At 68.4% G+C, this 109870-nt stretch carries 113 protein-coding genes, 5 tRNA genes, 1 rRNA gene and 1 pseudogene (1 of these 120 cut by a window edge); 45 read left to right on the top strand and 75 right to left on the bottom strand.

Features of this window, described 5'->3' with window-relative positions; genetic code table 11:
• Together ccoN and WI697_RS19215 are read right to left on the bottom strand one after the other, a co-directional pair.
• On the bottom strand, positions 1–1340 hold the 5' portion of the coding sequence (gene ccoN / locus WI697_RS19220) for a cytochrome-c oxidase, cbb3-type subunit I (protein WP_372016405.1). Its footprint begins 151 nt before the window's first position; only the first 1340 of its 1491 coding nucleotides appear in the window; it begins with the start codon at positions 1338–1340; the stop codon falls past the left edge of the window.
• Positions 1341–1372: 32 nt separating this feature from the next.
• Positions 1373–1630: a hypothetical protein gene (locus WI697_RS19215; RefSeq protein WP_062762182.1), complete on the bottom strand. Its 258-nt coding sequence runs from the start codon at positions 1628–1630 to the stop codon at positions 1373–1375.
• Between the two features lie 378 nt (positions 1631–2008).
• Here WI697_RS19215 and WI697_RS19210 point away from each other — a divergent pair, with 378 nt between their 5' ends.
• Positions 2009–2842 (top strand): sulfite exporter TauE/SafE family protein, encoded by an 834-nt coding sequence (locus tag WI697_RS19210; RefSeq protein WP_345959604.1) that lies wholly within the window; start codon positions 2009–2011, stop codon positions 2840–2842.
• Positions 2843–2848: 6 nt separating this feature from the next.
• Here the strand turns inward: WI697_RS19210 and WI697_RS19205 are convergent, their stop codons facing one another.
• From WI697_RS19205 to WI697_RS19165, 9 genes are all read right to left on the bottom strand, one after another.
• The gene (locus WI697_RS19205) at positions 2849–3067 is read right to left on the bottom strand and encodes a hypothetical protein (protein ID WP_345959603.1); all 219 of its coding nucleotides are present in this window, start codon (positions 3065–3067) and stop codon (positions 2849–2851) included.
• A gap of 94 nt (positions 3068–3161) precedes the next feature.
• Positions 3162–3857 (bottom strand): ABC transporter ATP-binding protein, encoded by a 696-nt coding sequence (locus WI697_RS19200; protein ID WP_345959601.1) that lies wholly within the window; start codon positions 3855–3857, stop codon positions 3162–3164.
• Positions 3854–4606, bottom strand: a complete 753-nt coding sequence (locus WI697_RS19195) for an ABC transporter ATP-binding protein (protein WP_345959600.1) — start codon at positions 4604–4606, stop codon at positions 3854–3856. The genes WI697_RS19200 and WI697_RS19195 overlap by 4 nt, the downstream gene beginning before the upstream one ends.
• A complete protein-coding gene (locus WI697_RS19190) occupies positions 4603–5625 on the bottom strand; it encodes a branched-chain amino acid ABC transporter permease (protein WP_345959599.1) in 1023 nt (340 codons plus the stop codon). The genes WI697_RS19195 and WI697_RS19190 overlap by 4 nt, the downstream gene beginning before the upstream one ends.
• Positions 5626–5695: 70 nt before the next feature.
• A complete protein-coding gene (locus tag WI697_RS19185) occupies positions 5696–6613 on the bottom strand; it encodes a branched-chain amino acid ABC transporter permease (RefSeq protein ID WP_296710226.1) in 918 nt (305 codons plus the stop codon).
• Positions 6614–6694: 81 nt separating this feature from the next.
• Positions 6695–7882 (bottom strand): ABC transporter substrate-binding protein, encoded by a 1188-nt coding sequence (locus WI697_RS19180; RefSeq protein WP_345959598.1) that lies wholly within the window; start codon positions 7880–7882, stop codon positions 6695–6697.
• Positions 7883–7973: 91 nt separating this feature from the next.
• Complete coding sequence (locus WI697_RS19175) at positions 7974–8216, bottom strand: Lrp/AsnC ligand binding domain-containing protein (protein WP_062761366.1); 243 nt, start codon at positions 8214–8216, stop codon at positions 7974–7976.
• A 210-nt stretch (positions 8217–8426) separates the two neighbouring features.
• Positions 8427–8513: transfer RNA gene (locus WI697_RS19170), tRNA-Leu, on the bottom strand.
• A gap of 174 nt (positions 8514–8687) precedes the next feature.
• Positions 8688–8774, bottom strand: a tRNA-Leu gene (locus tag WI697_RS19165).
• A 549-nt stretch (positions 8775–9323) separates the two neighbouring features.
• Between WI697_RS19165 and WI697_RS19160 the strand changes: the two genes are divergently transcribed.
• The 5 genes from WI697_RS19160 (at position 9324) to WI697_RS19140 (ending at position 15368) form a co-directional block, all read left to right on the top strand.
• Complete coding sequence (locus WI697_RS19160; RefSeq protein ID WP_062763870.1) at positions 9324–9902, top strand: TMEM165/GDT1 family protein; 579 nt, start codon at positions 9324–9326, stop codon at positions 9900–9902.
• A 136-nt stretch (positions 9903–10038) separates the two neighbouring features.
• On the top strand, positions 10039–11244 hold the full coding sequence (locus tag WI697_RS19155) for a GNAT family N-acetyltransferase/peptidase C39 family protein (protein WP_345959597.1): 1206 nt from the start codon (positions 10039–10041) through the stop codon (positions 11242–11244).
• A 4-nt stretch (positions 11245–11248) separates the two neighbouring features.
• Positions 11249–12754: a RimK family protein gene (locus tag WI697_RS19150; protein ID WP_296710238.1), complete on the top strand. Its 1506-nt coding sequence runs from the start codon at positions 11249–11251 to the stop codon at positions 12752–12754.
• A 43-nt stretch (positions 12755–12797) separates the two neighbouring features.
• Entirely contained in the window at positions 12798–13232 is a 435-nt protein-coding gene (locus WI697_RS19145; protein WP_345959596.1) for a DUF2946 family protein, read from the top strand.
• Positions 13233–13292: 60 nt separating this feature from the next.
• Positions 13293–15368 carry a TonB-dependent receptor family protein gene (locus WI697_RS19140; RefSeq protein ID WP_345959595.1) on the top strand — a complete coding sequence of 692 codons (2076 nt, stop codon included), beginning with the start codon at positions 13293–13295 and terminating at the stop codon, positions 15366–15368.
• Between the two features lie 32 nt (positions 15369–15400).
• On the opposite strand, the gene WI697_RS19135 is transcribed toward WI697_RS19140, so the two are convergent.
• From WI697_RS19135 to WI697_RS19100, 8 genes are all read right to left on the bottom strand, one after another.
• Entirely contained in the window at positions 15401–15619 is a 219-nt protein-coding gene (locus WI697_RS19135) for a helix-turn-helix domain-containing protein (RefSeq protein ID WP_345959594.1), read from the bottom strand.
• Positions 15620–15706: 87 nt separating this feature from the next.
• Complete coding sequence (locus WI697_RS19130) at positions 15707–16216, bottom strand: PaaI family thioesterase (protein WP_345959593.1); 510 nt, start codon at positions 16214–16216, stop codon at positions 15707–15709.
• A 40-nt stretch (positions 16217–16256) separates the two neighbouring features.
• The gene (locus WI697_RS19125) at positions 16257–17909 is read right to left on the bottom strand and encodes a class I adenylate-forming enzyme family protein (RefSeq protein ID WP_345959592.1); all 1653 of its coding nucleotides are present in this window, start codon (positions 17907–17909) and stop codon (positions 16257–16259) included.
• A 42-nt stretch (positions 17910–17951) separates the two neighbouring features.
• Positions 17952–18611 carry an ABC transporter ATP-binding protein gene (locus tag WI697_RS19120; RefSeq protein WP_345959591.1) on the bottom strand — a complete coding sequence of 220 codons (660 nt, stop codon included), beginning with the start codon at positions 18609–18611 and terminating at the stop codon, positions 17952–17954.
• A gap of 19 nt (positions 18612–18630) precedes the next feature.
• The gene (locus WI697_RS19115; RefSeq protein ID WP_345959590.1) at positions 18631–19380 is read right to left on the bottom strand and encodes an ABC transporter ATP-binding protein; all 750 of its coding nucleotides are present in this window, start codon (positions 19378–19380) and stop codon (positions 18631–18633) included.
• Entirely contained in the window at positions 19377–20387 is a 1011-nt protein-coding gene (locus WI697_RS19110; RefSeq protein ID WP_345959589.1) for a branched-chain amino acid ABC transporter permease, read from the bottom strand. The genes WI697_RS19115 and WI697_RS19110 overlap by 4 nt, the downstream gene beginning before the upstream one ends.
• A gap of 14 nt (positions 20388–20401) precedes the next feature.
• Entirely contained in the window at positions 20402–21298 is an 897-nt protein-coding gene (locus WI697_RS19105; protein WP_345959588.1) for a branched-chain amino acid ABC transporter permease, read from the bottom strand.
• Between the two features lie 114 nt (positions 21299–21412).
• A complete protein-coding gene (locus WI697_RS19100; protein ID WP_345959587.1) occupies positions 21413–22726 on the bottom strand; it encodes an ABC transporter substrate-binding protein in 1314 nt (437 codons plus the stop codon).
• A gap of 635 nt (positions 22727–23361) precedes the next feature.
• Here WI697_RS19100 and WI697_RS19095 point away from each other — a divergent pair.
• Complete coding sequence (locus WI697_RS19095; RefSeq protein WP_345959586.1) at positions 23362–24117, top strand: hypothetical protein; 756 nt, start codon at positions 23362–23364, stop codon at positions 24115–24117.
• Positions 24118–24304: 187 nt separating this feature from the next.
• On the opposite strand, the gene WI697_RS19090 is transcribed toward WI697_RS19095, so the two are convergent.
• Positions 24305–24946, bottom strand: coding sequence for a DUF2239 family protein (locus WI697_RS19090; RefSeq protein WP_345959585.1), 642 nt, complete (start codon positions 24944–24946; stop codon positions 24305–24307).
• Positions 24947–25067: 121 nt separating this feature from the next.
• Here WI697_RS19090 and WI697_RS19085 point away from each other — a divergent pair, with 121 nt between their 5' ends.
• Positions 25068–25412: a GIY-YIG nuclease family protein gene (locus WI697_RS19085; protein WP_345959584.1), complete on the top strand. Its 345-nt coding sequence runs from the start codon at positions 25068–25070 to the stop codon at positions 25410–25412.
• A gap of 18 nt (positions 25413–25430) precedes the next feature.
• Here the strand turns inward: WI697_RS19085 and WI697_RS19080 are convergent, their stop codons facing one another.
• On the bottom strand, positions 25431–26075 hold the full coding sequence (locus tag WI697_RS19080; RefSeq protein WP_062764841.1) for a rhomboid family intramembrane serine protease: 645 nt from the start codon (positions 26073–26075) through the stop codon (positions 25431–25433).
• Between the two features lie 141 nt (positions 26076–26216).
• Positions 26217–26975, bottom strand: a complete 759-nt coding sequence (locus tag WI697_RS19075) for an SDR family oxidoreductase (RefSeq protein WP_372016444.1) — start codon at positions 26973–26975, stop codon at positions 26217–26219.
• A 268-nt stretch (positions 26976–27243) separates the two neighbouring features.
• On the opposite strand from WI697_RS19075, the gene WI697_RS19070 reads away from it, so the two are divergent.
• Positions 27244–28050 carry an SDR family oxidoreductase gene (locus WI697_RS19070; RefSeq protein WP_345959583.1) on the top strand — a complete coding sequence of 269 codons (807 nt, stop codon included), beginning with the start codon at positions 27244–27246 and terminating at the stop codon, positions 28048–28050.
• 213 nt (positions 28051–28263) lie between these two features.
• The gene (locus WI697_RS19065) at positions 28264–29553 is read left to right on the top strand and encodes an ABC transporter substrate-binding protein (RefSeq protein ID WP_345959582.1); all 1290 of its coding nucleotides are present in this window, start codon (positions 28264–28266) and stop codon (positions 29551–29553) included.
• A 13-nt stretch (positions 29554–29566) separates the two neighbouring features.
• Here WI697_RS19065 and WI697_RS19060 read toward each other — a convergent pair whose 3' ends face one another.
• Entirely contained in the window at positions 29567–30265 is a 699-nt protein-coding gene (locus tag WI697_RS19060) for a DJ-1/PfpI family protein (RefSeq protein ID WP_062764833.1), read from the bottom strand.
• A gap of 89 nt (positions 30266–30354) precedes the next feature.
• Between WI697_RS19060 and WI697_RS19055 the strand changes: the two genes are divergently transcribed.
• Positions 30355–31293, top strand: a complete 939-nt coding sequence (locus WI697_RS19055) for a GlxA family transcriptional regulator (protein WP_345959581.1) — start codon at positions 30355–30357, stop codon at positions 31291–31293.
• Positions 31294–31351: 58 nt separating this feature from the next.
• On the opposite strand, the gene WI697_RS19050 is transcribed toward WI697_RS19055, so the two are convergent.
• Complete coding sequence (locus WI697_RS19050) at positions 31352–32830, bottom strand: FAD-binding domain-containing protein (RefSeq protein ID WP_345959580.1); 1479 nt, start codon at positions 32828–32830, stop codon at positions 31352–31354.
• A gap of 141 nt (positions 32831–32971) precedes the next feature.
• On the opposite strand from WI697_RS19050, the gene WI697_RS19045 reads away from it, so the two are divergent.
• The gene (locus WI697_RS19045; protein WP_082828588.1) at positions 32972–33397 is read left to right on the top strand and encodes a type II toxin-antitoxin system HigB family toxin; all 426 of its coding nucleotides are present in this window, start codon (positions 32972–32974) and stop codon (positions 33395–33397) included.
• Positions 33285–33695, top strand: coding sequence for a helix-turn-helix domain-containing protein (locus tag WI697_RS19040; RefSeq protein WP_296710300.1), 411 nt, complete (start codon positions 33285–33287; stop codon positions 33693–33695). Before WI697_RS19045 ends, WI697_RS19040 begins: the two co-directional genes overlap by 113 nt.
• 16 nt (positions 33696–33711) lie before the next feature.
• On the opposite strand, the gene WI697_RS19035 is transcribed toward WI697_RS19040, so the two are convergent.
• Complete coding sequence (locus WI697_RS19035; protein ID WP_345959579.1) at positions 33712–35178, bottom strand: protein adenylyltransferase SelO; 1467 nt, start codon at positions 35176–35178, stop codon at positions 33712–33714.
• Between the two features lie 186 nt (positions 35179–35364).
• Between WI697_RS19035 and WI697_RS19030 the strand changes: the two genes are divergently transcribed.
• Positions 35365–35616 (top strand): type II toxin-antitoxin system Phd/YefM family antitoxin, encoded by a 252-nt coding sequence (locus WI697_RS19030; RefSeq protein WP_345959578.1) that lies wholly within the window; start codon positions 35365–35367, stop codon positions 35614–35616.
• A 59-nt stretch (positions 35617–35675) separates the two neighbouring features.
• A pseudogene (locus WI697_RS19025) lies at positions 35676–35822 on the top strand (VapC toxin family PIN domain ribonuclease); the annotation flags it as partial.
• Here the strand turns inward: WI697_RS19025 and WI697_RS19020 are convergent.
• The 6 genes from WI697_RS19020 to thrS all read right to left on the bottom strand — a co-directional run bounded on the left by WI697_RS19020 (position 35823) and on the right by thrS (position 43666).
• Positions 35823–37049, bottom strand: a complete 1227-nt coding sequence (locus tag WI697_RS19020) for an SLC13 family permease (RefSeq protein WP_345959576.1) — start codon at positions 37047–37049, stop codon at positions 35823–35825.
• A 125-nt stretch (positions 37050–37174) separates the two neighbouring features.
• Positions 37175–38536: a hypothetical protein gene (locus tag WI697_RS19015; RefSeq protein WP_345959575.1), complete on the bottom strand. Its 1362-nt coding sequence runs from the start codon at positions 38534–38536 to the stop codon at positions 37175–37177.
• Positions 38537–38714: 178 nt separating this feature from the next.
• On the bottom strand, positions 38715–40262 hold the full coding sequence (locus WI697_RS19010) for a Fic family protein (protein ID WP_345959574.1): 1548 nt from the start codon (positions 40260–40262) through the stop codon (positions 38715–38717).
• 173 nt (positions 40263–40435) lie between these two features.
• Positions 40436–41023, bottom strand: coding sequence for a YajG family lipoprotein (locus tag WI697_RS19005; protein ID WP_062764807.1), 588 nt, complete (start codon positions 41021–41023; stop codon positions 40436–40438).
• Positions 41024–41073: 50 nt separating this feature from the next.
• Entirely contained in the window at positions 41074–41601 is a 528-nt protein-coding gene (locus WI697_RS19000) for an outer membrane lipoprotein (RefSeq protein ID WP_345959573.1), read from the bottom strand.
• A 181-nt stretch (positions 41602–41782) separates the two neighbouring features.
• Positions 41783–43666, bottom strand: a complete 1884-nt coding sequence (gene thrS, locus WI697_RS18995) for a threonine--tRNA ligase (RefSeq protein WP_345959572.1) — start codon at positions 43664–43666, stop codon at positions 41783–41785.
• Between the two features lie 318 nt (positions 43667–43984).
• Here thrS and WI697_RS18990 point away from each other — a divergent pair, with 318 nt between their 5' ends.
• From WI697_RS18990 to WI697_RS18980, 3 genes are all read left to right on the top strand, one after another.
• The gene (locus WI697_RS18990; RefSeq protein ID WP_345959571.1) at positions 43985–44728 is read left to right on the top strand and encodes a thermonuclease family protein; all 744 of its coding nucleotides are present in this window, start codon (positions 43985–43987) and stop codon (positions 44726–44728) included.
• A gap of 177 nt (positions 44729–44905) precedes the next feature.
• Complete coding sequence (locus WI697_RS18985) at positions 44906–45196, top strand: hypothetical protein (protein ID WP_345959570.1); 291 nt, start codon at positions 44906–44908, stop codon at positions 45194–45196.
• On the top strand, positions 45189–45725 hold the full coding sequence (locus WI697_RS18980) for an anti-virulence regulator CigR family protein (protein WP_345959569.1): 537 nt from the start codon (positions 45189–45191) through the stop codon (positions 45723–45725). The genes WI697_RS18985 and WI697_RS18980 overlap by 8 nt, the downstream gene beginning before the upstream one ends.
• 25 nt (positions 45726–45750) lie before the next feature.
• Here the strand turns inward: WI697_RS18980 and WI697_RS18975 are convergent, their stop codons facing one another.
• Positions 45751–46230, bottom strand: a complete 480-nt coding sequence (locus tag WI697_RS18975; RefSeq protein ID WP_345959568.1) for a DUF6362 family protein — start codon at positions 46228–46230, stop codon at positions 45751–45753.
• A gap of 113 nt (positions 46231–46343) precedes the next feature.
• Between WI697_RS18975 and WI697_RS18970 the strand changes: the two genes are divergently transcribed.
• Positions 46344–47105, top strand: a complete 762-nt coding sequence (locus WI697_RS18970; protein WP_345959567.1) for an XRE family transcriptional regulator — start codon at positions 46344–46346, stop codon at positions 47103–47105.
• On the opposite strand, the gene WI697_RS18965 is transcribed toward WI697_RS18970, so the two are convergent.
• The 3 genes from WI697_RS18965 to WI697_RS18955 are packed head-to-tail and all read right to left on the bottom strand — an operon-like array spanning position 47096 to position 48401.
• The gene (locus WI697_RS18965) at positions 47096–47491 is read right to left on the bottom strand and encodes a hypothetical protein (protein WP_345959566.1); all 396 of its coding nucleotides are present in this window, start codon (positions 47489–47491) and stop codon (positions 47096–47098) included. The two genes, WI697_RS18970 and WI697_RS18965, sit on opposite strands and share 10 nt — an antisense overlap.
• On the bottom strand, positions 47488–48066 hold the full coding sequence (locus WI697_RS18960; RefSeq protein WP_345959565.1) for a glycoside hydrolase family 108 protein: 579 nt from the start codon (positions 48064–48066) through the stop codon (positions 47488–47490). Before WI697_RS18960 ends, WI697_RS18965 begins: the two co-directional genes overlap by 4 nt.
• A 14-nt stretch (positions 48067–48080) precedes the next feature.
• Entirely contained in the window at positions 48081–48401 is a 321-nt protein-coding gene (locus tag WI697_RS18955) for a phage holin family protein (protein WP_014744291.1), read from the bottom strand.
• Between the two features lie 285 nt (positions 48402–48686).
• Here WI697_RS18955 and WI697_RS18950 point away from each other — a divergent pair, with 285 nt between their 5' ends.
• Positions 48687–49859 (top strand): iron-containing alcohol dehydrogenase, encoded by a 1173-nt coding sequence (locus WI697_RS18950; protein WP_345959564.1) that lies wholly within the window; start codon positions 48687–48689, stop codon positions 49857–49859.
• A 21-nt stretch (positions 49860–49880) separates the two neighbouring features.
• Here WI697_RS18950 and WI697_RS18945 read toward each other — a convergent pair whose 3' ends face one another.
• Entirely contained in the window at positions 49881–50543 is a 663-nt protein-coding gene (locus WI697_RS18945) for a TetR/AcrR family transcriptional regulator (RefSeq protein WP_082828583.1), read from the bottom strand.
• A 202-nt stretch (positions 50544–50745) separates the two neighbouring features.
• Here WI697_RS18945 and WI697_RS18940 point away from each other — a divergent pair, with 202 nt between their 5' ends.
• Positions 50746–51297, top strand: a complete 552-nt coding sequence (locus WI697_RS18940) for a flavin reductase family protein (protein WP_062764778.1) — start codon at positions 50746–50748, stop codon at positions 51295–51297.
• 14 nt (positions 51298–51311) lie between these two features.
• Here WI697_RS18940 and WI697_RS18935 read toward each other — a convergent pair whose 3' ends face one another.
• Positions 51312–51767 carry an acetyltransferase gene (locus WI697_RS18935; RefSeq protein WP_345959563.1) on the bottom strand — a complete coding sequence of 152 codons (456 nt, stop codon included), beginning with the start codon at positions 51765–51767 and terminating at the stop codon, positions 51312–51314.
• Between the two features lie 195 nt (positions 51768–51962).
• Between WI697_RS18935 and WI697_RS18930 the strand changes: the two genes are divergently transcribed.
• The 7 genes from WI697_RS18930 (at position 51963) to WI697_RS18900 (ending at position 59137) form a co-directional block, all read left to right on the top strand.
• The gene (locus tag WI697_RS18930; protein WP_345959562.1) at positions 51963–53489 is read left to right on the top strand and encodes a phospholipase D-like domain-containing protein; all 1527 of its coding nucleotides are present in this window, start codon (positions 51963–51965) and stop codon (positions 53487–53489) included.
• 691 nt (positions 53490–54180) lie between these two features.
• The gene (locus WI697_RS18925; RefSeq protein ID WP_345959561.1) at positions 54181–55416 is read left to right on the top strand and encodes a hypothetical protein; all 1236 of its coding nucleotides are present in this window, start codon (positions 54181–54183) and stop codon (positions 55414–55416) included.
• A 262-nt stretch (positions 55417–55678) separates the two neighbouring features.
• Positions 55679–56230, top strand: coding sequence for a hypothetical protein (locus tag WI697_RS18920; RefSeq protein ID WP_345959560.1), 552 nt, complete (start codon positions 55679–55681; stop codon positions 56228–56230).
• Between the two features lie 300 nt (positions 56231–56530).
• Positions 56531–56845 carry a hypothetical protein gene (locus WI697_RS18915; RefSeq protein ID WP_345959558.1) on the top strand — a complete coding sequence of 105 codons (315 nt, stop codon included), beginning with the start codon at positions 56531–56533 and terminating at the stop codon, positions 56843–56845.
• On the top strand, positions 56842–57192 hold the full coding sequence (locus WI697_RS18910; RefSeq protein ID WP_345959557.1) for a hypothetical protein: 351 nt from the start codon (positions 56842–56844) through the stop codon (positions 57190–57192). The genes WI697_RS18915 and WI697_RS18910 overlap by 4 nt, the downstream gene beginning before the upstream one ends.
• Positions 57193–57528: 336 nt before the next feature.
• On the top strand, positions 57529–57792 hold the full coding sequence (locus tag WI697_RS18905; protein ID WP_345959556.1) for a helix-turn-helix transcriptional regulator: 264 nt from the start codon (positions 57529–57531) through the stop codon (positions 57790–57792).
• 190 nt (positions 57793–57982) lie between these two features.
• A complete protein-coding gene (locus WI697_RS18900) occupies positions 57983–59137 on the top strand; it encodes a site-specific integrase (RefSeq protein ID WP_345959555.1) in 1155 nt (384 codons plus the stop codon).
• 44 nt (positions 59138–59181) lie between these two features.
• Here WI697_RS18900 and WI697_RS18895 read toward each other — a convergent pair whose 3' ends face one another.
• From WI697_RS18895 to WI697_RS18875, 6 genes are all read right to left on the bottom strand, one after another.
• The gene (locus tag WI697_RS18895) at positions 59182–59907 is read right to left on the bottom strand and encodes a hypothetical protein (protein ID WP_345959554.1); all 726 of its coding nucleotides are present in this window, start codon (positions 59905–59907) and stop codon (positions 59182–59184) included.
• Positions 59908–59983: 76 nt separating this feature from the next.
• A complete protein-coding gene (locus WI697_RS18890; protein WP_345959553.1) occupies positions 59984–61468 on the bottom strand; it encodes a hypothetical protein in 1485 nt (494 codons plus the stop codon).
• Positions 61455–62486, bottom strand: coding sequence for a hypothetical protein (locus WI697_RS18885; RefSeq protein WP_345959552.1), 1032 nt, complete (start codon positions 62484–62486; stop codon positions 61455–61457). The genes WI697_RS18890 and WI697_RS18885 overlap by 14 nt, the downstream gene beginning before the upstream one ends.
• A 1-nt stretch (position 62487) precedes the next feature.
• On the bottom strand, positions 62488–62886 hold the full coding sequence (locus WI697_RS18880; RefSeq protein WP_345959551.1) for a TerB family tellurite resistance protein: 399 nt from the start codon (positions 62884–62886) through the stop codon (positions 62488–62490).
• Between the two features lie 13 nt (positions 62887–62899).
• Positions 62900–63175 (bottom strand): YkgJ family cysteine cluster protein, encoded by a 276-nt coding sequence (locus tag WI697_RS27490; RefSeq protein ID WP_385998520.1) that lies wholly within the window; start codon positions 63173–63175, stop codon positions 62900–62902.
• On the bottom strand, positions 63162–64160 hold the full coding sequence (locus WI697_RS18875) for a helix-turn-helix transcriptional regulator (RefSeq protein WP_345959550.1): 999 nt from the start codon (positions 64158–64160) through the stop codon (positions 63162–63164). The genes WI697_RS27490 and WI697_RS18875 overlap by 14 nt, the downstream gene beginning before the upstream one ends.
• Before the next feature lie 204 nt (positions 64161–64364).
• On the opposite strand from WI697_RS18875, the gene WI697_RS18870 reads away from it, so the two are divergent.
• Complete coding sequence (locus WI697_RS18870) at positions 64365–64601, top strand: helix-turn-helix domain-containing protein (RefSeq protein WP_345959549.1); 237 nt, start codon at positions 64365–64367, stop codon at positions 64599–64601.
• A 310-nt stretch (positions 64602–64911) separates the two neighbouring features.
• Here the strand turns inward: WI697_RS18870 and WI697_RS18865 are convergent.
• From WI697_RS18865 to WI697_RS18815, 11 genes are all read right to left on the bottom strand, one after another.
• Positions 64912–64987: transfer RNA gene (locus WI697_RS18865), tRNA-Lys, on the bottom strand.
• Between the two features lie 105 nt (positions 64988–65092).
• Positions 65093–66244 (bottom strand): rod shape-determining protein RodA, encoded by a 1152-nt coding sequence (gene rodA / locus WI697_RS18860; RefSeq protein ID WP_296713902.1) that lies wholly within the window; start codon positions 66242–66244, stop codon positions 65093–65095.
• Positions 66241–68247, bottom strand: a complete 2007-nt coding sequence (mrdA, locus tag WI697_RS18855) for a penicillin-binding protein 2 (RefSeq protein WP_345959548.1) — start codon at positions 68245–68247, stop codon at positions 66241–66243. Before mrdA ends, rodA begins: the two co-directional genes overlap by 4 nt.
• Before the next feature lie 85 nt (positions 68248–68332).
• Positions 68333–68848 carry a rod shape-determining protein MreD gene (mreD, locus tag WI697_RS18850; RefSeq protein ID WP_345959547.1) on the bottom strand — a complete coding sequence of 172 codons (516 nt, stop codon included), beginning with the start codon at positions 68846–68848 and terminating at the stop codon, positions 68333–68335.
• Between the two features lie 16 nt (positions 68849–68864).
• Positions 68865–69770 (bottom strand): rod shape-determining protein MreC, encoded by a 906-nt coding sequence (gene mreC / locus WI697_RS18845; protein WP_345959546.1) that lies wholly within the window; start codon positions 69768–69770, stop codon positions 68865–68867.
• Positions 69771–69951: 181 nt separating this feature from the next.
• Entirely contained in the window at positions 69952–70992 is a 1041-nt protein-coding gene (locus tag WI697_RS18840) for a rod shape-determining protein (RefSeq protein ID WP_014744280.1), read from the bottom strand.
• 292 nt (positions 70993–71284) lie between these two features.
• A complete protein-coding gene (locus WI697_RS18835) occupies positions 71285–72907 on the bottom strand; it encodes a 2-isopropylmalate synthase (protein WP_345959545.1) in 1623 nt (540 codons plus the stop codon).
• A gap of 169 nt (positions 72908–73076) precedes the next feature.
• The gene (locus WI697_RS18830) at positions 73077–73250 is read right to left on the bottom strand and encodes a hypothetical protein (protein ID WP_156503198.1); all 174 of its coding nucleotides are present in this window, start codon (positions 73248–73250) and stop codon (positions 73077–73079) included.
• 301 nt (positions 73251–73551) lie between these two features.
• Positions 73552–75177: a sensor domain-containing diguanylate cyclase gene (locus tag WI697_RS18825; protein WP_345959544.1), complete on the bottom strand. Its 1626-nt coding sequence runs from the start codon at positions 75175–75177 to the stop codon at positions 73552–73554.
• A 73-nt stretch (positions 75178–75250) separates the two neighbouring features.
• Positions 75251–76012: a DUF6065 family protein gene (locus tag WI697_RS18820; RefSeq protein WP_082828578.1), complete on the bottom strand. Its 762-nt coding sequence runs from the start codon at positions 76010–76012 to the stop codon at positions 75251–75253.
• 20 nt (positions 76013–76032) lie between these two features.
• Positions 76033–76935 carry an EamA family transporter gene (locus tag WI697_RS18815; protein ID WP_062764744.1) on the bottom strand — a complete coding sequence of 301 codons (903 nt, stop codon included), beginning with the start codon at positions 76933–76935 and terminating at the stop codon, positions 76033–76035.
• 293 nt (positions 76936–77228) lie between these two features.
• On the opposite strand from WI697_RS18815, the gene WI697_RS18810 reads away from it, so the two are divergent.
• From WI697_RS18810 to WI697_RS18785, 6 genes are all read left to right on the top strand, one after another.
• Complete coding sequence (locus WI697_RS18810) at positions 77229–78728, top strand: MATE family efflux transporter (RefSeq protein WP_345959543.1); 1500 nt, start codon at positions 77229–77231, stop codon at positions 78726–78728.
• A gap of 58 nt (positions 78729–78786) precedes the next feature.
• A complete protein-coding gene (locus WI697_RS18805; protein WP_345959542.1) occupies positions 78787–79779 on the top strand; it encodes an ATP-grasp domain-containing protein in 993 nt (330 codons plus the stop codon).
• Complete coding sequence (locus WI697_RS18800) at positions 79776–80957, top strand: C45 family peptidase (protein WP_345959541.1); 1182 nt, start codon at positions 79776–79778, stop codon at positions 80955–80957. The genes WI697_RS18805 and WI697_RS18800 overlap by 4 nt, the downstream gene beginning before the upstream one ends.
• The gene (locus WI697_RS18795; protein WP_345959540.1) at positions 80945–82204 is read left to right on the top strand and encodes an MFS transporter; all 1260 of its coding nucleotides are present in this window, start codon (positions 80945–80947) and stop codon (positions 82202–82204) included. Before WI697_RS18800 ends, WI697_RS18795 begins: the two co-directional genes overlap by 13 nt.
• Positions 82201–83061 carry a PhzF family phenazine biosynthesis protein gene (locus WI697_RS18790; RefSeq protein ID WP_345959539.1) on the top strand — a complete coding sequence of 287 codons (861 nt, stop codon included), beginning with the start codon at positions 82201–82203 and terminating at the stop codon, positions 83059–83061. The genes WI697_RS18795 and WI697_RS18790 overlap by 4 nt, the downstream gene beginning before the upstream one ends.
• Positions 83062–83155: 94 nt before the next feature.
• On the top strand, positions 83156–84838 hold the full coding sequence (locus tag WI697_RS18785; protein ID WP_345959538.1) for a methyl-accepting chemotaxis protein: 1683 nt from the start codon (positions 83156–83158) through the stop codon (positions 84836–84838).
• Between the two features lie 137 nt (positions 84839–84975).
• On the opposite strand, the gene WI697_RS18780 is transcribed toward WI697_RS18785, so the two are convergent.
• The 3 genes from WI697_RS18780 to WI697_RS18770 form a co-directional block, all read right to left on the bottom strand.
• Positions 84976–86562 (bottom strand): DEAD/DEAH box helicase, encoded by a 1587-nt coding sequence (locus WI697_RS18780; RefSeq protein ID WP_345959537.1) that lies wholly within the window; start codon positions 86560–86562, stop codon positions 84976–84978.
• 414 nt (positions 86563–86976) lie between these two features.
• A tRNA-Ser gene (locus WI697_RS18775) sits at positions 86977–87069 on the bottom strand.
• Positions 87070–87130: 61 nt separating this feature from the next.
• Positions 87131–88315: a trans-sulfuration enzyme family protein gene (locus WI697_RS18770; protein ID WP_345959536.1), complete on the bottom strand. Its 1185-nt coding sequence runs from the start codon at positions 88313–88315 to the stop codon at positions 87131–87133.
• A 128-nt stretch (positions 88316–88443) separates the two neighbouring features.
• Between WI697_RS18770 and WI697_RS18765 the strand changes: the two genes are divergently transcribed.
• Together WI697_RS18765 and WI697_RS18760 are read left to right on the top strand one after the other, a co-directional pair.
• On the top strand, positions 88444–89628 hold the full coding sequence (locus WI697_RS18765) for a M14 family metallopeptidase (RefSeq protein ID WP_345959535.1): 1185 nt from the start codon (positions 88444–88446) through the stop codon (positions 89626–89628).
• A complete protein-coding gene (locus tag WI697_RS18760) occupies positions 89628–90005 on the top strand; it encodes an ArsC/Spx/MgsR family protein (RefSeq protein ID WP_345959534.1) in 378 nt (125 codons plus the stop codon). The genes WI697_RS18765 and WI697_RS18760 overlap by 1 nt, the downstream gene beginning before the upstream one ends.
• A 283-nt stretch (positions 90006–90288) precedes the next feature.
• Here WI697_RS18760 and WI697_RS18755 read toward each other — a convergent pair whose 3' ends face one another.
• A complete protein-coding gene (locus WI697_RS18755) occupies positions 90289–91707 on the bottom strand; it encodes a hypothetical protein (protein ID WP_345959533.1) in 1419 nt (472 codons plus the stop codon).
• Positions 91708–91817: 110 nt separating this feature from the next.
• Complete coding sequence (locus WI697_RS18750; RefSeq protein ID WP_345959532.1) at positions 91818–92267, bottom strand: MarR family winged helix-turn-helix transcriptional regulator; 450 nt, start codon at positions 92265–92267, stop codon at positions 91818–91820.
• A 162-nt stretch (positions 92268–92429) separates the two neighbouring features.
• Between WI697_RS18750 and WI697_RS18745 the strand changes: the two genes are divergently transcribed.
• Positions 92430–93398: an ornithine cyclodeaminase family protein gene (locus tag WI697_RS18745; protein WP_385998543.1), complete on the top strand. Its 969-nt coding sequence runs from the start codon at positions 92430–92432 to the stop codon at positions 93396–93398.
• Between the two features lie 102 nt (positions 93399–93500).
• Positions 93501–94454, top strand: a complete 954-nt coding sequence (locus tag WI697_RS18740; protein ID WP_345959530.1) for a DMT family transporter — start codon at positions 93501–93503, stop codon at positions 94452–94454.
• On the opposite strand, the gene WI697_RS18735 is transcribed toward WI697_RS18740, so the two are convergent.
• Both WI697_RS18735 and WI697_RS18730 read right to left on the bottom strand, forming a co-directional pair.
• The gene (locus tag WI697_RS18735; protein ID WP_345959529.1) at positions 94441–95475 is read right to left on the bottom strand and encodes an NADP-dependent oxidoreductase; all 1035 of its coding nucleotides are present in this window, start codon (positions 95473–95475) and stop codon (positions 94441–94443) included. The two genes, WI697_RS18740 and WI697_RS18735, sit on opposite strands and share 14 nt — an antisense overlap.
• 17 nt (positions 95476–95492) lie before the next feature.
• The gene (locus WI697_RS18730; RefSeq protein ID WP_062762230.1) at positions 95493–96383 is read right to left on the bottom strand and encodes an EamA family transporter; all 891 of its coding nucleotides are present in this window, start codon (positions 96381–96383) and stop codon (positions 95493–95495) included.
• Between the two features lie 118 nt (positions 96384–96501).
• On the opposite strand from WI697_RS18730, the gene WI697_RS18725 reads away from it, so the two are divergent.
• Genes WI697_RS18725 through WI697_RS18715 form a run of 3 tightly spaced genes read left to right on the top strand, consistent with a single transcriptional unit; the run spans position 96502 to position 98161 of the window.
• Complete coding sequence (locus tag WI697_RS18725) at positions 96502–96993, top strand: MarR family winged helix-turn-helix transcriptional regulator (RefSeq protein ID WP_062762252.1); 492 nt, start codon at positions 96502–96504, stop codon at positions 96991–96993.
• 42 nt (positions 96994–97035) lie between these two features.
• Positions 97036–97605, top strand: coding sequence for a helix-turn-helix domain-containing protein (locus WI697_RS18720; protein WP_345959528.1), 570 nt, complete (start codon positions 97036–97038; stop codon positions 97603–97605).
• Positions 97606–97615: 10 nt separating this feature from the next.
• Entirely contained in the window at positions 97616–98161 is a 546-nt protein-coding gene (locus WI697_RS18715; protein WP_345959527.1) for a GNAT family N-acetyltransferase, read from the top strand.
• On the opposite strand, the gene WI697_RS18710 is transcribed toward WI697_RS18715, so the two are convergent.
• The 3 genes from WI697_RS18710 to WI697_RS18700 all read right to left on the bottom strand — a co-directional run bounded on the left by WI697_RS18710 (position 98152) and on the right by WI697_RS18700 (position 99975).
• A complete protein-coding gene (locus WI697_RS18710; protein WP_345959616.1) occupies positions 98152–98505 on the bottom strand; it encodes a DUF1428 domain-containing protein in 354 nt (117 codons plus the stop codon). The genes WI697_RS18715 and WI697_RS18710 overlap by 10 nt on opposite strands.
• Before the next feature lie 5 nt (positions 98506–98510).
• Positions 98511–98999 (bottom strand): VOC family protein, encoded by a 489-nt coding sequence (locus tag WI697_RS18705; RefSeq protein WP_345959526.1) that lies wholly within the window; start codon positions 98997–98999, stop codon positions 98511–98513.
• 76 nt (positions 99000–99075) lie between these two features.
• The gene (locus WI697_RS18700) at positions 99076–99975 is read right to left on the bottom strand and encodes a LysR family transcriptional regulator (protein ID WP_345959525.1); all 900 of its coding nucleotides are present in this window, start codon (positions 99973–99975) and stop codon (positions 99076–99078) included.
• Positions 99976–100083: 108 nt separating this feature from the next.
• Between WI697_RS18700 and WI697_RS18695 the strand changes: the two genes are divergently transcribed.
• Complete coding sequence (locus WI697_RS18695) at positions 100084–101349, top strand: MFS transporter (RefSeq protein ID WP_345959524.1); 1266 nt, start codon at positions 100084–100086, stop codon at positions 101347–101349.
• Here WI697_RS18695 and WI697_RS18690 read toward each other — a convergent pair whose 3' ends face one another.
• Together WI697_RS18690 and WI697_RS18685 are read right to left on the bottom strand one after the other, a co-directional pair.
• A complete protein-coding gene (locus tag WI697_RS18690) occupies positions 101350–101688 on the bottom strand; it encodes a DUF2218 domain-containing protein (RefSeq protein ID WP_345959523.1) in 339 nt (112 codons plus the stop codon). It abuts the gene before it with no gap.
• A 104-nt stretch (positions 101689–101792) separates the two neighbouring features.
• Positions 101793–102476, bottom strand: a complete 684-nt coding sequence (locus tag WI697_RS18685) for a PadR family transcriptional regulator (RefSeq protein ID WP_345959522.1) — start codon at positions 102474–102476, stop codon at positions 101793–101795.
• Positions 102477–102669: 193 nt separating this feature from the next.
• Here WI697_RS18685 and WI697_RS18680 point away from each other — a divergent pair, with 193 nt between their 5' ends.
• A complete protein-coding gene (locus tag WI697_RS18680; protein ID WP_345959521.1) occupies positions 102670–103260 on the top strand; it encodes a biotin transporter BioY in 591 nt (196 codons plus the stop codon).
• Between the two features lie 36 nt (positions 103261–103296).
• Here WI697_RS18680 and WI697_RS18675 read toward each other — a convergent pair whose 3' ends face one another.
• Positions 103297–104394 (bottom strand): DUF418 domain-containing protein, encoded by a 1098-nt coding sequence (locus WI697_RS18675; protein WP_345959520.1) that lies wholly within the window; start codon positions 104392–104394, stop codon positions 103297–103299.
• A 69-nt stretch (positions 104395–104463) separates the two neighbouring features.
• Here WI697_RS18675 and WI697_RS18670 point away from each other — a divergent pair, with 69 nt between their 5' ends.
• Positions 104464–105048 (top strand): TetR family transcriptional regulator C-terminal domain-containing protein, encoded by a 585-nt coding sequence (locus tag WI697_RS18670; RefSeq protein WP_345959519.1) that lies wholly within the window; start codon positions 104464–104466, stop codon positions 105046–105048.
• A 31-nt stretch (positions 105049–105079) separates the two neighbouring features.
• On the opposite strand, the gene WI697_RS18665 is transcribed toward WI697_RS18670, so the two are convergent.
• The 8 genes from WI697_RS18665 to rrf all read right to left on the bottom strand — a co-directional run.
• Entirely contained in the window at positions 105080–105832 is a 753-nt protein-coding gene (locus WI697_RS18665) for a polyamine aminopropyltransferase (RefSeq protein WP_345959518.1), read from the bottom strand.
• A gap of 79 nt (positions 105833–105911) precedes the next feature.
• Positions 105912–106232 (bottom strand): zinc ribbon domain-containing protein YjdM, encoded by a 321-nt coding sequence (locus WI697_RS18660; RefSeq protein WP_014744243.1) that lies wholly within the window; start codon positions 106230–106232, stop codon positions 105912–105914.
• A gap of 79 nt (positions 106233–106311) precedes the next feature.
• Positions 106312–106644: a hypothetical protein gene (locus WI697_RS18655; RefSeq protein WP_345959517.1), complete on the bottom strand. Its 333-nt coding sequence runs from the start codon at positions 106642–106644 to the stop codon at positions 106312–106314.
• A gap of 3 nt (positions 106645–106647) precedes the next feature.
• The gene (locus WI697_RS18650) at positions 106648–107346 is read right to left on the bottom strand and encodes an RES family NAD+ phosphorylase (RefSeq protein ID WP_296713829.1); all 699 of its coding nucleotides are present in this window, start codon (positions 107344–107346) and stop codon (positions 106648–106650) included.
• Positions 107340–107753, bottom strand: coding sequence for an antitoxin Xre-like helix-turn-helix domain-containing protein (locus WI697_RS18645; RefSeq protein ID WP_345959516.1), 414 nt, complete (start codon positions 107751–107753; stop codon positions 107340–107342). Before WI697_RS18645 ends, WI697_RS18650 begins: the two co-directional genes overlap by 7 nt.
• 446 nt (positions 107754–108199) lie before the next feature.
• A complete protein-coding gene (locus WI697_RS18640) occupies positions 108200–109264 on the bottom strand; it encodes a hypothetical protein (RefSeq protein WP_345959515.1) in 1065 nt (354 codons plus the stop codon).
• 343 nt (positions 109265–109607) lie between these two features.
• Positions 109608–109684: transfer RNA gene (locus WI697_RS18635), tRNA-Met, on the bottom strand.
• A gap of 87 nt (positions 109685–109771) precedes the next feature.
• A 5S ribosomal RNA gene (gene rrf / locus WI697_RS18630) occupies positions 109772–109870 on the bottom strand; the annotation flags it as partial.

The raw sequence follows: 109870 nt of genomic DNA, 5'->3' as shown, positions 1-109870 counted from the left end.
GCCATGACGGTCTCGATGAAGCTGTACTGCAGGAAGCCCAGCTCGTCATAGGCGCGCCACATCAGGCCCTGCATGATGCCCGACACCCACATCGAGGTGATGTAGAGCAGGATGCCCAGGGTCGAAATCCAGTAGTGCCACGAGACCAGCGGCAGCGAATACAGCTCCTTCTTCTTCCACAGGGTCGGCACCAGCATGTAGATCGCGCCGAAGGAGACGAAGGCGACCCAGCCCAGCGCACCGGAATGCACATGGCCGATGGTCCAGTCGGTGTAGTGGCTGAGCGCGTTGACCGCGCGGATCGACATGACCGGGCCTTCGAAGGTCGACATGCCGTAGAAGGCGACCGAAGTGACCAGGAAGCGGATGACCGGGTCGGTGCGCAGCTTGTCCCAGGCGCCCGAGAGCGTCATCAGACCGTTGATCATGCCACCCCAGGACGGCATCCACAGCATGACCGAGAACACCATGCCCAGCGTCTGCGCCCAGTCGGGCAGCGCGGTGTAGTGCAGGTGATGCGGGCCCGCCCAGATGTAGAGGAAGATCAGCGACCAGAAGTGGACGATCGACAGACGGTAGGAATAGACCGGCCGCTCGGCGCGCTTGGGAATGAAGTAGTACATGATGGCCAGGAAGCCGGCGGTCAGGAAGAAGCCCACCGCGTTATGGCCGTACCACCACTGCACCAGCGCGTCCTGCACGCCCGAGAACACCACATAGCTCTTCGAGCCGACCAGGCTCGCCGGGATGGCGAGGTTGTTCACGATGTGCAGCATCGCGATGGTCACGATGAAGGCGATGTAGAACCAGTTCGCCACATAGATATGGGGCTCGCGCCGGCGCACGACCGTGCCGATGAAGGCCACGAAATAGCAGACCCAGACGATGGTCAGCCACAGGTCGATATACCATTCCGGCTCGGCGTATTCCTTGCCCTGGCTGAAGCCCAGCAGGTAGCTGAGGGCGGCCTGGACGATGAAGAAGTTGTAGCCCCAGAAGATGAAGCGGGCGAGCGCCGGGCCGCCGAAGAGCGGCGCGCGGCAGGTGCGCTGCACCACGTGGAACGAGGTGCCGATCAGCACGTTGCCGCCGAAGGCGAAGATCGCGGCCGAGGTGTGCAGCGGCCGCAGGCGCCCGAACGAGGTGTATTCCAGGCCGAGGTTCAGCGAGGGGAAGGCCAGCTGGAAGGCAATATAGGTGCCCGCCAGAAAGGCCGCGACGCCCCAGAACATCGCGGCGATCACGAACAGACGCACCGTCTCTTCGTCGTAGCGGGCGGCGCTGCGCACGGGCGCGGATGCGCGCGTCGTGCCGTCGCCATAAGTTGCGGTCATCGTCATTTGGTCACCGCTCCGGTGTCAGAGGGCGCGCATCACAGATCGGGACCGTCGGCGGGGAGATGCCCCTCGCCATCGGTCTCGACCGCTGCGTAGTGCCGGTTGATCTCGCCGACGATGTAGACGATCGCCAGCACGCCCAGGCCCAGGCCGAAGATGCGGATGCCCATGTCCATGGCGTGCCCCGCCATGAACAGGCCGACCACACCGGCCACCGTCAGCAGTGCGCCGATCACGATCGAGACGCCGTCGGCGCCGATCGGCCTCTTCTCGCCCTTGTCGCTGTTGCTCATGCCCGTATCCTCGAGTCTTGGCCCATTTGCGGGTGCGGCGGCGTCAAGGGCCCGCTTCGCCCCGCCGGCTTTCGACGGAACCCGGGGCACACGTCGCCCCTGCCCGTCTCCATGACCGCGACCCTATTCCGGCCGGAAGCTCACAGCCTTGACACAGGTCAAGGCGGATCGTGACAGGGCTGGTGAGGATCGGTCAGGATGGCGTTCAGGACCGCGGCGGATGGTCGCACGACCGCCGCCCCAGGCCCCGGCCGGGGCCCACCTGCATCAGGTCAACCGCCCCCGGCCGGGGCCCGCCTGCATCATGTCAACGCCATTGCCGGATACTACCTCCGCGATCCTTCCGGAATCGTTAATCGCCCGGGCGAGCCTTCTTCCATGTTCGATGCCATCGATCTCGACACGCTTGCGGCGCTGTGCCGCCCGGCCTTCAGCGGCGATGCCGCAGGCTGGGGCGGGTTTGCGACGCTCATGGGTGCGCTCGCCCTCGCCGGCCTTGCCGGCGGGCTGATGCACTGTGCGCCGATGTGCGGGATTTTCGTGCTGGCCCAGGTCGATGCCCGGCTCGCCCGGGTGCCGGTCGCGGCCATGTCGGAAACAAGCCGGCTGCGTGCCGGGCTGCTGCCCGGTTATCATCTGGGGCGGATCGCGACCTATGCCGGGCTGGGTGCCGTGGCGGGGCTGGTCGGCCAGGGCCTGGGGGACGGGCTGGCGATGGTGGGCCGGCTGCGCGACTGGGCGGCGGTGCCGCTGGGGCTGGCGGGGCTGGTGCTGCTCGCCTCGGCCGCAGCGCGGCTCGGCCTGTTCGGCCAGTTGAATGTCAGGCCGCAGCCTGCGATCACCGGCGGCCAGCGCCCTCCGGCAGCCGGCGGCATCGCCGGCTTCGCCGCCCGCATGCTCACCCGGGTGCGGCCCTGGCTCGCCGGCGGCGGCTGCCGCGGCGTCGGCACGGGGCTGGTGCTGGGCTTCCTGCCCTGCGGCCTGGTCTATGCGGCGCTGGCGGCGGCGCTCGCCTCGGGCCGGCCGCTGGCCGGTGCGCTCGCCATGATCGCCTTCGGCCTCGGCACCGTGCCCGCCCTCTCGGCCGTGGGCCTGGGTGGCCAGGCGGTGCTGCGCCGCCGCCCGGCCCTCGCCCGCAGGGCCGCCCCGGCCCTGCTCGGCCTGGCCGCCCTGCCACTCATCGCCGGGGCGGCGGTCATGATCGTGGGGTGACGGCCCTTACGATCCGCGGTGGATCACCTGCCATGCAATCGGGATATAGCCCGAATCCGGCGTCGCCGGCTTCTGGAAGATGAAGAAGCCGTTCTGATTGCTGCTCTGATTGTTGAAATTGATCGTGTAGGTCACACCACCGGCCTGATCCAGCGCCTCGTCGGGCAGGGCGTCGTCGGTGGCGGGCTGATCGGCGGCGATGTCGGGGGACTTTTCCGTGGTCATGTCGGCTACTCCTGAATCCGATGGCGACCAGCATGGCCGGTTCAGCCACGCGCCGCCAGCCCCGATCGGGCCCGAGGTCGCCGGTCGTTGACCGTCAGACCCCGACCAGCCGCCGCGCTTCGCCCCCGGCATCGGCAAGCGCCGCCCCCGGCCCCGCCCAGGCGACGCGGCCGCGTTCCAGGCCGACGGCACGATCCGCCAGATGCGCCAGCGCCTTCAGATCCTTGTCGACCACCAGGATCGCCAGCCCGTCGGCCTTCAGCCGGGCGAGCGCCGCCCAGATGTCGCGGCGGATCAGCGGCGCCAGCCCCTCGGTCGCCTCGTCCAGGATCAGCAGGCGGGGGTTGGTGAGCAGGGCACGGCCGATCGCCAGCATCTGCTGCTCGCCGCCCGACAGCAGCCGGGCGCGCTGGCCGGTGCGCTCGGCCAGGCGCGGGAACAGCTCGTGCACCCGGGCCTCGGTCCAGGGGCCGGGGCGCGCGGTGGCGACCAGGTTCTCGTGCACGCTGAGGCCGGGGAAAACCTGCCGGCCTTCGGGCACCAGGCCCAGCCCGGCGCGGGCGATGCGATGCGGCGCGGCCCCGGTGACATCGGTGCCGTCCACCCTGACCCGGCCGCCGGTCACCGTCACCAGCCCCAGCGCCGCGCCGATGGTCGACGATTTGCCCATGCCGTTGCGGCCGATCAGCGCCACCACCTCGCCCGCATGCACGGCCAGATCGATGCCGAACAGCACCTGCGCCGGCCCGTAACCGCCGGTGACGCCGACCATCTCCAGAACCGCGGTCATGCCTCGTCCTCACCCAGATAGGCCGCGATGACCTTCGGATCGGCACGGATCCCGTCCGGGCTGCCCGCGGCGATCGCCCGGCCCGCGACCAGCACCGTCACCCGATCGGCGAGCGCGAACACCGCCTCCATGTCGTGCTCGACCATCAGAATGGTGGTCTCGCGGCCGAGTGCGCGAATCGTCTCGATCATGGCGGCGCTCTCGTCGGGGCCAAGGCCTGCCAGCGGCTCGTCCAGCAGCAGCAGCCGCGGGCGCTGCGCCACGGCGAGCGCGATTTCCAGCCGCCGCCGCTCGCCATGGGACAGCACCGCCGCCGGCCGCCGGTCGGCCGGGTCCAGCCCGAAGCGCGCCAGCACCGCCGCCGCCCGCGCCGTCAGATCCCGGTCCCGCGCCCGCGCGGCAAAGGGCCGCCAGACGGCGCGGGTCGGCGCCAGCAGCCCGACCTCGATGGTTTCCACCGCCGTCAGGCTGGGGAACAGCGCCACGATCTGATAGGCGCGCACCAGCCCGCGCCGGGCGCGGGAGACCACGCCCAGGGCACCGACATCGCGGCCGTCAAAGCGGATCCGCCCGGCATCGGCCATGATTTCGCCCGAAATCAGCGCGCAGGCCGTGGTCTTGCCGGCACCGTTGGGGCCGATCAGGGCATGGATCTGCCCGGGCATCACCTGAAGCGACAGATCGTCGGCGGCGGCCAGCGCCCCGAACCGGCGGGTGACGCCGGCAAGTTCCAGCAGAGCCGCGGTCATGGCCGCCCCCGCCGCCGGATCCGGCTCCAGGCCCGGGCAAGGGTGCCCGTGACCCCGCCCCGGTTGAAGATCGCCGCCAGCACCAGCATCGGCCCCAGGATCGCCGCCCAATGTTCGGTCCAGCGGCCGAGCATCTCTTCCAGAACCACCATGATCGCGGCACCGGCCACGGCCCCGGCGGGCGTCGCCGCCCCGCCCAGCACCACCATCACCATCAGCTCGCCCGATGTCGTCCAGGCCAGCGGCGTCGGGCTCACGAAGCCGATCAGATTGGCGTTGAGCGCACCCGCCACCCCCGCCACCGCGGCCGCCGTCACGAAGGCCGCCAGCCTCAGGCCATAGGGGCTGCGGCCCAGCGCCCTCAGCCGGCGTTCGTCGTCGCGCGCCGCCGCCAGCACCAGCCCGTAGCGGCTGCCCGATATCCGGTGGGCAATGCCGAGCCAGAGCCCGAGCAGGGCGACGCAGATCCAGTGGAAGACGAGATCGTCGCCGGTATCCAGGCCAAGCCCGCCGATGGCCGCGGTGTTGCGGCTCCACATCGACAGCCCGTCCTCGCCGCCATAATCGGCGAAGGCGATGGTGACGAAATAGAGCATCTGCGAGAAGGCGAGCGTGATCATGATGAAATAGGCGCCGCCGGTGCGCAGACTGACCGCCCCGATCGGCAGCGCGATCAGCGCCGCCGCGACCGCCGCCGCCGGCAGGGTGACCAGCAGGCTGTCGGCGCCGGCGCCGGCCAGAAAGCCCAGCGCGCCGTCCATGCCCTGGGCATGGTGAAAGGCGACGCCCACCGCATAGGCGCCGATGCCGACGAAAGCGCCATGGCCGAGCGAGGGCAGCCCGGCGCCGCCGATCAGCAATTGCAGGCTGGCGGCCGCCAGCCCCCAGATCGCGATCCGGGTGGTGAGCGAGACGAGATATCCGGCCCCGGCCGCCTCGGCCACCAGCGGTGCCAGGGCCAGAAGGACGATCAGGACCAGAGCGGCACGACCGCCGCGCCCGGGTGCGCCGATATGCATCGATGTGGATGCATCTGCAACACCCGCCCCGGCCGGATGCATCGACGTCGATGCAGTTTCGGGCTCACGCTCAGTCCCGGCCACCGAACACCCCCTTCGGACGAATGGCCAGCACCACCGCCATCAGCAGATAGATCGTCATCGATGCAAGTGCGGCGCCGATCTGGTCGGCCGCGGCCGGCGGCAGCAGCTCGCGCGCCAGCTGCGGCAGATAGGCCCGGCCGAGCGTGTCGGCTAGGCCGACGATGATCGCGCCGGCAAAGGCGCCCTTCACCGAACCGATGCCGCCGATCACGATCACCACGAAGGCCAGGATCAACACCGGCTCGCCCATGCCGACCTGCACCGCCAGCACCGGCCCGGCCATGGCGCCGGCGAGACCGGCCAGCAGCCCGCCCAGCGCGAAAAGCACGGCATAGAGCCGGCCGATATCGACGCCCAAGGCCGCGACCATCCGCCGGTTCTGGGCGCCGGCACGGATCAGCATGCCGAGGCGGGTGCGCTCGATCAGCAAAGCGAGGCCCCCGGCCACCACCAGGCCGGCCAGGATGATCGCCAGCCGCCAGGCCGGATAGGGCGTGCCGGGCAGCACCTCCACCGTGCCGGCGGCAAAGGCCGGCACGTCGAGGAACAGCGGCCGCGGCCCGAACAGGATCCGCACCATTTCATTGGCGAACAGCACGATGCCGAAGGTGGCGAGCACCTGGTCCAGATGGTCGCGGGCATAGAGCCGGGAGATGACCAGCCGTTCGATGACGAAGCCGAGCAGGGCCGCCACCGGCAGCGCCGCCAGGATGCCGAGCGGGACCGAACCCGTCTCCGCCGCAACGAAAGCGGCCGCGAAGGCGCCGCACATATAGAGCGCGCCATGGGCAAGGTTGAGCACGCCCATCACGCCGAAAACCAGCGTCAGGCCGGCGGCAATCATGAACAGCATGACGCCGAGCTGCAGGCCGTTCAGGACCTGCTCGAGAACAAGGGAAGACATCAGCGGATACAGGAACACCGCCGGCGGCCGCGGGGCGCGGGCCGGGGTTGCCCCCGCCGCCCGCGGCCGGCCGGTCCGGTATCACATCTTGCAATCGGCCGCGTAGGCGTCGACGTGGTCGTCGAACACCTTCGCGACGATGCGGTTGACCAGCCGGCCCTGATCGTCCTTCACCACTTCGCGGGCGTAGAGATCCTGGATCGGATGCTGGTTGTTGCCGAAGCGGAATTCGCCGCGGACGCTGTCGAACTTCGCGGCTTTCATCCCGGCCCGCAGCCCGTCGCGATTGGCCACGTCGCCACCCACCGCTTCCAGACCCGCGCCCATGATATGCGCCGCTTCATAGCCCTGCATGGCATAGACCGAGGGCAGACGGCCATAGGCCTTCTCGAAGCCCGCAACGAAGGCCTTGTTGGCGGGGTTGTCGAGATCGGTCGACCACTGGGCGCCGTTGATCACGCCCAGCGCCGCATCGCCCACCGCCGGCAGGATGTCCTGCGAGAACGAGAAGGCGGGGCCGTAGAGCTTGATCTTGCCCTTCAGACCGGCCTGATCGAACTGCTTCACGAAGTTGATGCCCATGCCGCCGGGCAGGAAGATGAAGACGCCCTCGGGGTCGGCCGCGCGGATGCTGGCGATTTCCGCCGCGTAATCCAGCTGGCCCAGCTTGGTGTAGACCTCCTGGACCACTTCCCCCTTGTAATAGCGCTTGAAGCCGGTCAGCGAATCCTTGCCCGCCGGATAGTTGGGGGCAATCAGGAACATGCGCTTCAGCCCGGCCTGTTCCACGGCCGCACCGGTCGCCTCGTGCAGATTGTCGTTCTGATAGGCGGCGTTGAAATAGTTCGGGCTGCAGCCGGCACCGGCCAGCTGCGAGGGGCCGGCATTGGAGCTGACATAGATCACGTCGTCGCGGGTGACCTTGGGCACCACGGCCAGCGCCAGGTTCGAGAACACGATGCCGGTCATCAGGCTGACGCCGTCTTCCTTCACCAGCCGGTCGGCCGCCTGCACGGCGGTTTCGGGCTTGCGGGCGTCGTCGACGGTCAGCACCTCCACCGGCACGCCGCCCAGCTTGCCGCCGGCTTCCGTCACCGCCAGCATGAAGCCGTCGCGGGTGTCGCCCCCCAGCCCCGCGCCATCACCGCTCAAGGTGGTGAGCAGGCCGATCTTCACCGGATCGGCCGCCTGGGCCGCCGCCAGCCCGAAGCCCATCACGATACCCGTCGCCGCCGCGATCATCCGCGAGGCCGCCTTGTTCGTCGTCATCTCCCGTCCCGTCCCTGCGAGGTGTGGCCAAGCCTTTCCCGGCGACCCCGCGCTCCCCGCGGACCCGCCTGCCCGTCCCGGTGGCCCGGGATCAGGTGAAGGCCTTGAAGGTGATCATCGTGAAGGTGTCCTTGACGCCAGAAATGGCGTGGAGCTTCTCGTTCACGAAATGCCCGATGTCGCGGCCGGGCGCCAGATAGCACTTCATCAGCAGGTCGTACTGACCCGAGATCGAATGCACCTCGGAAATCTCCTCGATCGTCGCCACCGCCTGATGGGCGACGTCATAGGCCTTGCCGAGTTCGCATTTGATAAGGACGAAGATGGTCTGCATGGGGCTCCGACCGGCATGAGATCAGGGAAAATGGGCCGGCGGCAGGGGCGCACACGGCCGTTTCGCCGACCGTACCCGGTTTTGCCCGCTTTGGGTAGCGGCTGCGCCGGAACTCTGTGCGCCTGGACAGGGATTAAAAACGACAAAAGCCGGCCACCATGAACGGTGCCGGCTTGATCCGAATCTTCAACTCGCCCTGCTTCGGGAGAGTGGTGCGACCAGCAGGACTTGAACCTGCACGCCCTTTCGGGCACTAGCCCCTCAAGCTAGCGCGTCTACCAATTCCGCCATGGTCGCAGCGGTGTCGTGTGGTCCGTGGTTATACGCAAAACCGCCCCGGATGCAAGCATCGTCGTCAGAAAAACGACACAAGATCCGGTATTTCGGCTTTGCCAACAAAAAACCCGCCGAACCTAGGCGGGCGTTTCGTTGACGATGACGCTTCCCGATGGTCACCCTCCTTTTGGAGAGTGGTGCGACCGGTAGGACTTGAACCTACACGTCCGTACAGACACTAGTACCTGAAACTAGCGCGTCTACCAATTCCGCCACGGTCGCATCGGGCGTCGTCGTCGTGGCGGTCTTATAGCCAATACTCCGGGAGGAGCGCAAGAGGTCTTTTTCATGGGGACGCAACATTTCTGAGGGGGCCGGGGCATGCCTGAATCCAAACCATTGACCTGTAATGAAAATGCCATATCCGCCCCCTCGAAAAAAAATCCGCGCACCGCCTCCGCCCCCTCTCGGACCGCTCATGATCCCCCGCAAAGATTGACACCCGAGCCGCCTCCGGGGCATGCTCCACCCACTTCCGAGGGGGAGTAGCCGACCGCGCGCAGGCCAGACGGCCTGACAGGACGGATCGCACGTCAACAGACTTGCCCGCAGGGTTGGCCCGCGAGGGTTGTGGCCCGGCATCCGGCATGGCGTGCGAGCGACGGGGACCATCCCGGCGCCGGCGAGACCTTCGGACGCGATCGCATCGACCGTCGACACCAGCGCGACGGGACGGCCGGACCGGCCGATGCGTGTCGTGTCCGATCGTGCTCGCTGCTTGCGCGCCAGGAATTCAGGTCCGGCCGTCCACCCTCGGAGGCAGATCACATCATGGAAGCGCTCGCGGTCTCCACGCTCGTCGTGGCCCTGGCGGAAATCGGCGACAAGACACAGCTGCTCGCACTCGCGCTCACGCTGCGCTATCGCAGCCCCTGGCCGGTGGCGGCCGGCATTCTGGTCGCAACGCTCGCAAACCACGCCGTGGCGGGCGCGGTGGGTGCCGCCGTCGCCGCCCATGTCGATCCGCAATGGATGCGCTGGATCCTGGGCGCCTCGTTCATCGCCATGGGCCTCTGGGTTCTGGTGCCGGACAGGCTGGACGAGGACGAAGCCCCCCGCAGCACCGCCCGCGGCGCCTTCCTGGCCACCACCCTCGCCTTCTTCGTGGTCGAGATCGGCGACAAAACCCAGGTCGCGACCGTGGCCCTCGCCGCCGATTATGCGCCGCTGATCGCGGTCGTCATCGGCACCACCATCGGCATGATGATCGCCAACCTGCCGGTCGTGTTCCTGGGCGACCGCATCACCCGGGTCATCCCGCTGGGCCTGGTCCGCAAGGCGGCGGCCGCCCTGCTGATCGTGCTGGGCGTGCTCGCCCTGCTGGACGGCGGTGCGCTGCTGCACCTCTGACAGGGTCGCGGCGGAATCCGCAGGGCGGCCATCCCGATCTTGCCACTTGAACCGGCGCCGTCGACGGTGAACATGTCTGGGCAAGACAGATCTCTGCCATCCGGTGACGGCAGAGCCGGAACGGAGCCCGGGTGGCATGGATGACGGTGGGGCAGGCAGATATGCGGCGGGTGCGGCGGCGGCGGCGCCCATTGCCCCGGCACGGCGCCCCGCCATCGCCATCCGCGACGCGACCCTTGCCGATATCGACGCGCTGCTGGCGATCGAAAACGCCTCCTTCGTCCACGACCGGATCAGCCGCCGCAGCTTCCGCCATCTGCTGACCCGCGCCCATGCCGATACGGTGATCGCCGAAACGGCGGGTGCCGACGGGCGGATGGTCGTCGCCGGTTATGCGATGGTGCTCTACAACACCGGCACCCGGCTCGCCCGGCTCTATTCCATCGCCACCGCCCCCGGCTGGCGCGGGGCGGGGATCGGCGGCCGGCTGCTGGCCGAGGTGGAGGCCCGCTCGCGGGCGGCCGAGGCCACCACCATCCGCCTGGAAGTCCGTGCCGACGCGCCCGATGTGGCGGCGATCTATGAACATGCCGGCTATCGCCGCTTCGGCCGCTATGTCGCCTATTACGAAGATGCGGTAGATGCGATCCGCATGGAGAAGTCGCTGGCCCGGCGCCTGGATCCGTCGCGCGACCGCGTGCCCTATGTGGAACAGAGCCTGCCCTTCACCTGCGGGCCGGCGGCGCTGATCATGGCGATGCATGCGCTCGACCCCGAACGCGCCACCGGCCCTGAGGAGGAACTCAGGATCTGGCGCGAATCCACCACGATCTTCATGACCTCCGGCCATGGCGGCTGCTCGCCCCATGGTCTGGCGCTGGCGGCCGCCGCCCGCGGCTTCGGCGTCCGCCTGCACGTCACCGGCCAGGGCGTGCCCTTCGTCGACGGCGTGCGGAGCCCGGAAAAGAAGCGGGTGATCGAGATGGTCCAGGCCGAATTCGCGCGCGAGATCGCGGGCGAGCCGCTGATCACCCTCGACGAGCGCCCGGCCACGCTCGACGACATCGCCACGGCCCTAGGCCAGGGCGAGATCCCGCTGCAGCTGGTCAGTTCCTGGCGCTTCGACCGGCAGAAGGCGCCGCATTGGGTGGTGGTGGTCGCGGTGGACGACGCCTGCGTCCACATTCATGATCCCTTCGTCGACCGCGACGAAGGCCGCGCCCCCATCGACTGCATCCGCATCCCCGTCCCCCGCCGCGATTTCGAGCGCATGTCGCGCTACGGCCGCGCGGGGCTGCGTGCCACGCTCTTCATCTCCTCCCTTCCCACACCGGGTTCCTGAGCCAATGCACCGGCATATCGTCATCGTCGACCGCCCCGAGGATCGGGCATCGGTACCTGCCGCCACGGGCCGCGTGGTGCTGACGGCGCGCGAATTCGTCGAGGCGCCGCCGCCCGAGAAGCCCGGCGCCAAGGTTGTGAACCTGGTCAGGGATCATCACTATCTCTCGCTCGGCTATTACGCCTCTCTGCTGGCGGAAGGCCGGGGCGAGAAGGTCATCCCCACCCCCCATGCCCTGACCGAGATTTCCTCGAAGCGCATCTACGCCCATGCGCTGCCCGAGCTGACGGCGATCGCCCGGCGGCATCTGCTGGCGCCGGCAGACGGCGGCGCGGTCACCCGCACGGTTACGGTGATCTTCGGCGAGACCTGCGAGGCCGAGACCGCGGCGCTGGGCCGGCGGGCCTTCGAACTGTTCCGCCTGCCGCTGATGGCGCTGCACCTGACCTATGGCGCATCGGAACCGGCGGCCGGCGGCCGGCTGGGCTGGACGGTGCGCTCCATGCGCAGCCGCAGCCTGCGCGGGCTGGATGTGGCCGAACGCGGCCGGTTCGACACCGCGCTCGACCGTTTCACCACCGATCGCTGGCGCGACCCGAAACCCAGGGCCAGCAGCCGCTACAGCCTGGCGATCCTGCACGACCCCGCCGACCCGCTGCCGCCGTCGAACCCCAAGGCGCTGGAACGGTTTCGCAAGATCGGCCGGAGCCTCGGCATGGAGGTGGAGCTGATCACCCGGCGCGACTATCCGCGGCTGGCAGAATACGATGCGCTGTTCATCCGCGAGACCACCCGGATCGACCACCACACCTTCCGCTTCGCGACCAGGGCGCAGCAGGAAGGCATGCCGGTGATCGACGATCCGCAGTCGATCGTTCGCTGCACCAACAAGATCTATCTGGCCGAGCTGCTGCGCACCCACAACCTGCCGGCGCCGCGCACCATGATCCTGCACCGCGACCGGCTGCTGGAGGCCGAGACGCTGGGCTATCCGATCGTGCTGAAGATCCCCGACGGGGCCTTCTCCGACGGCGTCTTCAAGGCCGAAAACCGCGAACAGCTGGTGGCGCTGGGCGCCCGGGTCTTCGCCCGCAGCGAGCTGGCGCTGGCGCAGTCCTTCGTCTACACCGCCTTCGACTGGCGGGTGGGCATTCTGAACCGGCAGCCGATCTATGCCTGCCAGTATTTCATGTCGCGCAACCACTGGCAGATCGTGAAGCATGGCGGCGACGGCCGGATCGACGAGGGGCGGTTCCGCACCTTCGGCGTCGACGAGGCCCCGGCCGAGGTGATCGATGCCGCCCTGCGCGCCGCCGCCCCGATCGGCGACGGGCTCTATGGCGTCGATCTGAAGCAGAATGCCGAGGGCGTGTTCGTGATCGAGGTCAACGACAACCCCAATATCGATGCGGGGGTCGAGGATGCGGTGCTGAAGGACGAGTTGTACCGCATTGTGCTGAAGGAGTTCATCCGGCGGATCGATGCCGCCCGGGCAGGTACTGCGACGTAATGCCGCAGATCTGAGCGGCGCCCCGCATCCCTACACTGCACCGATGACGGGGCACGGACGGCGGACCGCAGACCAGGGCAGGCATGTTCACCAGCCGGCACGGCGCTTTCTGCGCCGCGCAGCCGGCTGGCTGGCGCTGCTTGCCCTGCTGCTGACCCAGCCGGCCATGCTGGCCGGCATGACCATGGCGGAAGCCGGCCCGGCGGTCGCCCGCGCCGCCGGCCTGCCCGACGGGCTGTTCGACCCGGCCTCGATCTGCCATGTGCCCGATGCCTCAGGCGATCCGGCCGCGCCCGCCCATGACGGCGCCGGCGGCCATCACTGCGCGCTGTGCACCGCCGTCACGCCGGCCCCGTCGCCATGGGTGCCGCGGCCAGGAGAGGCCCATGTCCGGGCCCCGCGACCGGCGCGCCCCGCCTGTCGCCACCGGCCGGCCCGCCGCCGCCGTCGCCGCCCGCGCGCACCGCCCGCCTCCTGATCCGCCAGGCCTTTCCGGTTGAGGCCTTTCCGGTTTCCAGGATCAGGACATAAAGACAAGATGATCACCCGCTTTCCGCCCCGCGGCGGCCGTACCCGGCCGGCCGTGCGCTGCCTGCTGTCGGCCACGGCCGTCACTGCCCTCACCCCGCTTTCCGCCCTGGCCGACGATGCCGCAACCACTTTGCCCCGGCTTCAGGTCGAGGCACCGGCCACGGCCTCACGCACGGCGCCCGATGCCGCAACCCGCACGGCCGAGCTGGAGGCCCGCCTGCCCGGCAGCTTCGCCGTGCTGCCGGCCGCCGCGTTCGAGAACAGCCGCGCCTTCACCCTGGGCGACATGATCGCGACCGTGCCCGGCGTCTATGCCCAGTCGCGCTTCGGCCAGTCCGAGACCAAGCTGTCGATCCGCGGATCCGGCCTCAGCCGCAATTTCCACATGCGCGGCGTGAAGCTCAGCCTGGATGGCCTGCCGATCAACACCAATGACGGCGCCGGCGATTTTCAGCAGATCGACCCGCTGACCCTGCGCCAGGTGGAGGTGCTGAAGGGCGCCAACGCGATGTCTGACGGCGTGTCGATGCTGGGCGGCGAGGTCCGGATGGAAAGCCGGACGGGGTTGAGCGATCCCGGCGTCACCGCCCGCGCCGAGACCGGCAGCTTCGGCTTCGTGCGCACCCATGCGGGTTTCGGCGTGGCCGAAGGCCGGATGGATGCCCATCTTTCGGCGACGCTCAATCGTGAGGACGGGTTTCGCGCGCATTCGGCCCACGACAACAAGACCTTCGCCGGCAATCTCGGCTGGCGGGTGAGCGATACGGTCGAGACCCGGCTCTATCTGGGGTATGATGATCTCTGGCAGGAACTGCCGAGCGCGCTCACCCTGGATCAGGCGCTGAACCGGCCGCGGAGCACAGCGGCCGGCAACATCACCGGCGACCAGCGCCGCGACATCAGTTCGGTCCGGCTGGCCAATCGCTGGTCGATCTCGCTGGGCGAGGCGACGGAACTGGAACTCGGCGGCTGGGTGCTCGACAAATCGCTCTACCACCCGATCTTCCAGGTGCTCGACTACGACTATCTGGATGGCGGCGTGCAGGCGAAGCTTTCCACCACCACCGAGCTTGCCGGCATGTCGCACGGTCTCACCTTCGGCGTGCGGCTGGCCGGCGGCGAGACCGATGCCCGACGCTATGTGAACATCGGCGGCAGCCGCGGCGCGCTGACCGCCGAAGGCACCGAGCGCGGCCGCACCTACGAGGCCTGGGCGGAAGACGCGATCGGCCTCACCCCCGCCCTCACCCTGGTGCTGGGCCTGCAGGCGATGCATGCGACCCGCGGCTATGACGATGCCTTCCTGTCGGATGGCGATGATTCGGGCGAGGCGCGCTATGACGAACTCAACCCGCGCCTGGGGCTGATCTGGCAGGCGGCGCCGGACTGGCAGCTCTATGGCAATCTGTCACGCAGTGCCGAGCCCCCGACCCTGTCGGAGGTGAACCCGAGCACGGCCCCGGGCTTCGCCGATATCGACGCCCAGACCGCCTGGACGCTGGAAATCGGCAGCCGCGGCCACATCGGCCGGCTGGGCTTCGATGTGGCGGTCTTTGAATCGCGCATCCGCGACGAACTTCAGACCTTCGGCACGATCACCGGCGGCACCACCACCATCAATGCCGACCGCACGATCCATCGCGGGCTGGAAGCCGGTTTCGACCTGACGCTGACCGAGGTGCTGGCGCTCAAGGCCTCGTATACCTGGTCGGATTTCCGCTTCGACGGCGACCCGACCTATGGCGACAACGCCCTGCCCGGCATGCCGCCGCACCGGGTGTATGGCGAACTGCGCTGGCAGCCGGTCCAGGGCGCCTGGATCGCGCCCAATGTCGAATGGGTGCCGGTCGACTATGCCGTCGACAATGCCGAAAGCCTGGACGCCCCCGGCTATACCCTGCTCGGCATCCGCGCCGGCTGGGAACCGGTCGCTGGCGTGACCCTGTTCCTGGACGGCCGCAACCTGACCGACGAGAACTACATCGCCACCACCAGCGTCGCCCCCACCGCGGATGCCGACGCCGCCCTGTTCTATCCGGGCAACGGCGCCGCGATCTATGGGGGGATTTCGTACCGCTTCTGAGCCGTCAGCCGGCGTGGGGCTTGGCCATGAGGTCAGGCCCTGCCCTCTTCATGCCCCGGAGTCTGCATACCCACTTCCTCAGCCGGCCCGTTTCTCGTCATGAGCAGGCGCCTCGCGCGGGCAGCGACACACCGGGCATTGGCGATATAGGCCGCATCGCCCGTTTCCAGCGCCTCCGCCACGAACAGCGCGATGCCGTCCTCGGACAGCAGGTCTTCTGCCGGATCATAAAGGCTCGGCCCCTGGGTCATGCGCATCTGTCGGTTTGAGGGAAGAGCCGAAACGTCAGGGCATGCGGCAACTGTGCCACGCACCGCCTGCAAGACGCCAGAGCGGCCTTACGCCCCAAACACCGTCTTGGTGATCCGCGCCGCGGCGTAGACCGTGTCGCCCAGCCGGGCCTCGGCGTCGAGGAAGGCGACGCGGCGGCCGCTGCGGATGACGCGGGCGTGGAAGCGCAGATCGGCGCCGATGGGGGCCGGGCGCATCACGCTGACGAAAATGTCGTGGGTGGAGGCGTTGGCGCCCTCGGGCAGATGGGGCAGCAGGGCCAGATAGGCGGCAGGATCCAGCAGGCCGTAGAGCACGCCGCCATGGACCGTACCGGCGGGGGTGGCATGGCGGGCATCCAGGCGCAGGCGCGATTCGGCACCGTCGCGGGTGATGCGCACCAGTTCGAACCCCATCAGCCGCTGAAAGGGCAGGCTCAGCACCAGTTCGACATCGGCGCGGCGGGCGGCCGGAAAGTCGGGGCCGAGCGCACCTTCGGGGATCAGCGGGCCCGGATGTTCGACGGAGGCGGCCGCGGCGGCAAGCGCCGCGGCCAGATCGGGGAGAGGTCGGGTCACGAGGACGGTGTTCCGTGGCTGTCTGCAATACCGGTCGGGATCAGGCGGCCGCTTCGGCGAGCGCCCGGTCGCGCAGATCGCGCTTCAGCAGCTTGCCGTTGGCATTGCGCGGCAGCGGGTCGGCGCCGAAGGTGAAATAGTCGGGCACCTTGTAGTCCGACAGCCGGGCGGCGAGGAAGGATTTCAGGGTGGCGGCCACCTCGTCCTCGGTCTTCTCCAGCCCCTCGCCCTTCAGCATCACGAAGCAATGGGTGCGCTCTCCCAGCACCGGGCAGGGCCGCGAGACGATGGCGCTTTCCGACACCCAGGGATGGAAGGAGAGTTCGCTTTCGACCTCGGCCGAGAAGATCTTGTAGCCGCCGCGATTGATCATGTCCTTGCGGCGGTCGAAGACCTTCACATAGCCGGCCTCGTCCATCGAGCCGATATCGCCCGAGCGCCAGAAGCCCGAGACGAAATTCTCGGCATTGGCATCCGGCCGTGCCCAATAGCCCTTCACCACCATCGGCCCGCGAATCCACAGCTCGCCCGCTTCGCCCGGGCCCACCTCGCGGCCGGCTTCGTCCATGATCCGGATTTCGGCGCAGCGCACCGGCCGGCCGACGGTGTCGCCCCGGGTGGCACCTTCACCCAGCGGCATGATCGTGCTGGGCGAGGTGGTCTCGGTCGCGCCATAGGCATTGACCAGGATCAGCCCGGGCAGCAGTTCCGCCAGACGGCTGATGGTCGCCATCGGCATCGGCGCGCCGCCATAGCCGCCGATCCGCCAGGCGGCGAGGTCGTAGCCGGCGAAATCGGGCTGGAGCAGGCAGAGATTGTACATCGCCGGCACCATGATCCCATAGGTCATGCGCTCGGCTTCGGCGAGCTTCAGAAAGGCGGGCGCCTTGAAGGCGCGCATCATCACCGTCGCACCGCCGACCCGGATCATCAGCGCGACCACCGCCACCAGCCCGGTGACATGGGTCGCCGGCACCGCCAGCACCGACCGCTCGCGCCCGTCCATGGTGAGCGCCATGTGGTCGACGTAATGCTCGCAGGAATGGACGATGTTGATGTGCGACAGCTCGGCGCCCTTGGGCTTGCCCGTGGTGCCCGAGGTGTAGAGGATGACCGCGGTGTCGTCTTCGCCGACCGCGGCCCAGCCGCCGAAAGGCCGGCCCGCCTCGATCTCGGCCCAGGGCAGCGCGCCCGCGGGCGCCGGGCCGTCACCATCGCCCACGGCGATGCGCAGGGCCAGCGTCGGGACATCCGCCGCATCGGGCAGGCGGTCGGCCAGCTCGTCTTCGAAGATCACCGCCTTCGCGCCGCAATTGCCCAGCACATAGGTGAGTTCGGGCTTCTGCTCGCGGGTGTTGAGCGGCACCGCGATCGCCCCCAGCCGGACGCAGGCCAGCCAGGCGGTCACGATCTCGGCCCGGTTGCCGAGCAGCAGGCCGACCCGGTCCCCCTGGGCCACGCCCGCCGCCGCCAGGGCGCCCGCCACCCGGTCCGAGGCGGCTTCGAGCCCGGCATAGGTCATCCGCCGGTCGCCGTCGATCACCGCCTCGGCCTCGGCCATGCGGGAGAAGGTGGCGCGGACCAGCGCGCCCAGATCGGCGGGGCGATCGGCGTAACAGGGCAGGACGCGGTCGCCGAAATGGAGTTCGCGCCGGAGCATGGGGGCGGGGGAGGCTTGATCAGTCTGGGACATCGGTCTGGCTTCGCATCTGACTGGGGAGCGGAAGGCGGCAGCTCAATGCGCCGCAGCACCGGCCGCGGCATTGGCGCCGCGTTCGATGACGGTCACGTCGTCGTAGAGCGATTTGTCGTGGTTCATGTCGGAATGCGAGATCAGGATCGACTGCTTCTCGGCACGCAGCCGGCCGATGACGTCGGCCAGGCGCTGCGCCAGCGCCGGGGCGACACCCTCGAAAGGCTCGTCCAGCAGCAGCAGTTTCGTGCCGACGGCCAGCGCGCGCGCCAGCGCCACCAGCTTCTGCTGACCACCCGAGAGCAGCAGGGCCCTGCGGTCGCGCATCTCGGTCAATTCCGGCATATAGCCATAGACCAGGTCGAGCCGGGGCTTCGGCTTCAGGCTCTTCGACACCCAGACCGGCAGCAGGATGTTCTCTTCCACCGTCAGTTCGGGGACGAGACCGCGATCTTCCTGCATGAAGCCGATGCCGAGCGCCGCCCGGGCGTGTTTGGGCCGGGTGGACAGGTCGATGTCCTCGAAGGTGATCCGGCCGCCGGTCACCGGCAGATGGCCCATCACCGTGCGCATCAGGCTGGTCTTGCCGGCGCCGTTGCGCCCGACCAGCCCGACCATATGGCCGGTGCCGACGGTGAGGTTCACATCGCGCAGCACCCGGACCGAGGCGATGGCGGTGGAGACGTGATCGATCTGGAGCATGGGGATCTCTCCTCCGCCGTCAGTGGCCGGTGACGTGCCGGCGCACGCCCTCGTCGGCCATCACCATGTCCGGGGCGCCGTCGGCGATGATCTGGCCGGCATAGAAGGCCAGCACACGGTCGGCATAGGCCCCGACGATGTCCATGTCGTGTTCGACGAACAGCACGGTCACCCCGTCCCGATCCAGCGCCGCCATGATCCGGTCCATGAACGGGAACTTCTCTTCCGCCGACACGCCGCTGGTCGGCTCGTCCAGCATCAGCAGCTTTGGCCGCCCGGTCATGGCGAGGGCGATGTCGAGCAGCTTGCGGGTGCCGCCGGCCAGTTCCAGCACCGGCCGGTCGGCGATCGCCGCCAGGCCGAACCGCTCCAGCACCGCAAGTGCCGCATCGCGCGCTTCTGCCGACCGCGCCGGGCGGAAGAAGGGCAGCCCGCCCTCGGCCGCCGCCCGCGCCGCCAGCATGTTCTCGAGCGCCGTCAACTCGGCGCAGAGCTGAGGGATCTGGAAGGACCGGGCGATGCCGCGGCGGGTCAGCCGCCGCGGGTCCAGCCGGGTGACGTCTTCCCCCGCCAGCAGGATGGATCCTTCGTCGGGCTTCAGATAGCCGGTAACCATGTTGACGAAGGTGGTCTTACCGGCGCCGTTGGAGCCGATGACGCTGAGCCGCGTGCCCGCCTCGACCGCGACCGAGATGTCACGCGCGGCGGTGACGGCACCGAAGGATTTCTGGAGATTGCGGGTCTCCAGCACCGGGGTCGCCTTGTTCATCGGCCGCTCTCCTTGGCAAGAGGCCCATCGGCGACAGGCTCGTCAGCGGCGGGGCCGCGGCGGCTCGCGGGGCCGCGATGCCAGATCGACCCGATGCCCTTGGGCAGGAACAGGATCACCGCCAGCAGGAAGGCGCCCAGCGCCAGCTGCCATGTCTCGGGGAAGTAGAGATTGGCGAAGGACCGGACCAGTTCCAGGATCAGCGAGGCGACGAACACCGCCACCACGCTCACCTGGCCCGACAGGATCGCCAGGAACACGATCTCGCCCGAAGTGGTCCAGTAGGCGAAGGTCGGCTCGATATGGCCGAGCGCGATGGCGGCGAGCGCACCGCCGATGCCGCCATAGACCGCGGCGACGACGAAGTTGACCGCCATCATCGAGCGCACCGAGGCGCCCATATATTCGACGCGGAGTTCGTTCTCCTTGACCGCCAGCGACATCAGCCCGCGCACGGAATTGAAATGCGCGGCCGCGATCGCCGACAGGATGCCGGCGGTGACGATGGCGAGCAGGAACAGCGCGTAATCGGCGGTCTCGGCCGTGGGCTCGACGCCCAGAATGGCCGGGCGGGCGATGTTGAGCCCGTCGGAGCCGCCAAGCGCGGTCGCCTTGACCAACAGACCGTAGAGCACCATCGACAGCGCCAGCGTGAGCATGGCGAAGAAGATGCCGCGATAGCGGGCGAGCAGCGGGCCGAACACGGCGGCGACGACACCGGCGGTGATGCCGCCCAGGATCAGCAGCCAGACCGCATCGGCAAGGCCCAGCCACGGCCCGGCCAGACCGGCGGCATAGGCGCCGAGGCAGAAGGGCAGGCCCTGGCCGAAGGAGACCAGGCCGCCGCGCATCATGAAGACGAGACCAAGCGCCACCACCGCATGGGCGATGGCCATGGTGGCGAGGAACAGCAGCCAGGACGGCAGCGCCAGGCCGGCCGCGGCCAGGGCCGCCACCACCAGGGCAGCCACCCCGAGCGGGCGCAGGACGGCGGATCGGGTCGACATCAGAGGCACCCCCGTCAGATCTTGCGCGCCTGGACGCGGGCGAACAGGCCTTCCGGACGGAAGACCAGCACCGCGGCCATCACGAGATAGATGATGAACAGCTCGGCATCGGGCACCAGATGCACCGCACCGGCGCGGGCGATCCCCACGATCAGCGCGCCGATCGCGGCACCTTCGATCGAGCCCAGCCCGCCGATGATCACCACCGCGAAGCTCAGAATGATCACGCCGACGCTCAGCCCCGGCTGGACCGAGATCTGCGGCGAGGTGAAGGCACCGCCGAGTGCTGCCAGGAACACGCCGCAGACAAAGGCGCCGACATAGACCCGGTTGATGTTCACGCCCATCGAAGCCGACATCTCAGGGTTGTGGATGACGGCGAGGACGATCTTTCCGATGGTGGTGCGATTGAGCCCGAACCAGACCGCCAGGCCACAGAGCACGGCCAGCCCGATCAGCGCGATGTCGTAGCCGACATAGAACAGCGGTCCGGCCTCGATATTGCCGAACAGCATATAGGGCTCCGACACGTAATAGGGGTCGACCCCCCAGACCAGCTTGACCAGGTCTTCGAGCATCAGGAACAGCGCATAGGTGACCAGCACCAGCAGCACCTCGTCGCGGCCGTAGAACAGCCGGAGCAGGCCGCGTTCCAGCAGCGGCCCCAGCAGTGCCGCGACGCCGGCGGCGGCCAGCAGCATGGCGAACAGCGACCATTCGGGCGCAAGCCCCAGGCTCACGAACCAGCCGACGGTCGAGGCGGCGGCATAGGCGCCGATCGCGTAGAAGCTGCCATGGGCGATGTTCAGGATCTTCAGCACGCCGAAGACCAGGGTCAGCCCCAGCGCCACGATGAACAGCCAGGCTGCATAGATCAGCCCGTCCACGAGGACGGTGAGCAGAAGCTCCATCGGAGATGTCTCCGGGAAGACGACGGGTGGGGCTTGCGCCCGAGACGGAACGGCCGGTCCGGGCGGCGGGGCGGATTGCCCACCGGCCGGACCGGCCGCGGAGGAAGGATCAGGTCAGTTGCACTCTGCGCCGGGGAAGCCGGCCTTGATCCAGTCGAGCGCCTTCATGTCGGCGGGCGGGTTCACGCACTTCGCCGGATAGCGGCCGACATCCTCGATCACCACCATCTTCTTGTCGGCGTCATAACGGGTGCGGCCGAAAGCGATGTCCTGGATCGCCTGATGACCGTCGCCATTGGCCATGGTGATGGTGCCGGCCGGGCTTTCCCAGCTGGAGCCCTTGAGCGCGGCCGCGATCTCGTCCGGGGTCGGCTTCTTGCCGCCGTTCGACGCCATCGCCTTCTCGACCGCGGTCTTCAGGCCAAGCAGCGCCTGGGCCATGCGGTAGGGCGCCTGAACCGGATAGACGCCATGCTCGGCGGTGTAGGTCTTCTGCCACCAGTCGTTGAGCGGGCTGGGCTGGCTCATCAGACCATAGGCGCCGCGGGCGCCGATGATGGTGCCGTCGGGCATCTTGTCGCCCAGGGCCGGCAGGACATGGTCGGCAGCGGACAGCACGACCTGACTGCGCTTGAACAGGCCGCGCGGACCCGCCTGCAGGATCAGCGCCTGCAGGTCGCCGCCCCAGGCGCTGGAATAGACCACGTCGGAGCCCTGGCGGAGCAGCGCCGAGATTTCGGTGCCGTACTGGCCGGCGCCGAACTTGGGCAGCAGATCAGCTTCGAACTTCGCCTCGGGATAGAGCTGGCCCATGGCGGCGACGAAGTCGTTGCGGCTGTCATGGCCCCAGGCATAGTCCTGGTTGATGCCGCTGAAGGTGTTGATCTTGACGTCGTGGTCCTTCAGGTAGCGGACCAGGCCGACATTGTCCATCGTGGCATGGGCGGCGGTGCGGAAGACATAGCTGAACTTGTTGTCTTCAAAGATCCGCGGCGTGCCGCAGTCGAACAGGATCAGCAGCGCCTTCAGCTCTTCCGCCACCGGCCCGACCGCCAGGCAATCGCCCGAGCTGATATAGCCGACGACCGCGTCCACCTGCTCGCGCTGGATCAGGTTACGCAGTTCCTGCACCTGCTTGGTGGCGCCGCCGGCCTCGTCGATGATCACCGGCTGGATCTCGAGCCCGCCGAAGCCCTTGGTCGCATAGGGGGCCGGCAGCTGGCCGGCATTCAGCCCGGCGATCATGGTCTTGGCACCGTTCGCCGCCGGCACGCCGAAGGCTTCCGCGGCCTGGCCGGACAGGAAGGTGACGATGCCGAGCTTGAAGGTCTCGGCCGAGGCGGGAACCGCCCCGAGGGCAAGGGCCGCGGCGGCGACGCCGCCGGCCAGACCGCAGACGAGGCGGCCCAGGCGCGTGCGCATGGTCATTGGTGGTTCCTCCCTTCAGGCGCCGTCCGGGAGCCCCCGCCGGCCCTGCCATTGTTCGAACAAGCGTCCGTTCGATGCATCGGCCGCCGATCCCGTCATCCCATGTCCCAAGGCGCCACATTCCGGTTACCTCCCGGATGGCGCCTCAAACAGTGTTCGGATGTCGACTCGGCCGCTCTTTTTGTAAGGATATTGCCTGGCCATCTTAGGAGCCTGAGACAGGGCGGGTCAATGGATCAGGTCGGATGATCCGTTATATGGACCTTCTGTGCAGGTGCAGCATTTATGAACGCAGGCTGAAAGCCGCAGTCCGCCTTGGATCCGACATGGCGCAGTCTGCGAAAATGTCGCTGTATAGTCTGCACACCCGCACACCGTCAGGACGGATTGTCGGACCATCCGACAAGCATCGCTGCAAGCCTTCGGAGAAAATGGCAATGGCGGCCTATGGTGGGGGCAGCGACACCGCCGTCTCTATCCGTTTACATTTAGCACACGGGGGTTGATCAATCGCTGTACAGTATAGGAAAATCGGACAACGTCGGGCAGCTTGACTTATGCGGGCAGCCGCCGCCATGTGAACGATAGCAAGCCCCGCGTATTTAACGCGCCATTTCAGTGCTTCGGGATGCGATATGTCCTCTCAAACGAACAAAAATTCGTGCTTTTCTCCGAAAGAAATAGAGCATATTGGTTCAATTTTAAAAGAAATGGCATCTGCAAAAAATATTGCATATGCGTTCAAAGGATCAAAATCACTATATTTAATTGAAAAAATTTCTACAATTATTACTATAATTTCTACATTATCTATAATTTTTTCAAGTTTTTATATGTATATTTCATCTTATGATTCTTTATTCATGCGTGTTGTTATTATTTTTGGATATCCAATATCCATAGTTTCTTATGTTTTCTATTTATTATCAACTAGTATCATTATACTACAGATTCATCGAAATCATTCTTCCAAAGCCTTCTTATATATTAACAGAGATGCATCAAATAATATCGAATATCTTAAAAAATTGAGGGGATTCACGAAGCCTGCACTTGAGTGGTACCTACTGCATTATCGTCATCATTGGGAGTGCATAGATAAGCGTGTTGCACTTAGAATAGGCGACCTCCCAAAGATCGGCCTTCTCCCTGCACTTATGGCTGCATCTGTGGTAGCAAGCACCTTGATCAAATATGAATCCAATATTGTCTTATGGATACCCATGATCATCTTCTGCCTATTTTATATTGTAGGCTTTTTTAATTCAAATAATCGTAATCAAAACAAAAAGGTCATTGCTGTCTTAGAATACACAATCGCCCACATGAATGATCAAAAGCAGCATGAACCATATAGTCCACGCTTCATCAATAAAGGCAAATACTGTTGAGCACCTGGGCCAGTATCGCCTAAAAAAATGGCGTGCAGCCGCCGGAGGGGACGACTGCACGCCGGGAACGCCCCTCTGCCGGCAGGGGCCGCCGGCCTGGGGATGACGGGCGTTCCGATCACCTGGAACGGCCCGATCTTCCTGCACGCCGCCTGCCCCCGCAAACGAGGCTTTCTCGGGGTGAGGGTCAGGAGGATTGACCCTTTTCCGACGTGCCCTCGCCGAAGGCAGCGGCGGCCAGCCGGCGCGCATGGCCGGCGATATCGGCGGGCCAGGCGGTCATCGCCGCATCGAAGCCCGCGCGGTCGGCGGCATGCAGCGCCCTGAGCGCCGCCTCGTATCCCGGCAGGTCGCCGGCCATGGCGGTCATGAAGCGGTGCGCGGCGGCCTGGGCCGCGCGGATGCGCGCCGGGCCGGCATCGCGGCGGCGCGCCTCTTCCACCAGCCGGCGCAGGGCGACCGAGGCACCGCCCGGCTGGTCGGCCAGCCAGTCCCAGTGCCGCGGCAGCAGGGTCACCTCGCGCGCGACCACGCCCAGCTTCGGCCGGCCGCGGCCGCGCGGTACCTCGTCCGGCACCGGGTCGGGGGCAAGGCGTGCCACCACCTCTTCGGCCGAGCCGCGCAGATCCAGATCGATCACCGCGCCGCTCCGGTCGTCGAAGACCAGCACAGGACCGCCCGCCCCGGCCTCGATGGCGACCGTCACGGCCGCGGCGACGCGGGCGAGAGGACCGGCGGCTATGCGGCGCGGGCCGTCGAAGGCGGTGCAGGGGGTGGAGGCGGTGACGGGGGTGGAGGCGGTGACGGGGGTGGAGGCGGAGACAGGCATCGGCCGGGCCTTTCGGTGAGCGACACCGCTTTTATACCCGGGTATTATTCCCTTGGCAAACCACGCGCCGGATGGTATCGCATTTTTTACCCGGGTAAAAAATAACGGAAAGGACGACGTGATGAACCGGCAGGATCGCAAGGCGGCGATCAGCGCCTGGAAAGAGCGCAGGAGCGCTGCAGGCATCTATGCCCTGCGCTCCGCCACCACCGGTGCGGTCTGGGTGGGGGCGGCGCCGGATGTGCGGACGATCCGCAACCGGATCCTGTTCACGCTGCGCCATGGCAGCCACCGGGCGCGCGATCTTCAGGCCGCCTGGGCCGGCGACGGCGAGGCGGGGCTGGGATTCGAGGTGCTGGAGGTGATGGATCCGGGCGAGGAAACCCCGGCGCCCTATGTCGTCACCGACTGGCTGAAGGCGCGTGCCGCCCATTGGCGGGCGGTGCTGAAGGCCTACCCCCTCTGACGGCCCCCCTCTGAGGGGTCAGCGCCTGGGCATCGCGAAGGGGAAAAGCGCCAGACCGGCCAGGAAGCCGCCGATATGGGCGACCCAGGCGACCGATTCGCCCTCTGCCCCCGGCGTGCCCCAGATGCCGGTGATCACCGCGGTCGCGATCCACAGCAGGGCCAGCGGCAGAATGGCGCCGCCGCTGGCGCGGTGGCGACGCATGATGATCAGCACGCCCGCGAACAGCCCGCTGATGCCGGCCGAGGCGCCGATCATCGGCACCATGCTCTCAGGGTAAAGCAGCACATGGGCCAGCGCGCCGGCCCCGCCGCAGACCAGATAGAACACCACCATGCGCAGCGGGCCGATCACCCGTTCGACACCCGCGCCCCAGGCCGCCAGCAGCGCCATGTTCAACAGCAGGTGCAGAAAGCCGCCATGCAGGAACTGAAAGGTCAGCGGCGCGATGATCGAAGGCAGGTCGAAACCGGGACCATAGGTATAGCGGGCGGGAATGACCGCGGCGTTCGCGATCAGCTCCCAATCCGTGCCCTGGGGCAGGATCTGGCGCACCAGATGCACGATCACGTTGATGGCGATCAGGATCTGCGTCGCCCGCGGCAGGTTGAACATCGGCTGCCGGCGGCGCAGCTGCTCGGCCATGCGGGGATCGTGCTGCATGCGCAAGTCTCGTCTCTCCTCTGCGGGGCCCGCGAAGAGGGCGGGACCGGGGCGCCGGCAGGCATCCGGCGCCCCTGCATGTCGGCGATCGGGCCGCCGCTGTCAATGGTGGCGACCCGCCCGGCTTTCGACCCGCCCCGATCAGATCACGTTCAGCCGGTTCCAGGTCGGGCTGATCAGGATCTCGTTCAGGCAGACATGGGCCGGCATGGTGGCGACGAAGCGGATGGTCGCGCCCAGATCTTCCGACTGGAGCATGCGCGCCTTGTCTTCGGCGGAAACCGGCACCGGCCGGCGGTCCAGGATCGGGGTGTTGACCTCGCCCGGGCAGATCGCGCAGGCGCGGATGCCGTTCTGGCCTTCCTCGATGTTCAGGCTGGCATTCATCGCCAGCATGGCATGTTTGGCCGAGTTGTAGGCGGGCCCGGTCAGGCGCGTGTCATAGCGCCCGGCCCAGGACGAGACGTTGATGATCAGCCCGCCGCCGGCCTTGCGCATCGCCGGCAGCACCGCATGGGTGCAGTAGAAGGCGCCGTCCAGATCGACCCGGATCACCTGATCCCAGCCCTCGGGCGAGACCACGTTCCAGGCGCGTTCCGGCACGTTCAGCCCGGCGCTGTTGATCAGGATGTCGATCCGGCCCTGGGCGGCCAGGATCTCGTCCGCCACCCGCTTCACCTCGGCCTTGTCGGCGACGTCGAGCAGGGCGATCAGGGCCTGGCCCCCGGCATCGCGGATCCGCCCGGCCACGGCCTCCAGCGGCTCGGCCCGCCTTCCGCTCAGATAGACCACCGCACCGGCTTCGGCCAGCGCCACGGCACCGGCCTCGCCGATGCCGCTGCCGGCACCGGTCACCCAGACGACCTGGCCGCTCAGGGGTTGGTCAGTCATCAGGCGCATCTCCTCTCCCGGATGATCGTCCGGACACGGACTGTCCGGTTGCGGATGAAATCATGCAGGAGCCGGCCGCCGACCGCCATGCCAACGCGACTTGAAACCGGGTTGGGCATGCGGCCCCGCTTCCGGCCGCCCGCCTGCCCGCTTATGCTGAACGCCCAGCCCCATAAGACGCCGGCCCCATAAGACGCCGGCCCCATCAAACACCGGGCCCAACCGGCGCACACCCGCGGGGCATCCGCAGGGACGGACAGGAGAGGAGACCCGGCAGATGACCGGCTTCAGTTTCGATTTCACCGGCAAGACCGTCTTCGTGATGGGCGGCACCTCGGGCATCAATCTGGGCATCGCCCATGGCTTCGCCCGGGCCGGTGCCGCGGTGGCGGTGGCCAGCCGCAAGCCCGAAAAGGTTCAGGCCGCCGTTGCCGACCTCGCCACCCATGGCGGCGCGGTCGAGGGCTATCAATGCGATGTGCGCGACGTGGCCCAGGTCCGCGCGGCCTTCGAGGCGACAGCCAAGGCGCTGGGCCCGATCGACGTGCTGATCTCGGGCGCTGCCGGCAACTTCCCGGCCCCTGCCCTCGGCATCTCGCCCAACGGCTTCCGGAGCGTGGTCGATATCGACCTGATCGGCACCTTCCATGTGATGCGCGAAGCCCATCCGCATCTGCGCAAACCGGGGGCGGCGATCGTCAACATCTCGGCCCCGCAGGCCTTCCAGGCCATGGAGCTGCAGGTCCATGTCTGCGCCGCCAAGGCCGGCGTCGACATGATCACCCGGGTGCTGGCCCAGGAATGGGGGCCTGAAGGCATCCGCGTCAACAGCCTGGTCCCCGGCCCGATTGCCGGCACCGAGGGCATGGCACGGCTTGCCCCCACGCCCGAGGCCAACGCCATGGTCGACCGCAGCGTGCCGCTCCGCCGCCAGGGCAGCCCCGAAGACGTCGCCCGCGTCGCCCTGTTCCTGGCCTCGGATGCCGCATCCTATGTCAGCGGCGTGGTCCTGCCGGTCGATGGCGGCTGGTCGGCCGGCGGCGTGCCGCAGCTGACCCAGGGCTGGGGGCATGGCCAGGGCTGACGCCCTGCCCGCCGGCCTCCAAGTCCAGAAACACCCCGGCGCATGTCCTTTGATGGCCGAAAACGCCGGAAATCCGCCCTTGTGGACATAATCCCGCCCCCTTAGCCTCGATTGTATAAGACGGCCCGATCAGAAGATGCAGGATCAACTTGCCGATCGGGCCGCATACGCAGGGGAAGACTGCGGAAACGGACGTCACAGGGGGACCACGACATGATGACGAAGACGGACGACAGGCCCGCGTCGACAAGACGCGGCCTGGCCGGTCGGCTGCTGGCGGCCGCCGCCATAACCCTATCGGCCGCAGCATTGGCGCCGCTGCCGGCAGAAGCCGCCGGGACCTCGGGCGCCGGGATTTCGGACAATGTGGTCAGGATCGGCGTGGTCAACGACCAGTCGGGGCCGCTGTCGGATCTGGCCGGCGCCGGATCTGTGGTCGCGGCCGGGCTGGCGCTTGAGGATTTCAAGGCGCTGGCACCGTCGCTCAAGGTCGAGATCGTCGCGGCCGATCACCAGAACAAGGCCGATATCGGCGTCGAGGTCGTGCGCAAATGGTATGAAGCCGAGGGCGTCGACATGGTGGTCGATGTCGGCAATTCGGCGGTCGCGCTGGCCGTACAGTCCATCGCCCGCGAGCGGAACAAGCTGGTGATCTATGCCGCGGTCGGCACCACCGACATCACCGGCAGCCAGTGTTCCCCCACCGGCCTTGCCTGGCTGCATGACAATTACAACCTGGTCAGCGGCCCGATCCGCCGGCTGGTGGCGCAGGGCCAGGACAAATGGTTCTTCATCGCCGCCGATTATGCCTTCGGGCAGAACATGGTGAAGGAGTCCGAAAGCGCGCTGAAGGCCGCCGGCGGCACCTCGATGGGCGCGGTGTTCCACCCGCTCGGCACCACCGACTACGCCTCTTTCCTGCTCCAGGCGCAGAGTTCCGGGGCGGATGTGGTCGCTTTCGCCAATGCCGGCGCCCAGCTCGTCACCTCGATGAAGCAGTGGAACGAGTTCGGGATGAGCACCGGTCCCCAGCGGGCGGTGGCCGAGCTGATGTTCCTGACCGACATCCATGGCATGGGGCTGGAAACCGCCCAGGGCCTGACGGGCGTCACCGCCTGGTACTGGGATCTGAACGACGGGACACGGGCCTTTGCGAAGCGCTTCTTCGACCGCCACGGCGCCATGCCCACAGCACCCCAGGCCTCGGTCTATTCGGCGGTGCTGCACTATCTGAAGGCGGTGGCGGCAACCGGCACCGACGAGACCGGGCGGGTCGTCGCCCATATGCGCGCGACGCCGGTCGACGACATCTACGCCCCCGGCGCCCGGCTGCGCGCGGACAACAAGCTCGTCCACGACTTCTATCTCGTCCAGGTGAAGCAGCCGGGCGCGCAGGAGAAGCCCTGGGCCTATTACAACGTGCTGGAGACGATCCCGGCCGCCTATGCCTATCGCCCGCTCAGCGAGAGCGATTGCAGCCTGGTGACCGCTGCCGGCAAGTGACGGCCGGGCCTCGTCAGTCCGGGCGGGGCGAATGTCCCGCCCGGATCTGCCGTACCAGATCCATCCGCTGCTGCCGGGCCAGCCGGAAGCGGTCTTCCATCACCGCCAGAACCTCCGCCGGCGCCGTTTCCGGAGACCCGGCATCGAAGGGCGGCGCCGGGTTGTATTCCATGCGCAGCTGGATCGTCTCGGCAGCCTGACGGTCCAGCAGCCGGGCGATGATGGTGAGGCCGAGGTCGATGCCGGCGGTGACCCCGCCGCCGGTCATCCGGTTGCGATCGATGCAGACCCGCTCCCGCGAGACCGTCACGTCGAACAGGGCCAGGGCCTCGACCGCGCTCCAATGGGTCGCCGCCCGATAGCCGTCGAGCAGCCCGGCCGCGGCCAGGACCAGCGATCCCGTGCAGACCGAGGTGACATAGCGCGCGCCCGGCGCCTGGCGGCGCAGGAAGTCCAGCACCTCGGGATCGGCCATCAGCGCATCGGTGCCATAGCCGCCGGGCACGCAGATCACGTCGAGCTGCGGGCAATCAGCGAAGGTGGTCGTCGGCGTGATCGACAGAACGCCGTCGCTCTGGACTGCATCTGTGTTTTTCCAGAGCAGATGAACCTCTGCCCCGGGTAGAAACGAGAAGACCTGGAGTGGCCCGGTCATATCCAGCTGGGTGATATTCGGAAAGACCAGAAGACCGAACCGCAGATTCTTAGACATCGAACACCTCAAAACGACTTGACGAGATGACGGTGCCATGTTCGGATTAAATCCGAAATGCCGTAGTTCCCTCATAAACGGACAGAACCGTGATCGGCATCCTGATCTTTCCCGACTTCCAGCTTCTGGACGCGACCGGGCCGGCATCGGTCTTCGAGATCGCGCAGCGCCTGGTGCCGACCGCAGCCACCTCCCGGATGATCGCGGTTGAGCCGGGTGCGGTGCGCAGTTCGTCGGGGGTGGAAGTTCTGGCGGCGGGGCTGCGATCGACCGAGGCCGTCACCACCCTGGTCGTGGCCGGGGGCCTCGGGGTCGATCAGGCCACCGGATGCCGCACCACCCTCGCCCTGGTGCGCGATCTGGCCCGGCGGGGGGTGCGGATCGCCAGCGTCTGCTCCGGCGCCTATGTCCTGGCGGCGGCCGGGCTGCTGAACGGCCGCAAGGCGACGACGCATTGGTGCCGCACCCAGGATTTCGTCGCCCGCTATCCCGAGGTGAGGCTGGATCCCGACCGCATCTTCCTGCGCGACGGCAATATCTGGACCTCCGCCGGCATCACCGCCGGCATCGATCTGGCCCTCGCCCTGATGGCCGAGGATCATGGCGATGCGGTGGCGAAAGACATCGCCCGGCAGCTGGTGCTCTATCACCGCCGCGGCGGCGGGCAGTCGCAATTCTCGTCATTGCTGGAGCTGAAGACGCCGGACGGCCGCTTCGGCCCGCTGCTGTCCTGGGTGCGCGAGAACCTCGACAAGCCGCTGACGGTGGAAAGCCTGGCCGAACGGGCGGGGTTGAGCCCGCGCCATTTCGCCCGCAGCTTCACCGCAGAGACCGGCTCGACCCCGTCGAAGGCGATCGAGCGGCTGCGGCTGGAGGTTGCGCGCGAACGGGTCCAGTCCTCGGGCGAATCGATCGAACGGGTCGCCGAGACGACCGGTTTCGGCGATGCCGAACGCATGCGCCGCGCCTTCCTCCGCGCCTTCGGCCATCCGCCGCAATCGGTGCGCCGGACGGCGCGGCTGTCCTGATCCGACCGGCCGCTTCGGGTGCGAGGCCTGCGCTGGCCTTTCAGAATGCGATGGCCCTTTAGAAATCGAAGCCCAGCTGCCGCGGATCGACCGGCTTGCGGCGGCCGCGGCGCGGGGGTGGCGGGGGTGTGGCGGCATCGGCGGGTGCCGCGGCAGCGGCGATCTGGAGGCGGAGCCGTGCGGCACGCAGCGTGGCCGCGGGGTCGGCGACCGGCCGGGCATAGTCGCGGCCGGGCGTGATGCCGGCCGCGGCCATCACCTCGGCCGGTGCCGTCCAGGGGGCATGCAGCCAGGCGGCCGGCAGGCGGGCGAGTGCCGGCAGATGGGTGCGGATGAAGCGGCCGTCCGGGTCGTGTCGTTCCGAAAAGCGCACCGGGCTGCCGGGCCGCGGCACGGTACCCCCGGCGGCGCCGATGGTCTGATCGCGCAGCCGGCGCCAGTGGATCGCCGGTTCGTAATCGACCAGGCCGCGGGCCAGCGTCAGGCCCGCCCGCACCGGATCCAGCTCCAGATGCAGCACCGCCACCTGCATGACCAGGGCCCTCAGCGTGAAGGGCAGCCAGCCGTCGCGGGCAAGCGCCTTCATCGCCGCATCGACGATCGGCCAGCCGGTCTCCCCCCGGCTCCAGGCCTCGAACAGCGGGGTGCCGGCCGCCTGGGGCATCAACTCGCCGGGCAGATCCGGCGGCGGATCGGCAAGGGCCGCGCCGCGCAGGTTCAGCCGTTCGCCGAAGACCTCCAGCGCCCGCGGCCGGGCGCCGGTGATCGCCTCGGGCAGGTCGCGCAGCTCGTCGCGGCGCCGGGCGGCCGCCGCCCGCACCTCGCCCGCCGACAGCGTGCCCCAGGCCAGATGCGGCCCCAGCCGCGACACCGCCTCTCCCGCAACCGCCGGGATCGCCTGGTCGCGCAGATAGCGCGGCAGCCGCCGCTCCAGAAATCGGGTGGTGGCGGCAAGCCCGGCACGCCTGCCCCCGGCCGGGCGGCCGGGGCAGGTATCGGGCAGCCAGCCCGGCACACGATCGCCCATCACCCGGTCGATCGTCTCAGGGATGGCGCCCGGCTCGATACCGGCAACCGGCGGCAGCGCTTCGGGGGCCGGCAGCGGCGCCCTGGCGGCCGGGCCGGGCGTCGTCACCCGCCAGGGAATGCCCTCCCCCGCCGCCCAGGCGGCCACGGCGGCATCGCGGTCGCGGGTGCCGGGCGTGCCGTCATCGGCATGGGCCCAGAGCCCGGCGATGCCGTGGCTGCGATGCAGCGCCGCCAGCACCGGCACGGCGGCCCCGGTGCGCAGCACCAGCGGCTGGCCCAGCGCCGCCAGATCGCGCCTCAGATCGACCAGCGCCTCGCGCAGGAACGCCCAGTGGCGGCCCGCCAGATCGGCCCGCCGCCAGAGATCGGGATCGAAAACATAGAGCGGCAGCAGCCCGGCACCCGCCGCCCGCGCCGCCTCTGCGGCCGCCGTCAGCGGCGCATGGTCGGCCGGGCGCAGATCGCGCCGGAACCAGACCACCTGCACGCCTGCCGCCGTTCCGGCCATGCCCGTCTCCCCCTTGTCGGTTCCCGTCGAAGGATAGCGCAGCCGCGACACGAGTCCATGACAGCCGGGAGGGCGACGCCCCACGGCTGCCCGCCGGTGGACCATTGATCCCAAAGCGGGTTCCCTCGTATAGTCTGATCCATGAGGATCATCGCCCGCAGCACGCTTCACGATCTGATCACCGACCTGAAGGGCCACAGGGACCGACGGGCGGTCAGAACCGCGCTCGACCTCTGGGTCGCCGAGGTGTCGGCAGCTGCGTGGCCGGATGCCGCCGCATTGACCCGGCAATACCCGACCGCAAGTCTGACCGGTGTCGACCGGGTGGTGTTCGGCATCAGGGATGGCGGCTATCGCCTGGTCACGGCCGTCGACTTCGACAGGGGCATCGTCTGGATCCGCTGGGCGGGCCGGCACCGCGCCTTTGATAAAATCGACGTCATGGAGGTGAACCATGTCCGCGAGCCTGAAGCCCATCCGCACCGGATCGGACCACGCGGCGGCGCTCGCCGAGCTGGAGCAGCTGTGGGGCGCCCCGGCCGGCAGCCCCGAAGGCGACCGGCTTGAGGTTCTGACCATCCTGATCGAGGCCTACGAGGCGCAGCATTTCGCGCGGAACCATCCCGATCCGATAGATGCCATCCTGTTCCGCATGAACGCCCTGGGGCTGAAACGCAAGGATCTGGAGCCCATGATCGGCACCCGCGGCCGGGTCGCCGAGATCCTGAACCGGCGCCGCCCGCTTTCGATCGAGATGATCCGCAAGCTGCACGAGGCGCTGGAGATCCCGGCCGAGGTGCTGATCCGCCAGACCGAGCTCGTGCCGCCCACGCCCCTGGCCTCGACCACGTCCGACGGCGACTGAACGACAGCCGCCGCCCTTACGTGCCGCAGAAGGTCCGATAGCGGCCGCTGCCCGCGGGTGGCGGTGCCTCATAGGCTTCAAGGCCGTCCCGCGCCTCGTAGGGGCGGGACACCACCTCCAGCAGGCGGCGGAACGGGGTGAGATTGCCCTCTTCCGTCACGGCGGCCAGCGCCATTTCCACCTGGTGGTTGCGGGGGATGTAGACCGGGTTGGCTGCCGCCATGGCGGCCTGCTGCTCGGCCTCGGGCGCGTCATCGGCCGCGCGGCGGCTGCACCAGCGCGCATGCCAGCTGCGGAAGCCTTCATCGGCCCAGACGCCGTCTTCCGGCAGGGTGCCAGTGGTCAGGTGGCGGAAGGTCAGCGTGTGGTCGGCGCCACGATCGACCATCCAGGCGACCAGATCGCCGATCAGCGCGGCATCGCCCGGCTGTTCCGACACCAGGCCCAGCTTGCGGCGCATCATCGCCTGCCAGGCGGTGGTATAAAGCGCCTCGAACCCCTGGATCCGCTCCTGCGCCACGGCCACCGCCGCCTCCTGGTCGTCGTCGATCAGCGGCAGCAGGGCGCCGGCCAGGCGGGCCAGATTCCACTGGGCGATGGCCGGCTGGTTGCCATAGGCATAGCGGCCGCCGCGATCGATGGAGCTGAACACCATCGCCGGGTCGTGGGCGTCGATGAAGGCGCAGGGGCCGTAATCGATCGTCTCGCCCGAAATGGTCATGTTGTCGGTGTTCATCACGCCGTGAACGAAGCCGACCCGCATCCAGTCCACGATCAGCGCCGCCTGGCGCCGGATCACGTGATCGAGCAGCGCCAGCGCCGGCACCCGGTCGAGCGCGGCATCCGGATCATGGCGGGCGATGGCATAGTCGAGCAGCGCCTTCAGCCCGGCGACATCGTGGCGGGCGGCGGCATACTGGAAAGTGCCGACCCGCAGATGGCTGGCGGCGACGCGGGTCAGGATCGCCCCGGCCAGCACCTCTTCGCGATAGACCGGCTCACCCGTCGCCACCACCGCAAGGCTGCGGGTGGTGGGGATGCCGAGCCCGTGCATCGCCTCGCTGATCAGATATTCGCGCAGCATGGGCCCGAGCGCCGCGCGGCCGTCGCCCATCCGCGAATAGGGGGTGGGCCCCGATCCCTTGAACTGGATGTCGACCCGGCGGCCGTCGGGGGTCAGATGCTCCCCCAGCACGATCGCGCGGCCGTCGCCCAGCATGGTGAAGCCGCCGAACTGATGGCCGGCATAGGCCTGGGCCAGGGGTTCGGCACCATCGGGCAGGCGGTTGCCGGCAAAGAGCGCCGCAAGCTCCGCAGACCGGTCGTCGATCCCGCCCGGCGGCACCAGCCCCAGCGCATCGGCAAGCCCCTGATTGAACATCACCATCACCGGCGCCTCCACCGGTGTCGGCCCCTGCCGGGTGTAAAAGGCCCCGGGCAGACGCGCATAGCTGTTGTCGAACCGCCAGGTGAGAGCCGTCATGACGTCGGGTCCTCGCTGAAGATGGCAACCCCGGGGGGCGCCGACTGCACCCACCCTGCCTGGACTGGCCGGTGCCTGTCCACCTGCATGCCTGTCCACCTGCCGTTTTGGGGCGGGGGAGCAGCTTGCATTTCCCGGACGCTACAGCAACATACCTACACGACACGCCTTTGCCGGAGGCCGCCCATGACCATCACGACACTGTCCAGCCGGGAACTGAATCAGGATGTCAGCCGCGCCAGAAACGCGGCCAGCAACGGACCTGTCTTCATCACTGATCGCGGCAAGGTCGCGCACGTCCTGCTGACCATCGAGGACTATCAGAAGCTTACGCAACAGCGCCGCAGCATCGCAGACCTTCTCGCAATGGGCGAAGCCGCAGAGATCGATTTCGATCCGCCGCGCATGGGCCTCGGCACGCCGCCGGCAGAGTTCTGACAATGTATATCCTCGACACCAACGTGGTGTCCGATCTGCGCAAGGTCCGCGCCGGCAAGCGGAACGAACATGATGCACTGATCGCAGCCACAGCCCTCGTCCATGGCATGACGGTCGTTACCCGGAACGTTGCCGACTTTCAGCCCACCGGGGTCACCATTCTCAATCCCTGGCAGCCGGCGAGAGCCGGCTGGATCTGCCCATGATCAAACGACGAACCAAAGCAGCGCCAGCCCCATGCCGGCCAGGGTCATCGGCATGCCCGATCGGGCATGGGTCGCGAAATCCACCACCAGCCCCAGGCTGCGGACGCGTTCGACCGCGATGATATTGGCAAGGCTGCCGACCACCAGAAAGTTCCCGGCGAGCGTCGAAAGCACGGCAAGCGCGGTCAGCGCCGCCGGCGACCAGTCGGGCTGGATGGCCAGCAGCAGCATCACCAGCGGCACATTGCCGATGGTGTTGGAACCGGCAAGCGTCAGCGGGGCCATCACCGCCAGCCGGTCCGGCGCGATGCCGGCCTCCGCGAGCCAGGCCAGCGCCTGCCCCGGCAGACCGGTGGCGGCGAAGGCGCCGGTCACCACGAACAGGCCGGCGAAGAGCAGCAGCAGCGACCAGTCGACCTCGGCCAGCAGGCGGCGGGTCTCGATCCGCCGGCTGATCATCAGCGCAGCGGCGATGGCCACCGCGGCCTCGACATGGGGCACGGGGGTCGAGAAGGCGACCAGCACCGCAACGAGCGCCACCACCGCCTTGATCAGCGCCGGGCGGTCGACGGCCGGCGCCATCCCCATGTCGGGGGCAGTTCCGGACAAGCTGTCCGCCGCCAGATGCCAGCGCTGCCGCCAGACCAGGACGATGGCGAGATGCACGGCCAGAAGGGCCGCGAGCGAGGGCACGGCCGCCGCCGCGGCATAGCTCCAGAAATCGAGCCCGCCCAGCTGGCCGATCAGGATGTTCTGCGGATTGCCGATCAGGGTCAGGGCCGATCCGGCATTCGCCCCGCCCGCCAGCCCCAGCACGAAGGGCCGGGGATCGAGCCCCCGCCCCCACACCCCGCGGGCCAGCGGCAGGGCAAGCGCGAAGACCACGACATCGTTCGACAGCACGGCCGAGGTAAGCCCTGAGACCGCCACCACCAGCCCCAGCAGCAGGGCCGGCCCCACCCTGCCCGCCGCCAGCCGCGCCGCCGCCCGGTCGTAGAAGCCGGCGAGTGCGAACTGCGCCGACAGGATCATCAGCGCGAACAGCAGGATCAGCGTCGGCCAGTCGATCGCCGCCAGCGCCGCCTCGGGCGTCACCGCCCCGCTGATCACCATGGTCAGCCCGCCGATCACGGCAATCCCCGTCCGGTCCACCGCCAGCCCCGGCCAGCGCCCGGCCGCCATGCCGGCATAGACCGCCAGGAAGATGGCGAGGGTGAGCCAGGTCATCGGCGGACCGGCTGGTCGAAGGCGGAGCCGGCAAAGGCCATCGGCATGCTCGCAGCGGAGAGGGAGGGTCTCCGTCTATCGGCCTGTCGCGGCCGGAGGTCAAGGGCGTCGGGATATGTTCCCCCTCAGATCCGCTCGAACGTCACGAAGGGGGAGAGCAGCGAGATCAGGAAAGCGGCCGGGTTGAGCAGCGGCGGGGCATCGTGGAGCAGCGGTTCGGCGCGGGCGGCGGCGTCGATATCGACCGCGTCACCCGTGCCGGGGACCAGGGCATCGGCCAGCGCGCGGGCGATCAGGGCCTGGCCGGCGCCGTTGAGATTGAGGTTGTCGATGCCGTAGAGCCCCGGGGTTTCGGGATCGATGATCAGATTGCCGAGGGCCAGACGGCGGCCGCCGACATCGACCGGCAGGCCCGCGCCGCCATGCTTCTGGTCGTAAGGGGCCAGCAGGGTGGCCGGGTCGACCTCGATCACCCGGTCGGCCGTGCGGCCGATGGCGCCGCGGAAGGCCTCCACCGCCTTGCGCCAGGTTTCGGCGGCATGGGCGTCGAATTCCACCACCTCGCGGCCGGTCATGTCGCCGCGCATGGCCAGGAAGCCGACATAGCGCCGCCAGTGGTCGCGCGCCTTGGGGTCGCGGCCGGGGTCCTGCTCGTCCGGGTGCAGGGTCTTCGGACGAAGATTGGCGACCAGGCCGGGCCGGGGCAGGCCCAGCAGAACCACGCGCTGCGTCTCTTCCAGCCCCGGCGCCAGGGCCTCTCCCAGCCGGCGCATCGCCTCGGGCAGGCGGGCGAGGCGGCGGTCGAAAACGTCGATCCGCTTGCCGGCCATGATCGCGCTCACCAGCCCGTCATTCTGGCCGACACCGATCACCAGCCGCTTGGGCCGGCGCAGATCGACATGGTCGACCTGGGTCAACCCGTCGAGTTCGGCCAGGCCGCGCGGGTTGAGGGTATGGACGGTTTCCACCCCCATATGGATCTCGACCAGTTCGTCACCCGGCAGGCCCGCGGCGGCCCGGAAGCGCTTCGCGGCCCCCGCCAGCATCCGCCGCGCGCCGCCGGCACTGCCCGAGGCCGCATCGGTGAGGTCGGCCACCGCCGCGCCGGAAATCGCGAGCACGTCGAACCAGGCCGGACCCTCGGCCTTCGGGCCGGCCAGATCCGCCTCCCACAGCGCCAGATCGCCCAGGATCCGCTCGCGGAAACCGGCGACGTTCAGGGCGCCCGCCGCCAGATCGCGGCAGGCCTGCTCCATATCGGCCAGCACCGCCCGGGGCAGCGTCACCGGCCGGATCGGCAGCCCGGCGGCCGCAGCGGCCATCACCGGCGGTGCCGCCGCCGCGCGGCGGCCGTCGAGGGTGGCGGAACTCATCCCGTTGAGCGCGTTGTCGCCGATCACCATCAGCTCGGGCGACCGGAAGCCGCGCCCGTCGATGGCGTCGATCATCTCTGCCAGCGCAGACCGCGCCGCGGGTTCGAGGGCCATGATCCTTGTCTCCTCCCTGGACGCGGAGCCGGAGCGATCATCCGGGCATGATTTGAATGCATGCCATCAGATGCGCGCCTTCCGCGCTTTTCTTATGGTGATAACTATACCATGAAGAGAAACGACACGGCTACGGTCGCGCCGGGGATGCAGGAGCAGAGAGGCGGCAGCGCCTGGCCTAGCTTCGTTCACCGAAGATATCGGCATAGAGTGCCTCCACCGCGGCCGCCTCGCCGTCGGTAAGGGCCTGGAACTCCCTGCGGCGCGCCCGGCCCGAAAGCTGCCCATTCCCCTGTAGAATGAAGCGGAACAGCAGATCGATCATGCGGTCGGGCATGTCGACGATCGCCGTCACCCCGTCGCGGAAGCTGTCATAGCGCCGCAGGAAGGCCGCTTCGTCAGGCAGGTCGACCTCGATGGTCTGGATAACGCACGCCTGGAGAAATTCGGCATGGGGGGTCGCGTCGAAGAACCGGTAGAAGTCGGCTGTGTCGTTCAGAACCTGGATATTGTGCCGCGCGGTCGGCAGCCACTCGACAGCCGGCAGCAGCCGCTCGGAATAGCTTTCCAGCGCGCGGCGATAGCCCTCGATATGCCTGAGGATTGCCGCCGAGACCGGAAACACCACGCCGGGCGGATTGAACCCGCGCGCTGCCAGCACGTGATGAATGAGATAGCGATGCAGCCGGCCATTGCCGTCCTCGAAAGGATGGACATAGACGAAGCCGAAGGCGAGCACCGCTGCGGCGATGACCGGGTCGAGCGCCGCAGCAGGGCCGTTGGCGAAAGCCAGCAGCCCGCGCAGCAGCGACGCCAGATCCTCGGGCCGGGCGCTCACATGGCCTGGCAGAGGCAGGCGGGTCTCGCGATCATGCTCTCCGACGAAACCGCCTTCTCTGCGAATGCCGAGACGCACGAAGCGGGCATCCCCGATCACCAGCCGCTGCAACCTCAGAAGATCGTCCAGATCCAGTGGATGTCGGCCGGCCTCGCCGATCGCACGCCCCCAGCGCTGGATGCGATCCTGCGGTGGATGCTCTCCTTCGATCGCATAACTGGACCGCGAATCTTTGAGCAGCAGGAAAGCCGCCGTGCGCGCCAGAAGATCCCGCGGCACCTGCGCCGCAACGGCGCGGGCGCGGCTGGCCAGATCGCCGGCGGCAAGCCGCTCCAGCGCCTCGGTCCGGAAGACCAGCGGGCAGAAATCCGGTGTCCCCGGAAGATTGTCCCGAACCCTCTGGCGCCGGATGCTGCGGGTCTCGCCGGGAAACTGGATCCGGGGGTCCAGTACGGCGACATATGCGCCGGCAGACGCATCCGGAAGATCCAGAAGGCGGCCGGTCAGCCACTCGTACAGGAACCAGATCCGTCGGGCATGGGCACCGGTGGGCGCGGCACGCACGAGCGCCTCGACCGGCTCAGGGCCGATACAGAGGAACAGCCGCTTGAGGATGGCCAGATCCAGGCCCTCATAGCGGAGCGCAAACACCAGATGGCCTGTCAGATCGCCGGCCGGCGCATGTCGCGGGGTCAGCAGACGCCAGGCATCGTCCTCGACGATCCGATGGCGGATGCCGATCGCGAACAGGCGGCGCGGCAGAGGCACGTTCAGCCGGTACGCCTCGATCAACGCCGCATACCCCGCCGGGGTTGCGAGCGCCGGCAGACGCCGATCCCGGAAGACCGTCACACGACCGGGAAAGGCGGCATCCGATGCGGCACGCATGACAAATCCTCCGGCTGTCGTGAAAAACGATTCCACGCCGTGAAGACCGATTCCTCAAGCCTTTTGATCGTGAAAAACGATTCCAAAGACCTTCACCGCCGGAAGCCGCACCCAACGAAAAACCGCCGGGCATCGCTGCCCGGCGGCGGGGTGGGTCGGCGGGTGGGCCGGCCTTATTTCGCGGCGAGCAGCGCCGCCTGAAGCGCCTTGTCCTGCACGACCTGGCGGACCGCCTCACGCAATGCCTCTTCCAGCGCCGGGGCGGCGTTTTCGGCCGAGGCCATCATGATGTCCTTGTTCATGCCGACCGCGCGATAGGCGCGGCTGTAGACCAGCGTGCCGTCGGGCTTCGTTGCGGTCAGCATGAAGGCGACCTCGGCCACGGCGTCGCCGCTCCAGAAGCCGGTCTTGAAGTCGTTGTAGAAGGTCTGGGTCTCGATCACGACATGGATGCCGCCCTCGCCGATGGTGAAGCCCAGCGACTGCAACTCGGTGCGCACCGCGTTCGCAACCTCGGCGACCACGTCATTGGCCGCAAGGATGCGGGCGGTCTCCATGCCGTAGCCGTTCTTCTTGCTGGAGATGCGGTCGCGGTTGGCGACGCGGCCATCCTGGCCCACGACTTCCAGCGTCACGTCCGATGCCCCCTGCACCAGCTCCAGATTGGCCGGGGCGGTGTAATGGACGGGGATCGAATCTTCGGTGAAGGCGCAGGCAGACAGCATCAGCAGCCCGAGGGCCACGGTGATGAGCTTCTTCATGGCAGGTTCGGCTTTCCTGGGGGGAGCGTCGTCGGGTGCCCGTAACGGGGTCAGTCGACGATCTTCACTTGCTTGGGGCGCGACACTTCCGACGGCAGGTTGGCGGTGGAGAGCACGCGCTGATAGCTGCCATTGGTCTGGATCATGACCGGGGCGCCGGGCGCGAAGATCTCGTCGCCCTCGTCCTGTTCCTGGACCACGGTGATGGTCTTGCCATTGGCCAGGATCAGCACGTATTCGATGCCGACCCGATCAGCCGCCGCCTGCTCGATCACGGCGCCTGCGACCGCGCCGACCAGGGCGCCGCCCAGGATCGCCGCGACATTGCCGGTGCCACGGCCCACATTCGACATGGCAAGCCCGCCGGCGGTGCCGCCGACCACGGCGCCGGCGCCGGTGTTCTGGCCGGTGATGTCCACCTGGCGCGACGACAGCACGGTGCCGAAGGCCACCTCGCTCGCCCGGCCGACGTCCTTATAGCTGTAACGGCTCTGCCCCTGCGTCGCGCAGCCGCCGAGTGCCATGGCCAGCCCGGCCATCAGCGCGATCCCGGCGATTCCAATCCTCGTCCGCCTCACGCGCGCCTCCTTCAAGAGATGTCAGGTCCTGAAAACGCGCGAAGGTTATGCCGGGGATATGGTTAATGCAACGACGTGTCCGCGCCTTGTCGCCAAGGGTTTACCACAGAACGAAAAAACCGCCGGGCAGTGCTGCCCGGCGGCTTCTGTGTAGATGCGGTTACCGCGCAGACTGCATCGCTCAATGAGCGGTGGCATCTCCGGCGGTCTCGATCGCCGGCAGCTCGATGTCGCGGCGGTTGACCACCTCGTCGCGCATGCGGGCGATAACGTCTGCGATCGGCATGGCCCCCAGATCGGTACCGTTGCGCAGGCGCACGGCCACGGTCCGGGTTTCGGCCTCCTTGTCGCCGACCACCAGGATGTAGGGGATCTTCTCCAGCTGGGCGTTGCGGATCTTCTTCTGCATCCGCTCGGTGCTGGTATCCACCTCCACCCGAAGGCCGCCGGTGCCGGTGGGCACGTCGGCATCGAACAGCAGGTTGCGGACCTCTTCGGCATAGTCGTTATGCCGGTCGGCGATCGGCACCACCATGGCCTGCACCGGGGCGAGCCAGGTGGGGAAGTTGCCGGCGTAATGCTCGATCAGGAAGGCCACGAACCGCTCGTGACTGCCCAGCGGCGCCCGGTGGATGACGTAGACCGGGTGCTCCTTGCCGTCCTCGCCGATATAGGTGAGGTCGAAGGTCTGGGTGGCCAGGAAGTCGAGCTGGTTGGTCGAGATGGCGTATTCGGTGCCGATGACCGACTTGATCATGAAGTCGACCTTGGGCCCGTAGAACGCCGCCTCGCCTTCCACCTCGCGGAAGGGATAGCCCGATTCGATCATCGCCTCGCGGATGATCTTCAGCGCCGCCAGCCACTTCTCGGGCTCGTCGACATATTTGTCGAGCTTGTCGAGATCGGGCAGCGACAGGCGCATATAGTAGTCCTTGATCTCGAACAGGTCGTAATAGCGGGCATGAAGCCGCATGACCTTCAGGAACTCGTCCTTGGCCTGATCGTACCGGCAATAGATATGGGCGTCGTTCTGGCAGAAGCCGCGCACCCGCATCAGGCCCGACAGCGCACCGCTCGCCTCGTAGCGATAGACCTGGCCGTATTCCGACAGGCGCACCGGCAGATCACGATAGCTGTGCTTCTCCGCCAGATAGACCTGGTGGTGATGCGGGCAGTTCATCGGCCGCAGATAGAAGCGCTCGCCGTCGATCTCGAAGGGCTTGTACATGTCCTCGGCATAATAGGGCAGATGCCGGGACCGGTAGTACAGCTCTTCCTTGGTGATCTGCGGGGTGACGACACGCAGATAGCCGTCGCGCCGCTCTTCCTTCTGGGCCAGGAATTCCAGCTCGTCGCGCAGTGCCGTGCCGCGGGGCAGCCAGAGCGGCAGGCCCGCGCCCACCTCGGGCGAGAAGCGGTAGATCTTCAGCTCGCGGCCGATCTTGCGATGATCGCGCAGCTTGGCCTGCTCCATCTGCCACATGCAGTGCTCCAGCTCCTCCTTGGTGGGGAAGCAGAGACCATAGATGCGCTGCAGCTGCGGGCCGTCGCTGTTGCCGCGCCAATAGGCGCCGGCGATGTTGATCAGCTTGAACTCGCCGCACTGGCCGGTGTTCTCGACATGCGGCCCCCGGCAGAGGTCGACGAAATTGCCCGTGGTGTAGAACGAAACGCTGTCCACGCCCGACTGGTCGCCATCGACGGCGGTGTCGTCGCCGGTCTCCTTGGCGATGGCGGTGGTGCCGCGATCCCGCAGCAGCTGGAGCAGCTCGACCTTGTAATCCTGGTGATGCTCGCGCATGAAGCCGATCGCATCCTCGATCGGCAGTTCGCGGCGGTCGAACCGCAGCTTCTTCTTGCGCAGCTTACGCATCATCTGCTCGATCTTCTGCAGATCGTCGAGCTTCAGCGGCTCGGGCAGATCGATGTCGTAATAGAAACCGGTCGCGGTCGGCGGCCCCACGCCGAATTTGGCTTCGGGATAGAGTTCACGGATCGCCGCTGCCATCAGATGCGCACAGGAATGGCGCATTGCATAGACGTCCGGCGCGATCTCGCTCGCCATGGGTCATGTCCTCATCTGCGAGGCGCGCCACCCGCACCCGCATACGACACGGGTGGGCCATGAACGCGCCTTTCCGAGAAAGGGGTATAGGGCCCGCCAGGGGCCATGGTCAAGGACCGCAGATGTCGCAACACCCCGACATCTTTTCAAGCGGACCCGATACTTGTGGCGGCATTGCAGGGCACGCATACCTGCGCCTGCGCGCTGTGGCTGCATGCGACGGTGCGTTTTCGCGGGACAGTTACTACCATAAGTTCGAAATGATGATTAAGCTCCCGGTCGAGTTGTTGTCTCTCCCTCCGACCGACCAGGAGCCCGATGTTCCCCCGCCTCGCTTCCGCGGCTGCCGCCCTGCTTGCCCTTCTGGCCCTGCCGGCCGCGATCACACCGGCCCTTGCCGCCGACGTCACCGGCCGTGCCAGCGTGATCGACGGCGACACGCTCGACATCCACGGCACCCGCATCCGCATGTTCGGCATCGATGCGCCGGAAAGTTCGCAGATCTGCGCCGACGCCAAAAATCGCGCCTGGCGCTGCGGCCGCGACGCGACACAGCTGCTCGACCGGCTGACCTCGGGACGCACCGTCGCCTGCGAGATCGTCGATCGCGATCGCTATGGCCGGGTGGTCGGGCGCTGCGCGGTGAATGGCGAAGACATCAACCGGCGCATGGTTTCGGAAGGTCTGGCGGTGGCCTACGTCAATTACGGCCGCGACTATGTGCCGGCCGAAGCCGAGGCGAAGGCTGCGAAACGGGGGCTGTGGTCGGGCCGCTTCGTGATGCCCTGGGACCATCGCAAGGGCGTGAAGCTGAACCCGCCGCCGGGGGCACTGGCCCCGGCCACGCCCGAGCGCGCACCGGCCACGCCGGCGACCGGCAGCGGCGGCCACCCCAAGGGCTGCGACATCAAGGGCAACATCTCCAAAGACGGCCGGCGGCTGTATCATGTGCCCGGCAGCCGGTCTTACGAGCGCACCCGCATCGACGAGGGCCAGGGCGAACGCTGGTTCTGTTCCGAAGCCGATGCCCGCGCGGCCGGCTGGCAGAAGGCCGGCGGCTGAGCCCGCCGCGGGCGGTGTTCGGGCGATGTCACGCGCGGGCCCCCGCCGGTCACAGTTCGCACATCGGCTGATCACGCCCGCGCGGCCACAAGCTGCGGCATCATCGGATCAATATGGGGCGTGGTCTTGTTCCGTGGGACAGCGCCCCTGCCTCGACCCGATGGAGCAGATGTCCCGATGCGCAACCGCGCCAGGCCCCACATACCCCGCAGAAACCGGCGGATCGTCGTCAGCGTCGCCGCCGGCACCGCCCTTGCCGCGATGCTGGGCACGCCCGCCATCGCCGGCGACGGCGGCAGGCGGGTGATTGCGGCAGTGCCGGGGCTGGAAGTCGCCCTCGAGGTGCCGGCAGCCCCGGGGCATCGCCGCGCCATCGGCCGTTACGATGATCGCTATGGCGGCGGTTTCGACAGCCCCGGGGGCGCCGAAGCCGAGCTGTGGTCGGAATGGGACGAAGCCGATGTCTGAGCACCCGTCTGCCCCGCACCCATCGGTGCGGCGCCATCTGGCCGTTCTGGCCATATCCCTGATCGCCCTGCCCGGTATCGTGGCCGGGCCCGGCGTCTTCAATCCCGCATTGGCCGACCCGCCCCCGCATGCAAAGGGTGGCGGCGGGCCGAAGCACGGAAAGCATGATCGGGACGACCGCCATGACGACCACGGCCCCGGCCGGCAGGATCATCGCCATGACGATCGCGGACCGGCCCTGATCAATGTGAACATCATCACCGGCGACGAACGCCGGATCATCACCGACTATATCGGCGATCACCGCGGCCTGTTCGGCTATGAGCCGCTGCCGCCGGGCATCGCGCGCAATCTGGGGCGGGGCAAGCCGCTGCCGCCGGGGATCGCGAAGAAGCGCCTGCCGGGCCCCCTCTACGATCGTCTGCCCCGGCGCGAGGGCTATGAATGGATCCAGGCCGGCCGCGACATCCTGCTGATTGCAGCGGCGACCGGCGTGATCGTCGATATCCTGAACAACGCCGTCGACTGAGCCGCCGGCGGCGGGGCGCACCCGCTTACATGCGTGCCCGGCTGCGGTGTTCCGTCACCAGCAGGGCGTGGATCAGCGCCGCCTGGCCCAGCGCCCGCTGCCAGTGGCGCCAGCAGGTGGTGCGGTCCAGCCCCAGATCGCCGGCGATCACCTTCCACAGCCGGCCCTCCGCCCGCGCCCAGATGATCCGCCGGTGCACCGGCTCCAGCCGGAGGCTGATTTCCAGCGCCAGATCCAGCCGCGAGATCTGCCCCGCATCGGGGGCAAGCCCGCGGCCCTCGGCCTCTCGCCGCCCGCCCGCGGGGCGGCCGCTGCCGACCCCCAGATCATCCCACGAGATCCGTGCCCGCTGCGGCCGCTCGGCCGGCGGCAGCCGGCGCAGCGTCTGCGCCGCCTCGTCGAACAGCGCCTTTACCGGCGCCAGAAGGTCCTGCGCGCGGGGCGCGCTGAACATACCCCCCTCCATCTCGTCAAGGGAACCCAGGGCTTCAGGGCTGCGTGCCATCGTATTGCCTCCCGTTTCGGTTGCGTCCCCCAAGATTGACCATGGCCACCCCTCTGATCAAGCAAAATATGTCCGTTTTGGCCATTGCACTTTGCGGCCACATCGACCATTTTATGGCCATGCAGAACCGCATCCGCGAGTGGCGCGAACGGCGCGGGCTGACCATGCATGAGCTGGGGCAGCGCGTAGGAACCGAGGCGTCACAGATCAACAAGCTGGAAAAGGGCTCCCGCCGGCTGACCGCCGAGTGGATGGGCCGCCTTGCGCGGGCGCTGGACTGCGCGCCGGCCGATCTGCTGGTCCCCGACCATCTGCCGACAGCCGGCGGAGAGCTGGGCGAAACGGCCGGTCTGCCGCCGCTGGCGCCCCACCCGGCCGCCCCCCTGTCCCCCGCACCCCTTCCCGCACCGACGCAGCCCACCGGCTTCGTCGCCGAGCCGGCGCATGAAACGGCAACGCCGCCCGGCGCCACACCACGTGACCTTCCGGTCTATGGTGCGGCCATGGGCGGCGATGATGGGGCGTTCGATTTCAACGGCACGGTCAACGAATACGTCGCCCGGCCGCCGATTTTGGCCGGAGTGGCCAACGGCTATGCGGTCTATGTTCAGGGGGAAAGCATGGAGCCGCGCTATTTCGCCGGCGAGCTGGTCCATGTGAACCCCAACCGACCGATCACGCCCGGTTGTTTCGTGGTGGTCCAGATCCGCACCGGCGACCCGCATGTGCCGACCCGCGGGCTGATCAAGCAGTTCGTCCGGCGCACTGCGACCCGGCTGCATCTGCGCCAGTTCAACCCGCGCGGCGAGCTGGAACACGAGCTGGGCCAGGTGCTGAGCATCCACCGGATCGTCGGCGCCAGCGATTACGGCTGAACCGACGGCCTCTGCGGTTTCGACCCGGCGGCGCGGGCGGCGAGGCGCGCTTCGACCATGCGGTCGAGCGTATCGGGGGCAATGGACAGGGTCTTGAGCGCCTGGGGCACGGTCTCGCGCAGATAGGCCGTGGCCATCGACACCGCCTCCCCTGCCGGCCCCTCACCTGTCGCCCCCCCGCCTGCCGACACATGGCCCAGCGCCCGATCGACGGCACGTTCAAGCGCCGCCTCCAGATAGGCGCGCACCCGGTCGTCACGGGCGACACCCGCCCAGCCGGCGATGCGGCCCAGCGCCCAGGCGCCGGCCACCATCACCCCGGCGCCGGCCAGTTCGGCCACGACACCGCCCAGGCGCGCCACGAGAAGATCGTCGATCCCGGTCATGCTGCGGCTCCTTCTTCGGTGGCGAGCGCCACGGCCCGCCCGTGAACATCCAGCACCCGGCGGGTCCAGCCGCGCCCGAAGCGCGGAAAGCCGGGGCGGGTGGCATAGATCTGCAGACGGCCTGCGGCCATGTCGGCCAGGGCCTGGGTCAGGCGCTGCGGCCGCTGGGCGGCGGCCCGGGCGGCATTGACGGTGCGCGGCCCCATGATGCCGTCGACATCGGCGCCCACCGCCTGCTGCAGCAGGCGCACCGCGCGCGGCACGCCCAGATTGACCGCGCTGTCGAAGGTGAAGAGGGCGAGCGGCGGCGGCAGCTGGTCACCGCGGATCGGGCGCCAGAAGTCGCGGGCATAGATCGCCGCCGCCTCGTCGCGATCCAGGGTCCGGATCCGGTCGGGCCCGGCGCCGGGGTCGATCCGGCGCAGAAAGGCCAGGCTGATCCCCCAGCGGGTGATGCCGCCGGGGTCGAGCGGATCGTCGGTGACGGTCTCGCCGCCCTCCCAGGCCAGCACGACCTGCAGGCTCGCCTCGAACAGGGGCGACCGGGGGGCGGCATCGGGCAGAGACATGTCCATGGGATGGGTCTCCCTCAGCTGCGGCGCACGGCGATGAGCCGCACGATGACTTCCTCGAGCCCGCGGGGCCCGAGATAGGCGATGGCCACGATGGCCGCGGTGCGGGGCGGGCCGGCCAGGCCCAGCTGATGGGCGATGCCGTCGGCGACGATGCCGATCGCGATCGCCGTCACCAGTTCCCACAGCAGGTGCGTGCTGAAAAAGCGCCGCCGGCCGCGCTGCACTTCGCCCACATGGACGAGCAGCCGGCCCAGATAGGCGGCAATCACGGTCAGGCCCAGAAGGTCGGCGGTCTCACGCATCGCCGACCACAGGCCCTGGAGAAGGTCGTGCATCGGATCAAAGGTCCTGTCGGATGAGGGGATCACGGGGCGGCCCGCTGAGGGCACCGGAGCGATCCGTCATCCGACAGCATGCAGATCGGGGGCCGGCGATGCATGGCCGGGGATGCGGCCACTTGCGGCCGCGCACGGCCGGCCCCCCGCCCGCAGCCGCCTTGGCGCCCCCCTCTTGTCCGCTTCATACCCATCAGTATATTCAGATGACGATCGGTAGATGATCATCAACGACGGGACGCGGCCGCAACGAGCCGCGCCCGCCCAGGGAGGAGAGACCGGGCCATGAAACAGGGTGTGATCGCCTGCGCACCGATGGAGCAGGTGGTGTACGGAACGCCTGCCGCCGAGGCGGTGGCCGCGGAAGCGGCGCGGATCGGGGCGGACCGGGTGTTCCTGCTGCATTCCGGCACGCTCGACCGCGAGACCGACGAGATCGCCCGCATCCGCGCCGGCCTGGGTCACCGGCTGGTCGGCAGCAGCGCCGACATGCCGCCGCACAGCCCCCGCGCCCGGGTGATCGCCCTGGGCCAGGCCCTGCGCGAAAGCGGCGCGGATCTGCTGGTGACGGTGGGTGGCGGATCGATCACCGATGGCGGCAAAGTCGCCCGGCTGGCGGCGAAGATGGGCTGGACCGACCCGGCGGAGATGGAGCCGCACCACATGTATCCGTCGGAAGACGGCGGCATCGTGGTGCCGCCGGTGCCCGATCCCGACATCCCGCAGATCGCCGTGCCGACCTCTCTGTCCGGTGGCGAGTTCTACCCGCTGGGCGGCAGCACCGACGAGGTGACCGGGCTGAAACAGGGCTATCTCAGCCGCGGCATGGGCCCGCGCGTGGTGGTGCTGGATCCGGCCATCACCCGCCATACCCCCGAATGGCTGTGGCTGTCGACCGGGGTGCGGGCGCTGGATCATGCCATGGAGACGCTGGGCTCCCTGCTCTCCAACGATTATTGCGACGGCATCGCCGCCTGCGCGCTGGAGCTGCTGGCCGAAGGCCTGCCGCGGGTGAAGGCCGACCCCCGGGATCTGGAGGCCCGGCTGAAATGCCAGATCGGCGTCTGGCAGAGCATGATCCCGATCGTCGCGGGCGTGCCGATGGGGGCAAGCCACGCCATCGGCCACATGCTGGGCGGCGTGGCCGGCGTGGCCCATGGCCACACCTCCTGCGTGATGGCACCGGCGGTGCTGCGCTTCAACGCGCCGGTCAATGCCGACCGCCAGGCCCGGATCGCCCGGAGCCTGGGCGCCGCAGCGGGCGAAACTGCGGCCGATGCGGCCGACCGCTTCATCGCGGCGCTCGGCATGCCGCGCAGCCTGTCGGCGGTGGGCGTGACGGCGGCCGATTTCGACCGCATCGCCGAGGCGACCATGCACGACATCTGGATCCGCACCAATCCGCGCACCGTGGACGGGCCTGCGGCCGTGCGCGGCATTCTGGAAAGCGCCGCCTGACGGTCGGAACCGGCGCCCCGCCTATTCGGGGCGCCGGACCATCCGCAGCACCAGCCCGGCCATGCGCCGGCAGATCTCGGCGGTCGACAGCCGGCCCTGGGGGTTGTACCAGGTGAAGGCCCAGGAAATCATGCCGCCGATGGCGAGCGCCGTCAGCCGCACATCCTCGATCTCGAACACGCCGGCCGCCACCCCTTCCTCCAGCAGCGCCGACAGCTTGTGGTCGAAGGCCTTGCGCCGGCGGTTCAGCTCCACCGCATCATCGGCGGGATAATTCTTCTCTTCGCGAAAATAGATCGCGGTATAGGCCTGCTGTTCCAGCACGGTGCGGGTGATCGCCTCGATCGCCGCCGCCAGCCGCTGATCGGGGGTGCCCTCGGCCGCCTGCGCCGCATCCAGCGCCGCCACCGCCTCGGTGATGCCGCGGCGGCAGATCTCGGACAGGATCTCGGCCTTGTTGCGGAAATGATAATAGATGAAGGGCTTGGTCACCCCCAGCCGGGTGGCGACCGCCTCCAGCGTGGTGCCCTGATAGCCATGTTCGTAAAAGGCGGCGGCGGCCTCTTCCAGAATCCGTTCGCGCTTGAAGGCGATCACCTCGTCGCGCATGGCGCCGCTGCGCCGGGATGCCTGCCCAGCCCGGCCCCCGCCTGTCGCAGCCCGGCCCTCGCCCTGCCCTGCCATCCGATTTCTCCCGGCTCGTTCCCGGCGACCCTAGCTTGCGGGCCCGGGTGGCGGCAACATCGACAGCGGGCGCCCGCGACCATATCTTCTCGACAGCGGATGAGGCATGATCCACGCGATTGAAAGTCAGTCGCAGATATGGCCTCTGGCCCGGACGAGAGCGGGACGGCTGAGCGACACCTGGACGGAAAGGTCTCCGGACATGACCGATGGAACCATCACCCTGCCGGCTGCCGGCACTGCAGATGCCGAAGCGCATGTCGTGCCGCCGGCGGCCTTCCGCGCCGGGCTGCGTCGGCTTGCCGGGGGTGTCACCATCGTGGCGACGGGCGATCGCGGCGACCGGGCGGGGCTGACCGCCACGGCGGTGATGTCGCTGACGGCGGAACCGCCGCGGGTGGCCGTGGCGATCAACCGCTCCGCCCAGGCCCATGACCGGATCCTGGCCGAGCGCCGCTTCTCGATCAATCTGCTTGCCGCCGATCACGGGCCGCTTGCCCGGCTGTTCGCCGGCGGTGATCCGGCGCGCGCCGGCGAAGCCCGGTTCGAGGACGCCCTCTGGACCACCGGCAAGACCGGCGCGCCGCTGCTGGCGCCCGCCGCCGCCAGCCTGGATTGCCGGCTGGCCGACACGGTGACCTTCGAAAGCCACACGCTGATGATCGGCCGGGTGGCCGAGGTCCGCGCCCGCGACGCCGCAACCGCCCTGGTCTATCACGACGGCTGCTTCGCCGGCCTCGCGCCCATCGACTGAGCGCCTCTCCCCTCTCAGCCCCGCCGCAGATGGATCAGCGGAAAGGCCCGCCCCTGCCCGTCCAGGGGCGATCGGTCGGTTTCGATGAAGCCCAGTGCCGCATAAAACCCCCGCGCCCCGGGGTTTTGTTCATTGACGTCGAGGTCGAGCCGCGGCCCCGCCAGAGCCGCGGCTGCCTCGATCAGGGCCCGCCCGACCCCGCATCCGAAATGATCGGGGTCGACGAACAGCATCTCCACCCTGTTGCCGTCGAGGCCCAGAAAACCCGCGATCCGGCCATCGGCATCCGCTGCAATCAGCAGACGGACGGCAGGCAACGCCTGGTCACGCACCACGGGCACCAGATCACGGATATCCGCCTCGGTCAGGAAATCATGGGTCGCCCGTACCGATCGCTCCCAGATGCTCAGCAGGACCGGCAGATCGTCATCCCGCCCGTCACGCACCCGTCCGTCGAATTCCGTGGCCATATCGTCCGATCCCTCCGTCGCACCGGCGCGCCGGGCAGATGCCGGGCACAAAGCCGCACAGAATGGCGCGGGCGGAACAGCAGGTCCAGGATCACCGACCGGACACCGTCTGATCACTTGGCCCCGCCCGCGGGATCTGGTGCGATACCGGCATCGCCGTCGTGATCGCCGCAATCAGGAGCCCGCAGCCCGCCCATGACCCAGACCCTTCCGGAGCATCGTCCGTCGACGGCGCTGCTTGCGCATGGCCGGAACTGCTGGCGGACCGCCCGGGCGGAGCGGTTCTCGCTGATCATCGATGCCGATGCCTATTTCAACGCCGCCCGGGCGGCGATGCTGAAGGCGCGCCACAGCATCCTGCTGATCGGCTGGGATTTCGATGCCCGCATCCGCTTCGGCCGCCCGGCCGGCCCGCAGGAGGGGCCGGAGAAGCTGGGCGATTTCATTCTGTGGCTGGCGCGGCGCACGCCCTCGCTGGAAATCCGGCTGCTGCGCTGGGATACCGGCGCCTTCAAGGCCCTGTTCCGCGGCGACACGCTGTGGAGCGTGCTGCGCTGGAAGGCCCATCCGCGGATCACGCTCCGGCTCGACGGCGCCCATCCCTTCATGAGTTCGCACCATCAGAAGATCGTGGTCATCGACGACGGGCTCGCCTTCTGCGGCGGCATCGACATGACCGGCCAGCGCTGGGACCGCCGCGCCCATGCCGATGACGACCCCGATCGCACCCTGCCCGACGGCCGGCCCTCGCCCCCCTGGCATGATGCGACCAGCGCCTTCGACGGCGCGGCCGCCCGGGCGATCGCCGATCTGGCCCGGGCGCGCTGGCTTGCCGCCTCGGGCGAGACGCTGCCGGCGGTGACCGGCGCCGGCGATTGCTGGCCCGCGATCCTGGAGCCCTGGCTGCGCGATGTGGAGATCGCCATCGCCCGCACCCAGCCGCGCATGGACGGGGTGGAGCCGATCCACGAGATCGAGGCGCTCTATCTGGATCTGATCGCCGGCGCCCGGCGGCTGATCTATGCCGAAAGCCAGTATTTCGCCTCGCGCCGGGTGGCCCGCGCCATCGCCGCCCGCCTGCTGGAAGAGGACGGGCCCGAGGTGGTGGTGGTCAACCCGGTGATCGCCGACGGCTGGCTGGAGCCGATCGCCATGGACACCGCCCGCGCCCGGCTGTTCGAGGCGCTGCGCCGCCTGGACCGCCATGGCCGCTTCCGGATCTATCATCCGCTGACGGCAAAGGGCACGCCGATCTATGTCCACGCCAAGGTGACGGTGATCGACGATCGCTGGCTCAGGGTGGGCTCGTCGAATTTCAACAACCGCTCAATGCGGCTGGACACCGAATGCGATGTGGTGATCGACACCAGCCTGCCGGCCAATGCCGCCCTCGGGCCCCGCATCGCCCATATCCGCGACGATCTGCTGGCCGAACATCTGGACACCACGCCCGAAGACATCGCCGATCGCTACGCCGCCTGCGGCTCGATGATCAAGGTGATCGACGATCTGCGCGGCCAGGGCCGCACGCTGGTGCCCTATCACCTGCCCGAGCTCAGCCCCACCGAGAAATGGCTGGCCGACAACGAGATCCTGGACCCCGACGGCCCCGAGGCGATCTTCGAACCGCTGAGCCGCCGCGGCCTGTTCCGCAACTGGCATTTCCCGAAAAAGCTGATGCGCAAGGGGCGCAGGCTGTTGCCGCGGTCGCCGCAGCGGTAAAAAACAAGCCGGAGTCGCCCGGCAAAGGTGCTCAATCAAGATGCCCAAGCGAAGAAAAGGGGCGACACCAGAACTGGTGTCGCCCCTTTTCGAATTTGGTGGGCGCACAAGGACTCGAACCTTGGACCCGCTGATTAAGAGTACGCGAAACATACCATGAACATTGCCCGATGATGCCCGACTTCAAACGGTTTCAACGCCAATGCCCCTGCTGATGTCGCTGCCCTTCCCGCAGACGGCCGTGACAACCGCCGTTCAGCCGTGATCCGTCCAGGGGGATGGAGGGGGGACACCCCCAGGGCTTCGGACTGTCGAACACGAAGAACCGCCAACGACATTCAGACATCCGACTGGGGCGGGACAGGCGGTTCCCCGGCGGAGGGGGCGGCATCACCGGCACGCCGGTGAAGGAAGGAGGGGGAAAGATGACGATCTTCCAGGTTCCGTCTCCCTCGTCCGCCCCCTATGCTGTGTGTCCAGTGTGGGACAAGCGCCTGTACAACCCAGCGATCGGAACGCCACTCCTTCCGCACCAAGCCGAGGGCCGGTTGCCGAATTCCTTAACAAGGGGGCTTTCACCCACGGGATTGCAACCCTCTCTTCTCCGGCCTCTCTCCTTCTCTCCCTTGCCCGAACTCTCGCCAATGTCTCATTCCAATACCCCTGATACCACCGATTTCGGATTGACCCCATGATGATGGTAGACGAAGCCCTCCAAACCGATGCGGAAGATGACCTGCCTGCCGTCCTGTTGGACAAGATCTCCTTCGGCTTCAGTGCCGCCGTGGGAGGCATCCCGGAAGGCGCCGAGGAACGGGTGGCAGCAGCCCTCCGCGAAGGTGGTCTACTTCGCCGGGCCTCCGCGCCGGTCAGCGGCCACGTTACCTGGGAGGTCCGCGTCCCGGCAGAGGACACGGGCGGGACGCCTCTTGATGCGGTCATTGCCTGTGTCATCGCCCCGCCGGTCCTGCGCATCACCTCAGGAAGCCGGTTCGCCCTGCCGACCCTCCGCCTGCTTCGAGCGCATCTGCTTGACGAAGGCGAGGAGGTCGGAGACGTGGCCCTTGACGGCGCCGACAACCTAGTGGGTCCCACGGCCGACAGCGCGGCCGACCTGCTACGCGTACAGTTGGAGCTTGTCCGTTCGGCGGTTGACGCGTTCGTCGAGGTCCTGGCAACCGCGATCATCAACCCCGCCCTCGATCATCCGCCCCATGCCGACCTCGCCGAGCATGTTCTTGAGGAGCGGCTGTGGGTGCGCTCCCTTGAGGTCAACCGCGACCACCCTGTCGCCGATGCGGTTGTCGCCGTCAGGGCTCTCGACCGCCTCCCGCCCCCGGATGCCCGCCGCATCAGCCGGGATGTCTATGACAACGGCGGCATCGCCGTGCGCTGGAAGCGGACGAAGAAAGACGAGGTCAAGGTCTACGCCAAGCGGCCGGACCTTCTGCGACTGGAGGCCGTCCGCCGCACACGGCGCGATGTCGCGGCGCTTACCGGCCACACGAGCCAGGAGATCGGCGGGGAGGAAGCCGTCAACCTCCTCCTGCACGCCGCGCGGATGGCGGAGGGTGACTTGGCGTGGGCCGAGCCGCATGTCTGGGAGGCGTTGGAGGCGCCATTTGATCCGGGCGAACTGGTGGCCCGCCTCTTGCCTATCGTCAGGTTGGCGGCGGGCGAGAAGGCGACGCCCGGCACCCGTGGCCCGCGCCCCCGACCGGACACCGTGGCGGGCGCCCAGCGCGCGCTGTCCGACCTCCTGACGACTGGGCGCTACTGGGTGCCCCCAAAGCTTGCCACCACCGCCCTTCGAGACGTCCTGCGGCAACTGTCGGCGGGACCCAACGCACCCCTGGCGGAACAACTCACCCTCTACACGGTTGCGCCCCGCTCGCTCACTGACAAACCCGAGGGGGCCGCCCCCTGACGCCAAGCTTGCCCTTCTCTGTCCCCAGGGGTTCGGCCCCGTCCACCATCTGCGCCCGGGGGAAATATCGGCCCCGCCGTTGCCCCGGCCGGACACATCCCCTGCCAGCCCATCCCGCGAACGCCCGCACGCGCGCGTGTATTGTTCTGAACCTTTTTTCCCCGAGGTGCCCGCAACAGCCCATTGTGGCCTGCGGTGTCCTGCAGTGCCCGCCAAAGCAACCACCCGGACGCCTGCGCGCCGGGGCAGAAAGGAGAGCACGATGCACGACATGTGGCGCCTTGTAACCAAGCTGGAACTGGAAGACCTCGCGGACCTCTTCGGCTGGAACCTCTCGGAAGCCGAACTGACTTTCGGCTTCCCGCGCGGTCTGGTGGAAAGCTGGATCGCCGAGTACCGCCGCGAGCCGCTGGCACCCCTCGGGGTCACGTTCCAGCCGATGACTTCCGATCTGCCCCACTTCGTCCGCCGGATGCAGGACGTCGTTTGCGCAGGGCTTTTCCGGGACGAACTCCCTGCCCATCCCTTCGCGACCATCATGCAGTTGAACTTCGACGCCATGGAGCCCTGCCTGCCGAGCTATCAGGCGCCCGCATGGTCCGGGCCGCGCTTCTGGCAGCGCCACTGCCTGGACCTGATTTCGGCCGTGGTGAGCAACGACGACCTCTTCCGGCGCTTCCGGCTGGGCATTCCGCCGACCACGCCCGAGGAAGTGCGGCAGCGGTACCACAACATGGTCGCCGGAAGCCATCCGGCGTGCGATGCCGTCGGCTCCGTCCCTGCGCCAGCCAACGACAACCCCGCGCTCGCCTGAGCGACGCCAGCAATCCGCTTTCTCGGGCCTCCCCGGCAGCGCGCCCCAATACCGCCGAGGCCCGCGTCACCAATCTCGGCGAGGGACCCAAGCACCACACGGTGCTTGGGTTCCACGTCACCGGACGGCGAGGGTCGCAAGGTTGTTGAGCAGAACAATCTTCCGTCGCCACGAAAGCCGAAGCGGAATGGCGGGACCTCCGGTCCTCCCGTCACCTCGGGGCAACAACTGCTGACCACAGCCACATTTCATTTCCTGTGATCCGGCCTGATCGCGCCGACCGCACAGGAGATGCCCCCCATGAACCACCCCGACCACCCTGCCTTCGTGGCCCTGCGAAGGCGCTTCCTCGCACCGGACACGCCAGCCGACGCCGAGGAACTTCTCGCCCTCTCCACCTTTGACGACAACTGCCAGACCGACCAGGACCCCAGGATGGTGCTCAATTACCTGCGCGACCTGGGCGTCTCCGCCACGACCCTCCAAAAGTTGCACGACGGCATCAACAACCTGCCCGACGAAGAGGAACTGGCCGCCCACTGGTGCCGCGAGGGCGTCGCGGTCAGCCACGCCAGCGACGGCAGTTGGTTCCTGTTTCTTGAGGCCCGGCAATGAGCGGCGAGAAGCTCGTCGAGACCCTTGCCGACCTGCCGCCCCTGTGGGCCACGGAGGCGCGCGAGACAGCCGAGTTGGTCCTGCCGCTGCGCTTCCGATGCCGGTGGCACGCCATGAACTGGTTCCCGGTGGAGCGCGAGGGGGACATTCTTTTCGGCTTCACGACCCGGGTGATCCCGGAGTGGCGCCACTTCCACGTCGGCGAGTTGCTCGGGCGCCACCAGGGCGACCCGGTGCTCATCGACCGCGCGCACCACCCGGCGCTGGTGCCCGACGTGCCCGACATCCGGGCGCATCGCCTCGACGACATTTCGCCCTTCTGGCCGTCCCGGATCAACCTGCCATGACGGCCACCGGGCGCACCATTCCCGATATCAAAGGAGAAAACCGTGCCGAACTGGATTCCGATCTTGGTCCTCGTCCTCCAAGTAGCCGCAAGCGCCATCGAAGCCGCCAACAAGCGGGGCGACTTGCCGCCCAAGCCGTAGGAACCGCGACCACAACAGCCAGAGGTTCCGGTCCACCGAAAGCCGCCGGTAACGGCCGGACCACCTGAAGGAGGCGCTTTCGCCTCCTTTTTTTGCCGAGGGGCCGCGAACAGTCCAATTGGGCGCCGTTGTGACGCCCGCCGCAAGGGCAACCATCAGCACAGCCAGGGCTGGCACTCCAACAAGGAAATCCCAATGCACTCGAAACAGGTCCCTACCGCAACCGATGTACTTCCGCCGGGCACCCTCGGTGCGTCCCATCAGGTCTCCGTTCCGCGCCTGATGCGGCCGGATGAGGTCGCCACCTACCTTGACGTCAGCGAACGCACGCTTGAGCGTTGGCGCATCTGCGGCGAGGGGCCGCGCTACATCAACCTGTCGCGCAAGGTGATCCGGTACACCGCCCAGCACTTGGTCGAGTTCCTGGAACAGCGCGTCAAGGACAACACCGCCCAGTAGGTCCAGGCCGGTCGGCGACGAAACCGCCGCGCTCCTCAAGCTCATTTCATTCGGCGGCCTCCATTTCCCGTGGAGGCCGCGCCCCACCCAACGGGCCGCATCCCGATAGCCCCACAACACGAGATGCCGAACCGAATGCCCCGTCCTTGCGGCGGGGCATCGTCATTTCGCGTGCAAACAAGGAGAAGACATGCCGACCCAGACCATCACCCGGGCGCTGGCGAAGAGCCCTCCGCCCGTCCCGGCGGGGAAGCGCAAGATCCGCGTCTTCGACGACCGCCTGTCGGGCTTCCTCATGGAGGTCTGGCCCTCGGGATCTGTCACATTCTACGTCCGCTACCGTGACGGCCGTGCCCGCACCCGGGAAATCCGTTTGGGCCGCCTCGGCGACGTCACCGTGGATCAGGCGCGCAAACGTGCGCAGGAGATCAGGGCGGAAGCAAGCCTTGGCGGCGACCCAGGCGCCGAGAGGGACCGCCTCAAGGCGGTGCCGACCTTCGGCGCTTTCTGCGAGGACCGCTACCTGCCCTACGTCGAGGACCGACTACGGTCAGCGCGGGACCACAGGAGCTTCTACAAGAACAGGCTCAAGCCGCGCTGGGAAAACAAGCGCCTCGACGAAGTCACACCCAGCGACGTGGCCGCCTTGCAGAAGGCCCTCCGCGACGAGGGGCTGGCGGATGGAACCGTCAACCGTGTCACGGCCCTGGTCCGGCGCATCTTCAACTTGGCGCTGCGCTGGGAGGCTTACCAGGGCCGCAACCCGGCCCAGCACGCCGAGATGCGCCGCGAGCACCACCGCGAGAAGTACCTGACGGAAACCGAGTTGCGCGCCCTTTTCCTGGCGCTTGACGAGGAGCCCAGCCAAGTGGCGGCGGGCGTCATCGCCCTGCTCGCCGCCACGGGCGCCCGCAAGGGCGAGGCCCTGGCGGCGAAGTGGGAGCACATCGACTTCGAGCGCCGCCTGTGGGTGGTGCCGAGATCGAAGAGCGGCCGTCGGCGCCACATCCCCTTGTCGGATTTGGCGCTTCGCGTCCTAAACCGCCAGCGGCGCCTGCCGGGTTGCCCGTGGGTGTTTCCGGGGAAGGCCCCGGAGCACCACCTGGAGGGCGTGCGGAAGGCTTGGGACCGCGTCAAGACGCGGGCCGGTCTGCCTCCCGACCTCCGCATCCACGACCTGAGGCATACCTTCGCCAGCACTCTGGTCAGCAAGGGCAGGACGTTGCATGAGGTCGGGGAAATCCTTGGGCATTCGCAGGTGCAGATGACCATGCGGTACGCCCACTTGGCGCCGCAGCGGCTGATCGAGGCGGCGAACCAGGTTGCGGTGGGCTGGTCCGGGTGATAACTAAGCTGGCGCCCCCTTGCCTCTGGGCAAGGGGGCCAAGCTCAATCAATCACGCACCGCCGCATGTAGGCGCTGTCATCCGTGGCGTTCTCCCAGCCGAGAACATCACGCAGGAACCACGCGCAACTCTCCCGGCTGTCGGTCGAGTTTCCTCCCACACCGGCAGGAAGGCCCGCCAGTTTTTCGCGGCACGCAGCGGCGGCCCCTTCGCGCCCGCTTTCTCCGAGGCGCATGTAGGCTTGGGATGCCCAATCCGCCCAGGCATCGCAGTCGAACTCCAGCCCCAGTTCGACCGCAGTGAGCGGGTTCAGAATGGAGCACGGATACATGATGGCCCGCTTGGTGCTGAACCAGGAGTTTCTGGTCTTCTCGTCGTAAGTCTCCACCGAGGCGATGGGACCGATGAGGATGAGTTGCTGGTCGGCCCGGATGCGCCGCGCGGCTTCCAGATCTTCCTCCATGACGCAGTAGACGTCCGTGTAGTAGACGTCCGGCGCGATCCTGCGCACGCGGCCACCCGTGAAGAACTGGGCCTTCACCACGGCGAGGATCGTGCCGTCTTCCGCCCGCTCCGTCGTCACCGTCGGGTTCGCCACCCGGACCTCGGGGATTTCGTCACCATCCGCGCCGTAGCGCGCCATGGCTTCCGCTTCCTGGTTCCACAGCAGCGCGTGCAGCTTCCCGATGTTGACCGGCTCGGCGGACGCAGTCCCGATGGCGACGGCGAAGGCGATGAAACCAGCGAGGAAAAGACGGTATTGGGTCATGCGTGTTTATCCCTGAAAGGCGAAAAATGCCCCTCAGGGATAGCGCGGGGGTGCGACGGATGGGGTCGCATGGAGGCTACAGCACCAAGACGGTTTCCGGGTCTCCCATGAATTGCTCGAACTCCTCGAACCCAGCGAAGCGCAGGCTGCCGCCGACGCTTTCCGCCAGCCTGGACAGCCCCATGATCGTGGTCACGATGTCACCGGCTCCCATCCCCTGGCCTACAATAGCGAAGGCGTTGCCAAACGTCCGTTGCCTATCTTGGAAGTAGTCTTCGGCGGCTTTTTCGAACTCCTCGCGCTGAGCAATGAGTTCCGCTTCGGCGGCTGCGGCCAGGACCATGACCCGTTCCGCCTCCTCTTGCTCCAACCTCGCCGTCTTGAAGATCTGGATGCAGGTCTGGTAGGTTAGCGACACCGTGATGCAGGCAGCCGTGCTTGCAACGATGACCGGGATGCTGAGCGGGGCCGAGATACCGACAACAGTCAGCGGGATGACGCCGATGTTGCCGAACGCGGTGGCTGCGGCTCCACCTACGTAAACTCCAGCCACCATGCAACACCCTGTTTCGCCTAGTGTTTCCGCAGCTTGGCCTGGGGTTACCTTACCCTTGGCCAAGTCGTAGACGGTCCGGCCGACCTCCAATGTGGCAGCGGCAATGGCACCGGCCGGTCCACCCTTCTTCAGCGCTTGCAGGCCGACCTTGTTGGCGGCATGACGCACCCCAACACTCAGCGCTCCGACCGCACCCGCGCGAAGGGCAGAGGTAGAGGTATCGCTGGCGACAGCGACCAGGGCCTCCTTGCCTGTGATATCGCCTTGGTAAAGCTTGATACCGTTTCTGATCGAGGACACGGTTCCGGCAACCACGCTGGCGCCCAAAGCGGCAGACCCGGCGGCCGTGGCGGCTTCCTTTCCGAACGCCTTCAGTTCCTGACGGAACCGGTACGTGTTGCGATCAGTAACAGCCGCCTCGGCGTCCTGGCGTTCCACGCCGCCTCGAATTCTCTGCTCGGCATCCAGGTAACGAGCCTTTTGCTGCGGGTCGTCGGTCTTGTCGGCCATCTCCCGCATTTTCAGCTTCCAGAGGGCCACTTCACCCTCGGGCACGGTGATGTCCATGCCTGTGTATTTCTCATGGGCAATGGATTTAAGGTTCTGGGTGGTCGGTCCCGACAACAGCTTGTCCTGTCGGGCGAGAACGACCTTCCCATCAACCACAAGGACAGAATCCTGAGGCGCCCGATTCTGGCCGTTCAGCCGGGTATTGCGCCACAGCCCGTCCTTTCCTCCTTCCAGGCGTTCAACATTGTCCTTCAGGTCATTGAGCGTCTCGAAAACGTTGCCTTTCGCCTGCGCTCTGTGAGCATTGGCCCATCGAGGATCGGTGCTCTCAAGCTTTTTTGCCTCCCCTTGCAGCACCATTTCCACCGCAGCCCAGCCTTCGTCGATGAAGTCGGCGGCTCGCGCGGCATTGGAGGCGGCGGCGGCCCCGAACTGGGCCGCCCCCTGAGTGATGACGTGGTCCTCGCGCTCCTTGTCCTCGTCACGCTCCGGCATGAGCGGCCCCCTGGGCTTCCAGTTTGCCAACCATCACCTTGGGCAGGGCAAGGGGAGCGCTACTGTTCGGATCGACCGAACCATCGGGACGCAGCAACGAGGTCTCCAGCAGCTTTTTCATCACGCTGGCCGCTTCGACCGCCAGCCACACTGTTTCCTTTTGCTGCTTGGTGTAGGCCGGGAAAGAGGTGCCCGCTTCGTCGATGACCTCGCCCAGCCGGTCCATGATGGAGCCAAAAGTCGAGCGGTATCGGGTGATGACAAGAGTGTACTGGTAGGCAAGGCGGGCGATGCTGCGCAGAGCCGCCCCGGCCGTTCCCATCTCGGCCACCGCCTTCCTGGCCTCCGCCAGATTGGCCCTGGCCTTGGCGAGGTTGGCGTCTGCTTTTGCCGACAACGCCCAGCCGCCGACAAGGAGGACCGGGCCAGTGACAAGGCCGCCCAGCACCGCCAGTCCTCCGGCCATCCCCATGCCGCCAGCAGCCAAGGAACCGCCACCGAACCAAGCCAGCGTGGCGTTTGTGGCCGCGACACCGGTCAGACTGCCGATGGCGGTTCCCGTGGACGCCGCGCCGAAGGTCATAGCCCCACCATAGGCGGCCACGCCAGCAAGGGCTCCCGAGCCCAGCGCCCCAACCCCGCCACCAACAATTTCCGCCGCCTTGAAGGAGATGTCACGCAGGTGGACCAGTTCCGCTTCAGTCACCACGGCGCGGGCGAAACTGTCCTTTGCCACCTCGCCGGTCAGTTCCACGTCCTTGATCCGCTCGAACAGACTGACGAAACGCCCCATGTCGTTTTCCCATGTCTCAAGGCGCAAGCGCCCCAAGTCGGCGAGTTTATCGACGGCTCCGTCCTTGTCCGCTTCCAGGCGGCTCTTGGCCGTGTCGAACAGGTGAGCGGCTTCGACCGCAACGCTGCCCGCCTCCTTATTGGCCGAGTAGGCGTCATAGCCCTTCTTCGCTCCAGCCAGACCAGCAGCAATGGCGACACCACCAAGAATCAGAGGAAGTGGCATATCAAGCCTCCTGCGCCATGAGTTCGGACGCCTCGCGGACCAGAGCCATCTGGCGCAGCACCCAGTTCACCATCGCCTCGAACTCGGCAAGCGACAGACCGAAGGCCCGCTTGATTTCCGTGACCACGGCCGACTCATCCTTGTCGAAGTCGCCATCGGCGTGGCCCAGCGCAATCAGTTCGAAGAGGACGGACACCCTGGCCTTGCGGGTGTCGAAGATCTTTGCCGCCTCGGCGAGGTCCATCTGCGGCACCGGGACGTCGGCAACATCCATTTCGGCCCGGAACGTGTCAAGGAGCATGGTTTCCTCGGGGGCCAAATGACCATCGGCCAGAACAACTTTGTCGGCCAGAACAAGGAAGGCCCTCTTTTGCTCGTCAGTCAAATCACGCAAGAACATCCTTCTTCTCCTCTCACTTCGTTGTGCTTGGTGTGATACGCTTCAGTTCCTGGCATATCTTCGTCGTTTCCTCGACGTACTGGTCGAAGCTCATGGTGTCGGCGAAGAGAGGCAGGAACTGTTCCTCGACCCGGCACAAAGGCGGCCGGTCGTCATAGATGCGGCACAGGTTCGTTCGTTCGTCGAGGTGACGGCAAATCCCATCTCCACGGTCCAGCGGGCGGTACTGGGGCGCGAGATGGAGGTTGCGGCAACAGGCTCCGCAGGCATCACAGCTAAACGACGGCATGATCCTCCAGTGCCGAGCGGGCGGAATGCAGTGCGCGCGAGTACGCCTCAACCAGCCCCTCAGGCCCCAGAACGCGGATGTCCGCGCCCCAAGTGAAGAGGTGCCAACAGATTTCGGTCAGGCCGCTGGCGGTGAAGCGGACAATGGCACCGCCGTCCGGTTGCGGCTCGACGGTTTCTGTGGGGTGGAAGCGGTGGTGGCGTAGCCGCGCCTGGCCTGACGGCAGGACGCGCAGTTCCACGGTGACGGGCTCTTCGCGCCAGATGCCAAATGAGTCGGTGGCAAAGGCCGCCAGTTGGAAAGAGGAGTCGCGTTCAAAGGGGGCGCCCGTGAGCGTGACCTTGTCGATGAAGGGCAGAGCGAACTTGCGCCACTTGCGGTCCTCGACGCCGCGCCAGACCAAGTAGCCCTTGGCCCCGTAAAGGATGCCGTAAGGTTCGGCCTCGTACTCGCGCCCCGCGCCTTCTCCACCTTTGCGGTAGGTGACATGGACCCGCTCGCAGCGCAAGATGGCGGCCCGCAAGTCCTCAATGATGATGGCGGACGCCTCCGAGCGGTGGCCGGGGCGGGGGACGAAGGCTTGGGCGTCGTCCAAGGCCCCGCCATCGACGGCCACCGCCTGCGTCTGGGCTTCCTCCAGCCGGTGGACCAGCAAGCGCAGGGTGGCCGCGACCGAGGCCGGGGCGTCCCGCTCCAGCGCCGCCACCCCGGCCCGCGCCGCCGCCAGTTCCTCTGCCGTCAACGGCATCTGAAGGTTGGGGACGCTCGCGGGGATGCGCTTGCGGACGTGGCCGGGTTCCAGATCGGGCAGGGTCTCGACCGTGTAGCCAACCGCCTCAATGGCGGCCATGTCCCGCTCAATGGTCCGCCGCGTCACGCCGTAGCGCTCGCGAAGGTCGCGGATGCTCACCCCCGTCCGCGCCGACGACAAGTCGCGGATCATGCCGAGCAGGCGGAGAAGCTGAGCGTTGCGAAAGGACGACATCGGACCTCTTCGACATCCATAGGGGGAATATCACCAGAAAGTCGGCGTTGCGCTACCTAAAATTGATTATCATGAATTATACCATCCTTGGTGTGGCGCCACACTTCGTACCATCACAAGTCATTGAGGCGAAACAAATTCTTCTAATTTGGGAGAATTGTGCCAGATGCCCTCTCCTCTGGGAAGCACAACGAGGCTTCCAGAGTGGCAAAAACCATCCACAGCGACCGGCACCGCAAGCTCCGCGCCCTTCTGGTGGCGGAGCGCAAGGCGCATGGCCTCACCCAAATCCAGGTAGCCGAGCGCTTGGGCAAGCCGCCGTCCTATGTGGCCAAGGTCGAACTCGGGGAACGCCGACTGGATGTCCTGGAGTACCTGGACCTCGCCAAGGCCATCGGCTTCGATCCCTATGCGCTGATGGCAAACGTGGAGGACGAGTAGGATACCGCCGGTTGGCTCAGTGCGGGGTTCCATGGCCTGAAGCAGGCGCTTCCCACTTCGCCGGGGGCAGCACCAGCAGAAGCGGGGGGCCGGTCAGGGCCACACCATGCGCGATCTTCCTGAACATCTTCTTCCCTCCTGACCGCCGGTGGTCCGAGTATCGCCGAACTGGGCAATCGTAGGAGCACGGTGCGACATCTGGGGTCGCGGCGGTGGAAGGCTTGAAGCGGAAACGGTGGCTCGTGGGGGGATTTTGGGGGGACCGCAAAATGACAAAGCCCCGCCGTTTCCGGCAGGGCTTTGAAAAACATGGTGGGCGCACAAGGACTCGAACCTTGGACCCGCTGATTAAGAGTCAGCTGCTCTACCAACTGAGCTATGCGCCCGCATCGTGCGGTGCGCGGCTTATAACAAGGGAAAGCGGGGTCTGCCAAGAGGGTTTTTCGATGTCCCGTGAATTTTTTCCGACGCCCCGAATTTCGCCCCTGTTTTCAATAACCCTCCAGCCCGGGCTGGCGGCGCAGCTGGACGTCGCGGTGGGTGTTCACGCAGGCGAGCAGGCCGAAGGCGATCATCAGGGTCATCATCTGCGTGCCGCCGTATGACACCATCGGCAGCGGCACGCCCACCACCGGGATCAGGCCCATCACCATCGCGATGTTGATGAAGTAGTAGAAGAAGAAGGTCGTTCCCACACCCGCCGCGACCAGCCGCCCGAACACCGTGCGGGCCCTGAGCGAGACCGAGAGCGCATAGAGCACCACCGACACGAACAGCAGCAGCAGCAGAATGCCGCCGATCAGGCCGAATTCCTCGGCATACATGGTGAAGATGAAATCGGTCTGCTTCTCGGGCAGGAAGCTCAGATGGCTTTGGGTGCCCTGCATGAAGCCCTTGCCGGTGACGCCCCCGGAACCCAGCGCGATCTTGGACTGGGTGATGTGATAGCCGGCGCCCAGCGGGTCACGCGACGGGTCCATGAAGGTCAGCACGCGCTGGCGCTGGTATTCGTGCAGCATCGACCAGCCGACCGGCAGCGAGGCGCCGAACAGCGCCAGCACCACCAGGAACTTCCAGGCCCGCACCCCCGCCACGAAGAAGGTCGCGCCCGCCCCCAGGATCAGCATGCCGGTGGTGCCGAGATCGGGCTGGCGCAGCACCAGCAGCGCCGGCGCCGCCACCATCGCCAGCGGCAGCAGCAGGGTGACCGGCCGGCGGATATCCTCGGCCGTGCAGCCGTGGAAATAGCGGGCCAGCGCCAGCACGATCGCGATCTTCATCACCTCCGACGGCTGAAGCTGGAAGAAGCCGAGATCGATCCAGCGCTGGGCGCCCATGCCGATATCGCCCATGATCTCCACCGCCACCAGCAGCAGCAGGGCCACGCCATAGAGCGGATAGGCAAGCCGTAGCCAGAGCTTCAGATGGGTCAGGCCGATCACCACCATCAGCACCACGCCGATGGCGAAACGGATCATCTGCGCATCGGCCCAGGGGGAAAAACTGCCATTGGCGGCGGAATAGAGCACCAGAAAGCCGGTGCCGGCCACCATGGTCAGCAGGGCCAGAAGCCCCCAGCCGAACGACCGGATGCGCTGGGCCAGGCCCAGGCTGGCCGGGGCGGAATGATCGTGCAGGCTCATGTCGCCTCCCCTTGGCCCGGACGGCCGGGGCCCCGGACGATGCGATCGGGGCGCCCGGCTCCTGCCGGCTGCGGCTGCGGTGCCGGCGGCCGGTTGCCGCGACGCTCGCGCTCGGCCCCCAGCGCAATCGTCGCCCGCAGGATATCGGCCACCACCGGCGCCGCGACGCCGCTGCCGCTGCCGCCATGTTCGATGATGCAGGAACAGGCATAGCGCGGGGCGCCGAGCGGCGCATAGCCCACGAACAGCGCATGATCGCGTTCAAGCCAGGGCACGTCGGCCGCCTTGTAGCGGCCGCTGTCGCGCTCCGCCCGGGTGATGCGCCGGACCTGGGCGGTGCCGGTCTTGCCGGCATAGGCATAGGCCGGATCTTCGATCGCCGCCTTGTGCGCGGTGCCGCGGCGGTTGTTCACCACCCGGCGCATGCCTTCCAGCACCAGTTCCATATGGCTGCGGTCGATGCCCATGGTATCGGCCAGCTGAATGCCGCTTTCGGGCAGCGGCACCGCCGGATCCAGCCCGGTGCCGGCGGCGGGGGCCGCCACGTTCCAGAGCTGCGCGCCGGCCGCACGGGCATCGTCGATCTCGCGATAAAGCCGCGGCACCACCGCCCGGCCGCCATTGGCCAGCCGCGCCGTCATCACCGCCAGCTGAAGCGGGGTCGTGAGGACATAGCCCTGGCCGATGCCGGCGATCAGGGTCTCGCCCTGGGTCCAGCCACGGCCACGGGCGGCCATCTTCCAGTCCTTGGTCGGCATCAGTCCCGGGCGTTCCCCCGGCAGGCCGATCTGCAGCCGGTGGCCCAGGCCGAAGCGCTGGCCCATGGCGGCGATGGCATCGATGCCCACCCGCCGGGCGATGTCGTAGAAGAACACGTCGCAGGACTGGGCGATGGCTTCCACCACGCCGACCTCGCCATGGCCGCCGCGCCGCCAGCAATGGAAGCGGTTGTCGCCCATGTCCAGATGGCCGGGGCAGAAGACGGTGTGGTCGCGCGGGATCACGCCCGCTTCCAGCGCCGCCAGCGCCACCACCATCTTGAAGGTGGAGCCGGGCGGATACTGGCCGCCCAGCGCCTTGTTGATCAGCGGCGCCCGCGGGTTGGAGGTCAGCTCCGTCCAGTCGGCCATGGAGATGCCGCGGTCGAAGAGCATCGGGTCGAAGGTCGGCACCGAGGCCGCGGCCAGAATGTCGCCCGAATGGATGTCCATCACCACCGCGGCCGCGCTGTCGAAGGCGAGCCGCGCGGTGGTGAAGGTCTGCAGGTCGGCATCGATGGTCAGCTGGACATCGTCGCCCGGCACGCCTTCGGCGCGGTCCAGCTCGCGGATTTCGCGGCCATAGGCATTCACCTCCACCCGGATGGTGCCGGCACGGCCGCGCAGCCGCGGCTCCGCCGCCCGCTCGATCCCCGATTTGCCGATCCGGAAATCGGGCAGTTCCAGCAGCGGGTCGCCATCCAGATCCTTCTCGGCCGGGGCGCCGACATAGCCGATGATATGGGCCATGGTGGCCCCCATCGGATATTCGCGGGCAAGGCCGACATCGATCATCACCCCGGCCAGATCGGGGCCGTTGACCTCGACCTTGGCGACCTCGTCCCAGGTGAGGTTGTCGCGCACCGGCAGGGCCGAGAAGCGCCGCCGCCGCTCCGCCTCGCGCACCACCCGGGCCTGGACGTCCTCGGGCAGTTCCACCAGCTGAGCGAGCTGCGAGAGAACCTGTTCCAGATCGGCGGCCTGTTCGGGCACCACCAGCAGGCGGTAATTCTCGCGGTTCAGCGCCAGCGGCCGGCCGTCGCGATCGAAGATCCGGCCGCGCGGCGGCGCCAGCAGGCGCAGGCTGATCCGGTTGTCGTCGGCCAGCGTCTTGTAGCGGTCGGCCTCTGCCACCTGCAGATACCACATGCGCGCACCCAGCACGCCGGTCAGCGCCAGCTGGGCGCCGCCCAGCAGCAGGGTGCGGCGGGTGATGAGCCGGTGGCGGTTCTGTTCGTCACGCATGGAGCAGGACACCGAAGGTCGACGCGCAGGGGACGGGCGCTGCGCCGCCGGGGCCGGCCGGGGCCGGACCCTTGGGAAGATAGGATCACTGCCGGCGCAGCGCCAGCGCGTGGATCTGGCCCAGCAGCCATGCAGCTGGCGGATAGGCCGCAACGCTCGCCATCCACTGCGCCACCGCCGGGGCCGGCGACAGCACCGACCAGGCATAGATCATGGTGGAGATCCAGACCAGGCTGCAGGCGACCAGCGCCACCGCCGCAAAGGCTGCCCAGATCAGCAGGAACGACTTGCCGCGAAACACCTTGCGCTGGCTGACCAGGATCGCCCGGACCACCAGCAGCACCAGCGCGGTCTGTCCGAACGGCCCCCAGCCGATCGCATCCTCCACCAGCCCCAGGATGAAGACCGACCAGTAGGGCAGCCGGTCCGGGCGGTAGATGCTCCAATAGGTCACCGCGATCAGCACCGGCCAGGGCACCATGGCGGTGCCGCCCAGGCGCGACCAGGGGGCTGCGGCGACCAGCACGAAGGCCAGGCTCACCAGGAAGGGCACCGAAGCCCGCACCTGACGGTCGAGCTTCTGCAACAGGGTGTCGTTCATGCCCCTCCGCCGGCCGTCACTGGCTGCGGGCCGGCGCCGGTGCCACCGGCAGGGCCGGCGATACCTCGGGCGCCCCTTCCGGATGCAGCTCGGTGCCGAGCAGAATGCGCACGAAATCCAGCCGGCGCCAGTCGACGAAGGGCTCCACCCGGATCTGGCCCTCTTCGACCGAGATCACCCGGCCGACGGCCAGGCCGGGCGGGAAGATGCCGCCCTCGCCCGATGTCACCACCCGTGCGCCCACTTCGGGCATCACATGGGGCGGCAGATAGGCGAGCGCCGGACGCGGCGAATTGTCGCCGGCCAGAATGGCCCGCTGGGCCACCCCGTCCGGGGTTTCCACCGTCACCGGCACGCGGCTGTTCAGATCCGACAGCAGCAGCAGACGCGACGAGGTTTCGCCCACCTGGATCACCCGGCCGACCAGACCGGCCGAGGTGACGGCAATCCCGTCGCGGGCCATGCCGTCGCGGGCGCCGGCCGAAATCAACAGGGTGCGCACGAAGGGCCCGCCGGTATCGGCCAGGATCCGCGCCGACAGGAAGCGCTGTTCGGGATCGGGCACCACGCCCAGCTGCCGGCGCAGCGCCGTGTTCTCGGCCGCAAGCCTGAGCGCCACCTGCTCCCAATGGCGCAGGCGCTCGTTCTGTTCGGTCAGACGGGCGTTCTCGGCGGCAAGATCGGTCAGCGTGCCGATCCGGTCGGTCAGCCCGGTCAGGCTGGCGACCGGGCGCGAGAACAGTTCCAGCGCCGGCGTGGACGCGTCGGCGATGGCGGTGCGCAGATCGGTGACGGGCACGACGTCGAAGCGCGTCGCGATCATCAGACCGACGGAGCCCACCACCAGCGCTCCGAAGGCGAAGCGATGGGCGAGCTGTCTGAGTGGCTGAGCCACGGCGCGGCCGTATCCGAGCGGCTTCACCGGAGCGTTCTCCCCGAGGCTGAGGGGCTCGACTGATCTTCAAGCATGACATGACGACGGCCACAAGACCATGGTCCGGACATCATCGCGCCTGCAGGGCAGGTCTTCCCGGAGTGCGGGCATCGACAGCCCGTTTCCGGAAAGACCTTAAGGATTTCTTTACCGGCGATCCGATCGCCGATCAGTACTGTTCGTAGAGGACGTGCTTCAGCTTCTTCATCTCTTCCAGCGCCCGGCCGGTGCCCAGCGCCACGCAGGAGAGCGGATCATCGGCGATCGAGACCGGCAGGCCGGTCGCATTGCGCAGCACCAGATCCAGATTGCCCAGCAGCGCCCCGCCGCCGGTCAGCACGATGCCCTTGTCGACGATGTCGGCGGCGAGTTCCGGGGCGGTGTGCTCCAGCGCGACCTTCACCGACTCGACGATCTGCCCCACCGGTTCGGCCAGGCTTTCGGCGATCTGGCGTTCGGTGATCACGATCTCGCGCGGCACGCCGTGCATCAGGTCGCGGCCCTTGATCTGCAGCACCTTGCCATCGCCATCGGCGGGCGGACAGGCGGAGCCGACCTCGGTCTTGATCCGCTCGGCGCTCGACTCGCCGATCAGCAGATTATGATTGCGGCGGATATAGGCGATGATCGCCTCGTCCATCTTGTCGCCGCCCACGCGCACCGAGCGCGAATAGACGATGCCGCCCAGCGACAGCACCGCCACCTCGGTGGTGCCGCCGCCGATATCGACCACCATCGAGCCCGTCGGCTCGGTGACCGGCAGGCCGGCACCGATCGCGGCCGCCATCGGTTCCTCGATCAGGAACACCCGGCGCGCGCCGGCGCTTTCGGCCGATTCCTGGATGGCCCGGCGTTCCACCGCGGTCGAGCCCGAGGGTACGCAGACGATGATCTGCGGGCTCGCAAAGGTGCGCCGGTTGTGCACCTTGCGGATGAAGTGCTTGATCATCTCTTCGGCGACTTCGAAATCCGCGATGACGCCGTCACGCAGCGGGCGGATCGCCTCGATATTGCCGGGTGTGCGGCCGAGCATCAGCTTGGCCTCTTCGCCCACGGCGAGGACCTGCTTCTTGCCCTTGACGTTCATGATCGCAACCACCGACGGCTCGTTGAGCACGATACCCCGGCCCTTCACGTAGACGAGCGTGTTGGCGGTGCCGAGGTCGATGGCCATGTCGGCCGAGAGAATGCCGAGGAGGCTCGAGAACATGTAGCTGGCTTTGCTCGCTGGATCTGACTGTCAGTGCCCGGACCGGGGGTGCGCCGGCGGCGTCGAAGCCTGCGCCCCGGTTACCGTCCGGGCTGCGCGCAAGGGTCTGCGCGCTCTGGGACGGTCGGGGGCGAACGCGGCGAGATTACGCCACAAACCGCACCGCATTGAAACCGTCAATTCGGTGTCAGCGCATCGAACGCGACGACGCCCGCGCGGGGAACGGGCGGGGGCCGTTCCCGGGCGGGCGTCGTGTCCGGCGGGGGCGCCGAAACCGGCAAGCCGGGCGTGATCAGATGGCGGCGCTGCGGATCGACGGATCCGCCGCCTCTTCCGGCGCATCCGCCGCCTTTTCCAGCAACTTGGCGAGGGCGTTCACATAGGCGCTGGCCGAGGCGACCACGGTATCGGGATCGGCGCCGATGCCGCCATGGCTGCGGCCGCGGGCGCCCAGACGTACGGTCACCCGCGCCTGGGCATCGGTGCCCTCGGTCACGGCATGGACCTGATAGAGCTGCAGCACCGCCTCGTGCGGGATCGCCTGGCCGATGGCGTTGAAGGCGGCATCCACCGGGCCGTTGCCGCTGGCGCTGGCGCTGTGGGCCGTGCCCTCGCGCTCGATGGTGACAGTGGCGACATGGTCGACGCCGATGCCGCAGGCAACCGACAGCGCCGTCAGCTTCAGGCTTTCACCCTCGTGGCCGGCACCGTCCGACACCAGGGCGACCAGGTCGTCGTCGAACACGGTCTTCTTGCGGTCGGCCAGATCCTTGAAGCGGCGGAAGGCATCTTCCAGGGCGTTGTCGCCCAGCTCGAAGCCCAGCTCCTTCAGCTTGGTCTTGAAGGCATGGCGCCCGGAATGCTTGCCCATCACCAGCGACGACTTGTTCACGCCCACCGATTCCGGGGTCATGATCTCGTAGGTCTGGGCATTCTTCAGCATGCCGTCCTGATGGATGCCGCTTTCATGCGCGAAGGCGTTCCGGCCCACGATCGACTTGTTGTACTGGATCGGGAAGCCGGTGACCGACGAGACCAGCTGCGAGGCCTGGGTGATCAGGGTGGTGTCGATGCCGGTGCCCACGCCCATCAGATCGCCGCGGGTGCGCATCGCCATCACGATCTCTTCCAGCGCCGCATTGCCCGCGCGCTCGCCGATGCCGTTGATGGTGCATTCCACCTGGCGCGCACCGGCCGAGACCGCGGCCAGAGAGTTCGCCACCGCCAGGCCCAGATCATTGTGGCAATGCGCCGACAGGATCGCCTTGTCGATGTTCGGCACATTGTTCCGGATCGCCCGGATCAGGCCGATATATTCCTCGGGCATGGTGTAGCCGACGGTGTCGGGCACGTTGATGGTGGTGGCGCCATTGGCGATCGCCACCTCGATGGCCCGGTACAGGAACTCCGGCTCGGTACGGGTGCCGTCCTCGCAGGACCATTCCACGTCGTCGGTGAAGCGGCGGGCGAAGGAGACGCTGTCGGCGATCGCCTCCAGCACCTGCGCCTCGTCCATGTTCAGCTTGAACTTGCGATGCAGCGGGCTGGTGGAGATGAAGGTGTGGATGCGGCGGCGGCGGGCCGGCTTCAGCGCCTCGGCCGCGCGCTCGATATCGGCATGCTTCGCACGCGCCAGGCTGCAGATCACCGCCTCACGCGATCGCTCGGCGATCTTATAGACCGATTCGAAGTCGCCGTTGGAGGCGATGGCGAAGCCGGCCTCGATCACGTCGACGCCCAGGCGCTCCAGCATCTCGGCGACGCGCAGCTTCTCGTCCAGCGTCATCGAGGCGCCGGGGCACTGCTCGCCGTCACGCAGCGTGGTGTCGAAGATCACGACGCGGTCGCCGGCATTGACCTCGGCGGCACGGGTGGTGTCGACCGGCTGACGGGCGGGATTGGTCTCGGTGGTCATCTGAAACTGCCTTGCTTCGAAGAGAGACGGGCCGGGGCCGCGGGCGATGCGGTTGGAAAGGGCCCGGACGGGGTCGGCACGCACCGGCATCCTGCGCCGGGCATGCGGGTCTGTCTCTTGTCCCCTGAGCGTGTGTCACCCGTGGTTTACGCAGGTGACCGTGCGGCGCTCAGGGGCCGATAAGTCGAAGCGAGAGGGCAAGGCCAAGGAGGATGACGATCACGCCACCGGAGGCCATCAGGAACAGTTCCGCGCGCCGCGCCTCGGCACGTGCAATCACCGCGGCCCGCGCGGAAGCGCGGCGGCGTGCGGCAATGGCGGTGTGGCGCGGATCGTCGTACATCTGCTTCCGGGTTCCCGGGTCTCTGGTCCTGGTGGGTGTCTAGTCCCGACGGTGTGTCACCGCCGTCGCGTAAGGCTCATACGGCTGGTGGCATCTTATGGACCACATCTGACCGCATGATGGCCGACATCGCGACGCTTGTCGACCGGGTATTCCGGCTGAACCGTCATCGCCCGGCCTTCGACCGTATCGATAACAGTGTCATGGACCTTATGCGGATGTCATGCCGGCTGTCCAGCGGCAAATATGCAAAATCGAACGTTTATGTCGGATTTGCCATAACTAGGGCAACTTTCTTGTCCTAGTTATTCCGGGAGACGAAACCCTGGGCCGCCCCGTCATGCAGCCGGACATGGCCGCGCCCGCCGCGCTTGACCGCGTAGAGGGCGGCGTCCGCCAGCTCCAGCACCTCGCGCGGATCGGCATGATCCGCCGGCCAGAGGGCGACGCCCGCACTGCCGCCGACGGTGACGGCGGCCCCCTCGCCCAGCGGCACCGGCAGACCGACCAGGGCGATCAGCCGTTCGGCGGTCCGCCTGGCCTGGCCCGCCGGATCCTCGCCTTCCAGATCCAGCAGCACGACGAATTCGTCACCGCCCAGACGGATGGCGACGTCACGCTCGCGCACCGCATGCGCCAGCCGGCCGGCCACCGCGATCAGCAGCTGATCGCCCGCCGCATGGCCGTGAACGTCGTTGACCGCCTTGAACCCGTCCAGATCCATGAAGATCACGCCCAGCGTGCCGTCATGTGCCGCGATCCGGTCGGTCAGCAGATGCGGCACCTCGTCGAAGAAGCGGCGGTTGGGCAGGCCGGTCAGCGCGTCGCGCCCGGCCGCCGACAGGGCATGGTCCAGTTCGCTGCGGCTGTGGGTCAGCCGGTCGATCAGCGCGCGCAGCGACCGCGACAGCAGCTCCACCTCGGTCGCGCCGCCGACCTCGGGGATTTCCACCCCGTCGTCACCCGACCTGATCCGGTCGGCCGCCTGGGCGATGCGCCGCAACGGCCGGGCGATCCAGCCGGCGGCCACCCAGCCGGCCAGCGCCATGATCAGCCCGCCGCCCAGGCCCCAGATCAGCACGGTCCGGCGCAGCCCGTCCACCGGCGCCAGCGCCACATGCTCGGGCAGGCGGACATGCACCGTCCAGCCCACCACGCCCAGGTCCCCGCGGCCGATCACCGCGGCATGACCGGTCAGCTGCCGCGCATCGGGCAGGTCGGGCCAGTCGGCCACCACCCAGCCGTTGCGGCCGGTCGCCGCCGGCATCGCCGAGCCCCGGGGCACCGGCTGCCCGATCGCCGCTTCCGGGCCGATGATCACCTGCCCGGCCGCATCGGCGACCAGGATCTCCAGCGGCCGGTCGCGACGCAACGCCCGGCCCAGATCGCGCTGAATGTCGCGGCCCCAGTCCCAGCCCAGCCAGGCGACCAGCGTCCCCCGTTGCCTGCCGTCGGGGGCAACCGCAGGGGCTGCGACCGCCAGCAGATGCGGGCCGGGGCTGCCGTCTTCTCCCGCCGTCCGGCGATGCGTGTCCATCACCAGCGGCCGGTCGGCGGCGGCCAGCAGGTCCCGGTCGGGAAAAGCGTCGCCGATCTGCGGGCCACGGCCGCTGGCGGCAAGGCAGCGCCCGTCGGCCCCCACATAGCCAACCCAGACCACCGAGGGGAAGGTCGATTGCAGGCCGCCGACGATCCCGGCCATCCGCGCCTCGTCGCCCCCACCGATGCGGGCCAGATTACGGGCGGCCAGCCGGATCTCGTTCGACCGGCTCCAGATCTCGCGGTCGAAGCGGTCGGCGACCTGCTGCGCCACTTCCGCCAGCCCGGCACCGATCTCGGCCGCCATCTGGTCGGCGGCGCGCCGGCCGATCAGGGTCTGCAGGCCGATCACCAGCACGGCGATCAGCACCACGGCAAGCAGTGCCACGCGGCTGCGAAGATCATTCAGACGAAGCGGCAGTGCATCGATCTCCCGGAACCGGCGGAGCGGAACCGCGTCATCATCCGTCGCGGCGGATGAAGGGCGCGAGTTTCAGCTTCGTGCGATGGGGGCCCCCGGCGGCATTGCCGTCCGGCGTGCGGCCGCGGAAATAATCCTTCTGCCAGCCGGCCCGGCGCTCCAGGCTTCCCTCGTCGTCCAGCGCCTCGATAAAGGCCGAGCGGCCGGCGACGAAGGCGGCGTGGGCGCGCTCGGTCTCGGGCTCGCTCGCGATCGGGCGGATCTCGGGGCGCATCGCCTCCACCAGGGCCGGCAGCACCGGCACGATCGCGGCGAAAGGCTCCCCCGCCTCGAACCGCACCGGCGTGTCCGTGCGGGTGAAGCGCCAGTTCATGGTGAAGCCGAAGGGCGACCAGCCGGTTTCCACCAGCCCCTGCAGGCCGGCGATGGCATCCTTGGGCCGGTTGACCGGCCCCTGCACCATCAGCGCCACCTCGGGCGCGGTGCGGAACAGCCAGGGGACATGGAAGGTCAGGATGCCCGATCCGAAATGCCCGACCGCGGGCACGGCCGCCGCGGGGTCGTCGGGTGTCACCACCACCCCCGCCGGCGCCTCGTCCCCCGTCCAGACCGCGGTGAAGCCGGCCGGGTTCAGCAGTTCCCAGCCCCAGGCATTGGCGATGGCGAGCGGCAGGCAGCGATAGGCGAAGCCCTGGGGGGTGGCGTCCATCCATGCCCGCTCCACCGGTGCCGGCCGGATGGCCGGCCCGTCGGCGCCCAGGGAAAAGGCGGTCAGCCGGGTGATGTCGTCCGCATCGCTCATGGGCCCAAAGACTAGCGCCTTCAGGCGAGCAGCACCAGCAGCACACCCAGGATCACCGCCAGGCTTCCGGGAATGTCGGCGGCCTTGGGCGTTTCGCCCAGCAGCAGCCGGCCCATGATCACGGTGAAGACCAGTTCCACCTGGCCGAAGGCGCGCACCAGCGCCGCGGTCTCCAGCGTCATGGCCCAGGCCCAGCCGGCCGAACCGGTGACGCTGAGCAGGCCCACCAGCGAGGAACTGCGCCAGGTGCGGAACACGGCGGTGAAGGTTGCAGGCTCGCGGGCCAGCAGCCAGACGCCCATCAGCACGGCCTGGATGGAGTTCATCACCGCCAGTGTCGCGATCGCCCGCGGAAAGGCGTCGCCCTGCCCCAGCTCCAGCGCACCCGCCCGGATGCAGACCGATGCGACGGCGAACATCGCCCCCGCCCCCAGCCCGTAAAGTGCCGCCCGGTCGCCGGCGCCGCGGGCCAGGGCCTTCAGCCCCTCGCGGTTGCCGCGGGTGGCCAGCGCCACCACCCCGGCCATGCAGACCAGAATGCCGGCCCAGGCCGTGGCGGCCAGGGCCTCTCCCAGCACCGCCCAGCCGACCAGGGCCACGATCACGGTTTCGGCCTTGGAATAGACCGTGCCGACCGCGAAGCCGCGGGCACCGAAGGACATGATCAGCAGATTGGTCCCCAGGATCTGGGCGATGCCGGCCAGCGCGCACCAGCCGGCATGGGCGAGCGTCAGATCCGGCACACCGGCGGGAGAGGCCGCAACGACCCCGAGCGCCGCCAGCGAGACCGGCGCACCATAGGCATAGCGCACGAAGCCTGCGCCCTGAACGCTCAGCAGCCCGCGCAGCCGCTGCTGAAGCGCCGTGCGCGACGCCTGCAGCGCGGCCGCGGCCGCCGTGACCACCACCCAGGTTTCGACCATGCCCTTGCCCCGCCCTCATCCGGTTGTTATGGGCATTGGTATACCATTGCGCCGGATATTGGTATACCATGCGAATCCTGCGGGCCAGACCCGCAATTCCTGCGCGGGTGTCGCGTCACCATCTGCGCGTATTCTGTGCGGCTCGGGCGCCGGATGGCGACAACAGCCCAGGCTGCCATCGCAGCCCCGCCATCCTCGGACCGTCAGACGGCCATGACCATGGCAGGCCGCATCCCCCTCCGGGGCAGATGCAAGCCCCCCCGCCGGTCAGCCGGCCGCCGTCGCCGGATACCGTGCGCGCATTCACCATTTCGGCACCAGAGATCATGACCGGCATCGCTTCCCCCGCGGCCGGCGCACAGAACCCGTTCGTGCGCGAGGCCCCGTTCGTGCGCGAGGTAAGGGCGACCTTCGCCCTCGCCTGGCCAATCGTGCTGACCAACCTCGCCCAGATGGCGATCACCACCACCGATGTGCTGGTGATCGGCCGGCTGGGCCCCGAGGCGCTGGCGGCTGCCACCCTCGGCGCCAATCTCTATTTCGCGCTGTTCATCTACGGCATGGGCCTCGCCATGGCCACCGCCCCGATGCTCGCCCAGGCGGTGGGCGCCAGGCTGGGCATGGTCCGCGATCTCAGGCGCACCGTGCGTCAGGGGCTGTGGCTTTGCCTTGCCGTCTCGACCGCCTGGATCCTGGTGCTGGGCCAGACGGAGACCATCCTGCGGGCCATGGGCCAGGCGCCCGATCTGGCCGCCGCCGCCGCGGTCTATGTCGACACGCTGCGCTGGGGCATCCTGCCGGCGCTGTGGTTCGTGGTGCTGCGCAACTTCATCTCGGCCCTCGGCCGGCCGCGGCCTGCGATGGTGATCACCATCGCGGCGGTCGCGGTCAACGCCGTGCTCGATCTGGGCCTGGTGCTGGGGCATTTCGGCCTGCCGGCCCTGGGGCTGGAAGGGGCCGGCATCGCCAGCACGCTCGCCAACATCTTCCTGTTCGGCGCGCTGGCGCTGGTCACCCTGGCCGACCGCCGCTTCAACCGCTTCGCGCTCTATGGCCGCTGGTGGCGGGCGGACTGGCCGCGGCTTCGCGAGATGCTGAAGATCGGCCTGCCGATCAGCCTGACCATGGGTTTCGAGGTGACGGTCTTCAACGCCGCCGCCTTCCTGATGGGGCTGATCGGCACCAACCAGCTCGCCGCCCACGCCATCGCGCTGCAGCTGGCCGCCGTCACCTTCATGGTGCCGATGGGGGTGGCCCAGGCGGGCACCGTGCGGGTCGGCATCGCCGCCGGCCGGGGCGATGCCGGGCGGATCCGCGAAGCGGGCCGGGCCGCCATCCTGCTCGGCATCGGCTTCATGGCGCTCTCGGCGGTGGTGATGCTGACCATGCCCCGCACGCTGATCGGTTTCTTCCTGGACGGCAACGATCCGGCGGTGGCCGAGACCACGGCGATCGCGGTCGGCTTCCTGGGCATCGCGGCCATCTTCCAGCTGGCCGACGGCGCCCAGGCGGTGGGGGCGGGCCTGCTTCGCGGGCTCAAGGACACAGCCGTTCCCATGATCTATGCCGGCTTCGGTTATTGGGGCGTGGGGCTGGGGGTGGGCTCTGGCCTCGCCTTCGGGCTGGACATGGGCGGCACCGGGCTCTGGATCGGCCTGGCCTCAGGCCTCGCCACCGTGGCGGTGCTGATGCTGACGCGCTGGACCCGGCGCCACCGGCTGGGGCTCGTCCCCGCCGGTGCCGCCGGCATGCGGACCCCGCCCGCGCCCCGCGCACTTCCCGAGGTCGCTTGATCCCGTCATAGTTAAGAGCGTATAAATCGCCGATTACTCAACCACGGAGAGATCGGCGATGCCCTCCCCCTCATCGCACCCCTCCCCCGCCGCTGCCGCACGTCCGCTCGACCGGCGGGCCCCGGCCGTGCTGATCCTGGTGCGCGACCTGACCGCCGATGTCGCCGCCTTCGACGAGGCGCTGCGGGCACGCGGCGCCCGCCCGATCATCCGCCGCCCGGAAGCCCTCACCATCCGCATCGACGGTCGCCGGCCGGTGATCCTGGAAGCGGATGGCAGCCCGCTCACCCCCGATGCCTGCCTGGGCTGGACATCGCTCGCGGCACGCGATGCCGGGCTCTGGCTGCTCAAGGCGCTGGAAATGGCCGGGGTACCGGTGATGAACCGGGCAGCCGTGCTCGATGCCGGCCAGCTGAAGCCCACCCTGTCGCTCCGCCTCGCCGCCGCCGGCCTGCCCCATGCCCGCACCCTGATCGCGGGCGCCGATGCCGACCCGGATGCGCTGATCGCCGGGCTTGGCCTGCCGATGGTGGTGAAACCCTGCCTGGGCACCAAGGGCGGCGGGGTCGGCCCGCTCGGCCACCGCGCCGAGCTGATCGCCCGTCTGGCCGAGGCCGGGGCCGCGCGACTGCCGCTCTATCTTCAGGAATTCCTGCCCAATGACGGCAGCGATCTGCGCATTCAATGCGTCGATCACCGGCCGGTCTATGCCTTCCGCCGCCACGCCGCCCCGGGGGCCTTCGTCGCCAATCTGCATGCCGGCGGCAGGGCCGAAGCGCTGACCAGCATCCCGCCCGCCCTCGCCCGCCTTGCCACGGCGGCGGCGCGCGCGGTCGATGCGCCGCTCGCCGGTGTCGACCTGATCGAGGTGCCGGGTCGTGGCCCGGTGATCCTGGAGGTCAACATGACGCCCGGCATCTATACCGCCGCGACCCTTGCCGGGCCGAACCGCCCGGTGCTGGAGCCGCTGGCACGTCAGGCGGTCGACCTGCTGGCCCAGAGCCTGATCCGCCTGGCCGGCGACAGCCTCAGGCGGAGGCAGGCGGCATGAGCCTGGTTCAGCCCACCCGCCGCCCGACCGCGGCAGAGCTGCTTTCGGGCCTGGCCTGGCCGATCCGCGCCCGGGGGCCGGCGCGGGCGCGGGGCCGCAGCATCGGCCAGGCCCTCGGCCCGGCGATCCGCGCCTTTCTGGACGAGGATGTCGCCCATCTGGACCGGCTGCGGCCGGAACCGCTGGGCCGCGAGGCCGCGCGGCGGCTGGCGCTCACCTTCGCAGCCCCGATCGCCGATCTGCTGCCCGAGGTGATGGCAGAGATCGAGGGCCTGGCCGAGGGCGCCGGCATCCCGCTTGCCGATGCGCTGATCCTGCAGTTGAGGCGCGAGCTTGCCGCCCCCGGCACCGGGCCGGTGGTTGCAGGGGCCGCACAGCCCGAAGACCGGTCGGGCGGGCTCGAAGGCTGCACCACGCTTGCCTTCACCGGCGCGGACGGCCGCTCGCTGATCGCCCAGACCGCCGATCTGCCGGGCGATATGGACGGGCTCGGCACCGTGCTCGACCTGGATGGCGACGGGCCGGGCGGGCGGTCGCTCGCCTGGGCGCCGCTCGGCCAGCTGGGCTTTCTGGGCCTCAACCAGGCCGGGCTCGCCATCGGCATCAACATGGTCGTCGCCCCCGGCTGGCAGGTGGCACCGCCGCCCTATCTGATCGTTCGCCATCTGCTGGGCCTGGCCGATGCCGATGCGGCAGAAGCCGCCATCGCCCGCCTGCCGCGCGCCACCTCGCGCTGCTACACCCTGGCCGACGGCACCGGCCATCGGATGATCGAGACCACCATCGACAGCTGCCGGCGGCTCGATCCCGATCCGGGCCTGCCCCAGGCGCGGCTTGCCCATTGCAATCACTACCTGCATCCCGATCTGGCGCCGCTCGACCGGGTGCCGGCCTGGTCGTCCACCCGTCTGCGGACGGCGCGGCTGGACGAGATCTTCGCCCAAAGCCCCTGGGCGGAGGGTGCTGCCGAAGCCGATGACGCGCGGGCCGTGCTCGCCGATCATGCCAATGCACCGCTGTCGATCTGCGCCCATGGCCGCAACAGCCCGCGGCTGGGCCGCACGGTCGCAAGCGTGATCCTGGACCCGGCCGCCCGGCGGATGGACGTTGCCCTCGGCACCGCCTGCGATACCCCCTTCACCACCCACAGGCTGGAGGATGCGTCATGGAACGGGTGATCCGGCTCCGCCTGGCGGTGCTCTTCCTCGAAAAATTCGCCGAGGCCGCCATCTTCCCCTTCATGGCGCTGCTGTTCGCCGAACGCCTCGGCACCGGCACGGCCGGGCTGCTGATCTTCGCGGCCTTCGCAGGCGCGACGGTGGCGGGCATCTGGGCCGGGCATCTGGCCGATACCCGCGGCCGGCGCCGGGTGCTGGTGCCGGCCGAAGCCGGCCGGGCGCTGGCTGCCGCCGCACTCGCACTTGCGGTGCTGCCCGAAACCCGCGCCGCCGACCCGGTGCTCGCCGCCTGGATCGCCGCCCTGCCTTTCCTCGCCCTCGCCATCGCGGCCGGCATCTCCACCCCCACCGCCGAGGCGACGGTGATCGACCTTGCAACGCCCGAACGGCGGCGGCAGATCTATGGCGCGGTCTACTGGGTGACCAATGTCGCGCGCGCCACCGGCACGCTGGCCGGGGCGGCGGCCTATGGCCTGTGGTTCGGCTGGCTGCTCGCCGGCATCGCCGGGCTCGCGGCGGCCGTGACGCTCGCGCTCGCGCTCGCCCTGGTCGAGACCCGGCCGGTGGAGCGGCCCGCCCCCTTCCGACCGGCCGAGATGCTGGCGGGCTATGCCGAGGTGCTGCGCGACCGGCTGTTCCTGCGCTATGCCGCAGGCGTGGCGCTCTCGCTGGCGGTGGCGGCCCAGCTCGCCCATTACGTGGCGGTGCGGCTGGGCAGCCTGCCCGGAACGATCACGCTGATCGACTGGTCGGGCCTGCATCTGGCGCTCGACGGCCCCGGCCTGTTCGGCCTGCTCCGGATCGAAAACGGGCTGATGGTGGTGGCCCTGGCGCCGCTGGTTCAGATCCTGGCGCGGAACATGTCGGATACCGGCCGCCTGACCATCGGTTTCGCGCTCTTCGCCGCCGGGTTCTGGGTGCTGGGCTGGTCGACGGATGCCTGGCTGCTGATCGGCTTCACCGCCCTGTTCACGGTGGGCGAACTGCTTTATGCCCCGCCCAAGCTGGCGCTGATGGCCGCACTGGCGCCCGAAGCCGGCCGCAGCCGGGCGGCGGCGGTGATGAATCTGGGCTTCCGCCTGGCGCTGATGACCGGGGCCGCCGGTGTCGCCGCGGTCGGCCATGTCCCGCCCCAGGTGATGGCGGCGCTGTTCCTGGCCGGCGGCCTGCTGGCCGGCTGGCTTCTGGTCGATGTCGCCCGCCGGGTGGACGGCGCCGCGGTCGCCGGCCGGGCGGCAGGCAGATGATGTCCGGCACGGCATCCGAACGGCCGGCCATGGCCTTCTGCCGCGCCGACGGCAGCGGCGGCAACCCGGCCCTGGTGCAGCTGGGCGGTACCGAAGCCCGGGCACGCGCGCTGGCCCACCGGCACGGCGCCGAAGTCACCTGGCTTCAGCCCGATCCGGACACCGGCTGGCGGGCGCGGTTCTTCCTGCCGGCGTCTGAGATCACGCTCTGCCTGCATGGGCTGCTGGCAGGCGCGGTCCGGCTCTGGCAGGACGGGCAGGCGCGTGACCGGGCGCTGGTCATCGCCACCGCCGCCGGGCCGCAGACGGTCAGCCCGGTGCCGGCCGATCATCGCCCGCCGGGGGCCGCGATCCGGCTTGCCGGCAATCACCACCGGCCGATCGCCGACGGCGCAGCGCTCCGCCCCGATATCGCCGCCGCAACCGGGCTCTGCGCGGGGCTCGACGCCTTCCCACCGGCGCTTGCCGGCGCCGCCCGGCCCAAGCTGGTCCTCAGGCTGGAAGATCCGGCACTGGTGGGCCGCGCGGTGCCCGATCCCGCCGCGGTCGCCCGGCTGGCCGGGCAAACCGGCGCCACCGGCCTCTACCTCTATGCCCTCGCCGGCCAGGCGGAGACCGGCTGCCTCTGCATCCGTGCCCGCCATTTCCCCGCAGGTCTCGGCATTGCCGAGGATCCGGCGACCGGCGGCGCGGCCGCCGCCCCCCTGCTCGATCTGGAACATCAGGGAACGGGCCGGATTGAGGCGGCCATCATCGATCAGGGGCCAGGCATTCTGACCGGAACCACATCGATCGGCGTGCAGCGGCTCGATCCGGCAGGGACGGACTGGCTCGTATCAGGGCGTGTCACCATCTAAAGTCTTTCTAAACACTTTCTTAAATTGCAGACAGTTACGATCGCGACACGAGGATGCCGCCGGCATCCTGCCCCCGCATGTGAAAGGAGGGGAGATGTCACGATCCTCGTCGATCCGCGCCCGGCTCACCTGGTCGAGCCTTGTGTCCGTCGTGCTGATTGCCGCCGCAGGCGGCGCCGGCATTCTGGGGCTTATCCGCTCCGACGACGGGCTCTCGGCCGTGACCCGGGTGACCGCGGCGGTGCGCCAGCAGATGCAGGGCGACATGATGCATGATGCCCTGCGCGCCGATGTGCTGATGGCCCTGCGTCTGGCCCCCGATGCCCCGGCGGCGGATCGGGCCGCGGTGTCGGCCGATCTGGCGGAGCATGCCCAGGAGTTTCGCGCCGCGATGGCCAGCCTGCGCGATCTGAACGTCTCGCCCGGGATCGCGACCCAGCTTCCGGCGGTCACCGCCGCGGTGGATGCCTATGTGCGGGCCGCAGAGGCCATCGTGACGGCGGCAGCCCGGGATCGCGCCCGGGCCGAGGCCGGCTTCCCCGCCTTCATCGACGCTTTCGACGCGCTCGAGACCCGCATGGGCACGCTCGGCGACGAGATCGAGGCGGTGAGCGGCACCGTCGCCGCCGAGGCCCAGGCCGACAATGCCCGGCTGATGACCATTCTGCTGGTCACCGCCGGCTTCGCCACCCTGCTGGTGCTGTCGGTCAGCCTGATCATCGGCCGCGATGCCGGCCGGTCGATCGACCGCATGGCGCAGCGCATGACGGCGCTGGCGGCGGGCGATACCGCCGCCGAGGTGCCCGGCACCGGCCGGCGCGACGAGATCGGCCGCATGGCCCAGGCGGTGGAGGTCTTCCGCAACACCGCGCTCAGCAACGACCGGCTCACGGCCGAACGCGCCGAAGAGACCGCACGTCGCGAACGCCGCACGGCCGAGATCGAGGCCGCCTGCCGGCGCTTCGACCACGAGGTGTCGGAGGCGCTGCGCCAGGTGATCGCAGCGGTCGCCGGCATGGAAGGAACCGCGCGCGAGATGCGCGGTCTGGCCGATGCCGCCACCGGCGATGCGGGCGAGGTCGGCCGCGTGTCCGAGGTGTCGGCGGCGAATGTGAAGGCGGTCGCCGAAGCGGCCGAGGCGCTGGCGGCCTCGATCGCCGATATCGGGCGCGAGACCGCGCGCAGCGGCGGACTTGCCGCCGATGCCGCCCGTCAGGCCCGCGAGGCCAATGCCCAGATCACCACGCTCGCCGACGCCGCCAGCCGGATCGGCCAGGTGGTGGGCCTGATTTCAGAGATTGCCGAACAGACCAATCTTCTGGCGCTCAACGCCACGATCGAGGCGGCGCGTGCGGGCGACGCCGGCAAGGGCTTCGCGGTCGTCGCCTCGGAAGTGAAGCAGCTTGCCGACCAGACCGCCCGCGCCACCGCCGAAATCGCCGAGCGGATCGGCGGCATCCAGAGCGAGACCGGTCGGGTGGTGACGGTGATCGGCCGGATCGGCACCACCATCGGCGAGATCGACGGCATCACCGCCACCGTCGCGGCCGCGGTGGAGCGCCAGGGCGCCGCCACCCGCGAAATCGCCGGCCGGGTGGATCAGGCGGCCGCCGGCAGCCGCGATGTCTCGGCCGGTCTCGGTCGGGTCACCGGGGCCGTGCGCCGCACCGGCGATCAGGCCGCCGAATTGCAGCAGGTGACCGACGATCTCGCCACCCGCGCCCGGGGCCTGAAGGGCCAGGTCGATGGCTTCCTCGGCACCGTGCGCAGCGCCTGAGCCTCTGAAGGCCCGAGCAGAGGAAATGTCTGGGTAGACGAAAGGCGCGGTCCCGTCTCCGGAACCGCGCCTTTCATTTATGCGTCGATGTCCGCGGCCGGGATCAGCCGGCGTACCGGCTCACCCGGCACAACGGCTCAACCGGCATACTGGCCCTGCCGGCGCGGACGGCCTTCACCGCCACGGCCCTGCTGGCCCTGGGGCCGGTCGCCGCGCGGCGGGCGCGCACGCTGGGGCCGGTCGCGCTGGGTCCGATCCCGCTGGGGATGATCGCCCTGCGCCCGATCCCCACGGAAGCCGTCCCCACGGAAGCCGTCCCCACGGAAGCCGTCGCCCTGCGACCGCTCGCCGAAGGAGCGCTCGCCCTGGGCCCGATCGCCATAGGGCCGATCGCCATGGGCGCGCTGACCCTGGCGCTGCGGGCGCTGCGGCCGGGGGGCACCCTCGCCACGCTCGCTGCGCTCACCCGGGCGGCCATGGCCGCGGCCGGCCGGACGGCCGGTGCCGCCGCCGGGACGCGCCTTGGAAGCCGGGCGGCCATTGCGCATCGGCTGACGCTGGGGCAGGCGCTCGGGTGCCGAGGCGATCGATTCGGGCGTGCGCCGCTCGTCGATCGGCAGGGTCTGACGGGTCAGACGCTCGATGTCGCGCAGCAGGCCCAGCTCGTCATCGGCGCAAAGCGTGATGGCGACGCCCTCGGCGCCGGCGCGCGCGGTGCGGCCGATGCGGTGGACATAGCTCTCGGGCACGTCGGGCAGTTCGTAGTTGAACACATGGCTGACGCCCGAGACGTCGATGCCGCGCGCCGCGATGTCGGTGGCGACCAGGATCCGCACCCGGCCGTCACGGAAACCGCCGAGGGCCCGCTCGCGCTGGCTCTGGCTCTTGTTGCCATGGATGGCGGCCGCCGGCAGGCCGGCGACTTCAAGGTCATGTGCAACACGGTCGGCACCGCGCTTGGTGCGGGTGAAGACCAGGGCGCGGTGAACGCCTTCGGTTTCAAGCAGCTCGATCAGCACGCCGCGCTTGCGGGCGGGCTCGATGCGCACCACGCGCTGCTCCACCCGCTCGGCAGTGGTGGCGACCGGGGTCACCGACACTTCGATCGGGTCACGCAGCATCTCGCCGGCCAGGGCGCCGATCTCCTTCGGCATGGTCGCCGAGAAGAACAGGCTCTGCCGACGGATCGGCAGCTTGGCCAGGATCCGGCGGATCGGGATGATGAAGCCGAGGTCGAGCATGTGGTCGGCCTCGTCCAGCACCACCACCTCGGTGCGGTCCAGCTTCAGCACGCCGCTGTCCAGATGGTCGACCAGACGGCCCGGCGTCGCCACCAGGATGTCGAGACCGCGGGCAATGGCGCGGATCTGCGGGCCGGCGCTGACGCCGCCCACCACCACGGCCACATGAACGCGCATATGGCGGGCATAGGTCTTGATGTTGTCGGCGATCTGGGCGGCCAGTTCGCGGGTCGGCGCCAGGATCAGGCAGCGGGTGCGGCCCGGCATGTTGGCGCGGTTCCGGTCGGCGGCGATGCGGTTCAGGATCGGCAGCGCGAAGGCGGCGGTCTTGCCGGTGCCGGTCTGGGCGATGCCCAGCAGGTCGCGGCCGGCCACCAGATGCGGAATGGCCTGCTGCTGGATGGGGGTCGGCGTCACGTAGCCCGCCTGGTCCAGGGCGCGAAGCAGCGTCTCGGACAGGCCAAGCTCGGAGAAATTGGTCAAGGGTCGGTCTTTCGAACGGGTGGCGCCGCCGCGACCGGCGGGCAAAAAGCCACGCCGGCTGCGGACATACCGGCAGCCGGATGAGTAAGGGACGTGCCCCGCGTGCCTGGGCCAGTCATGGGCGTCCGCCGCAGATCGGCGCCAGGACGGCGAACCCGGTGTCCCTGAGGGAGACCGTTTGCGGTTCGTCACGCGGCCGGGGCGCCCGGCGGGTGGCAGGTCGCGGAGCAGTAAAGCCCGAACATGCCCGTTTAGGGTTTTGTGGGTGGCGGGCGGGACCGCCACCGATCGGATTGCCTGAGTAACACCCGCGGGTACCTGCCGCAAGTGCGAAATACCCGGGCCTGCCCTGCGTGGAGATGCCGGATGCGCGAAGGCCCCGGTCGAGCATGGCTCGGCCGGGGCCTTCGGAACTGGCGGAGGAGAAGGGATTCGAACCCTCGATAGGGCTTTAGACCCTATAACGGTTTAGCAAACCGCCGCCTTCAGCCACTCGGCCACCCCTCCACGGCAGGTCGTGCGTCTAGATAACCGTGCGTCATCGGCTTGTCAACGACAAGCGGGACGATCACTGCGCATCACCTGCGGGAGCTTTGCCCAACGCCTGATCCAGGTCGGCGATCAGATCCGCCGCCGCCTCGATCCCGACCGAAATCCTGAGCAGATCGTCGGGCACCGGGCTGTCCCTGCCCTCCACGCTCGCCCGGTGTTCGACCAGGCTTTCAACCCCGCCGAGCGAGGTTGCACGGGCGAAGAGGCGCAGCCGCGCCGCAACCTCGATCGCGCGGTCGCGGCCGCCCGCCACCCGGATCGACAGCATGCCGCCGAAGCCGCCGGTCATCTGGCGTTGGGCGATCTCGTGGCCGGGGAAATCGGGCAGGCCCGGATAGAGCACGGCATCGAGCCGCGGGTCGCGCGCGAAATGCTGCGCGATGGCGAGCGCATTGGCCGAGGCGCGCTCCACCCGCAGCGCCAGGGTGCGCATGCCCCGCAGCAGCAGCCAGGCCTCGAACGGCCCCGGAATATTGCCCGACATCGACCGGAGCTGCCGCACCCGGGCCCAGAGCGGATCGCCGACCAGCCCCGGTGCCACCGTCAGCGTGCCGGCAAGCACGTCGGAATGGCCGTTCAGATACTTGGTCGCCGAATGCATCACGATATCGGCGCCGTGATCGATCGGCCGGGTCAGGATCGGGGTGGCGGCGGTCGAATCCACCGCCAGCACGGCCCCGGCGCGATGGGCGAGCCGGGCTGCCGCCGCGATGTCGGTAATGCCCCAGAGCGGGTTGGCCGGGCTTTCCACCCAGACCAGATCCGCCCCTTCATCCAGCGCCGCCGCCAGCGCCTGCTGATCGGTCATGTCGACGAAGGCGACGCCCAGCCCCGCGGGGCGGCCCACCTCGATCAGCCATTTGCGCAGGCCCCAATACATGATCTCGGGCGCCACCACCCGCGCACCCTGGGGCAGGGCCTGGAACAGGGTCACGGCGGCCGCCATGCCCGAGGCGAAGACCAGGCTTTCCGCCCCGCCTTCCAGCTCGGTCAGCACCGCTTCGGGCGCGTCGTAATTGGGGTTGTCGGCACGGGTGTAGACCCGCCCCCGCGGATAGGACAGATCCGCCGCCCGTTCATAGGTCGTGGCGGGGTGGATCGGCGGCACGACCGCACCGGTCGCGGGATCGACCCGCCCGGTGGCCCGGGCGGCAACGGTCGCGGACGCGAGCGGGCGCGCGGTGTCGGTCTTGTCGGTCACGGCCACTCCTTTCACAATGCGCGTCCGGCCTGGGCAGAGACCCGACGACACATCATATGTCGCCCCGATCCCGCGCCGGACAAGACCTGCGTCCCGCCATAAGGCACCTTCACAGGAGCGCCAGCCCCATGACCGCCACCGGCTTCCCCGCCCCATCCGGCATCGCCGTCGACAGCCGCTTCGACGGCGGCAATGGCGATCTGGTCGCCATCGGCACGGCCGGCGGCCGGACGGTGGTCGACCTCGCCATCCGCACCGATGCCGGCTGCAGCTTCCGCCAGTGGTTCGACGTCAGGCTGTCGGGCATCGCCGGCCGGCCGGTGACGGTGCGGCTGCTGAATGCCGGCAGCTGCACCTATCCCAAGGGCTTCGACGGCTATCGTCCGGTCGTCTCCACCGATCGCAGCCGCTGGACCCGGGTGCCGGGCCGCTACGACGGCGGGGTGCTGAGCCTGGATCTGGACCTTGATGCCGATCAGGTGGAACTGGCCTATTTCGCGCCCTATGACCTGTCGGCCAATGCCGATCTGGTGGCGCGGGCCGGCAGCCGGCCGGGGGTGCGGCGGATCCGTCTGGGCAGCACCGTCGACGGCCGCCCGCTCGATGCGCTGGCGATGGGCACCTTCGACGGCAGCCGGCCGGTCTGCTGGATCATCGGCCGCCAGCATCCGGGAGAGACCATGGCCAGCTGGTGGATGGAGGGTGCGCTCGACCGGCTGACCGATGCCGCCGACCCGGTGGCCGCGGGCTTGCGTGCCGCCGCAGATCTGGTGGTGGTGCCGAACATGAACCCCGATGGCAGCTTCCGCGGCCATCTGCGGGCCAATGCCGCCGGCGCCAATCTGAACCGGGAATGGGCGGCCCCCAGCCTGGCCCGCAGCCCCGAGGTGGCGGTGGTGCGCGCGGCCATGCTGCAGACCGGCGTCGCCTTCTGCCTGGACGTCCATGGCGACGAGGCGCTGCCGCATAATTTCATCGCCGGCTTCGAGGGCATCCCCGATCTGCGCCCGGGGCAGCTGGACCTGCTGGCCCGCTATCGCGGCCGGCTGGACGAGGTTTCGCCCGATTTCCAGACCCGGATCGGCTATCCGGCGGCCCGGCCGCAGACCGGCGATCTGTCGATGTGCACCAACTGGGTCGCCAACACATTCGGCGCCCTGGCGATGACGCTGGAACAGCCGTTCAAGGATTGCGTCGAGGCGCCGGATGCGGACGAAGGCTGGTCGCCCGCGGGCTGCCGGCGGCTGGCCCGCGCCTGCCTCGACGTCCTGGCCGAGATGGCCCCCACCCTCAAGACGGGACACGCCCGCTGATGCTCCCCACGCTCAACGGCATCAAGACCTGCGACACCTGCCGCAAGGCGGCCAAGGCTCTGGAAGCCGCAGGCCGCGCCCACCGGGTCCGCGACCTGCGCGACGACGCGCTCAAGGCCGAAGAGGCCGGCGCCTGGCTGGACCAGATCGGCGCCGACCGGCTGGTCAACCGCCGCTCCACCACCTGGCGCAATCTGGGAGAGGCCGACCGGGCCGTGGTCGAGGCGGCGATCGCGGGCACCGGCGACCGCGCAGCCCTGGCCGCCCTGCTCGCCCGCGAACCCACCCTGATCAAGCGCCCGGTCTTCACCGACGAGGACGGCCGCGTCGTCGCCCTGGGCTTCGACACCCCCGCCAAAGTCGCCCTCGGCATCTGAAACCCGGCAGATCCGAGGACGCCCCCTGCCCCCAAAGCCAAGCGCCGGCCACCCGAAGGTGGCCGGCGCAAGCCGCCATTGAGGCGGCGGCCAAGGGCGCGGGAACGCACGCTTGGGCCGAGGGCCATACAGACTCCCGCCATTGAGGCGGGGGCCAAGGCCACGGTAGTGGCCGCCCGGCGAGGGACTAACAGACTCCCGCCATTGAGGCGGCGGCCAAGGGCGTGGAACGCCCGCTTGGGCCGAGGGGCTAAAAGACTCCTCTCCTCTCCCCTCCCCTCCCTCAATCAAACACCTGATCCGCCATGCTCCACGAGAAGTCGGTCTTCATGGCATTGCCGAACAGCGCCGGGTCGTCGAAGGCCACCGGCTGGTCGTAATTGGCGGGGTAGCTCGGCGTCTGGCTCTGGGATCCGGCCGGATAGACTGCGGCCATGCCATGGCAGGTCATGCAGTTCGAGGTGATGCCCGACGGGATGCCGGGATTGGTCTCCAGATACGGGTTGTAGCAGACCAGCATCTGGCCGTTGACCTGCTGGGAATAGGCCGTGCACATGGCATAGGCGTTCCACGGCGCCGCCAGCGCGGCGGGCTGGCCGGTCATGGAACCGGGGCCTTCCGAGGTCTCGAATTCAGACGTGCCCTGCCAGTAGAAGGTCTGCCAGGTCCAGGGATCCTGCTCTTTGGTGCTGACATGCATGGCGACCAGCAGCGCCATGTCGCCGGCGGCGACATTGGCATTGGCGAAGCCCTGCGCCTGGGCCGCCGTCATCGCGAAGGCATAGAACATGCCGATCGGCGCCGTGTAATAGCTGCTGCAGCTGAGCTGCGGATCCTGGAAGAAGCTGCCCGGGGTCGGCGCCGCCGAAAGCCTGGTCATGCCTGACGTCGCCGTGTTCGAGGGGTCGACGATCACGCAGTCGTTCCAGTTCTGGACGTAATAGCCCTGGGCAGGGTTGTTGTCGGTGTTGACCGCGCCGGTGCCCTGCCAATAGGGCACGGCGGTGGGCGTCGTGGCCTTCACATAACCGAAGACCGGCTTGGTCTCCATTCCGGTTTCGGGGAAGTCGTGCACGGCCCGGGCCCCGGTCGAGGTATTGGCCGGGAAGGCGGCGGCATAGGCCTGAAGGCTGCTGCCGTTGTTCACCTTGAAGGTCCCGTAAGGGGTGACCTGCGGGGTGGAGACGAAGATGGCCGTGGCGTCGTTGAAGCGCTCGGTCTCGACGATCACCGATCCCTGCGATGCGGTCGCCGCCAGCGCGTTACGGCCATGCGGGGTGTGAGAGAACTGGCGCGGAATCCTGAGCGGCCTGAGCTGCGGCAGGGCGACGCCGCGCTCCAGCTGGCCCCGCACGGCGCCGAGGGCATCGGCTTCCGCCGCGGCCTTGGTGCCGGTCGGGCCGGTCTGGCCGAAAATCTGTGCCTCCGACACCCAGCTATCCCAGACCGGCAGGTTGTTCTGGCCGGTGGGCTGGGTCATCGCCTGCCAGATCTCCCAGCCATGGCCGGTGATGGCCGTCTGGTCATTTGCATCGACCCACTGCCCGATCACGTAACCCGGGGTGGGGAAGTTGAAACCGCCCGGCATCGGCTGCGGGATCACCACGCCGTCGGCCGCTGCCGCAGGGAGGGATGCGGCTGCCAGGCCGCAGAACGCAAGGGCCATGCAGAGCGCACGGCCCGGCTGGATACCAGCTTTCATGACTCGCCCCATCTTCAGGTGTTTTTATGGTTGGTTGGTCACCTGATGATAAGGTCGAACGGCCCATTATGCGAGGGATAAAATACTTATGGTTGATGATCCTCTGGTGATTATGTCGAAAGAGCCATCAGATCGTTGCGCAACCGCCCGGCCTCGCCCCCGGCCAGCAGCGCCTCGGTGGCGGCATGGGCGCGCTCCCAGATCGGGACGGCCCGCGCCAGGACGGCCATGCCCTCGGGCGTCAGCCGCAGCAGCCGGCCGCGCCGGTCCTCGGGGTCGATCTGGCTTTCGATGAGGCCCCGACGCTCCAATGGCTTCAGATTGGCGGTGAGTGTGCTGTGATCCATCGCCAGCAGGCTGGCCACATCCCCCTTGCGCGGCGGCACCGGCCGGTTCAGCGACATCATCAGCGAAAACTGGCCATGGGTGAGCCCGACCGGCCGGAGCGCATCGTCGAAGCGCCGGGCCAGCGCCCGCGCCGCCCGCTGCACATGCAGACAAAGGCAGGCGTCACGGACCAGAAGCGTGGTTTCGAAGGGAACGATTGCAGGATCTGACATGGCCAATCGGGTTGATATCAAGGCAAGACGCCGAGCCTTATGCTAGCACGACCGCCCGCCCTGCCCACAGCCACGAGCGCCGGATCGCCGACCTGTCCGGCCGCGGCCGAAACCCGTATCATCCCCGCCTCTGATCATCCGAAGACATGCGGGGGAGACATGGTGACGCCGGATCTGCTGACCTACGAGGCCTGTGCAGGCGCCCTTGACTGGGCGGGAGCCGTCGAGGCGCTGCGGCGCGGCCATCTGCGGCCCCGGGCCGAGATTGCGGATATTTTCCTCGGCCCCCGCACCGCCACCCTGCTCAACCGTGCGGCCTTCATTCCCGGTCTCGGCTATGGCGTGAAGGCGGTGACGGTGATGGACGGCAATGCCGCGCGCGGCCTGCCCACGGTGCAGGGCGCGATGATGGTCTATGACGCAGAGACCGGCAGCCTGCGCGCGGTGATCGACAGCCGCCTGGTCACCGAATTCAAGACCGCGGCGGATTCGGTGCTGGGCGCACGCCTGCTCGCCCGGCCCGACAGCCGGCATCTGGTGATTGTGGGCGCCGGCGTGGTCGCCACCAGCCTGATCCGGGCCTATGGCGCGATCTTCCCCGATCTGGAGCGGATCTCGGTCTGGGCGCGGCGGCCGGAACAGGCCAGGGCGCTGGTCGACGCCGCCCGCGGCCCCGCCGAGGCCGCGGGCATCACCGCCCGGCTGGAGGCGGCCCCCGATCTGGACGCGGCGCTGGCCGAGGCCGACATCATCTCCAGCGCCACCATGGCGCGCAGCCCGGTCATCCATGGCGCCCGGGTCCGCCCCGGCACCCATGTCGACCTGATCGGCGCCTTCAAGGCCGATATGCGCGAGGCCGACGATGCCCTGATCGGCGGCAGCCGGCTGTTCGTGGATTCGCGCGCCACCACGCTGCACCATATCGGCGAGCTGACGATGCCGATCAGAGCCGGCGTGATCACCGAGGCGGATGTCCTGGGGGATCTCTACGACCTGGTGCCGGCGACCGCGCCGGCGCGGCGCTCGGCCGATGAAATCACGGTCTACAAGAATGGCGGCGGCGCCCATCTCGACCTGATGATCGCCGACTATATCGCCGCCACCGCCGCCGCCACTGCCACCACCGGCTGAGGTATAGCCGGGCTTGGCCTCGCGCCTTGAAAACCTCGGTTGCGGAAGCCTCGCCCGGCAGGTCTCATGGCGGGCGACATTCAGGCAATCCGGAGGTGCGGCATGGCCGCGGGGCGCAGCATGACACTGCGGGAATGGGGGCTGCTGGTGCTGCTCTCCATTCCCTGGGGCGGCTCGTTCTTCTTCATCGGCGTCGCGGTGAAAGAGCTGCCGCCCTTCACCATCGTGGCGGCGCGGGTGCTGCTCGCAGCCCTCGCCCTGCACGTCGTGCTGCGGCTGCGCGGGCTGACCATGCCCCGCTCGCCCCAGGTCTGGGCGGCCTTTTTCGGCATGGGGCTGCTGAACAGCCTGATCCCGTTCAGCCTGATCGTCTGGGGCCAGACCCAGATCGCGAGCGGGCTTGCCGCCATCCTGAACGCCACCACCCCGCTTTTCGGGGTGCTGGTGGCGCATCTGGCGACCAGCGACGAGAAGGCGAGCCCCAACCGCATCGCCGGGGTGCTGGCCGGTTTTGCCGGCGTGGCCGCGATGATCGGCCCGGCGGCGCTGAACGGTCTGGGCGGCAATGTCGCGGGCCAGCTCGCCATTCTGGGCGCCGCCTTCTCCTATGCGCTGGCCGGCGTCTTCGGCCGCCGCTTCGCCCGCCTGGGGGTGGCGCCCATGGCGACCGCCACCGGCCAGATGACCACGGCAGCGATGATGCTGGTGCCGCTCGCCCTGATCGTCGATCAGCCCTGGACGCTGCCCGCCCCCGGTTGGGGGACGGTCGCCGCCATCCTGGCCATCGCCTTCATCTCCACCGCCTTCGCCTATGTGCTGTTCTTCCGCCTGCTGGCGACGGCGGGGGCCACCAATCTGATGCTGGTCACCTTCCTGGTGCCGGTCAGTGCCATCCTGCTGGGGACCGCCTTTCTGGGCGAGCGGCTGGAGCCGAAACATCTGATCGGCATGGCGATGATCGCAGCCGGCCTCGCTTTGATCGACGGGCGGCTGCCGGGCCTGCTGCGCACGGCTCTCCGCCGCAGGCCCGGCAGGGTGCCGGTCAGGCGACCCTGACCACCTGCTTGCCGAAATTGTCGCCGGCCATCATCCGCAGGAAGGCTTCGGGCATCCGTTCGAAGCCTTCAAGCACGTCGTGGCGGAAGCGGAAGCGGCCCTCGCGGTGCCAGGCGGCGATGCGGGCCATGGCCTCGTCGCGCAGATGCCACCAGTCGAAGACCACCAGGCCCTGGATCATCGACCGGGTGACGATCAGCCGGGCGCTGGCGCGCAGGCCGATATCCTCTTCCGGCGCCTGATCGACCACGGCGATCCGGCCACAGATCACCACCCGGGCATGGGTCGCCAGATTGGCCAGGGCCGCGTCGTGGATGGGGCCGCCGGTGTTGTCGAAAAAGACGTCGACGCCGCCCGGGCAGGCAGCGGCGATCGCCGCCTTCATATCGCCGGCGGTGCGGTAATTGATGCCGGCATCGAAGCCCAGCTCCCGGCACCAGGCCAGCTTGTCGTCGGAACCGGCGATCGCGACCGCACGCGCGCCCTGCAGCTTCGCGATCTGGCCGACCATCTGCCCCACGGCACCCGATGCGGCCGAGACCAGCACCGTATCGCCGGGCTTCGGCCGCGCGATCTCGATCATGCCGACATAGGCGGTCAGGCCGGGCATGCCCAGCCAGGACAGCGCCGCCTCGGGCGGGGCAATGTCGGGGTTCACCCGGTTGGCCCGGGCGGCCCCCGGCAGATCAGGGCTCAACACCGCATATTCCTGCCAGCCGAAGGTCATGCTCTCGACCAGATCGCCCGGCGCCCACGCGGGATGGTTGGAGACGATCACCTCGCCCACGCCGCCACCCTGCATCAGTTCTCCCGGCGTCACGCCCCTGGTGTAATTGCCGGCCGCCGCGATCCGCCCGCGCATATAGGGATCGACCGACAGCCAGAGCGTGCGGACCAGGATCTGCCCGGGCCCCGGCTCGGGCATCGGGCTTTCGATCATCCGCCAGGTCTCGGCGGTGGCCTTGCCTTCGGGATGGGCGGCAAGCACCCATTGCCTGTTCTTCGATGCAGTCCCGGTCATCTGTCCTCCCTTTGGGCTCAGCCGGTGGCCAGGGGGGCCTTCACCGGACGTGGCCGTTGCACCCATTGTGCCGCGAGCACGCTGCCCAGCACCAGGGCGATGCCCACGGCCTGGACCATCGACAGATGCTCGCCCGCGATCGACAGCCCCAGGATCACCGCGGTCACCGGGCTCAACAGCGCCAGCGGCGCCACCGCCCCCGGCCCCAGCCGGCCCAGGCCGCGGAACCAGAGCATGTAGCTGACGGCGGCCCCGAACACCCCCAGATGCACGAAGCCGATCAGGTGATGCAGGGTCGGCACCGGCAGCGCCGGCTCGAAGATCAGCGCCACCGGCAGCAGCAGCAGTCCGCCCGCGGTCAGCTGCCAGGCGGTGACCGTCAGGGCCGACACCGGCGGCTGCCAATGGCGGCTGAACACGGTCCCGGCTGCCATCGCCGCCGCCCCGCCGAGCCCTGCCGCGATGCCGATCGGGTCCAGCGCCGCATCGGGCGACAGCACCATCAGCGCCACGCCCAGAATGCCGGCCAGCGCCGCCGCCACCGCGGCCGCCTTCACCGGCGTGCCGATCACCAGGCGGGCCAGCAGCAGCACGATCAGCGGCTGGATGGCGCCCACCGTCGCCGCCACCCCGCCCGGCAGGCGATAGGCCGAGACGAAGAGCAGCGCCCAGAAGATCGAGAAATTGAGCGCGCCCAGCACGAAGGACCGCCACCACCAGCCGCCCGTCGGCAGGCGCCGGACCAGCAGCAGAAGGATCAGCCCGGCCGGCAGGGCGCGCAGCATGGCCACCGTCAGCGGATAGCCCTGGGGCAGCAGCCCCGTCGTCACCAGATAGGTGCTGCCCCAGATCGCCGGGGCGATCGCGGTCAGCAGCACATCGCCGTTGCGGCTGGTCTCGGGGTGCATGGAACCTCCCTGGCACTGTCCTTTCAGGCTATGCCGATATCTCTCGACGTCAAGATAATTATCTCGATGTCGAGAGACCTCCTTGACCCCAAGATGGCCGAGGCCCATGATCCCGGCCATGGATCACGTCGACCGCATTCTCGATCAATGGCACCGCGAACGGCCCGATCTCGATCTCGGGCCGATGGGGCTGATCGGCCGTCTCACCCGCCTGATGACCCATCTGATGCGGGAGATGGAGAAGACCTTCGCCACCCATGGCCTCGCCTATCCCAGCTTCGACGTGCTGGCGACCCTGCGCCGCTCAGGCCCCCCTTACGCGCTCAGCCCGGGCGATCTGATGGCGACCACCATGGTCGCCTCGGGCACCATGACCAACCGCATCGACCAGCTGGAAAAATCCGGGCTGGTGCAGCGCCGGCCCAATCCGCAGGATGGACGCAGTGTGCTCATCGCCCTCACCGATCAGGGCCGGCGGGTCATCGATGCCGCGGTCGCCGATCATGTCCTGACCCAGAAGCGGCTGGTCGGCCATCTGTCGGCGGCGGAACAGGCGGCACTCGATACCCTGCTGCGCGATTTTCTCGCCGGGCTCGATCCGGCTTCCTGACATGGCTTGCCGGTTTTCCATATTCGGGATAATTTCCCGAATATGGAAGAAACACCCGACATCCCCAGCATCGACGATCGTCTGGCCCGCCGGCTCAAAGGGCTGCGGCTGGCGGCCGGCTGGTCGCTGGATGATCTGGCGGCCCGCGCCGGGGTCAGCCGGGCCAGCCTGTCGCGGATCGAGAATGCCGAGGTCAGCGCCACCGCCGCGGTTCTGGGCCGGCTCGCCGCCGCCCATGGGCTCCCCATGTCGCGGCTGATCGCGCTGGCCGAAGAGGATTTCACCGCCCGGCTGCGACCGGCCGACCAGCCGGTCTGGACCGACCCCGCCACCGGTTTCCGCCGCCGCCAGCTCTCACCACCCGCCGCGACGCTCGGCGGCGAGGTGCTGGACTGCGAGCTGCCGCCGGCGACGCGGATCGATTACGACCAGCCGCCGCGCCCGGGGCTGGAGCATCACCTTGTGCTGATGACAGGCCGGCTCCGGGTCACGGTCGAGGGGACGCCCCATGACCTCATGCCCGGCGACTGCCTGCGCTACCGCCTGCACGGCGCCAGCCGCTTCGAGACGACACCGGCCGAGGGCGCCCGCTATCACCTCTTCATCCTCTGAGGCCCTTGAGATGACCGTCGCGATCACTGCGCTTTCCGCCGAAGAGACCCGGGACCGGCTCGACGAACTGGCAGATCTGCTCCGCGCCTGCGTCGAAGACGGGGCCAGCGTCAACTTCCTGCTGCCCTTCACGGCCGAAGCCGCCCGGCGCTTCTGGGAGGCGAAGGTGCTGCCGCCGCTCATGGCCGGCGGGCTGATCCTGCTGATCGCAGAGGTGGGCGGCCGGATGGCCGGCACGGTCCAGCTCGACCACGACACCCCGCCCAACCAGCCGCACCGGGCCGAGGTGCGCAAGCTGCTGGTCCATCCGGATTTTCGCCGGCAGGGCATCGCGCGGGCACTGATGCACGAGCTTGAAGCCCGCGCCGCAACGCTGGGGCGGCAGCTGCTCACCCTCGACACGCTGACCGGCGACAAGGCCGAGCCGCTCTATGCGGCACTCGGCTATGTCACCGTCGGTACCATCCCCGGCTACTGCATCCGCACCGACGGCAGCGGCCTCGGCGCCACGACCTTCATGTACAAGCAGCTGGACACATCGGCCCCTCAGGCCTGAACGATGGGGACGAACCCGCCGAAGATCACCCGCTTGCCGTCGAAGGGCATCAGCATCACCTCGGGCTGAAGGCGCGGATCGGCCATGACCTTCGCCATGCCCGCATCGCGCACCTCTTTCGACGGCCACAGGATCCACGAGAACACCACCGTCTCGTCCGGGCGCCGCTGCACGGCCATGGGGAACGAGGTCACCTCGCCCTCGGGCACGTCGTCGCCCCAGCATTCGGTCACGCCCAGCGCGCCGTTCTCGCGGAACACCACCGCTGCCGCTTCGGCATGGGCACGAAACGCCTCGCGGGCGGTGGTCGGCACCGCCGCGACGAACCCGTCGACATAACCGATGGTCATCACGCACCCCCTATCGCCGCTGCAGCCGCTTCTGCGAGTTCTTCGGGCGATTTCGGCTCGCCCGGCGTCGCCAGCGACCATTGATGGCCGAAGGGATCGGCGATCACGCCATAGCGATCCCCCCAGAACTGGTCGGCGACCGGCATCACCACCACCGCCCCGGCGGCGATCGCGCGATCGACCGCCGCATCGACGTCGTCGACCACCAGATGCAGGGTGACGGCGGTGCCGCCCAGCGCCTTCGGGCCGGAAAGGCCGCAGCCGCGGTTCTCGTCGACCAGCATCACCGACGAGCCGTTGACCCGGATGCAGGCATGCAGGATCGACCCGTCCGGGGCCGGCAGCCGCATCAGCTCTTCGGCGCCGAAGGCGGCCTTGTAGAAGTCGATCGCCGCCGCCGCACCGGCGCAGACCAGATGGGGGGTCAGCGAATGGAGCCCGAAGGCCGCGGCACGTTCGGCCGCCGATGGTTGCGCGGTCGTGGTCATGGGCAGGTCCCTCCTGAATATTGTTGATATCAACCTATATGGATATCGATCCCCTCGTCAAGCGAGGGGACGGAGGTCACGGTGCCGCCCGCGCCGCCTGACGGATCACCCGGTCGAAATTCAGCACCGGCTGCGGCGGCCGGTAGCGGGGATAGGCCACCGCCAGCCCCACGGTCGGTTCCGGATCGCAAAGCCTGCGATAGACCACGCCGCGCATGCCCAGCTGGCACATCGACACCGGCACCAGCGACACGCCGAGTTCCGCCGAAACCAGCGACAGGATCGAGGCGATCTGCGGCGCCGGCTGGCCGAGTGACGGCTCGAACCCCGCCGCCCTGCAGGCGCCGACCGCCACGTCGTGCAGGCTGGTGCCGATCGCCCGCGGGGTCAGGATCAGCGGATCGGCGGCAAGCTGCGCCAGATCGATCGGGCCCGGCAGCGCCGCCGCGGCATGGGTGGCCGGAAGTGCCGCCACCAGGGGTTCGTCGGCCAGGTTGTGGACCGCCAGCTCGGCCGGGTCGGTCGCGGCCGGACGCAGGATCGCGACCTGCAGGCGCCCCTCCAGCAGCCCTTCGACCAGGGCCACCGAATTGGCCTCGGTCAGGGTCAGCACCACCTCGGGATAGGCCCGCCGGAAGGCGCGAATGGCTTCGGGAATCAGCGGGTTGAGGGCGGCCGTGCCAGTAAAGCCCAGGCTGAGCCGGCCAGTTTCGCCCCGTGCTGCACGCTGCGCCAGTTTCACCGCCCCCGCCGCCTGGCCCGGGATCGCCGCCACCGCCGCCAGAAAGGCGGCCCCCGCCTCGGTGAGTTCGGCGCCATGGGGAACGCGGTGGAACAGCGCCGTGCCGACCTCAGCCTCCAGATCCCGGATCTGCAGGCTGAGCGGCGGCTGGCCGATGCCCAGCCGGGCCGCCGCCCGGGTGAAGTTGCGCTCCTCGGCCACCGCCAGGAAGTACCGGATGTGCCGCAATTCCATCAGCCATACACCAAAGATATGAAGATCGCTTCTTCCATATATTGGACGCATGGAAAGGGCCAGCGCTATATCCGGAAGACCAGACCCGGCCCCGAAAGCGCCTGCTCCATGACCCTTCAATCCACCATGGCTCCCGCCCGCCACCGGCACCACCCGGCTCCGGCCGCCGTCAGAACCGACGGCCCGGTCTGGATCACCCGCGGCACCACGCTCTGGCGGCGGACCGGCGTCGCGCTCTTCCTGGCCGGTTTCGCCAGTTTTTCCCTGATCTATTGCGTGCAGCCGCTGCTGCCGGCCTTCGCCACCAGTTTCGGCCTGGGGGCGGCCTCGGCCTCGCTGGCGCTGTCGGTCACCACCAGCCTGCTCGCGCTTTCCATCCTGCTGGCCGGCGCCTTTTCTCAGGCGCTGGGCAGGCGCGGGCTGATGTTCGGCTCGATGGCGGCGGCGGCGGCGCTCAACCTCGCCGCCGCCCTCAGCCCCGGCTGGCACGGGCTGCTGATCGCCCGGGCGCTCGAAGGTCTGGCGCTGGGCGGCGTGCCGGCCGTGGCCATGGCCTATCTGGCCGAGGAAATCGAGCCGCGCCATCTGGGCAAGGCCATGGGGCTTTATGTTGCCGGCACCGGTTTCGGCGCGATGATGGGCCGGGTCGGCATGGGGCTGCTGACGGAATTCACCTCGTGGCGCATGGCGATGGCGGTGATGGGCGGCCTCGGCCTGGTGGCCGCGATCGGCTTCCTGATCCTGCTGCCGCGCTCGCGCAATTTCGTGGCGGCACGGGGCGTCTCACCCGCCTTCCATCTGCGGGCCTGGGCCGGGCATCTGCGCAATCCGGGGCTGCTCCGGCTCTATGCCACCGGCTTTGCGCTGACCAGCATCTTCGTGACCCTGTTCAACTACACCACCTTCCGGCTGACCGCGGCCCCCTTCGATCTCAGCCAGACCCGGGTCGCGATGATCTTCCTCGCCTTCGGCTTCGGTATCGTCTCGTCCTCGATCGCAGGTGGCCTCGGCGACCGCTTCGGCCGCCGGCCGCTGCTGATCGCAGGCTTTCTGCTGACGCTGGCCGGGGTGGCCGTCACCCTGGTGCCGGCCCTGCCCGCGATCATCGCCGGCATCGTGCTGGTCACCACCGGCTTCTTCGTCTGCCATTCGGTGGTCAGCGGCTCGGTCGGCCCCCTTGCCGGTGCCACCAAGGGCCATGCCGCGTCGCTCTATCTGCTGTTCTACTATCTGGGTTCCAGCATCACCGGCTCGGTCGGCGGCTGGTTCTGGCAGCATGGCGGCTGGACGGCGATCGCCGCACTGACCGGCGGCTTCGCCCTGCTCGGCCTCATCCTTTCGGCCACGGCACCGCGCCGGGCCGGCGCCACCTGATCAGACGCCGTCCCGCCAGTCGACATGCAGCGGTGCCTCGCGGAAGGCGAAACGGTCCAGATGCCGCACCACCGCGCCCTTCAGCGCCTCCAGCTGCCCGTCGGAGCTGGCCTCGATCCGGCAGGTCAGGGTGCCGTCGCCGGCATCCAGCAGCAGCCGGGCATCGCCCGGCCATGCGGCACCGCGGGCATCGTGGGGGAAGATCACCGAGCCCTGCTCGCGGCTGAACTCGACCGTCAGGTTGTGGCTCCAATGCTTGCACAGCTGCTGCAGATAGCGGCTGCCATGCGCCGTCGGCACCACGGCGGTGCTGGTGACGGTGATTGTGGTGGTCGTCATGGGGGGCGTCTCCATCAGGGGCGCGGTCGGAAGATCGGGAACGGGGCGGAGCGGCGGCTCAAGACCATGGCGCCGCCTGAGGACCGCAAGCCTCGAATTCTTCGTCATGACCGCTCGATCTTCTGCGTCGCCTCGTCCAGGATCCGGGCGATCTCCAGCGCCAGCTTGCGATCGGCATCGGGTGCCGTCAGCCGGCCGCGCAGGGCCATTTTCAGATTGCCGATCGCGCGTTCGACCGGGGTGGTGTCCACCCGCTCGCGCATTTCGGCCATCGCCGCCAGCCGGGCCATCAGTTCGGTCACCATCGCCGCATTCGCGGCGAGTTCCGCCTCGCCATCGGCGGTGATCGCGAAGACCTTGCGGCCGCCCTCGGCCTCGGTGCCCGCCACCTGGTTCATGTCTTCCAGCATCGACAGCGCCGGATAGACCACGCCCGGGCTCGGCACATACACCCCGCCGGTCAGCTCTTCCACCGCGCGGATCAGGTCGTAGCCATGGCGCGGCTGCATCGAGATCAGCTTCAGCAGCACCAGCCGCAGCTGGCCCGCATCGAAGAAGCGCCGGCGGCCGCCCCGCTCCGACATCCAGTCCTCGCCAGAGCGGCCGCGGCCGAAACCACGCCCGAAGCCGCGGCCCCAGCCATGGCCGCCGCCATGGCCACTGCCAAACGCGCGATGGCCGATGTCGTGGTCGAAGCCGATGTCGAAACCGTCACTCTCATGCCCGTGACGGCCTTCGCTGTGAAACCCGCGACCGCGACGGTCGCACTGCCTGTGTCCGAAACGCATCTGCGTCACTCCTCTCTTCCAGACAGTCTCAAGATATATCTTAGACTATCTCAGAACAAGCCCCCGCGTCATCGGCCACCAGAAATCCGAACAACAATCAACTTGAGAGATGGATTTCGCGGCCATGCCTTCTTATGGTTGCATTTTGGGCCGGTTTCTCGCCCACCGCAGCCATCCAGGGGGTCCGCATCCCATGTCCGAGACCAGCCTTCGCAGCTTCAGCCCGCTCCGCCCCGAGGCCCGCCCGATCGGCTGGCGCGGCGCCGCCGTGCTGATCGGCGCCGCCCTGCTCGCCGCCTCGTCTTTTGCCGAACTGCCGATGGTGCCGGTGCCGATGACCATGCAGACCTTCGCGGTCTTCGTGATCGGCGCGCTTTATGGCTGGCGGCTGGGCGGGCTCACCATTCTGGTCTGGCTGGCGGCCGGCGCCGCCGGCCTGCCGGTGCTGGCCGACGGCACCTCGGGCATCGACCGTTTCACCGGCGCGACCGGCGGCTATCTGATCGCCTTCCCGATCGCGGGGGCCCTGACCGGCCTGCTTGCCGAACGCGGCTGGAATGGGGAGCGGCCGGTGCATGCGCTGGCGGCCATGATCCTTGCCCATGCGATCTGTCTGGCGCTGGGGGCTGCCTGGCTGTCGACGAAGATCGGTCTCGACCGTGCCATCGAACACGGCGTCCTGCCCTTCATCGCCGGCGGGCTGGTGAAATCGGCGCTCGCGGTGGCGGTGCTGATGCTCCTGGCCCGCCGGTCGTCTGGCGACCGGTCAGCCGGCCGTCGCTGAAGCCCGGTCAGTTTCGCGACATTCAGACCCCCACATTCAGGCCCCCGACATCCGCCGCAGCAGCCGCTCCAGCGGCCCGCGGCCGGCAATCACCGCCCAGGCGGCGAGCGCCAGAATGGTGGCCCCGGCCAGCGGCAGCGCCACGACCAGCAGCCGCGCCTGGCCCACGCTTCCATGGCCGACCAGATAGAAGGTGACACCCCCCAGCACGCCCTGCAGCACGTAGATCGACAGCGAGTTGCGGCCGGCCGCGACCAGGATCTCGGGCAGCGGCCGGCGCCGCGTCAGCCGCAGGATCAGCGCCAGCCAGGCGGCCGCCAGGATCGGCGCCCCCGGCGCCAGTGCCCAGACCCCCGCCAGGGTGGCGAGCGCCCATTCCGCCGGCAGCAGCCCGCCGGTCGCTGCGGCATGAAACAGGTTGAGCGGCAGGCCGATCACCAGCAGCCAGGGCAGCGCCCGGTCCAGCCGGCGCTGCCACGGATGGTCGGGGGCGAAGAAACCGGTCTTGCCCGCCGCCAGCCCCAGGCAGAACGCCCCGAAGGCGAGCGGGCCCTGAAAGGCCAGCAGAAAACCCAGCGTCGACAGCCACTCGTCGATCCGCCGCGACAGCGCGTCGCCGGCCGGGGGCTGGCTGAACGCCGCTTCCGGCAGCGACACCCAGAGCACTGTCAGACAGAGCGCCGCCAGCGGCAGCATCGCCAGCGCAAGCCTGGCCAGCGCCGGCGCAGACAGATGCCGCACCGCCACCAGCCCGCAGCCGAGCAGGGCATAGATCACCAGGATGTCGCCCGGAAAAACCAGGATGCCGTGCAGGCCGCCGATCACCGCCAGCGCGGCCATGCGGCGCAGATGCCGGCGGGCGGGGCTGGCACCGGTGCGCCGTGCCGCCAGATCCTGAAGATGAAAGCTCCAGCCGAACACGAAGGAGAACAGCAGGAAGAACTTGGCCTGGAACAATGTCTCCACCGTCAGCATGGCCAGGCGGTCGAGGCCGGCATCGGGCAGCACCAGCCCGGCCGCACCCGGCAGAGCGATGAAGGGCAGATTGACCACGCAGATCCCGACCAGCCCGACCAGGCGGATGGTGTCCACGGCTGTGTTGCGCGCTGGTGTGGTGCGGAGTGGGCCCGGCATGATATCCTCCCGCTATTGAGCATGTGCTCAATCTATTGAGCAACCGCTCAACGAGTCAAGGAGGGACATGTGGCACGGCATGACGATGCGCCCCGTGGCCGGCGGGATCTCATCCTTGCCGCGGCGGCGGAGGTGCTGCTGACGGCGGGGCTGAAGGCGGCAACCACCCGGATGGTGACCGACCGCGCCGGCGTCGGCACGGGGCTGCTCAACCATTATTTCCGCTGGCCGGAACTGCGGGCGCTGGCCTGGTCGGCGATCTTCGACGCCGTGGCCGGGGACATCAACGACGGCAACCGGCCGCCGGCGGTGGCGATGGAGCGCTATCTCGCCACCGCCTTCGCGCCCGATGCCTGGATCTACTGGCGGCTCTGGATTGAGGCGACGGATCTTGCCGGCACCGATACAGCGCTCGCCGAAGCGCTTTCGACCGTGCGGCAGCGCATGCAGGAGAGCCTGGCCGCCGTCCTGCGCGACGGCGACGCCGCGGGCTGCTGGCGGGCGGATGCCCCCGACGCCACGGCGCTCAGGCTGGGGGCGCTTTATGACGGCCTGGCCGGGCTGCTGCTCTCGGGCGCCCGGGGGCTCGATACGGCCGCCGCCGAAGCGCATCTGCGCACCGCCTTCCGCCTGGAATGCGGCGGGGGCGGCTGAGCCAGGCGGCAGGAGGGCGACAGGGCCGGCCTCACCAGGGCGGCGTGGAGCCCGGCAGCCAGCGGTCGCGCAGCCAGCGCCGGGCAGCGGCGACGAGTTTGTCGGTATAGCCGGGGTGTTCGGGGCCGACCAGCGGCAGGCCCATCCCGGCAATGGCGGCGGCGATGCCGTCATCGTCCAGCGCATGGCCGGCCGCCACGGCATGGCGGGCGATCTCCAGCTCCTGGCCCCAGAAATAGATCGCGCCGGCCTGCACATTCGCCTGCATCTGCCGCACCTCGTCCACCCGGCCGTCATTCAGCATCGGCAGCCAGATATCGGGCATCAGCAGGTCGACCGGCCGGTCGGGCACATAGGCATAGGCATCGCCCTGCACGATCTTCAGCTTGGCCCGCGCCGCCTCGGGCAGCTGTGCCGCCAGATCCAGCTCTTCATGCAGCGCGATCACATCCGGGTCGAACTCGACAACCGTCACCGCGGTGACCGTATCCTGAAGCGCGCTCGCCAGTGCCGACCAGCCCATGCCCATGCCATAGATCAGCACATGGCCGCGTGCCAGATGCACGCCGATCTCCTGGCTCTCGATCTCGAGCGGGGTGGTCGACATCCAGCTCTGCCGGTCGCGCAGCAGCACGGCCATATTCTCGACCAGCGCCGACATCGTCCAATAGCCCGGGGCCATGTTCATCGACACCACCCGCAGCTCCCAGCGCCCGCGGCTGATCGGCCGGTAGCGGGGGATGAACAGATCGCTCTGATAGACGGTCGGCATCATCTCGGACATGGCCTCTCGGGGCTGTGGGACCACCCGACTGTACAGGTGACGCGGCATGCACCGCAACCACCGGTACCGGTCCGGATCATCAGCGCTTGCGCACGAACTCGGTCCGCAACACCAGCCCCTTGATGGACTCGTGCCGGCAGTCGATTTCCTCGTCATTCGCCGTCAGGCGGATCGACCGGATCACGGTGCCCTGTTTCAGCGTCTGGCTGGTGCCCTTCACCTTCAGATCCCGGATCAGCGTCACCTGGTCGCCATCCGCCAGCACATTGCCGGCCGCATCCTTCACCACCCGCTCCCCCGCGGGGGCCTGGCCCTCGGGTTGCGAGGCCGCCAACTCCGAGGCCGGCAGCCATTCGCCGGTGGCCTCGTCATACACGTAGTCGTCACCCTGGTCGGACATGTCCGGTCTCCTTCAGGTGCTGCATCAGCGCCGCACCCTCCGCTTCCCCGGCGCCGAAGGCAAGCGCGAACCTGCCCGATCACCGATCGACCAGCCGCCGCAAGACCGCATGAAGGCCGTCATCGCGCAGCCGGGGCAGCAGATCCGCCAGCCGGCGCAGAACATCCGCCGCCGGCACAGCCCTCGCTGCCTGAAGATCGCCCGGTTCCGGCGGGGTGCCGCCCAGCCGCCGGATTTCCCCGGTCAGCACCGCCCGCACCGCCTCGTCCCGCCCCACCATATCCTCCCGGCGCAGAAGATCGGTCAGCAGGACCAGGATCTCGTCCCGCCCGGCATAGCCCATATAGAGATCATCGGCCTCGGCGGCGTAACAGACCGGAGAGGATGGTGCATCCGGGTCCCCCTCTTCCACGTCTCACCTCACTTCCAGAATCTCTCCGGTTCCATAGCGCTTCACGAAATCCACCCGTGTACCATTCCAGTGATAGCAGAAATGCGCGCCCTGAACCGGGATCGTCACCACATCGGGCCAGAATACCCCGATACACTGCCCGCCGGGCATCCGGACGCTGTTCCAGACCAGGCCGTCGCTGCCCGCAGCGCGACGTACAGCACCTTCCGCCTGCGATGCGGCGTAATCGGTGGGATGGAGAACCTCCGGCACGGCATTCACGTCATGCAGGTCCCGATCGATCGCACCGATCAGGGCGCGGAAATCCGAGGTCCAGCCGGGAGCCTCGCCGGTTGCCGCCATGAATTGTCCGTGATGATGAATGGTCTCCGCCAGGGCGACCTCCTCGCGATCGCCGGCATAATAAATGCCGTAGCTGCCATTCGTGAAACGCCCCGGGCGGGCGGGCGAACAGTGAACGAACGGCGCCATCACCAGACTGGCTCCGGGCCCGCCGATCCGGCGCGCCGGAGGCACCTTGCCCAGATCGCCGACCTCGTCGCGGACACGGGGATTGGTCTTGGCCTCGACGGCAACCAGCGCCTCCCAATCATGCGGATCGGCGATGTCCTCGAACAGGTCGATGGGCGGCCAGATTGAGCGGATGATTCGCCAGGTCGTCTCCCAGCATACCCGCCGCAACACCGCCTCGCCGCTCACCATGCGCCGCGCTCGGCGTTGAGCCAGTCCCGCATCAGTGCCAGATCGGACAACTCGCCCCGCATCATGATGTCGAGGGCGGACTTGCCGGCAAACGCCGCGTTCGGCTTGCGCACCCAGGCATAACCGCGGTCCCCTTCCCTGAACAGATAGCGCAGCCCCTTATGGATGCCCATCAGATGCGCCATACGCATCCGCAGATCCCGGTCGATCCGGCCGATCTCGCCATCCTTCCACCGCGCCCAGGTCCGTGCCGCCATGCCACCCAAAAGGTTTCTGGCCTCGGCATCGCTCAGCCCCCAGGCCCGAAACAGGTTCACCGTGGCCCGCGCCAGTGCACCGGCTTCCGCGTCGGTGATCGCGGGGTCTTGCTGATGGAACGGGGTTGGGGCGATCGGGTGTAGCTGCATCTGCGCCTCCTGCATCTGGCAATAATATGGAGCCTGAATGCCAAACGGCAATAGACGGCAGAGATGCAGCGCACCCTCTCCTTTTACGGAGAACGACAATAGGGGGCGCTGGAGAGGGAAGGAAGATCGCGGGGGCCCCTGCCCGATGAGATCCGGCCCCCGCTGGTCCCCATGTTTTTGAGGAGGGGCGGCGTTTGCTCAAAGCTTCGTTGCGCTGGCAGGATTTGAATCTGCGGCCCTGAGGTTATGAACCTGATGAACTACCGGGCTGCTCCACCCCACGCGACGGCATCCGCGGTGGCAGCGCTGAACCCCGTATCGATCTCAGCCTTGCGAGCGATGAACACGGGGACAACGGCATCATTGGTCTCGGGCATGATGGACTGCCACAAAGCCTTCTGATCCTTCAGGCTCTTGTCGGCCTTTATAGGAAGTACGAATGGCAGCTATTCAGAGGGCGTGAAGGCAATCTCTTTGTCAGGAAACGTATCACGCAATCTCGCCATGACGTCCTCAAAATCCCTGCCGCCCCATTGATTCAGAAAGGCATAAGTGCATCCATTAAATCGAATGAGTTCATCATCACCACAGAAGTACCGCCCCGAATCGAAGGTCCGCCCTTCCTGCGCTCGGACATCCGTCGCCAAGCGACGGAATTCGTCACCCGCGACCTCGCCCTCGACCCAGACGAGGGCACGATTGGCCAATGCGCCGCAGTGTCGGGCGACATCCTTCGGTGCGATGCCGTTTTCCACAAGGTGACGGAACACTTGATATATCGCGTGCCGTTTTGGCAATCTCGTTAGCAGGCGTCCACCGAGGACAAGATCATAAGTGGTCCGGTCTCGAGTGCTCGTGTGAGCCTCGCGCTCCTTGCGCTTCTTCTCGATGACACGGACCTGGTATTCCGCGACCTCCGGAAGCGGAATGATCTGCTGGACATCCACGAGGACCTGGCCATTGAGGTCGTAAGGTTGGAGGCGCACACATCGGATGTCGATGTCCCGCTCGATCAGCCAGAGAACCGACGTCGTCAACTCACGGCTGAACTCGGCAGAGGCCAGAACGATGCGGGCATCCTGCGCAAAACGATCCTCGTCAGGCTCATCCCACCCGAGGAAGTCGAGGAGCTGGGCGCGTGCATCGGTGCCGGCCCTGCCGATTTGGGTGAGATAGCGAGCGAACACCTCGGTGGCCCGCTCGAAAGTCATGGTGGAGACCATCGCGGCGTAGCGTATGGCCTGCAACTCCATATGACCGCCGTTCTCGGTACGCTTGAGCTCGATCACCACAAGGTTCGCGTTTCGGTCAATGCCAAGGAGATCGATTCGTCGGTGCGACTCGTCCCAATCTCCGAACTCTTCCGAGATGACCAGCGTGTCGGGTGCAATGACCGAAACGTTCGCCCGCAGCAGGCGTTGCAGGTCACGCCGTTCCTGCATCCGCACCTGGCTGAATGTGGTTTTACTGAGGGGACGGATTTCTTGGGGGCCAAACTCGTATATCGGCATAGAAATCTGAACCTTTCGCAAACGACGTCGATTTAAACGTACTCGCACCATGAGGACAAGTGCGGCTGCACCAAAGGTCAGGGCATGACGGATCAGGCGAAGGTACCGTCCGCCCTCAGGGGAGCGCCGGAGATGGAAGATGGAACGAAGAACGCGGGGCCCCCTGCCCGATGAGATCCGGCCCCCGCTGGCCCCCATGTTTTTGAGGAGGGGCGGGCTTCTGAGGAGGGGCGGAGGCCCTCCCCTGCCCCATCTGGTGAGGGAGAGAGAAAGAGAGAATGCGATGCCCAAACGCAGCAACACCGCCCGCGGCGAGTGGCCGGGGCGGCGTTTGCTGGAAACTTGGTTGCGGGGGCAGGATTTGAACCTGCGACCTTCAGGTTATGAGCCTGACGAGCTACCGGGCTGCTCCACCCCGCGTCAGGGCGTAGGCGGTTGGCAGTGTGGATCGAGATGAGATCGCGCTTAGTTGTTCGAGCGTTTTCTGTCCGTCCATGCGGTTGCAAGACCTGGCAGCGACCTACTCTCCCGCGTCTTAAGACGAAGTACCATTGGCGCAGGACGGTTTCACGGCCGAGTTCGGGATGGGATCGGGTGGTTCACGTC

Source organism: Tistrella mobilis (assembly GCF_039634785.1).
Taxonomy (GTDB): domain Bacteria; phylum Pseudomonadota; class Alphaproteobacteria; order Tistrellales; family Tistrellaceae; genus Tistrella; species Tistrella mobilis.
This window is presented reverse-complemented; position numbering and strand designations above follow the sequence as displayed.

Coding starts and splice junctions, on each gene's coding strand:
- WI697_RS18910 (WP_345959557.1), top strand. CDS start 56,842: ATGAGCGGCGAGAAGCTCGTCGAGACCCTTGCCGACCTGCCGCCCCTG.
- WI697_RS19070 (WP_345959583.1), top strand. CDS start 27,244: ATGACCGGCTTCAGTTTCGATTTCACCGGCAAGACCGTCTTCGTGATG.
- WI697_RS18940 (WP_062764778.1), top strand. CDS start 50,746: ATGACCGATGGAACCATCACCCTGCCGGCTGCCGGCACTGCAGATGCC.
- WI697_RS19135 (WP_345959594.1), bottom strand. CDS start 15,619: ATGACCCAGGGGCCGAGCCTTTATGATCCGGCAGAAGACCTGCTGTCC.
- WI697_RS18800 (WP_345959541.1), top strand. CDS start 79,776: ATGAGCCTGGTTCAGCCCACCCGCCGCCCGACCGCGGCAGAGCTGCTT.
- WI697_RS19175 (WP_062761366.1), bottom strand. CDS start 8,216: ATGCAGACCATCTTCGTCCTTATCAAATGCGAACTCGGCAAGGCCTAT.
- WI697_RS18960 (WP_345959565.1), bottom strand. CDS start 48,066: ATGGACATGTCTCTGCCCGATGCCGCCCCCCGGTCGCCCCTGTTCGAG.
- WI697_RS19085 (WP_345959584.1), top strand. CDS start 25,068: ATGAACCGGCAGGATCGCAAGGCGGCGATCAGCGCCTGGAAAGAGCGC.
- WI697_RS19155 (WP_345959597.1), top strand. CDS start 10,039: ATGGATGACGGTGGGGCAGGCAGATATGCGGCGGGTGCGGCGGCGGCG.
- WI697_RS19015 (WP_345959575.1), bottom strand. CDS start 38,536: ATGGCCCTCGAACCCGCGGCGCGGTCTGCGCTGGCAGAGATGATCGAC.
- WI697_RS18755 (WP_345959533.1), bottom strand. CDS start 91,707: ATGAAAGCTGGTATCCAGCCGGGCCGTGCGCTCTGCATGGCCCTTGCG.
- WI697_RS18740 (WP_345959530.1), top strand. CDS start 93,501: ATGGCCGCGGGGCGCAGCATGACACTGCGGGAATGGGGGCTGCTGGTG.
- WI697_RS19115 (WP_345959590.1), bottom strand. CDS start 19,380: ATGAACAAGGCGACCCCGGTGCTGGAGACCCGCAATCTCCAGAAATCC.
- WI697_RS19185 (WP_296710226.1), bottom strand. CDS start 6,613: ATGTCTTCCCTTGTTCTCGAGCAGGTCCTGAACGGCCTGCAGCTCGGC.
- WI697_RS18735 (WP_345959529.1), bottom strand. CDS start 95,475: ATGACCGGGACTGCATCGAAGAACAGGCAATGGGTGCTTGCCGCCCAT.
- WI697_RS18795 (WP_345959540.1), top strand. CDS start 80,945: ATGGAACGGGTGATCCGGCTCCGCCTGGCGGTGCTCTTCCTCGAAAAA.
- WI697_RS19060 (WP_062764833.1), bottom strand. CDS start 30,265: ATGTCTAAGAATCTGCGGTTCGGTCTTCTGGTCTTTCCGAATATCACC.
- WI697_RS19190 (WP_345959599.1), bottom strand. CDS start 5,625: ATGCATATCGGCGCACCCGGGCGCGGCGGTCGTGCCGCTCTGGTCCTG.
- WI697_RS19205 (WP_345959603.1), bottom strand. CDS start 3,067: ATGACCACGGAAAAGTCCCCCGACATCGCCGCCGATCAGCCCGCCACC.
- WI697_RS18885 (WP_345959552.1), bottom strand. CDS start 62,486: ATGCCACTTCCTCTGATTCTTGGTGGTGTCGCCATTGCTGCTGGTCTG.
- WI697_RS18750 (WP_345959532.1), bottom strand. CDS start 92,267: ATGTCAGATCCTGCAATCGTTCCCTTCGAAACCACGCTTCTGGTCCGT.
- WI697_RS19080 (WP_062764841.1), bottom strand. CDS start 26,075: ATGCAGCACGATCCCCGCATGGCCGAGCAGCTGCGCCGCCGGCAGCCG.
- WI697_RS18730 (WP_062762230.1), bottom strand. CDS start 96,383: ATGCACCCCGAGACCAGCCGCAACGGCGATGTGCTGCTGACCGCGATC.
- WI697_RS18875 (WP_345959550.1), bottom strand. CDS start 64,160: ATGTCGTCCTTTCGCAACGCTCAGCTTCTCCGCCTGCTCGGCATGATC.
- WI697_RS27490 (WP_385998520.1), bottom strand. CDS start 63,175: ATGCCGTCGTTTAGCTGTGATGCCTGCGGAGCCTGTTGCCGCAACCTC.
- WI697_RS18650 (WP_296713829.1), bottom strand. CDS start 107,346: ATGGTGAGCGGCGAGGCGGTGTTGCGGCGGGTATGCTGGGAGACGACC.
- WI697_RS19030 (WP_345959578.1), top strand. CDS start 35,365: ATGACCATCACGACACTGTCCAGCCGGGAACTGAATCAGGATGTCAGC.
- WI697_RS19200 (WP_345959601.1), bottom strand. CDS start 3,857: ATGACCGCGGTTCTGGAGATGGTCGGCGTCACCGGCGGTTACGGGCCG.
- WI697_RS18950 (WP_345959564.1), top strand. CDS start 48,687: ATGAAACAGGGTGTGATCGCCTGCGCACCGATGGAGCAGGTGGTGTAC.
- WI697_RS18965 (WP_345959566.1), bottom strand. CDS start 47,491: ATGACCGGGATCGACGATCTTCTCGTGGCGCGCCTGGGCGGTGTCGTG.
- WI697_RS19010 (WP_345959574.1), bottom strand. CDS start 40,262: ATGCGTGCCGCATCGGATGCCGCCTTTCCCGGTCGTGTGACGGTCTTC.
- WI697_RS18930 (WP_345959562.1), top strand. CDS start 51,963: ATGACCCAGACCCTTCCGGAGCATCGTCCGTCGACGGCGCTGCTTGCG.
- WI697_RS18660 (WP_014744243.1), bottom strand. CDS start 106,232: ATGTCCGACCAGGGTGACGACTACGTGTATGACGAGGCCACCGGCGAA.
- WI697_RS18675 (WP_345959520.1), bottom strand. CDS start 104,394: ATGCCGGGCCCACTCCGCACCACACCAGCGCGCAACACAGCCGTGGAC.
- WI697_RS18700 (WP_345959525.1), bottom strand. CDS start 99,975: ATGGAATTGCGGCACATCCGGTACTTCCTGGCGGTGGCCGAGGAGCGC.
- mreD (WP_345959547.1), bottom strand. CDS start 68,848: ATGAACGACACCCTGTTGCAGAAGCTCGACCGTCAGGTGCGGGCTTCG.
- WI697_RS18815 (WP_062764744.1), bottom strand. CDS start 76,935: ATGGTCGAAACCTGGGTGGTGGTCACGGCGGCCGCGGCCGCGCTGCAG.
- WI697_RS19210 (WP_345959604.1), top strand. CDS start 2,009: ATGTTCGATGCCATCGATCTCGACACGCTTGCGGCGCTGTGCCGCCCG.
- WI697_RS19195 (WP_345959600.1), bottom strand. CDS start 4,606: ATGACCGCGGCTCTGCTGGAACTTGCCGGCGTCACCCGCCGGTTCGGG.
- WI697_RS19075 (WP_372016444.1), bottom strand. CDS start 26,975: ATGCGCCTGATGACTGACCAACCCCTGAGCGGCCAGGTCGTCTGGGTG.
- WI697_RS19100 (WP_345959587.1), bottom strand. CDS start 22,726: ATGACCATGCGCACGCGCCTGGGCCGCCTCGTCTGCGGTCTGGCCGGC.
- WI697_RS18645 (WP_345959516.1), bottom strand. CDS start 107,753: ATGCAGCTACACCCGATCGCCCCAACCCCGTTCCATCAGCAAGACCCC.
- WI697_RS18840 (WP_014744280.1), bottom strand. CDS start 70,992: ATGTTCTCGAGCCTCCTCGGCATTCTCTCGGCCGACATGGCCATCGAC.
- WI697_RS18955 (WP_014744291.1), bottom strand. CDS start 48,401: ATGCACGACCTTCTCCAGGGCCTGTGGTCGGCGATGCGTGAGACCGCC.
- WI697_RS19180 (WP_345959598.1), bottom strand. CDS start 7,882: ATGACGACGAACAAGGCGGCCTCGCGGATGATCGCGGCGGCGACGGGT.
- WI697_RS18695 (WP_345959524.1), top strand. CDS start 100,084: ATGACCCTTCAATCCACCATGGCTCCCGCCCGCCACCGGCACCACCCG.
- WI697_RS18880 (WP_345959551.1), bottom strand. CDS start 62,886: ATGTTCTTGCGTGATTTGACTGACGAGCAAAAGAGGGCCTTCCTTGTT.
- WI697_RS18935 (WP_345959563.1), bottom strand. CDS start 51,767: ATGGCCACGGAATTCGACGGACGGGTGCGTGACGGGCGGGATGACGAT.
- WI697_RS19160 (WP_062763870.1), top strand. CDS start 9,324: ATGGAAGCGCTCGCGGTCTCCACGCTCGTCGTGGCCCTGGCGGAAATC.
- WI697_RS19040 (WP_296710300.1), top strand. CDS start 33,285: ATGTCCGCGAGCCTGAAGCCCATCCGCACCGGATCGGACCACGCGGCG.
- WI697_RS18970 (WP_345959567.1), top strand. CDS start 46,344: ATGGCCATGCAGAACCGCATCCGCGAGTGGCGCGAACGGCGCGGGCTG.
- WI697_RS18975 (WP_345959568.1), bottom strand. CDS start 46,230: ATGGCACGCAGCCCTGAAGCCCTGGGTTCCCTTGACGAGATGGAGGGG.
- WI697_RS18685 (WP_345959522.1), bottom strand. CDS start 102,476: ATGCGTTTCGGACACAGGCAGTGCGACCGTCGCGGTCGCGGGTTTCAC.
- WI697_RS19005 (WP_062764807.1), bottom strand. CDS start 41,023: ATGAAGAAGCTCATCACCGTGGCCCTCGGGCTGCTGATGCTGTCTGCC.
- WI697_RS19035 (WP_345959579.1), bottom strand. CDS start 35,178: ATGACGGCTCTCACCTGGCGGTTCGACAACAGCTATGCGCGTCTGCCC.
- WI697_RS18665 (WP_345959518.1), bottom strand. CDS start 105,832: ATGTCCGAGATGATGCCGACCGTCTATCAGAGCGATCTGTTCATCCCC.
- rodA (WP_296713902.1), bottom strand. CDS start 66,244: ATGAGCCTGCACGATCATTCCGCCCCGGCCAGCCTGGGCCTGGCCCAG.
- WI697_RS18715 (WP_345959527.1), top strand. CDS start 97,616: ATGACCGTCGCGATCACTGCGCTTTCCGCCGAAGAGACCCGGGACCGG.
- WI697_RS19125 (WP_345959592.1), bottom strand. CDS start 17,909: ATGTCCCAGACTGATCAAGCCTCCCCCGCCCCCATGCTCCGGCGCGAA.
- WI697_RS19090 (WP_345959585.1), bottom strand. CDS start 24,946: ATGCCTGTCTCCGCCTCCACCCCCGTCACCGCCTCCACCCCCGTCACC.
- WI697_RS19145 (WP_345959596.1), top strand. CDS start 12,798: ATGACGGGGCACGGACGGCGGACCGCAGACCAGGGCAGGCATGTTCAC.
- WI697_RS19140 (WP_345959595.1), top strand. CDS start 13,293: ATGATCACCCGCTTTCCGCCCCGCGGCGGCCGTACCCGGCCGGCCGTG.
- WI697_RS19150 (WP_296710238.1), top strand. CDS start 11,249: ATGCACCGGCATATCGTCATCGTCGACCGCCCCGAGGATCGGGCATCG.
- thrS (WP_345959572.1), bottom strand. CDS start 43,666: ATGGCGAGCGAGATCGCGCCGGACGTCTATGCAATGCGCCATTCCTGT.
- WI697_RS19215 (WP_062762182.1), bottom strand. CDS start 1,630: ATGAGCAACAGCGACAAGGGCGAGAAGAGGCCGATCGGCGCCGACGGC.
- WI697_RS19065 (WP_345959582.1), top strand. CDS start 28,264: ATGATGACGAAGACGGACGACAGGCCCGCGTCGACAAGACGCGGCCTG.
- WI697_RS19110 (WP_345959589.1), bottom strand. CDS start 20,387: ATGTCGACCCGATCCGCCGTCCTGCGCCCGCTCGGGGTGGCTGCCCTG.
- WI697_RS18915 (WP_345959558.1), top strand. CDS start 56,531: ATGAACCACCCCGACCACCCTGCCTTCGTGGCCCTGCGAAGGCGCTTC.
- WI697_RS19095 (WP_345959586.1), top strand. CDS start 23,362: ATGTCCTCTCAAACGAACAAAAATTCGTGCTTTTCTCCGAAAGAAATA.
- WI697_RS18980 (WP_345959569.1), top strand. CDS start 45,189: ATGTCTGAGCACCCGTCTGCCCCGCACCCATCGGTGCGGCGCCATCTG.
- WI697_RS18990 (WP_345959571.1), top strand. CDS start 43,985: ATGTTCCCCCGCCTCGCTTCCGCGGCTGCCGCCCTGCTTGCCCTTCTG.
- WI697_RS18820 (WP_082828578.1), bottom strand. CDS start 76,012: ATGAGCGATGCGGACGACATCACCCGGCTGACCGCCTTTTCCCTGGGC.
- WI697_RS18690 (WP_345959523.1), bottom strand. CDS start 101,688: ATGACGACCACCACAATCACCGTCACCAGCACCGCCGTGGTGCCGACG.
- WI697_RS18680 (WP_345959521.1), top strand. CDS start 102,670: ATGTCCGAGACCAGCCTTCGCAGCTTCAGCCCGCTCCGCCCCGAGGCC.
- WI697_RS18785 (WP_345959538.1), top strand. CDS start 83,156: ATGTCACGATCCTCGTCGATCCGCGCCCGGCTCACCTGGTCGAGCCTT.
- WI697_RS19105 (WP_345959588.1), bottom strand. CDS start 21,298: ATGGAGCTTCTGCTCACCGTCCTCGTGGACGGGCTGATCTATGCAGCC.
- mrdA (WP_345959548.1), bottom strand. CDS start 68,247: ATGCGTGACGAACAGAACCGCCACCGGCTCATCACCCGCCGCACCCTG.
- WI697_RS18640 (WP_345959515.1), bottom strand. CDS start 109,264: ATGCCGATATACGAGTTTGGCCCCCAAGAAATCCGTCCCCTCAGTAAA.
- WI697_RS18945 (WP_082828583.1), bottom strand. CDS start 50,543: ATGGCAGGGCAGGGCGAGGGCCGGGCTGCGACAGGCGGGGGCCGGGCT.
- WI697_RS18925 (WP_345959561.1), top strand. CDS start 54,181: ATGATGATGGTAGACGAAGCCCTCCAAACCGATGCGGAAGATGACCTG.
- WI697_RS18705 (WP_345959526.1), bottom strand. CDS start 98,999: ATGACCACGACCGCGCAACCATCGGCGGCCGAACGTGCCGCGGCCTTC.
- WI697_RS19020 (WP_345959576.1), bottom strand. CDS start 37,049: ATGACCTGGCTCACCCTCGCCATCTTCCTGGCGGTCTATGCCGGCATG.
- WI697_RS18725 (WP_062762252.1), top strand. CDS start 96,502: ATGGATCACGTCGACCGCATTCTCGATCAATGGCACCGCGAACGGCCC.
- WI697_RS18830 (WP_156503198.1), bottom strand. CDS start 73,250: ATGTACGACGATCCGCGCCACACCGCCATTGCCGCACGCCGCCGCGCT.
- WI697_RS18985 (WP_345959570.1), top strand. CDS start 44,906: ATGCGCAACCGCGCCAGGCCCCACATACCCCGCAGAAACCGGCGGATC.
- WI697_RS18765 (WP_345959535.1), top strand. CDS start 88,444: ATGACCGCCACCGGCTTCCCCGCCCCATCCGGCATCGCCGTCGACAGC.
- WI697_RS18900 (WP_345959555.1), top strand. CDS start 57,983: ATGCCGACCCAGACCATCACCCGGGCGCTGGCGAAGAGCCCTCCGCCC.
- WI697_RS18920 (WP_345959560.1), top strand. CDS start 55,679: ATGCACGACATGTGGCGCCTTGTAACCAAGCTGGAACTGGAAGACCTC.
- WI697_RS19120 (WP_345959591.1), bottom strand. CDS start 18,611: ATGCTCCAGATCGATCACGTCTCCACCGCCATCGCCTCGGTCCGGGTG.
- WI697_RS18805 (WP_345959542.1), top strand. CDS start 78,787: ATGCCCTCCCCCTCATCGCACCCCTCCCCCGCCGCTGCCGCACGTCCG.
- WI697_RS19045 (WP_082828588.1), top strand. CDS start 32,972: ATGAGGATCATCGCCCGCAGCACGCTTCACGATCTGATCACCGACCTG.
- WI697_RS18760 (WP_345959534.1), top strand. CDS start 89,628: ATGCTCCCCACGCTCAACGGCATCAAGACCTGCGACACCTGCCGCAAG.
- WI697_RS19050 (WP_345959580.1), bottom strand. CDS start 32,830: ATGGCCGGAACGGCGGCAGGCGTGCAGGTGGTCTGGTTCCGGCGCGAT.
- WI697_RS18890 (WP_345959553.1), bottom strand. CDS start 61,468: ATGCCGGAGCGTGACGAGGACAAGGAGCGCGAGGACCACGTCATCACT.
- WI697_RS18720 (WP_345959528.1), top strand. CDS start 97,036: ATGGAAGAAACACCCGACATCCCCAGCATCGACGATCGTCTGGCCCGC.
- WI697_RS18835 (WP_345959545.1), bottom strand. CDS start 72,907: ATGACCACCGAGACCAATCCCGCCCGTCAGCCGGTCGACACCACCCGT.
- WI697_RS18905 (WP_345959556.1), top strand. CDS start 57,529: ATGCACTCGAAACAGGTCCCTACCGCAACCGATGTACTTCCGCCGGGC.
- WI697_RS18790 (WP_345959539.1), top strand. CDS start 82,201: ATGATGTCCGGCACGGCATCCGAACGGCCGGCCATGGCCTTCTGCCGC.
- WI697_RS18895 (WP_345959554.1), bottom strand. CDS start 59,907: ATGACCCAATACCGTCTTTTCCTCGCTGGTTTCATCGCCTTCGCCGTC.